The organism is Pseudoflavonifractor sp. MCC625 (assembly GCF_018784545.1).
Taxonomy (GTDB): Bacteria; Bacillota; Clostridia; order Oscillospirales; family Oscillospiraceae; genus Pseudoflavonifractor_A; species Pseudoflavonifractor_A gallinarum.
The window spans coordinates 1-84,945 of record NZ_WQOJ01000004.1 but is presented as its reverse complement, the minus strand read 5'-3'; the positions used below and the strand labels follow the sequence as shown (position 1 = coordinate 84,945).

The 84,945-nt window shown below is 60.9% G+C and carries 70 protein-coding genes, 9 tRNA genes, 1 rRNA gene and 1 riboswitch; of the genes, 34 read left to right on the top strand and 46 right to left on the bottom strand.

Translation table 11 applies throughout. The features are described from left to right. Nucleotides 1–59 precede the first annotated feature (59 nt). The 3 genes from GPK94_RS00430 to GPK94_RS00420 form a co-directional block, all read right to left on the bottom strand. A complete protein-coding gene (locus GPK94_RS00430) occupies nt 60–1,412 on the bottom strand; it encodes an MATE family efflux transporter (protein ID WP_186964009.1) in 1,353 nt (450 codons plus the stop codon). 217 nt (nt 1,413–1,629) lie between these two features. Next, nucleotides 1,630–1,705: transfer RNA gene (locus GPK94_RS00425), tRNA-Phe, on the bottom strand. A 30-nt stretch (nt 1,706–1,735) separates the two neighbouring features. Continuing rightward, nucleotides 1,736–1,818: transfer RNA gene (locus GPK94_RS00420), tRNA-Leu, on the bottom strand. A 144-nt stretch (nt 1,819–1,962) separates the two neighbouring features. Between GPK94_RS00420 and GPK94_RS00415 the strand changes: the two genes are divergently transcribed. Next, nucleotides 1,963–2,805 (top strand): pyridoxamine kinase, encoded by an 843-nt coding sequence (locus GPK94_RS00415; protein WP_215653852.1) that lies wholly within the window; start codon nt 1,963–1,965, stop codon nt 2,803–2,805. 71 nt (nt 2,806–2,876) lie between these two features. Here GPK94_RS00415 and GPK94_RS00410 read toward each other — a convergent pair whose 3' ends face one another. Both GPK94_RS00410 and GPK94_RS00405 read right to left on the bottom strand, forming a co-directional pair. Beyond that, nucleotides 2,877–3,773 (bottom strand): GNAT family N-acetyltransferase, encoded by an 897-nt coding sequence (locus GPK94_RS00410; RefSeq protein ID WP_215653850.1) that lies wholly within the window; start codon nt 3,771–3,773, stop codon nt 2,877–2,879. 160 nt (nt 3,774–3,933) lie between these two features. Next, on the bottom strand, nt 3,934–4,998 hold the full coding sequence (locus GPK94_RS00405; protein WP_101691001.1) for a branched-chain amino acid aminotransferase: 1,065 nt from the start codon (nt 4,996–4,998) through the stop codon (nt 3,934–3,936). 445 nt (nt 4,999–5,443) lie between these two features. On the opposite strand from GPK94_RS00405, the gene GPK94_RS00400 reads away from it, so the two are divergent. The 9 genes from GPK94_RS00400 (at nt 5,444) to GPK94_RS00360 (ending at nt 17,153) form a co-directional block, all read left to right on the top strand. Further along, nucleotides 5,444–7,435: a DHH family phosphoesterase gene (locus tag GPK94_RS00400; RefSeq protein ID WP_186964010.1), complete on the top strand. Its 1,992-nt coding sequence runs from the start codon at nt 5,444–5,446 to the stop codon at nt 7,433–7,435. A 76-nt stretch (nt 7,436–7,511) separates the two neighbouring features. After that, nucleotides 7,512–7,958, top strand: coding sequence for a 50S ribosomal protein L9 (gene rplI / locus GPK94_RS00395; protein ID WP_101690999.1), 447 nt, complete (start codon nt 7,512–7,514; stop codon nt 7,956–7,958). A gap of 34 nt (nt 7,959–7,992) precedes the next feature. Beyond that, complete coding sequence (gene dnaB / locus GPK94_RS00390) at nt 7,993–9,339, top strand: replicative DNA helicase (RefSeq protein ID WP_101690998.1); 1,347 nt, start codon at nt 7,993–7,995, stop codon at nt 9,337–9,339. Nucleotides 9,340–9,344: 5 nt separating this feature from the next. Next, a complete protein-coding gene (gene tilS / locus GPK94_RS00385; RefSeq protein WP_215653848.1) occupies nt 9,345–10,745 on the top strand; it encodes a tRNA lysidine(34) synthetase TilS in 1,401 nt (466 codons plus the stop codon). Nucleotides 10,746–10,747: 2 nt separating this feature from the next. Then, a complete protein-coding gene (gene hpt / locus GPK94_RS00380; RefSeq protein ID WP_180956676.1) occupies nt 10,748–11,293 on the top strand; it encodes a hypoxanthine phosphoribosyltransferase in 546 nt (181 codons plus the stop codon). A gap of 96 nt (nt 11,294–11,389) precedes the next feature. After that, nucleotides 11,390–13,384 (top strand): ATP-dependent zinc metalloprotease FtsH, encoded by a 1,995-nt coding sequence (gene ftsH / locus GPK94_RS00375; RefSeq protein ID WP_346727959.1) that lies wholly within the window; start codon nt 11,390–11,392, stop codon nt 13,382–13,384. A gap of 5 nt (nt 13,385–13,389) precedes the next feature. Then, a complete protein-coding gene (locus GPK94_RS00370) occupies nt 13,390–13,908 on the top strand; it encodes an O-acetyl-ADP-ribose deacetylase (RefSeq protein ID WP_215653846.1) in 519 nt (172 codons plus the stop codon). A 273-nt stretch (nt 13,909–14,181) separates the two neighbouring features. After that, entirely contained in the window at nt 14,182–14,760 is a 579-nt protein-coding gene (locus GPK94_RS16380; RefSeq protein ID WP_215653844.1) for a leucine-rich repeat domain-containing protein, read from the top strand. A gap of 65 nt (nt 14,761–14,825) precedes the next feature. Further along, a complete protein-coding gene (locus GPK94_RS00360) occupies nt 14,826–17,153 on the top strand; it encodes an S-layer homology domain-containing protein (RefSeq protein ID WP_215653836.1) in 2,328 nt (775 codons plus the stop codon). Nucleotides 17,154–17,234: 81 nt separating this feature from the next. On the opposite strand, the gene GPK94_RS00355 is transcribed toward GPK94_RS00360, so the two are convergent. The 4 genes from GPK94_RS00355 to GPK94_RS00340 all read right to left on the bottom strand — a co-directional run bounded on the left by GPK94_RS00355 (nt 17,235) and on the right by GPK94_RS00340 (nt 20,874). Continuing rightward, nucleotides 17,235–17,978, bottom strand: coding sequence for an amino acid ABC transporter ATP-binding protein (locus GPK94_RS00355; protein ID WP_101690993.1), 744 nt, complete (start codon nt 17,976–17,978; stop codon nt 17,235–17,237). A 1-nt stretch (nt 17,979) separates the two neighbouring features. After that, nucleotides 17,980–18,855 carry an amino acid ABC transporter permease gene (locus tag GPK94_RS00350; protein ID WP_215653834.1) on the bottom strand — a complete coding sequence of 292 codons (876 nt, stop codon included), beginning with the start codon at nt 18,853–18,855 and terminating at the stop codon, nt 17,980–17,982. Nucleotides 18,856–18,858: 3 nt separating this feature from the next. Then, nucleotides 18,859–19,776, bottom strand: a complete 918-nt coding sequence (locus GPK94_RS00345; protein WP_215653832.1) for a transporter substrate-binding domain-containing protein — start codon at nt 19,774–19,776, stop codon at nt 18,859–18,861. Between the two features lie 127 nt (nt 19,777–19,903). After that, a riboswitch (Lysine riboswitch) is annotated at nt 19,904–20,079 on the bottom strand. Between the two features lie 150 nt (nt 20,080–20,229). Beyond that, the gene (locus GPK94_RS00340) at nt 20,230–20,874 is read right to left on the bottom strand and encodes a ferritin family protein (protein WP_215653830.1); all 645 of its coding nucleotides are present in this window, start codon (nt 20,872–20,874) and stop codon (nt 20,230–20,232) included. 145 nt (nt 20,875–21,019) lie between these two features. Between GPK94_RS00340 and GPK94_RS00335 the strand changes: the two genes are divergently transcribed. Together GPK94_RS00335 and GPK94_RS00330 are read left to right on the top strand one after the other, a co-directional pair. After that, a complete protein-coding gene (locus GPK94_RS00335) occupies nt 21,020–22,285 on the top strand; it encodes a putative DNA modification/repair radical SAM protein (protein WP_215653828.1) in 1,266 nt (421 codons plus the stop codon). An 18-nt stretch (nt 22,286–22,303) separates the two neighbouring features. Further along, complete coding sequence (locus tag GPK94_RS00330) at nt 22,304–23,107, top strand: TIGR03915 family putative DNA repair protein (protein ID WP_215653826.1); 804 nt, start codon at nt 22,304–22,306, stop codon at nt 23,105–23,107. A 175-nt stretch (nt 23,108–23,282) separates the two neighbouring features. Here the strand turns inward: GPK94_RS00330 and GPK94_RS00325 are convergent, their stop codons facing one another. Then, nucleotides 23,283–24,026 carry a zinc dependent phospholipase C family protein gene (locus GPK94_RS00325; RefSeq protein WP_215653824.1) on the bottom strand — a complete coding sequence of 248 codons (744 nt, stop codon included), beginning with the start codon at nt 24,024–24,026 and terminating at the stop codon, nt 23,283–23,285. Nucleotides 24,027–24,068: 42 nt separating this feature from the next. Then, the gene (locus GPK94_RS00320) at nt 24,069–24,287 is read right to left on the bottom strand and encodes a helix-turn-helix transcriptional regulator (RefSeq protein ID WP_215653822.1); all 219 of its coding nucleotides are present in this window, start codon (nt 24,285–24,287) and stop codon (nt 24,069–24,071) included. Nucleotides 24,288–24,410: 123 nt separating this feature from the next. On the opposite strand from GPK94_RS00320, the gene GPK94_RS00315 reads away from it, so the two are divergent. Further along, nucleotides 24,411–24,851 (top strand): hypothetical protein, encoded by a 441-nt coding sequence (locus tag GPK94_RS00315; protein ID WP_215653820.1) that lies wholly within the window; start codon nt 24,411–24,413, stop codon nt 24,849–24,851. 109 nt (nt 24,852–24,960) lie between these two features. Here GPK94_RS00315 and GPK94_RS00310 read toward each other — a convergent pair whose 3' ends face one another. The 11 genes from GPK94_RS00310 to secA form a co-directional block, all read right to left on the bottom strand. After that, on the bottom strand, nt 24,961–25,662 hold the full coding sequence (locus GPK94_RS00310) for an ABC transporter ATP-binding protein (RefSeq protein ID WP_101690986.1): 702 nt from the start codon (nt 25,660–25,662) through the stop codon (nt 24,961–24,963). Between the two features lie 4 nt (nt 25,663–25,666). Beyond that, the gene (locus tag GPK94_RS00305) at nt 25,667–26,524 is read right to left on the bottom strand and encodes an ABC transporter ATP-binding protein (RefSeq protein WP_215653818.1); all 858 of its coding nucleotides are present in this window, start codon (nt 26,522–26,524) and stop codon (nt 25,667–25,669) included. Continuing rightward, nucleotides 26,521–27,600 carry a branched-chain amino acid ABC transporter permease gene (locus GPK94_RS00300; RefSeq protein ID WP_215653816.1) on the bottom strand — a complete coding sequence of 360 codons (1,080 nt, stop codon included), beginning with the start codon at nt 27,598–27,600 and terminating at the stop codon, nt 26,521–26,523. The genes GPK94_RS00305 and GPK94_RS00300 overlap by 4 nt, the downstream gene beginning before the upstream one ends. A gap of 10 nt (nt 27,601–27,610) precedes the next feature. After that, nucleotides 27,611–28,492: a branched-chain amino acid ABC transporter permease gene (locus GPK94_RS00295; protein WP_215653860.1), complete on the bottom strand. Its 882-nt coding sequence runs from the start codon at nt 28,490–28,492 to the stop codon at nt 27,611–27,613. Between the two features lie 171 nt (nt 28,493–28,663). Then, on the bottom strand, nt 28,664–29,869 hold the full coding sequence (locus tag GPK94_RS00290; protein ID WP_193538918.1) for an ABC transporter substrate-binding protein: 1,206 nt from the start codon (nt 29,867–29,869) through the stop codon (nt 28,664–28,666). Nucleotides 29,870–29,991: 122 nt separating this feature from the next. Further along, a complete protein-coding gene (gene fabG, locus GPK94_RS00285; protein WP_101690983.1) occupies nt 29,992–30,741 on the bottom strand; it encodes a 3-oxoacyl-ACP reductase FabG in 750 nt (249 codons plus the stop codon). A gap of 72 nt (nt 30,742–30,813) precedes the next feature. Then, nucleotides 30,814–30,889 (bottom strand) — tRNA-Val (locus GPK94_RS00280). Between the two features lie 566 nt (nt 30,890–31,455). Beyond that, nucleotides 31,456–35,151, bottom strand: a complete 3,696-nt coding sequence (locus tag GPK94_RS00275) for a phosphoribosylformylglycinamidine synthase (protein WP_215653814.1) — start codon at nt 35,149–35,151, stop codon at nt 31,456–31,458. A 111-nt stretch (nt 35,152–35,262) separates the two neighbouring features. Beyond that, nucleotides 35,263–36,810: an ABC transporter substrate-binding protein gene (locus tag GPK94_RS00270; RefSeq protein ID WP_252192460.1), complete on the bottom strand. Its 1,548-nt coding sequence runs from the start codon at nt 36,808–36,810 to the stop codon at nt 35,263–35,265. 8 nt (nt 36,811–36,818) lie between these two features. Continuing rightward, complete coding sequence (gene pgeF / locus GPK94_RS00265; RefSeq protein WP_215653812.1) at nt 36,819–37,634, bottom strand: peptidoglycan editing factor PgeF; 816 nt, start codon at nt 37,632–37,634, stop codon at nt 36,819–36,821. Nucleotides 37,635–37,756: 122 nt separating this feature from the next. Continuing rightward, nucleotides 37,757–40,516: a preprotein translocase subunit SecA gene (gene secA / locus GPK94_RS00260; RefSeq protein WP_215653810.1), complete on the bottom strand. Its 2,760-nt coding sequence runs from the start codon at nt 40,514–40,516 to the stop codon at nt 37,757–37,759. A 316-nt stretch (nt 40,517–40,832) separates the two neighbouring features. Here secA and GPK94_RS00255 point away from each other — a divergent pair, with 316 nt between their 5' ends. The 7 genes from GPK94_RS00255 (at nt 40,833) to GPK94_RS00225 (ending at nt 48,342) form a co-directional block, all read left to right on the top strand. Beyond that, a complete protein-coding gene (locus GPK94_RS00255) occupies nt 40,833–42,962 on the top strand; it encodes a 5'-nucleotidase C-terminal domain-containing protein (RefSeq protein WP_215653808.1) in 2,130 nt (709 codons plus the stop codon). Between the two features lie 189 nt (nt 42,963–43,151). Continuing rightward, nucleotides 43,152–43,853, top strand: coding sequence for an S-layer homology domain-containing protein (locus GPK94_RS00250; RefSeq protein ID WP_215653806.1), 702 nt, complete (start codon nt 43,152–43,154; stop codon nt 43,851–43,853). Between the two features lie 125 nt (nt 43,854–43,978). Next, nucleotides 43,979–44,488, top strand: coding sequence for an RNA polymerase sigma factor (locus GPK94_RS00245; protein ID WP_215653804.1), 510 nt, complete (start codon nt 43,979–43,981; stop codon nt 44,486–44,488). Continuing rightward, nucleotides 44,485–45,888: a hypothetical protein gene (locus GPK94_RS00240; protein ID WP_215653802.1), complete on the top strand. Its 1,404-nt coding sequence runs from the start codon at nt 44,485–44,487 to the stop codon at nt 45,886–45,888. Before GPK94_RS00245 ends, GPK94_RS00240 begins: the two co-directional genes overlap by 4 nt. A gap of 92 nt (nt 45,889–45,980) precedes the next feature. Next, complete coding sequence (gene miaA / locus GPK94_RS00235) at nt 45,981–46,883, top strand: tRNA (adenosine(37)-N6)-dimethylallyltransferase MiaA (protein ID WP_215653800.1); 903 nt, start codon at nt 45,981–45,983, stop codon at nt 46,881–46,883. Between the two features lie 144 nt (nt 46,884–47,027). Further along, the gene (locus tag GPK94_RS00230; RefSeq protein WP_101690973.1) at nt 47,028–47,612 is read left to right on the top strand and encodes a cytidylate kinase-like family protein; all 585 of its coding nucleotides are present in this window, start codon (nt 47,028–47,030) and stop codon (nt 47,610–47,612) included. Nucleotides 47,613–47,814: 202 nt separating this feature from the next. Continuing rightward, nucleotides 47,815–48,342 carry an HDIG domain-containing metalloprotein gene (locus tag GPK94_RS00225; protein WP_186964023.1) on the top strand — a complete coding sequence of 176 codons (528 nt, stop codon included), beginning with the start codon at nt 47,815–47,817 and terminating at the stop codon, nt 48,340–48,342. Between the two features lie 70 nt (nt 48,343–48,412). On the opposite strand, the gene GPK94_RS00220 is transcribed toward GPK94_RS00225, so the two are convergent. After that, a complete protein-coding gene (locus GPK94_RS00220; protein WP_186964024.1) occupies nt 48,413–48,964 on the bottom strand; it encodes a helix-turn-helix domain-containing protein in 552 nt (183 codons plus the stop codon). A gap of 148 nt (nt 48,965–49,112) precedes the next feature. Between GPK94_RS00220 and GPK94_RS00215 the strand changes: the two genes are divergently transcribed. After that, a complete protein-coding gene (locus GPK94_RS00215) occupies nt 49,113–50,477 on the top strand; it encodes an amidohydrolase (RefSeq protein WP_215653797.1) in 1,365 nt (454 codons plus the stop codon). A 5-nt stretch (nt 50,478–50,482) separates the two neighbouring features. Then, nucleotides 50,483–51,028, top strand: a complete 546-nt coding sequence (locus GPK94_RS00210; protein WP_252192462.1) for an NAD(P)H-dependent oxidoreductase — start codon at nt 50,483–50,485, stop codon at nt 51,026–51,028. Nucleotides 51,029–51,119: 91 nt separating this feature from the next. Here the strand turns inward: GPK94_RS00210 and GPK94_RS00205 are convergent, their stop codons facing one another. Then, nucleotides 51,120–52,163, bottom strand: a complete 1,044-nt coding sequence (locus tag GPK94_RS00205) for a CAP domain-containing protein (protein WP_215653793.1) — start codon at nt 52,161–52,163, stop codon at nt 51,120–51,122. Between the two features lie 22 nt (nt 52,164–52,185). Next, nucleotides 52,186–53,565, bottom strand: a complete 1,380-nt coding sequence (mnmE, locus tag GPK94_RS00200; protein WP_215653790.1) for a tRNA uridine-5-carboxymethylaminomethyl(34) synthesis GTPase MnmE — start codon at nt 53,563–53,565, stop codon at nt 52,186–52,188. Nucleotides 53,566–54,248: 683 nt separating this feature from the next. Here mnmE and GPK94_RS00195 point away from each other — a divergent pair. The 4 genes from GPK94_RS00195 (at nt 54,249) to GPK94_RS00180 (ending at nt 58,532) form a co-directional block, all read left to right on the top strand. Further along, a complete protein-coding gene (locus GPK94_RS00195) occupies nt 54,249–55,622 on the top strand; it encodes a solute carrier family 23 protein (protein ID WP_235964352.1) in 1,374 nt (457 codons plus the stop codon). 22 nt (nt 55,623–55,644) lie between these two features. Continuing rightward, nucleotides 55,645–57,054 carry an amidohydrolase gene (locus GPK94_RS00190; RefSeq protein ID WP_101690964.1) on the top strand — a complete coding sequence of 470 codons (1,410 nt, stop codon included), beginning with the start codon at nt 55,645–55,647 and terminating at the stop codon, nt 57,052–57,054. Between the two features lie 223 nt (nt 57,055–57,277). Continuing rightward, nucleotides 57,278–57,766 carry a hypothetical protein gene (locus GPK94_RS00185; protein WP_215653788.1) on the top strand — a complete coding sequence of 163 codons (489 nt, stop codon included), beginning with the start codon at nt 57,278–57,280 and terminating at the stop codon, nt 57,764–57,766. A 94-nt stretch (nt 57,767–57,860) separates the two neighbouring features. After that, a complete protein-coding gene (locus tag GPK94_RS00180) occupies nt 57,861–58,532 on the top strand; it encodes a DUF6198 family protein (protein WP_215653786.1) in 672 nt (223 codons plus the stop codon). A 57-nt stretch (nt 58,533–58,589) separates the two neighbouring features. On the opposite strand, the gene GPK94_RS00175 is transcribed toward GPK94_RS00180, so the two are convergent. The 4 genes from GPK94_RS00175 to GPK94_RS00160 all read right to left on the bottom strand — a co-directional run bounded on the left by GPK94_RS00175 (nt 58,590) and on the right by GPK94_RS00160 (nt 62,093). Continuing rightward, a complete protein-coding gene (locus tag GPK94_RS00175) occupies nt 58,590–60,203 on the bottom strand; it encodes a peptide chain release factor 3 (protein ID WP_186964031.1) in 1,614 nt (537 codons plus the stop codon). A gap of 93 nt (nt 60,204–60,296) precedes the next feature. Next, entirely contained in the window at nt 60,297–60,932 is a 636-nt protein-coding gene (locus GPK94_RS00170) for an HAD family hydrolase (protein ID WP_195279681.1), read from the bottom strand. Nucleotides 60,933–61,050: 118 nt separating this feature from the next. Further along, nucleotides 61,051–61,698, bottom strand: coding sequence for a helix-turn-helix transcriptional regulator (locus GPK94_RS00165; RefSeq protein ID WP_193538884.1), 648 nt, complete (start codon nt 61,696–61,698; stop codon nt 61,051–61,053). Nucleotides 61,699–61,874: 176 nt separating this feature from the next. Then, complete coding sequence (locus tag GPK94_RS00160; RefSeq protein WP_186964032.1) at nt 61,875–62,093, bottom strand: hypothetical protein; 219 nt, start codon at nt 62,091–62,093, stop codon at nt 61,875–61,877. 83 nt (nt 62,094–62,176) lie between these two features. Here GPK94_RS00160 and ssnA point away from each other — a divergent pair, with 83 nt between their 5' ends. After that, nucleotides 62,177–63,517, top strand: coding sequence for a putative aminohydrolase SsnA (ssnA, locus tag GPK94_RS00155; protein ID WP_101690958.1), 1,341 nt, complete (start codon nt 62,177–62,179; stop codon nt 63,515–63,517). Nucleotides 63,518–63,819: 302 nt separating this feature from the next. Continuing rightward, the gene (ygfK, locus tag GPK94_RS00150; RefSeq protein WP_215653784.1) at nt 63,820–66,816 is read left to right on the top strand and encodes a putative selenate reductase subunit YgfK; all 2,997 of its coding nucleotides are present in this window, start codon (nt 63,820–63,822) and stop codon (nt 66,814–66,816) included. A gap of 155 nt (nt 66,817–66,971) precedes the next feature. On the opposite strand, the gene GPK94_RS00145 is transcribed toward ygfK, so the two are convergent. Further along, nucleotides 66,972–67,652, bottom strand: coding sequence for a DUF6198 family protein (locus GPK94_RS00145; RefSeq protein WP_215653782.1), 681 nt, complete (start codon nt 67,650–67,652; stop codon nt 66,972–66,974). Nucleotides 67,653–67,861: 209 nt separating this feature from the next. On the opposite strand from GPK94_RS00145, the gene GPK94_RS00140 reads away from it, so the two are divergent. Next, on the top strand, nt 67,862–68,221 hold the full coding sequence (locus tag GPK94_RS00140) for a hypothetical protein (RefSeq protein WP_215653780.1): 360 nt from the start codon (nt 67,862–67,864) through the stop codon (nt 68,219–68,221). Between the two features lie 41 nt (nt 68,222–68,262). On the opposite strand, the gene GPK94_RS00135 is transcribed toward GPK94_RS00140, so the two are convergent. The 3 genes from GPK94_RS00135 to GPK94_RS00125 are packed head-to-tail and all read right to left on the bottom strand — an operon-like array spanning nt 68,263 to nt 70,374. Beyond that, nucleotides 68,263–68,727 (bottom strand): PaaI family thioesterase, encoded by a 465-nt coding sequence (locus GPK94_RS00135; protein WP_215653777.1) that lies wholly within the window; start codon nt 68,725–68,727, stop codon nt 68,263–68,265. Then, a complete protein-coding gene (locus GPK94_RS00130; protein ID WP_101691089.1) occupies nt 68,711–69,631 on the bottom strand; it encodes a SufD family Fe-S cluster assembly protein in 921 nt (306 codons plus the stop codon). Before GPK94_RS00130 ends, GPK94_RS00135 begins: the two co-directional genes overlap by 17 nt. Before the next feature lie 2 nt (nt 69,632–69,633). Beyond that, nucleotides 69,634–70,374 carry an ATP-binding cassette domain-containing protein gene (locus tag GPK94_RS00125; protein ID WP_101690953.1) on the bottom strand — a complete coding sequence of 247 codons (741 nt, stop codon included), beginning with the start codon at nt 70,372–70,374 and terminating at the stop codon, nt 69,634–69,636. A 421-nt stretch (nt 70,375–70,795) separates the two neighbouring features. Here GPK94_RS00125 and GPK94_RS00120 point away from each other — a divergent pair, with 421 nt between their 5' ends. Continuing rightward, entirely contained in the window at nt 70,796–71,497 is a 702-nt protein-coding gene (locus GPK94_RS00120; protein WP_215653775.1) for a ferritin-like domain-containing protein, read from the top strand. A gap of 67 nt (nt 71,498–71,564) precedes the next feature. On the opposite strand, the gene GPK94_RS00115 is transcribed toward GPK94_RS00120, so the two are convergent. From GPK94_RS00115 to GPK94_RS00090, 6 genes are all read right to left on the bottom strand, one after another. Next, a complete protein-coding gene (locus tag GPK94_RS00115; RefSeq protein ID WP_101690952.1) occupies nt 71,565–72,776 on the bottom strand; it encodes an NADP-dependent isocitrate dehydrogenase in 1,212 nt (403 codons plus the stop codon). A 160-nt stretch (nt 72,777–72,936) separates the two neighbouring features. Then, nucleotides 72,937–75,087 (bottom strand): polyribonucleotide nucleotidyltransferase, encoded by a 2,151-nt coding sequence (locus tag GPK94_RS00110; RefSeq protein WP_186964037.1) that lies wholly within the window; start codon nt 75,085–75,087, stop codon nt 72,937–72,939. 329 nt (nt 75,088–75,416) lie between these two features. Next, nucleotides 75,417–75,683: a 30S ribosomal protein S15 gene (rpsO, locus tag GPK94_RS00105; protein WP_087263108.1), complete on the bottom strand. Its 267-nt coding sequence runs from the start codon at nt 75,681–75,683 to the stop codon at nt 75,417–75,419. Between the two features lie 291 nt (nt 75,684–75,974). Next, nucleotides 75,975–77,030: a trypsin-like peptidase domain-containing protein gene (locus tag GPK94_RS00100; protein ID WP_252192459.1), complete on the bottom strand. Its 1,056-nt coding sequence runs from the start codon at nt 77,028–77,030 to the stop codon at nt 75,975–75,977. A gap of 97 nt (nt 77,031–77,127) precedes the next feature. After that, on the bottom strand, nt 77,128–78,390 hold the full coding sequence (locus GPK94_RS00095) for a HAMP domain-containing sensor histidine kinase (RefSeq protein ID WP_215653773.1): 1,263 nt from the start codon (nt 78,388–78,390) through the stop codon (nt 77,128–77,130). Then, nucleotides 78,387–79,064, bottom strand: coding sequence for a response regulator transcription factor (locus tag GPK94_RS00090; RefSeq protein ID WP_215653771.1), 678 nt, complete (start codon nt 79,062–79,064; stop codon nt 78,387–78,389). The genes GPK94_RS00095 and GPK94_RS00090 overlap by 4 nt, the downstream gene beginning before the upstream one ends. A 176-nt stretch (nt 79,065–79,240) precedes the next feature. Here GPK94_RS00090 and GPK94_RS00085 point away from each other — a divergent pair, with 176 nt between their 5' ends. The 4 genes from GPK94_RS00085 (at nt 79,241) to GPK94_RS16375 (ending at nt 83,983) form a co-directional block, all read left to right on the top strand. Continuing rightward, entirely contained in the window at nt 79,241–79,957 is a 717-nt protein-coding gene (locus GPK94_RS00085; RefSeq protein ID WP_215653769.1) for a polyphosphate polymerase domain-containing protein, read from the top strand. After that, nucleotides 79,950–80,645, top strand: coding sequence for a DUF4956 domain-containing protein (locus GPK94_RS00080; RefSeq protein WP_215653767.1), 696 nt, complete (start codon nt 79,950–79,952; stop codon nt 80,643–80,645). Before GPK94_RS00085 ends, GPK94_RS00080 begins: the two co-directional genes overlap by 8 nt. 14 nt (nt 80,646–80,659) lie before the next feature. Beyond that, a complete protein-coding gene (locus GPK94_RS00075; protein ID WP_215653766.1) occupies nt 80,660–82,360 on the top strand; it encodes a carbohydrate-binding domain-containing protein in 1,701 nt (566 codons plus the stop codon). 267 nt (nt 82,361–82,627) lie between these two features. After that, the gene (locus tag GPK94_RS16375; protein WP_346727957.1) at nt 82,628–83,983 is read left to right on the top strand and encodes a GNAT family N-acetyltransferase; all 1,356 of its coding nucleotides are present in this window, start codon (nt 82,628–82,630) and stop codon (nt 83,981–83,983) included. A 113-nt stretch (nt 83,984–84,096) separates the two neighbouring features. Here the strand turns inward: GPK94_RS16375 and GPK94_RS00060 are convergent. The 7 genes from GPK94_RS00060 to GPK94_RS00030 form a co-directional block, all read right to left on the bottom strand. After that, nucleotides 84,097–84,172, bottom strand: a tRNA-Thr gene (locus GPK94_RS00060). A gap of 3 nt (nt 84,173–84,175) precedes the next feature. Continuing rightward, a tRNA-Asp gene (locus tag GPK94_RS00055) sits at nt 84,176–84,252 on the bottom strand. Between the two features lie 39 nt (nt 84,253–84,291). Continuing rightward, nucleotides 84,292–84,367: transfer RNA gene (locus GPK94_RS00050), tRNA-Trp, on the bottom strand. 3 nt (nt 84,368–84,370) lie between these two features. Continuing rightward, nucleotides 84,371–84,447, bottom strand: a tRNA-Ile gene (locus GPK94_RS00045). A 76-nt stretch (nt 84,448–84,523) separates the two neighbouring features. Next, nucleotides 84,524–84,599: transfer RNA gene (locus GPK94_RS00040), tRNA-Asn, on the bottom strand. Nucleotides 84,600–84,640: 41 nt separating this feature from the next. Then, nucleotides 84,641–84,756 (bottom strand): 5S ribosomal RNA (gene rrf / locus GPK94_RS00035). Between the two features lie 113 nt (nt 84,757–84,869). Beyond that, nucleotides 84,870–84,944, bottom strand: a tRNA-Glu gene (locus tag GPK94_RS00030). Between the last annotated feature and the right edge of the window lies 1 nt (nt 84,945).

Below are 84,945 nucleotides of genomic sequence, written 5' to 3'. Positions count from 1 at the left end.
ATTTTCCTTCCTAATGAGACCGGCCGTCCGGCGGGAGTTTCCCGCCGGACGGCCGGTTTTTATACGGGCAACTCCCGGGCACTTCTGCTCTTCCGGTGCCATAGCAGGAAGAGCAGACAGAGGGTGATCTGCACCACTGTGGCGCACGGAGTGGCCAGACCGATCTGAAACAGCGTGGGGTGGGGGCGCATACTCACCAGATAGACCACCGGGATGCGCACCAGCACGGCCCCCACGATCCCCTGCACCATCACAAAGAAGGTGTGTCCACAGCCGTTGAAGTACCCCACACAGCAGAAGAGGATCGAGGTAAGCAGGGTGTCGATGGCGTAGGCCCTCAGATAGTCGTGGGCCTGGGCGATAACCTCCGGGTCCCGGGAGAAGATCCCCGCCAGCAGATCTCCCCGGAAAAAGGCAAAGGACGCGATGACCACCGCCACGCCCAGAGCCGTGGCGATGCCATACCCCAGGGCAGCCCGGGCCCGGGCCGCCTTTCCCGCCCCCATGTTCTGCGCCACAAAGGCCGACATGGACTGGGCATAGGAGGAGGGCACCAGCATAATGAACCCGCACACCTTTTCCGCCACGCCCACCCCTGCCGAGGCCGTTACATCGATGGCGTTGACCACCGTCTGAATGACGATGAAGGAGATCCCCACCAGGAACTCCTGAAGGGCGATGGGAGCCCCCAGCGCCAGCTCCCGGCGCAGATAAAACCCGTCCAGGCGCAGATAGCTGGGCCGAAACTGGAACGGAAGGGGCCGCCCCCGTACCAGGACCAGCGACAGCACCACGCTGATGGCCTGGGAGAGCACCGTGGCCAGCGCGGCCCCCCGTGCCCCCATGTGGAGCACCGCCACAAAGAAGAGATCCCCCAGGATGTTGCACACGCAGGCGATGCACACGGTCACCAGAGGGGTCTTGGAGTCTCCGATCCCCCGAAAGACCGCCCCCAGCAGGTTGTAAAGCACAATAAAGACGCCCCCCATGCCGCAGATGCGGATGTAGGCGCAGGTCTGCTCATAGGCCTCCTCGGGCGCGTGGAGCAGACGGGCCAGTGTTCCGGCCCCGCCGACCAGAAGTCCCGTAAGGAGAATCCCCAGCGCCGTAAAGAGCAGAATACCCGTTCCGATGGCCCGGCCCGCCTCCTCGCGCCGCCCCTCTCCGATCTTCTGCCCCACAAAGATGGTGATTCCCATGGTCAGCCCGGTGACCACCATGGCCACCGTCTGCATCAGCACACTGCCGGTGGAGACGCCTGACACATCCGCCGTATGGGAAAACTGTCCCACCACCAGCAGGTCCACTCCGCCGTACAGCGACTGCAAAAACAGCGCCGCAAAGACCGGCATGGCAAAGCGAATCAGGGATGTGAGCACTCTTCCTTCCGTCAGATCTCTTGTCTTTCTCATGGCTTCCCGCTCCTTTGCAATAAAAAAGCTGGATAAGGAACAGACGTCTCAGTCTGTAGCCTTATCCAGCATAACATTTCCAGCGAATGTCATACCCTCCGCGCTGCTGAAAGGGTAGCATATTTCCCGCTCGTTTGTCAAGAGCGGCCGCCCCGGCGGCACATGACCAAGGCGGACAAAACAAAAAAGTCGGAGCAAGCTTTCGCTTGCTCCGACCTGGTGCCTCCGGCCGGAATCGAACCAGCGACACGGGGATTTTCAGTCCCCTGCTCTACCAACTGAGCTACAGAGGCAAATGAAAGGCCCTGCAACCAGAACCTCTCTGGTGCGGGTAACAGGACTTGAACCTGCACGGTCGCCCACCAGAACCTAAATCTGGCGTGTCTGCCAATTCCACCATACCCGCGCATCGGTCATTTTTGTATATATTATCATGCTTTTCTCCATTTGTCAATTGAAAATTTACAAAGATCCAGCTATAATGGGAATACATCCAAAAGTTTATCCGCATCCGCGCGTATTGATATCCCATCTGTAAGGAGTGACCGCTATGAAGCGCGCGCCCGAAGTGGCTGTGATCCAGGATCTGTCGGGATTTGGCCGGTGCTCGGCCACCATTGCACTGCCGGTACTTGCCGCCATGGGAAACCGGTGTGAGACCCTGCTCACCGCCTATCTCTCCGCCCATACCGCCTATCCCTCCTCGGACCGCGCCGTCTTCCTCGACCTGACCGACGAGATGACCCGGTGCAGTGACCACTGGGCTCAGCTGGGGGCCTCCTTTGAGGCCATTTACAGCGGGTTCCTGGGTTCGGAACGCCAGATCGACGTGCTCCGGGCTTTTATCGCCCGCTTCCGCCGTCCCAATACTCTGGTACTGGTGGACCCGGTCATGGGAGATCACGGCAAGCCGTACAGCACCTATACCCCCGCCCTGTGCCAGCGGATGGGGGCCCTGGCCGAGCAGGCCGACATCATCACCCCCAATTTGACCGAGGCGGCCCTGCTTCTGGAGGAGCCCTATGAGGCTGTCCCCTCCGGCGAAGCCGGGATGGCCGCCTGGCTGGAGCGGCTCTCTCTGGGCGGGCGGCGCTCGGTGGTCATCACGGGGGTGAGTCTCTCCGATGGTGAGGTAGGGGCGGGCTGCTGGGACCGGGAGACCGGCCGCGTCTCCTTCTCCCAGGCCCGGCAGGAACCCGCCCATTTCCCCGGCACCGGCGACCTCTTTGCCAGCGTGCTACTGGGGAGCCTGCTCAAAGGCGCCCCTCTCCCCCAGAGTATGGAGCGGGCCGTCTCCTTTGTCCAGACCTGCGCCGCGGCCACTCTGGAACTGGGCACGCCCATTCTGGACGGGGTGCAGTTTGAACCTCTGCTTCACCTGCTCATGGACTGAAGCCCGAACACAAAACCGGCGGCCCGGAGGACAACTGTCCTCCGGGCCGCCTTTCGTTCCATCCGGCTGGATCAGGTGTGAGAGAGCAGGGGGAAGCGGCAGGAATAGCGCTTGAGCAGCTCCTTCCCGTTCCCCAGCATGAAGAGGGTGCTGTCCCGGTCCATCAGAGGGCGGACCGAGCAGGATGCCCCGGCCCGGGGAGTAAAGCCCAGCACCGCCTTCTCGGTCTCGGGCCGGGCCAGGGCGGAGAGGATCTCCCCCAGATCACGGCCGCTGCCGCCGAAGAGATCGTGGCAGTACATGGTCTCCCCATCGTACTCCACCACCGCCACGGTGTCGTGGCTGCCCACATAGTAGATGTGCTCCCGCATCACGCCGCCGCAGTGGAAGAAGAGCAGGCCCGGGTTGTGCTCCCAGCTGAGCAGGGCGTGGGGATTGCCCTTCTGATAGTGGGAGAGGATCAGGGACTTGTCCTGAGAGAGCTCCGGGATAAGCCGGCGCACCTGGCTCCGTCCGGGCAGGGCCTGGACCTGGGCGGTGTGGCGGAACTCCCGCACCTTCTCAAAGCCAAAGCGGGGGTAGAACTCCTGGGTGTCCCGGTTGGCAAAGAGATAGATGCCATGGCATTTCCCCGCCCAGTCGGTGAGCACCCGGGCCATGAGAAAATGGATCAGGCCCCGGCCCCGGAATTCCGGGTCACACATGACGGTACCGATCTGAAGGTAGTGCAGCTCCTTGCCCATGCACCGCAGGTCCATGGGACTCACCGATACGTTGGCCACCACCCGGCCCTCGTAGACCAGGGAGTTGGGCCGGTAGCGGTCAGTCCAGTACCCCGCCCGGTGCCAGGGCTCAAAATCCAGTCCGAACACCTTGCCTGCCAGGGCGTTGAAGCTCTCCCGCAGGCCGGGCTCCTCCTGATAGCAGGTGCGATAGTCAAAGCGGCTTCCATCCAGTGTGATCTCCATTGTGTGTCGTTCCTCTCTTTATCTCTCTATCTCTCTAGGTCCTGCACGGTCATGCGTCCTCCACAACGCAAAGACTGCCCGGAAGTCCGGGCAGCAAAAACAGAGGGGGCGGGCCCGCCGCGGGTCCGTCCCCTCCGTGCAGTTTTACGATTATATCACATCAGACGCGAACCGTCCAGCCATAGGGATCTTCCAGCGTACCCCACTGGATGCCGGTGAGGGTATCGTAGAGCTTCTGGGTCAGGGCACCGATGGCGCCGCCATTGATGACGGCGTGCTCGTCGTTCCAGCCCATCTCGCCCACCGGGGAGACCACGGCGGCCGTACCGGTGCCCCAGGCCTCCTCCAGCTTACCGGCCTTGGCCGCGTCAAAGAGCTCCTGGGCGGTGATGAGCCGCTCCTCCACATCCATACCCCAGTGACGCATCAGCTCCAGGCAGGAGCGGCGGGTGATGCCGGGCAGCACGGAGCCGGTGAGCTTGGGGGTGATGACCTTGCCGTCCACCTTGAACATGACGTTCATGGAGCCCACTTCCTCGATGTACTTGCGCTCCACACCGTCCAGCCAGAGCACCTGGGCATAGCCCTGTCCCTCGGCCCGCTCGCCGGCGCGGATGGAGGCGGCGTAGTTGCCGCCGCACTTGGTATAGCCGGTGCCGCCCCGGACGGCCCGCACATCCTCGTTCTCCACATAGATGCGCACCGGGTTGATGCCCTCCTTGTAGTAGGCGCCCACCGGGCAGCAGATCACGCAGAAGAGGTAGCTGTGGCTGGCGTGGACGCCCAGGCTGGCGTCGGTCGCGATAATAAAGGGACGGATATACAGGGAGGTGCCCGGCTCGCTGGGAACCCAGTCTTCCTCCACCTTTACCAGCGCCTTGATGGCGTCCAGCGCCACATCCTCCGGCAGGGCGGGGATGCACAGACGCTCACAGGAGTCGTTGAGCCGGCGCACATTGTCCATGGGACGGAAGAGCTGTACGCCGCCGTCGGGCCGGCGGTAGGCCTTCATGCCCTCAAAGACCTCCTGGGCATAGTGGAACACCATGGTGGAGGGGTCCAGCTGGAGAGGACCATAGGGCACGATCCGGCCGTCATGCCAGCCCTGCCCGGCGTCATAGTTCATCAGGAACATATAGTCCGTAAAATTGTGCCCGAAAACCAGCGTCTTGGGGTCGGGCTTGGGTTTCAGCTGCTTGGCGCGCTCAATGGGGAATTCGTTCATATGGATAACCTCCTGCCTTTTTTTGGACTGGCCTTCCGTCCTCGCGGCAAGATCCCCGGGGGCGGCTGACAATTTAGCGATTTAATTATCTGAATTATTAGCATTATAGCAGTCTCGTCTTCACCCTGCAAGAGAAAGATTGACAGAAAATAGGCTTTTCCCGCCATTTGACTTATGTTATAATAGCCGCAAAGCCGTTTCTTTTTCCGGCAGCTGGCCTGCCGGACCCGGACGGCGATCAAGCGAATGGGCCGTATCCGCCCAAAAGAGTCCCCGAATATGGTATCATTTCTTTGAAAAAAGCGATTGATTCATCGGGCCTTGAACGCCGGTGCGTTCAAGGCTTGTGGCTTTCTGTCCGGCAGGACCATGTCCCGCCGCCCCCTCCGGGGTATGCAATCTCCTCCGAAACTGGCCGCACGTGCGGCGGAAAGGGCGTTTTTCTATGCGGAAAAAGAAGCTGTCCCGGTTACTGGAGCCCGGTTTTCAGCTCTATTTTGTCTGTCTGGTGCTGTTTGCCATCGCCTCCGCCTTCCTCAGCCCCTGGCTGGGCGGCGCAGAGGGCGTTGTGATCATCCTGCTCTACGTCTATTTCCGCCGGAGCAATGCCCAGCGGCAGAAGGAGATCCTCAAGTATATCGACAACATCACCTGCAACATCGATGTGGCCACCAAGGACACCATGATCAACGCCCCCCTCCCCATGGTCATTTTCCGTCCGGAGAGTGACGAGGTGATCTGGTCCAACGACCGCTTTCTTCAGCTCACCGGGGAGCGGGAGCATCTTTTTGACACCAAGCTCTCCTCGGTGGTGCCCGGTTTTTCCTCCCGCTGGCTGATGGAGGGAAAGACGGAATGCCCCATGGAGGTGGAGCTGGCCGACCGCCGCTTCCTGGTCTTCGGCCATCTGGTGCGCACCGACGAGAAGGGGGCCCACAGCTTCCTGGCCACCACCTACTGGGTGGATGTGAGTGACTACTCCGCCGTGCGGGAAGAATTTTATGGCTCCCGCCCGGTCTGCGCCATCCTCACGGTGGACAACTATGAGGAGCTGATGAAGGGCATCAGCGACAATGAGAAGTCCTCGGTGGTCAACGCTATCGACGAGCACATCAGCGCCTGGTGCAAGCCCACCGGCGGTCTGCTGTGCAAGTATGATCGGGACCGGTATCTCTTCCTCTTTGAGGAGCGGTTCCTCGCCCCCCTGCGGGAGGGGAAATTCGCGGTACTGGAGGCGGTGCGGGGCGTGCTCAACCCCAAGGGCATGCCGGCCACCCTCTCCATCGGCATCGGCCGGGACGCCGATACCTTCCAGGAGCTCTTCCAGTACGCCGCCCTCTCGGTGGAAATGGCCCTCTCCCGGGGCGGCGACCAGGTGGTCATCAAGAACAAGTTCAACTTCGAATTTTTCGGCGGCCACGCCAAGGAGCTGGAGCGGCGTACCAAGGTCAAGAGCCGGGTCATGTCCAGCGCGCTGGGCGAGCTGATCGCCGACGCCTCCCACGTCTTTGTCATGGGGCACAAGTTCCCCGACTTTGACTGCATCGGCGCCGCGGCCGGTGTGTGTGCCATTGCCCGCAAGAAGGGCACGCCCGTCTATTTTATCAAGGACCCCAACCCCAACCCGGCCAGCGACATGGTGGCCCGTCTCTCCGCCCTGCCGGAGTATAAGGACGTCTTCCTCTCCCCGCAGGACGCGATGATCAAGGCCGATTCCCGCTCCCTTCTCGTGGTGGTGGACACCAACCGCCCGGAACAGACCCTCTCGGAGGATCTGCTCCTCTCCTGCAACAAGGTGGCGGTCATCGACCACCACCGCCGGGCAGCCACCTATATCGCCGACGCGGCCCTCAACTTCCACGAGCCCTATGCCTCTTCGGCCAGTGAGCTGGTCACCGAGCTTCTGCAGTACCTGCTGGAGCCGGCCGACCTGCTGCGCACAGAGGCGGAGGCCCTTCTCTCCGGCATTGTGCTGGACACCAAACAGTTCACCATGCGCACCGGCAGCCGCACCTTTGAGGCGGCCTCCTTCCTCCGCCGGGCCGGCGCTGACACCGGCGACGTCCGCAAGCTCTTCCAGAACGATCTGGAAGGCACCATTGCCCGGTATGACATCATCCGCAACGCCCGCCTCTACCGGGACGGCATCGCCGTGGCGGTAGTGGACCACACGGTGGGCCGGGTCACCGCGGCCCAGGCCGCCGATGAGCTGCTCAACATCTCGGGCATTGACGCCTCCTTCGTCCTCTTCCCGGACGGCGACCGGGTCATCATCTCGGGCCGCTCCATGGGGGATACCAATGTGCAGCTCATTCTGGAAAAGCTGGGGGGCGGCGGAAATGCCAGCGCCGCCGGCGGTCAGATCCCCGGCGAGATCGACGATATGACCCGCAAACTCCTCACCGCCATCGACCAGTATTTCGAGGAGGAAGTCTGATACGGGGGATTTTCCCCCCGCGCGGAACCCATTTTAATGCTTGATTCCCACGATTGAATAGAAAGGAACGATATCCATGAAAGTGATTTTACAGCAGGATGTGAAGGGCCAGGGCAAGAAGGGCCAGATGATCGAGGCCAGCGACGGCTACGCCCGCAACTTCCTCCTTCCCAAAAAGCTGGCTGTTCCCGCCACCGCCGAGAACATCAACACCATGAAGCAGCAGGAGAAGGCCAAGCGCGCCCAGGAGGCCGCTGAGAAGGCCGAGGCCGAGGCCACTGCCCAGCGCCTCAAGGAGATTACCGTCCAGATCAAGGCCAAGGCCGGCAACGGCGGCCGCCTCTTCGGCGCGGTGACCTCCAAGGAGATCTCCGACGCCCTCAGCGAGCAGTTCGGCATCTCCATCCCCAAGGCCAAGATCGTCCAGGACGAGCCCATCAAGGCCTTCGGCGGCTACGACCTCAAGTGCAAGCTGGGCTATGAAGTGGTGGGCACCCTGAAGGTCATGGTGACCGAGGCCTGATTCCAGCGGTTTCATTCCAGAGGAGGTGACGCACATGGATGAGACCCTTCTGGTCCGGCAGATGCCCCACTCGGTGGAGGCCGAACAGTCTGTGCTGGGCTCCATGCTCATTGATGCCCGCTGCGTGCCCGAGGTGATCGAGTCCCTCAAGAGCGAGGACTTCTATCTCCGGCAGAACCGGGAGATCTATGAGACCATCTACTCCATGTTCAATTTCTCTCTGACCATCGATCCGGTCACCGTACTGGATCACATGAAGCAGAACGGCGTCTACGACGAGAACACCTCCCGCAATTATATCCTCCAGCTCATGGAGATCACGCCCACGGCGGCCAACGTCCGGGAGTATGTCTCCATCGTCAAGGACAAATCCCTCCTGCGGCGCATCGCGGAGACGGCTGGCGCCCTCACCGCCATGGTGCAGGAGGGGACCGGCACCGCCCAGGAGGTGCTGGAGGCCGCGGAGCAGCGCATCTATGCCATCCGGCAGGGCCGCTCCGCTCAGGGGCTGGAGCACATCTCCAGCGTCATCCTGAACGTCTATGAGCGCCTGGCCGAGCTGGCCGCCAACGACTCGGCGGTCCCCGGCCTCTCCACCGGCCTGCCCGATGTAGATATGGCCATCTCCGGCCTGAACAAGTCTGACCTCATCCTGCTGGCCGCCCGTCCCGGCATGGGCAAGACCTCCTTCGCGCTGAACATGCTCCTCCACGCGGGCAAGTTCTCCGGCAAGACCGTGGTCTTTTTCTCCCTGGAAATGAGCCGGGAGCAGCTGGCCATGCGTCTCATTTCGGGCGAGTCCTTTGTGGACAACAAGAAGCTGGTCACCGGCCGCCTGGGTGAGGAGGACTGGAGCCGCATTGCCGCGGCCTCCGCCGCCCTCAACAAGACCCAAATCCTCATTGACGACAACCCCTCCCTCAGCGTGGCCGACATGAATGCCAAGTGCCGCCGGGTGGATAATCTGGGTCTGGTGGTCATAGACTATCTCCAGCTTATGACCTCCGCCGGCGGCTCCACCCGCTCGGGCGACAACCGCCAGCAGATCGTCTCCGACATCTCCCGTGCCCTGAAGATCATGGCCAAGGAGCTCAATGTGCCGGTGGTCTGCCTCTCCCAGCTTTCCCGTGGACCGGAGAGCCGCTCCGACAAGCGCCCCATGCTCTCCGACCTGCGTGAGTCGGGCGCCATTGAGCAGGACGCCGACATCGTCATGTTCCTCTACCGGGACGACTACTATAACGAGGACAGCGAAAACCACAATCTGGCCGAGTGTATCATCGCCAAGAACCGCCACGGTGAGACCAAGACGGTGGAGCTCCAGTGGCTTCCCGAGTATACCACCTTCTCCTCCATCGACCGGCGGCATCAGGAGTATTAGACCCTATGACAGCTTCTCAACTGCCCGGCGGCTTTGCCGCCCTCACCCGCGAATACGCCATGCTCCCCCCGGGGGGACGCATTCTGTGCGCCGTATCGGGCGGCGCCGACTCCGTGTGCCTGCTCCACCTGCTCCGACGGCAGGCGGAGGAGCTGGGCTTCTCCCTCTTTGCCGCCCACTATGACCACCAGCTCCGGGGCGAAGAGTCCACACGGGACGCCTCTTTTGTGGAAAACCTCTGCCGGGAGTGGCAGATTCCCCTCACCCTGGGGCGGGGCGATGTGGCCGGAGAGGCCCGCCGCCGCCGCGCCGGACTGGAGGAGACCGCCCGTGAAATGCGCTATGCCTTCCTAGAGGAGACTGCCCGTACCCTGGACTGCTCGCTCATTGCCACGGCCCACAACGCCGATGACAATGTGGAGACCGCCCTGCTCCACCTCATCCGGGGAGCCGGGCTTCAGGGCCTGTCCGGGATGGCGCCCCGGCGGGGCTCCCTGATTCGTCCCCTGTTGTCCACAGGGCGGGCTGAAATTGTGGAATACCTGCGCCAGGAGAACCTCCCCTATGTGGAGGACAGCTCCAACCAGGATATCACCTTTACCCGCAATCGCATCCGCCACGAGGTCCTCCCTCTCCTGCACCAGATCAACCCCCAGTTTTCCCAGCGCATGGGACAGACTCTGCGCTCCCTCCGGGCAGACCATGACTTTCTTACGGCCCAGGCCGCCCAGGTGGCTCAGAATGCCCGCTGGGCGGAGGATGACCTGGTCATCGAGGCCCGCCACATTGCCCAGGCCCCCGATGCCATCGCCCCCCGCGCGGTGCGGTGGCTCCTCGGCATGCTGGGGGATGGGAACGACGACTGTACCGCCGCCCACCTCAGCGCGGTGGTGGAGCTGGCCCGGGGAGAGGACCCCTCCGCGGTGGTCTTTCTGCCCGGCGGGAAAATGGCTCAGCGGGTCTACCGGGAGCTTTTGTTCACCACCCGTCAGCCTCCCCAGGCCTTGACTCCCGCACCTCTGACGCTGGAGGGAGAGACCTGTCCGGAGGGGGCCCTGTGGGCCTGCCGGTGCCGCCAGACGGTCTGCCCGACCCAGAGCCCGCCCGGCGTATATTACGTCGCCGCATTCCAGGGGACGCCTGTACTCCGTCCCCGCCAGACCGGAGACGAGATCCGCCTCCCCGGGCGGGACACAAAAACCATCAAAAAGCTGCTCATCGACCATAAATTCCCCCGGCGGGACCGGGACCGCCTCCCCGTCCTGGCCGACGAGGGCGGGGTAGTGGCCCTTGCAGGCTTTGGCCCCGAGGTCACCCGTCTGGCCCAGCCGGGCGAAGAGGCCTATGAAATTCATTTTATCTCCCCTCCACACCTTACAAAACGGTATAGAGAGAAAGGATGCTAAATATGCTGGAACAAGATATTGATCGCGTGCTCTTTACGGAAGAACAGCTTCAGGCCCGGGTGGCGGAGATCGCCGCCCAGATCGACCGGGATTACGCCGGTAAGCAGCCCCTGCTGGTCAGCGTGCTGCGGGGCTCCTTCGTCTTCATGGCGGATCTGGTCCGCCGCATCACCCTGCCCTGCACGGTGGACTTTATGGCGGTCTCCTCCTACGGCAGCGGCACCACCAGCTCCGGTCAGGTCAAGATCGTCAAGGACCTGTCCGAGCAGATCGAGGGCAAGGATGTCATCGTGGTGGAGGACATCCTGGACAGCGGCAACACCCTGTCCTACCTCCTCAAGCTACTGGAGGCCCGTCATCCCGCCTCCATCCGCCTGTGCACCCTGCTGGATAAGCCCGAGCGGCGCACCAAGCCCGTGGCGGTGCAGTACTCCGGCTTTACCATTCCCGACGAGTTCGTGGTGGGTTACGGCCTGGACTACGATGAGAAGTACCGCAACCTGCCCTACATCGGCATTCTGAAGCCCCGTGTCTACGGGGGCGAATAAGTCCTTTTTCCGGCCCCGCGCGGCACAGCGTGGGGCCGGGCCACAGTCTAAGAGCGCGTTCCCCCGCGGGGGTACGCCGGGGGGAGTGTCCGTTTTTTGAATAAGAGAGGAAGTCTGCGCGACATTGGCTTTTCCCTGCTGGTGGTCGCCATCCTGCTGATGAGCATCTTCACCCTTCAGGGCGTGAACAGCCAGCCCGAGCTGACCTATGGCGACATCCGGCAGCTGCTGGTCCAGCAGAAGGTCTCGTCGGTGGACGTGCAGGGCAATAAGCTCATCCTGACGCTGAAGGATCCGTCCGAGTATGGCCGCAGTGTGATCACCCACAACCTGCCCAGCTTTGACACCTTCTATGAGGAATTCAACGATATGCTGGTCAGCCAGCACGAGGCCGGACTGCTGACCTACAACTATACCGGCGCCTTCCAGAAGCCCTGGTGGTTTGACGTATTCTCCTGGGTGGCCATCTTCGCGGTGTTCGGTATCCTCTGGTATGTGATGTTCCTCCGCCAGAACAGCGCCGGCGGGGGCGGCGGGGCCGACCGCACCGCCCGCTTTGGCCGGGCCCGCACCCGTACCAACGACGACCAGACCAAGCCTGTCACCTTTTCCGATGTGGCCGGTGCCAAGGAGGAAAAGGGAGAGCTCCAGGAGATCGTGGAGTTCCTGCGGGACCCCAAGCGCTTTTTGAGCCTGGGTGCCCGTATCCCCAAGGGCGTGCTGCTGGTGGGCCCTCCGGGCACCGGTAAGACCCTGCTGGCCAAGGCCGTGGCCGGTGAGGCCGGGGTCCACTTCCTGTCCATCTCGGGCTCTGACTTTGTGGAGCTCTATGTGGGCGTGGGTGCCAGCCGGGTCCGTGACCTCTTTGACCAGGCCAAAAAGAACGCCCCCGCCATCGTCTTTATCGACGAGATCGACGCGGTGGGCCGCCAGCGCGGTGCTGGTCTGGGCGGCGGACATGACGAGCGGGAGCAAACCCTCAACCAGCTTCTGGTGGAGATGGACGGCTTCGGCTCCAACGAGGGCGTGGTGGTCCTGGCCGCCACCAACCGCCAGGACATCCTGGACCCCGCCCTTCTGCGTCCCGGCCGCTTTGACCGGCAGATCTATGTGGGCCCGCCCGACGCCAAGGGCCGGGAGGAAATCCTCAAGGTCCACGCTCGCAACAAGCCTCTGGCCGAGGATGTGGATCTGGGCGAGCTGGCCAAGGGCACCGGCGGCTTTACCGGTGCAGACCTGGAGAACCTGATGAATGAGGCCGCTCTTCTGGCCGCCCGCCGGCATGAGCGGTTCATCGCCATGCGGGACCTGCGGGAGGCCGTCATCAAGGTGGTGGCCGGTCCGGAGAAGAAGAGCCGCGTGGTCATTGAGCGGGAGCGCAACCTCACCGCCTATCACGAGGCCGGTCACGCCATCGTCATCCACGAGCTGGAGACCCAGGACCCCGTCCACCAGATCACCATTATCCCCCGTGGCATGGCCGGCGGCATGACCATCTCCCTGCCCCAGGAGGATGTGTCCTTCCTCTCCCGGCAGGCTCTGGCTGAGCGGATTGCCGTGTGCCTGGGCGGACGCTGCGCGGAGCAGCTAGCCCTGGGTGACATCTCCACCGGCGCCGGCAACGACCTCCAGAAGGCCACCGCCATTGCCCGCAACATGGTCACCCGTTACGGTATGAGTGAGAAGCTGGGCAACGTGGTCTTTGACTCGGGCCACGACGAGGTCTTTATCGGCCGCTCCATGGCCCAGACCAAGAACTACTCGGAGGAAGTGGCCGCCCTCATCGATTCGGAGGTCAAGGCCCTCATCGACGCGGCCTATGCCCGCTGTGAGGAGATCCTGTCGGCCCATCGCAGCGAGCTGGACCGCACCGCCCAGTATCTGCTGGAGTATGAGAACATGGACGCCAAGACCTTTGAGATGGTCTTTACCGGAGAGGATCCCCTGCCTCCCCCCGCGGACAGCTCCTCCAGCGGCGTGGACGCAGGTCCCGACCTGCTGCCCGAGGTGACCGGGGCAAAGCCCCGCAAATCGGCCGAAGTTCCGGCTCCCCAGTCGGACGCCTCCGAGGAATCGGACGGAGAGGAGTGATTCTGGTGGCACGTATCACCACCCGCCTGGGCGACATCACAAAGGTAAAGGCAGACGCCATTGTCAACGCCGCCAACCGCACCCTTCTGGGGGGCGGCGGCGTGGACGGAGCCATCCATGCCGCGGCAGGCCCGGAGCTCCTGGCGGAATGCCGTACACTGGGCGGCTGTGAGACCGGTGAGGCCAAGATCACCCGTGGATACCGCCTCCCGGCCTCCTATGTCATCCATACCCCCGGTCCCATCTGGAAGGGTGGAACCAACGGAGAGGATGCCCTGCTGGCGGCCAGCTATCGCAATTCCCTGGCCCTGGCTGCCGAGCAGGGCTGCCGCACGGTGGCCTTCCCCTCCATCTCCACTGGCGTCTACCGCTTCCCGCTGGAGCGGGCGGCCGCCATCGCGGTGAAAACCGTGCACGCTTTTCTGGAAGAACACCCCTCCTCTCTGGAAGAGGTCTGTTTTGTATGCTTCCATCCGGAGGTCAAAGAGGCCTATGACCGGGCGCTGGACTCCGCCTCCTTTTGACCCTCAAATTGCCCCTTCCGGTGAATTGCAGTCCTGCAAAATACAAGCACCCCCTGATGTAGTTTTTACCTACACAGGGGGTGCTTTTCTATGGTCTATTTTACCGATCCAGCGCTTTCTACTCATAGCTTCAGATGTTACTTTATTCAAAATAGTAATAGCAAAAACGTGAATTATTGTATTTATAAAACAAGCTGTTCCTTAATTGACCGTCATACTTCCAAACGCTTATAATAGGTTTCCAGAACCAATCTACGAAATGGAGGCAGGACTGTGGATACATCTTATAAAAAAATCGTTCCTATTGTTACTTGTACGGCTCTGATTTTGGGACTAGCCGCACCGGCCGCCGCCGCGGAAGCGGATGCGCTCAGTGATGTGGTACCGGACCCTGTGCTTCGGGCCGTCATCAACCAGACCCTGAGTACCGAGGAGGCGCCCCGCGCGGACGACGCCCCCATTTCTGCGGAAGATATGAAACAACTGGTGGGCAGCGACGCCGCTGAAATCGACGCCGCAGAAGACGATGCACTCTTTGACCTGAAGGGCCTCTGCTCCGACAATTTGGATTACCTGGAACAAGACCCTGTCTCTCTCAACCCCAGTCACGGTATCCACAGCCTGGAGGGAATGCAATACGCCGTCAACCTGAAGAGCCTGGATCTGAGTGAAAACTCCATTACCGATCTGTCCCCCCTGGCCGGGCTGGAGAACCTGACCTATCTGGAGCTGGACCGAAATAACATCACCGATCTTGCGCCCCTCAGCGGACTCACTGGTCTGGAGCATCTGAATCTGTACAACAACCTCATCTACGCGACATTACGCCCCTCTCCACGCTGGATCAGGTAAACTGGTTTGATCTCCACTACGCCAACCGAGGCGCGGCTCACCTTCCTATCGATGCTCTGGCCGGTATGACTGCCCTGGAGTATATCAGCATCGAGAGCAATGATCTGGTGAACGAGGATATGGCTGCCCTTGCCGGACTGCAAAATCTGAACTATATCAAGCTCAACGCCAATCACATCACCGATCTCACCGCCATCTCCTCCTATCTGGACGGAATCATGGCAGGGGATGCCTGCCGCATTGAGGCCAACAACCAGTCCCTTCCCGACTGGGAGCCGGCGGTGGTCCAGGCTCAGCCTTCAGGCGGTGATGTAACCCTCACGGTGCCTGCTGTCACCGGCATCGATGCACTCTACCGGGAGCCCTCCGATTGGAGCATCTCCCCCACGATAGAGGCCGAGATGGACCAGGCGGTGGAGGGTGTGAGTGTCGATTTTCAGACCGATGACGACGGGTATCCGATTCCCGACCAGGCAACCTTTACCTTTGAAAACCGCACCTATGGCAGCGCTCTGCGGGAGCAGGGAGATCTTTGTCTCACCTATGCGGTGACTGCCATGGACTTTGAGACTTTTACCGAAACACTCCCCTTTGTCTACACCCTCTATCTGCCGGTGGAGCTGCGGCAGGATCCACTCTACCAGGCTGAACTGTCCTGGGAGGGCAATTCCTCCTTCTCCATCATTGATACCGCTGCCGGTGCAGAGGCCTCCGCGCCCCTGACCATCCGCCTGAACGCCACTTCCGGTGACCCGGTGGAACTTTCCGAAGTCTCCTCCATCCAGTTCTTTGTCGCCGGAAAGGCCTATGATGCTCCCGTCGAGGGTCTAGAGGCACAGAACATCACCGTTGATGGCAACACCATCTCCTTCCAGGTGGCTTTGACCCAGGAAGCGCCTTTCTCCGGCGCACAGTATATTACCCCCGTGGTCGAGTATCTTCGCACTGGCAGTGACGCGCCCGAGACCATTCAGCGGGACACCCTTTCCTTCCACCTGTTTGCCGGCGATGCTTCGGCCTTCCAGGTGGATGATATCATTCAGTTTGACTCCGGTACCGCAGAAAACGGAAGCATCACTTCCCGTCCGGTGCACCTCTCCATTCCCGGAGAGACCATCTCCTTTGTGGACCTTCGGGATGAGTTTGAAAATATACTTGCTTCCGGCAAGAAGCAGGAGGATGGCTCCTACTGCTTTACCGTAAAACAGGAAGATCTTGCGCAGATCGATCACTTCTTGATCTCTGCCGACCAGTTCCTCTATCCGGAGGTCCGGGGTGAGCTGGTCACGCCCCCCTCCGGCGGCGGGTCCTCCAGTAGCTCCGGCGACAAAACTCAGATCACAACAAACCCGGACGGTTCCACCACAACCACTGTGACCAGCCCCGACGGTACTGTCACGGAAACCACCAAGAAGCCGGACGGCTCTAAGGAAGTGGTCGAGACCACCAAGGATGGCAAGGTCACCACCACAACCACCGACACTGCCGGAACCAAGACTCAGGTCATTGTTCAGCCGGACGGCTCCAGCTCCACCACCGTAAAACATGCGGACGGTTCCTCCTCCGCTACATCCGTCCATGCGGATGGTATGGTAAAGAGCGAAGTGACACTCTCTGCCAAGGCCGTGGAGGCCCAGAATGAAGCTGTGCCGCTCCCCATGCCCGCCCTGTCCGCGACCTCCGACCGGGAGCAGGCCCCTGCCGTTACCGTAAAGCTGCCCGGCAATGGCGCTGTCCCGGTGGAAATCCCGGTATCCAATGTCACGGCCGGTACCGTTGCTGTGCTGGTAAAATCCGACGGCACGGAGGAAATCATCAAGCGCAGCCTGACCACTGAGGCCGGCGTGGCTGTGGCCCTCACCAATGGTGATACCGTCAAAATCGTAGAGAACAGCAAGCATTTCCTTGACGTAGACACCTCTTATTGGGGGGCTGACGCAGTCGCCTTTGCCTCCAGCCGGGAGCTCTTCTCCGGCACCGGTAAGGAGACCTTCTCCCCTGACGCCCCCATGGATCGGGCCATGATCGTCACCGTTCTGGCCCGTCTGGAGGGTATCGATACCTCCGCCGGAGCGACCTGGTATGAAGCCGGCGCCCAGTGGGCCACTGCAAATGGTATCTCCGATGGCTCCCATCTGGATGCAGTCCTCACCCGGGAGCAGCTGGCCGCAATGCTCTGGCGGTATGCAGGCAGCCCTGCCCCCCAGGATGCCCTCTCCGGCTTCCGTGATTGCGGGGATGTCAGCGTCTGGGCATCCGACGCCATGTCCTGGGCGGTCGATGCCGGCCTGATCTCCGGTACGGACTCCAGCACACTGGCCCCTCAGGGCAAGGCCACGCGTGCGCAGGTGGCCATGATGCTTATGCACTTTGTCGAATATATGGCTCCGTAAAGCGTACTTAGATCCGAAAAATCCCATAAAAAAAGAGAGACCGTTACAGAAATCTGTAACGGTCTCTTCTCGTTCTTCTCTTTATTTTGCCATAAAGCGGGAGAGGAATTCCCGGGTGCGATCCTGCTTGGGATGGGCAAAGAGCTCCTGAGGCTCTCCCTCCTCGCAGATGACGCCGTCGGCCATGAACACCACATGGTTGCTCACGTCCCGGGCAAAGGCCATCTCGTGGGTGACCACCAGCATGGTCATACCCTCATCCGCCAGGTCCCGCATGACCGAGAGCACCTCGCCCACCATCTCCGGGTCCAGGGCGGAGGTGGGCTCGTCAAAGAGCAGGACCTCGGGCTCCATCGCCAGGGCACGGGCAATGGCCACACGCTGCTTCTGGCCGCCGGAAATCTGGCGGGGCTTGGCATGGACATAGGGATCCATGCCCACCTTCTTGAGGTACTTCATGGCGTTGGCCTTGGCCTCTTCCCGGCTCTTCTTGAGCACCTTGGTCTGGCCCACCATGCAGTTCTCCAGCACGGTCATATTGTTGAAAAGGTTAAAGGACTGGAACACCATGCCCACCTTGGTCCGGTAGGCGGGGGCGTTCACACCCCGTCCGGTAATATCCTTTCCGTGGAAGAGGATCTCTCCGGCGCTGGGGGTCTCCAGCAGATTGATGCACCGCAGCAGGGTGGACTTACCCGAGCCGGAGGCGCCGATGATGCTGGTCACGTCACCGGGGCGGACCGTAAAGTCGATGTCCCGGAGCACCTGATGCTTTCCAAAGGCCTTGGAGAGGTGCTTGACCTCCAGAATGGCTTCCATACTCATATCAGCGATCCCCCCTGTTCCGTCCAAACTTGAGCTCCTGCTCAACGCGCTCCCGCTGCTCCTTGCTCCGCTCGTCAAAGGGGCTGCCCTTGGCGGGATGATTGTAGGTGCCCGCCGTCATGGTGAGGGAGTCGGTCTGCACCAGCTCATAGTTGTCCGAGCCGTCCAGGACCTTCTCCAACAGCCGCAGCAGGGCGGAGGCAATCAGGGTCATGGTGAGATAGGCGATCATCTCAATGGCAGCGGAGGGGAAGTACATCAGATTCACGCCAGTAATATACCGGTGGGCGGCAAAGAGCTCGGTAAATCCGATGATGAACATCACGGAGGTGTCCTTGATGTTGATGATGAAGTTGTTGCCGATCTGGGGCAGGATGTTGCGGAAGGCCTGGGGCAGGATCACGTGGAGCATGGTCTGCACATGGGTCATGCCGATGGCCTTGGCCCCCTCGGTCTGGCCCGGGTCAATGGAGAGGATACCGCCCCGCACCGACTCGGCCATATAGGCGCCCGTGTTGATGGACACGATCAGGATGGCCGCGGTCCAGATGTTGTCAAACCGCATGGTGTTATTGGAGAAATAGGGCAGACCATAGTAGATGAACACCGACTGGAGCACCATGGGCGTACCCCGGAATACCTCTACATATATCCGTACCAGGATGCGCACCAGCCGCAGCAGCACCCGCTTGGGCATGGGATCATGGGGACTGCACGGGATTGTATTGAGAATGCCGCAGGCCAGACCGATGACACAGCCGATCACCGTGGCGATGATGGCCAGGGCGAGGGTGTTGCCCAGGCCGCTCAGGTACTGTTTCCAATAGGCCCCCAGCAAAAGGGCCACATCCTGGCCCAGCTGCATAAAACGTTCCATATATTAAACCTCAGGCTGCACGGCGATGGCCTGGTCCATGATGGTGTTGAAGTCATCCTCGGTCATGGTGGAGAGCACGCTGTTCATCGCGTCCAGCAGCTCGGTGTTGCCCTTGGCCACGGACATGCCGATGTTCACGTTCTCGGCCCGCTCCTCCTCGCTGGCGAACTGGAAGTCGCCCTCAGTGCCGGCGAAGTTAAGGACCACCAGGTTCTCGTCCTTGGCCACAGCGCCGTTGGCGGTGGGCAGGTCGGTGACCACAAAGTCCACGGTGCCGGTCTGGAGCTGCATCACCATGGCGGGGGCAGTCTCCGCGGCGGGCTGGATCTGGGCATCGGGGATCTGGGGCAGACAGGTGTCATACCAGATAGTGCCGGTCTGAGCAGTGCCCTTGCCGCCGGCCAGATCAGCAATGCCCTGGGCGGAGGCGTAGGTGCTGTCCTTGGTAGTCAGGCACACGATCTGCGCATAGTAGTAGGGACCGGCCATATCCACCTGGGCCATCCGGTCGGCGGTCATGGACTGACCGGCGATGGCCACGTCGATGGTGCCGCTCTGGAGGGAGGGGGTCAGGGAGTCCCAGGCAGTGGAGACCACTTCCAGCTCCCAGCCGTTCTCCTCGCAGATCTTCTGGGCAATCATCACGTCATAGCCGTTGGCATAGCTGCCGGGGACGTTCTTGATGGGCACGGCGCCGTTGGAGTCGTCCATCTGGGTCCAGTTATAGGGAGCGTAGGCGCACTCCATACCCACGGTGAGGACACCGTCCTCCACACCGGAACCGGCAGCAGCGCTCACCGGAGCAGAGGCCTGGGGCGCGGAGCCCTGGGGCGCAGAGGACTGGGTGGGGGTGCCGCCGCAGGCGGTCAGGGTCAGCGCCAGCGCGGCGCTCAGGGACAGGGCAGTGACAGTCTTTCTCATGTTTGGTTCCTCCAGTCAGTTTGTTTTGCGTCTTTTCCGGATAAGAAAAAACGCCACGAACCTTCCTGGTGGAAGCGTTCATGGCGACAAAATGCATCAGACGGCGAAACTTATGATGCCCTCTTGTCTCAACGATAGCGCTCCACACAGATGATGTGGCAGTCCGTGAGATCTTCTCCCAACGGCCCAGGTTACCGGCCCCCAGGCAAAGGTCCGGCCCTTCGGCGAAACGCCCTTTCTCCGGCGGGGTGCTCTGCCCGTGGATACCGGATACTCTTGCTGTTTCGCGCCTCTATCCTTGCAGCGGGGTTACCCCGCGACAATTGGTTCTTGGGCTGTATTTTACACCCCGAAATTGTCTCTGTCAAGCCCCTCTTTCTCTCTTTTTTGCCACCATTTCTCCATAATTCGGTATTTATTGGTATGTTTTTGGGAAAGTGTCCCGTTCCTTTGTCACTTTAACGCATAACACTCCCGTTCTGCATCGGTTTTTTGGATATGTTGTCCATCCACAGCGGACGGTCCGTGCTCCCGGCGGCAGAAATATCCCTGGGGCCGGGAACACACGGGACATCGGGCCGGGGCCCCCCGGCTCCACAGGACATGGCCGCACTCCAGACAGACCCACTCTACCGGTTCCTCTGCCACAAAGAGGCATCCGTCCTCCAGCGCCTGGGCCAGACGGTCAAAGGTCTCCCCGTGGAGGGCCTCCGCCCCCGCCACGGCGGCAAACAGGGCCCCCGCCTCCGGACAGCCCTCCCCCCGGGCCGCCTCGGCCCACCGGGTATAGGGGCGCTGAAATTCCTCCCGCTCACTCTGCCCCGCCTCCCGGAGCATAGCTAAAATCCCCCCTCCTCCACTTACAGCACAGCAGCCCTCCAGCGGCAGGATCTGCCCGGCACAGGGGGCCAGGAGGCGGTAAAAGGCCCTGGCATGGACCTCCTCCTGGGCGGCTGCGGCGGCAAAGCACCGCCGTACCACCTCCAGGCCTCCCTGCTCGGCCTGGAGAGCGGCAAAGGCATAGCGGCTGTGGGCCTGACTCTCCATAAAAAAGGCCTGCATCAGATGATGCCTGGTCTCACTGTCTGTCCATTCCATGGTAACCACTCCTTGTTTAGGCTGCCTCCAGTATCCCCCTTCCCTCCGCCCCTCATACCCCCATACACACCATGTTTTTCCATTGACAAAACATCTGTTCGATGCTAATATGTTCGTACATCAGTTCTATTTTGGAGGGATTCCTGTGGAGCTTATGGACAAACTGACCATCCTGGCCGATGCGGCCAAATACGACGCCGCCTGCACCTCCAGCGGGCTGAGCCGGGGCGGCCGCCCCGGGAAGCTGGGCAGTACCATGGCGTCGGGCTGCTGTCACTCCTTTTCGGCGGACGGACGGTGCATCTCCCTGCTCAAGGTGCTCCTGACCAATGTCTGCGCCTACGACTGTCAATACTGCGTGAACCGCCGCTCCAACGACGTGCCCCGGGCCTCCTTTACGCCCCGGGAGCTGTGCGAGCTCACCATAGGCTTTTACCGGCGCAACTACATTGAGGGGCTCTTTCTCTCCTCGGCCGTGCTCCGGGATGCGGACTATACCACCGAGCGCATGATCGAGACCCTTACCCTGCTGCGGCGGGAGTACGGCTTTGGCGGCTATATCCATGCCAAGGCCATTCCGGGGGCCGACCCTCTGCTCACCCACCGGCTGGGCCTGCTCTCCGACCGGCTGAGTGTGAACATCGAGCTTCCCTCTGAGCAGAGTCTGGCCCTTTTGGCCCCGGACAAGGCCAAGACGGCCATCCTCTCCCCCATGGCCCAGATTCGAGACTCCATTGCCCACTCCCGTCAGGAGCTGACGCAGTACCGGGGAGCGCCCCGGTTTGCCCCGGCCGGCCAGTCCACCCAGATGATCATCGGCGCCACCCCGGAGAGCGACCGGCACATTCTCTCCCTCACCCAGGGTCTGTACGACCGCTATCAGCTCAAGCGGGTCTTTTACTCGGCCTATATGCCTGTGTCCAACAGCCGCCTTCTCCCCGCTCCCCAGAGCTTTCGCCCGCCCCTGCTGCGGGAACACCGGCTCTACCAGGCCGACTGGCTGCTGCGCTTCTATCACTTCCGGGCGGAGGAGCTGCTGGACGAGTCTCATCCTAATCTGGACCCCAGAGTGGACCCCAAGTGTACCTGGGCCCTGCGGCACATGGACTTTTTTCCGGTGGAGGTCCGCACTGCCGACTATGAGGCCCTCCTCCGAGTGCCCGGAGTGGGCGTGAAGAGCGCCCGGCGGATCCTGACTGCCCGGCGGGCAGGCCCTCTCTCCTTCGAGGGCCTGAAGCGGCTGGGCGTGGTGCTGAAGCGGGCCCAGTATTTCCTCACCTGCGGGGGAAAGATGCTGGATGGACTGCGGGTGCGGCCCGACCGGATTTTGGGCCATCTGGCCGCCCAGGAGCGCCCGATGCTGTTCCAGACCATGCCGGAGCAGCTCTCCCTCTTCGACCCTGTCACGTGATCTCTGGAGGTGTATGTCATGTCCTGGACTCAGGTATCCTATACCTATGACGGCAGCTTTTCCGGCTTCCTGACCTGTGTCTATGAGAGCTACCGCCACAAGGAAGCCCCCGCCGCCTTCTCCACGCCGGAGGACCCCCGGATCTCCCTCTACCCCGAACGGCCGGTGAAGAGCGACCCGTCCAAAGCCCGACAGGTCTATCTCTCCCTGGCCCGCAAGATCTCTCCCTCCGCCCGGGAGCTGGTCACCCTGGGCTTTCTCACCTGCGCGGAGGAACGGGAACTGCTGCTGTGGAACTACATCTGGTACGGCTATGCCCGGGGACGGGCCGCCGGGTACGATTTGAGCGATCCCCGGGTGGCCGCGCTGGAAAAGGTGGTGCGCTATCTGCGCAACGAGGTGCACCTGTTTAAGGGCTTCCTCCGCTTCTCCGATCTGGACGGCGTCCTGGCTGGGGAGATCGAGCCCAAAAACCGGGTGCTCCCCCTTCTGCGCCCCCACTTCTGCGCCCGGTATCCGGACGAGGATTTCCTCATCTACGACCGTACCCACCGGGAGGCCCTCTTTCACCAGAAGGGCAGCTGGGCCATCCTGCCCCTGGAGCAGTTCACCCTGGGGGAGGCCAAAGAGGAAGAGCGGGGCTACCGGGCCCTCTGGCGGCGGTTCTATACGACGATCTCCATTGAGGGACGGGAAAATCCCCGCTGCCGTATGAGCCATATGCCAAAGCGTTACTGGAATACCATGACGGAATTCCAGGAGGATGAGCCCGTTCCCGCCGGCCGGCCGGTCTCACCCCCTCCCCTTTCCCTTCCCACCTGAATCGAAAAAACAACGCCGCAGCACTTTTAAGGGTGCTGCGGCGTTGTCCGCGTGTTAGGACGGGGATTGCTCCTCCCCTTTGAAATTACCGTTAAAATCCCGGTGGAACCAGGGGGAGAGCCGCCCCCCATTCCGGACATACCGCCGGAATTCCAGCCATTTCTCCGCGGCGGTTTCACTCTCGCCCTGCAAAATGTCGATCAGTGCACGGCAGAAGGTCTCCCTCTCCGGCAGATAGGAGGACGGGAGAATCACCCCCTCCAGACTCCGGCAGGCCCGGGAGGAGCGCCACCATCCGGTTGGCCGTCACTCCCAGACGGGTCCCATGTCCCCGGGCAAAGATAAGGCTGTCCCGCCGCATGGCGGCATAGCCTCGGCGCACCTCGGCGGCTCCCGCCCACAGATAGGCCCGCTCCGCCGCGGCAAATACCGCCTCCTCCCGAATGGGGGGGAGATAGACCTGTCCCCGGGCAGGCAGTCCCCGGTTCTCCATCAGACTGCGGTCCAGCTCGGCCTCCACTGCCAGGTGAGCCACCGTCCCCTCCGCCGCCCGGGCATTCACATAGGGGTGACAGGCGGCATCCAGCGCAAAATGACACAGGAATCCGGCGGCATATCCCTCCGCCTCGGGTATGCCGCTCCCCAGTGCCCGGGCCAGGCGGGCAAACACCGGGGCCGCGCTCTCATGGTGCATCTCCAGGCCCTCCCGGCGGGCTGCGTTGGGCAGCACAGGTCGGTAAAAAAACAGCGGGTCGGGTCCCAGGCACCCCAGATTAAAGGCCTCCCGCTGTGCCCGAATGGGCGCGGCAGCCTCTTCCGGCAGCTGTTTGAGCATTTTCGCTCCAAAAAGCAGGTGTGCAAAATAATTGGGCATGGAACATCCGTCCTTCCAGACTGGCTTCTCTCTGTTTTTTAGCATAGCACAATCTCTTCCGCCGGGAAAGTGGAAATCTCCACCCGTTTATGCCGGTGGATAGGGTTCTTTTTGGTTGGTTAGCCCTAGGATATAGTCCACACTGGTGCCATAAAATTTGGCCAGCTGGACCAGCACCGGTGCCGGGACATTGAGTTTCCCCAGCTCATAGTCCGAATAGGTTGTCTGGTGCAGGTGGAGCAGGGCCGCCATTTCCTTTTGCTTCAAATCTGCGTCCTCCCGGAGCGAGCGAATGCGCGAGTACATATCCATCACCTCGATGGATAGTATGATTTAAGGGAATATCCCTTATTTACTTTTAAGGGATATTCCCTTAAAATGTAGGTCACAAGGCACAAAATCACTTGAAAAGCAGAGGAGGACGTATCTATGAATCGGTCACGAGTACATATGTTGGGAGCAGTTCTTTTTATCATTGGAGCCCTGTTATTTATAAGCGCTGTTGCAATAATAGCAATTGGAGATTATGCAATTGCGTCAAGCATGACTGATATGGGCGAATTTACAGAGTTGTCCTCATCTATGGCAAAGGATGCACTCCGGGCGATGCTTTCAAAAGGTGAACTCCCTTCATTTATTCTGGAGTCTATGGGCGCTGGGGCATATGGTGATTTGGTAAATGAAGTTTTTGGGGCTATTGTTGATAGCGCTCTCCGTGAGTTAGGGCCTGTAGAAAAGTTTTTGCTTTTGGCATGGGCCCACGCGCCAACCATGCGCCTCGTTGGTTTGTTGAGTTCGCTCGTAGGTGGAGTGGTCTGGTTTATCACAGGTTCTAGTGGAAAACGGGTAAGTAGCTCTGTGAGGGTATAGTATAAATTGTTTTTAACATATACGTTTTCTGCCACTAAAAAACGTGCGGCGAATTGTATTTTGACAATTCGCCGCACATTTTTTTATTAAAGAGAAGGGTACGCTGTCTTTAGCCGCCCAGGTATGCCTTCTTAACCGCCTCATCCTCCAGCAGCTGCTCGCCGGTACCGGTGGCGACTACCTTTCCGGTCTCCAGCACATAGCCGCGGTGGGCGATGGAGAGGGCCATCTGCGCATTCTGCTCCACCAGCAGGATGGTGGTGCCCGCCCGGTTGAGCTCCTGGATGATGTCAAAGATCTGCTCCACCAGGATGGGGGCCAGGCCCATGGAGGGCTCATCCAGCATGAGGAGCTTGGGCTTGGACATCATGGCCCGGCCCATGGCCAGCATCTGCTGCTCGCCGCCGGAGAGGGTCCCTGCCACCTGCTTGCGCCGCTCCTTCAGCCGGGGGAAGCGCTGGTAGATGTCGGCGATCCCGTCGGCAATCTCGCTGTTGGGACGGGTATAAGCACCCATCTCCAGATTCTCCTCCACGCTCATCTGGAGGAATACCCGGCGTCCCTCCGGCACATGGGCCAGACCCAGAGAGACCACCTTGTGGGGCGGAATGCCCGCCAGGCTCTTCCCCATGAACTCAATGGAGCCGGTGTGGGAGTGGAGCAGGCCGGACACCGTCTGAAGGGTGGTGGACTTGCCTGCGCCGTTGGCTCCGATGAGGGTGACGATCTCGCCGTCGTTGACCTCAAAGGACACATTCTTGATGGCGTGGATGGCGCCATAATAGACATTGATGTTCTCTACCTTCAGCATGGCGTCATCCCTCCTTCTTCTGGCTGCCCAGATAGGCCTCAATGACCCTGGGATTGTTCTGGATCTCCTCGGGGGTACCCTTGGCGATGACCTGCCCGAAGTTGAGCACACAGATACCCTCGCAGATGCCCATGACCAGGTTCATATCGTGCTCGATGAGCATGATGGCGATCTGGAAGGTATCCCGAATCTTGAGGATATTCTCCATCAGGTCGGCCGTCTCAGAGGGGTTCATGCCCGCCGCCGGCTCGTCCAGGAGCAGCAGGCTGGGATTGGTGGCCAGGGCCCGGACGATCTCCAGCCGGCGCTGGGCGCCGTAGGGCAGGGAGCCCGCCTGGTGGTTGGACAGACCCTCCATATCAAAGAGGTGGAGCAGCTCCATAGCGCTCTCATGGGCCAGCTTCTCCTTCTTCCAGTAGCCCGGCATACGGAACACACCGCTCCACATGGGATAGCGGATTTGGTTGTGCAGGCCGATCTTTACATTGTCCTCCACGCTCAGCTTGTCGAAGAGGCGGATGTTCTGGAAGGTACGGGCGATGCCCGCACGGTTGACCTGGACGGTGTTCATGCCGTGGGTGTCCTTGCCATCGATGAGGATGGTGCCACGGGTGGGCTGGTACACCTTGGTCAGCAGGTTAAAGACGGTGGTCTTGCCCGCACCGTTGGGGCCGATGAGTCCGGCGATCTCGGTCCGGCCCACCGTGAGATTGAAGTCATTGACGGCGGTCAGTCCGCCGAAATCGATGCCCAGATGGCTGCACTCCAGGATGGGGGCCTTATCGACGTCCCGCTCCGGCACGATGGAGTGGCTGGGCACAGGCACCATCTTGGTGACCTGTCGCTTTTCCAGTCGGCTCATTTCGCCGCCCCCTTTCTGCTCATCTTACCATCCTCCTGCGCTCCATGCAGCTTCTCGGCAAAGAACTGGCGGATCGTGGCGTTGTTGGTGGCGATCATCACCAGGATGAGGACCACCGCGTAGATGAGCATCCGGTACTCGCCCACCGCACGAAGCATCTCGGGCAGCACGGTGAGCACTGCGGCGGCAATGATGGAGCCGCGGATGTTGCCCATACCGCCCAGGACCACAAAGACCAGCACCAGGATGGAGGTATTGAAGTCAAATTTCTTGGCGGCGATGGAGCCGTAATTCATGGCGTACAGAGCGCCGGCCGCACCCGCCAGCACCGCGGAGGTGACAAAGGCCATGAGCTTATACTTGGTGGCACCGATGCCCACGCTCTCGGCGGCGATGCGGTTGTCCCGCAGGGCCATAATGGCCCGGCCCGCCCGGCTGTGGATCAGGTTGAGCACCACCACCAGGGAGACGATGACCAGCAGGAAACCGGCGGTGAAGGTGGCAAGCTTGGCGTATCCGGTGGCTCCCATGGGCCCCTTGATGACCGCCGTACCTCCCTCGGCCAGGTTGAGGGCCATCTCACTGGTGACCGAGAAATGCAGGCCATTCCCGTCCACGCCGATGTAGAGGCAGTTGATGATATTTTTGATGATCTCGCCGAAGGCCAGGGTCACAATGGCCAGATAGTCGCCCCGCAGACGGAGCACCGGCACGCCCACGATGATTCCGGCGATCCCCGCAAACACCGCGCCGATGAGCATGCACACAAAGAGGCGGGCGGGGCCCAGGGGGATGAGGTCCTGAAGGGCCACCGAGGCCACTACGCCGGAGAAGGCACCCACGCTCATAAAGCCGGCGTGGCCCAGGCTCAGTTCGCCCGAGACGCCCACCACCAGGTTCAGGGAAACCGCCATGACCACATAGCAGCAGATGGGGACCAGCTGTCCCTTGAGGGAGCTGGAAAGGCCGCCGCCGGCCTGAATAAGCTGGACCACCAGGAAGGCGATCACCACGATACCATAGGTGATCAGATTGTCCAGCAGTCTTTTGTTCTTGCGCGCAGAGAGTTGTTTCATGGCGTCCACCTCAAACTTTCTCGCTGATCTTCTTGCCCAGCAGACCGGTGGGCTTGACCAGAAGCACCACGATAAGCACGGCAAAGACCACCGCGTCGGAGAGCTGAGTGGAGATATAGGCCTTACCGAAGATCTCAATGACCCCCAGCAGGATGCCGCCCAGCAGGGCGCCCGGGATGGAGCCGATCCCGCCGAACACGGCGGCGGTAAAGGCCTTGATGCCGGGCATGGAGCCGGTGGTGGGCATCAGGGTGGGATAGGTGGAGCAGAGCAGTACGCCTGCAATGGCCGCCAGGGCGGAGCCAATGGCAAAGGTCATGGAGATGGTATAGTTCACATCGATCCCCATGAGCTGGGCCGCCCCCTTATCCTCCGAGCAGGCCCGCATGGCCTTGCCCAGCTTGGTGTTGCCGGTGAAGGCGGTGAGGGCGATCATGATGATCACGCAGGCCAGCACGGTGACCAGCGTCACATAGGACACCGAGATCTGACCACCCAGGAGAGAGACACTGCCCGTGGGCACCACGGAGCGGAAGGATTTCGGATCGGAGCCCCAGAGCTGGAGGGCCATATTCTGTAAAAAGTAGCTCACGCCGATGGCGGTGATGAGCACCGCCAGAGAGGGAGCCTGGCGCAGCGGTTTATAGGCCAGGCGCTCAATGACCACGCCCAGGACCGTACATACCACCATTGCCAGCAGGACCCCCACCACCGGCGGCAATCCAAAGGAGCCGGTGGCAAAGAAGCAGACATACGCGCCCACCATGATGACGTCACCATGGGCGAAGTTGAGCATCTTGGCGATGCCGTAGACCATGGTGTAGCCCAGGGCAATAATGGCGTAGATACTGCCCAGGCTGATGCCGTTGATCAGGTTGTTGAGGAACCCCAGTAACATACCACACACCTCAATATCTTAGGTCTCCTTATCCAGGGGAAAATGCCGCGGCGCCGGGACAGTGTCCACGGCGCTTTCCCCCCGATAAGGGAGGAGGGCTGCCGGGCGCTCCGGCAGCCCTCCCTTACTTATTCTTCCGTTTGGAAGCTGCTGATCTGGTCTGGATTACTCCATGGTGACGTACTTGGCATCCTCGACCTTGACCACAACGGGAGCCTTGGAGACTTCGCCGTTGGTACCCCAGGTCATGCCGGCGCCGGTCAGGCCGTCCACGCTGAAGTCAGAGGCGGTAAAGGTGCTGATGAGCGCCTCACACACGTCCTCGTGGCTCATATCGGCAGTGACGCCGGCCTTCTCACAGGCGGCGGCGATGGCGTAGATGCAGTCATAGCCGTCGGCAGCAAACTGGTTGGGGGTGGAACCGTACTTCTCCTCGTAGGACTTGGTGAAGTTAGCGCTCAGATCGTCGGTGCCCCAGGGGTTGAAGGCGGTCATGAGGACCAGGCCGTCGGCCAGAGAGGTGTCAAAGCCCTCCACGGCCAGGATACCGTCCATACCGTCGCAGCCGAAGAAGGTGGGAGCATAGCCCATGTTCTTGGCCTGGTTCAGGATCAGAGAGGCGGGCGTGTAGTAGATGGGCATGAACACCAGGTCGGCCCCGTTGCTCTGGGCATCGCCCAGCTGCACGGAGAAGTCGGTGTTGTCATCCGAGGGGAAGGTGGTCTCAGAAACCACTTCCAGGCCCTTAGCCTCGGCCTCGGCACGGAAAGCGGTGGCAATACCGGTGGAGTAGGCGTCGCCGTTGTTGTAGATGATGGCGATCTTGCTGCCCAGCTCCGGATGCTCAGCGATATAGTCGGCAGCGGTGGAGCCCTGGTTGGGGTCGGTGAAGCAGATCTGGAACGCGTTATCCTTGCCGCTGGTCACGTCGGTGGAGGAGGCGGAAGGAGTCAGCTGGAAGTAGCGGTCAGCATAGGTGGAGCTGGCCACAGCCACACAGGGGTTGGTGGTGGTGCATCCGTAGAGGACCTGCATGCCCCAGTCCTGGAGCACGTTATAGGCGTTGGTGGCCTTCTCAGCGTCGTTCTCATCGTCCTGGAAGTTGAGCTCAAACTGGAGGCCGCCCTTGGCATTGATCTCATCCACCGCCAGCTGGGCACCCTGCTGGGTAGCCACGCCGTACACGGCAGCCGAGCCGGTCAGAGGGCCGATGCCGCCGATCTTGATGGTAGCAGCGGAGGAGCTGCCGGAAGGAGCATCCGAGCTGCCGGGAGCCGGAGTATTCGCCGTTTCAGAGCCGCCGCAGCCGGCCAGGAGCGAGACCGTCAGAGCAGCGGTCGCAGCAAGAGACAAAACACGCATCTGTTTCATAATCATGTACCCTCCTTATAGGTTGTTGACATTATACGCTCAGCACACTAAATTGTCAACTTGTCATTTTGCTCAATACACCAACCTATAATGTCTCCACGCTATGGACATATCGCACAACCTTAAATCAAAATACCGCCGTTGGGGCTGAGAATCTGGCCGGTGATAAAGCGGGCTCCCTCCGATGTGAGGAAAAAGACACTCTCGGCCACATCCTCCGGCCGGCCGATACTCTCCAGGGGGGTCTCCTGCCGCAGAGCCTCCAGATCCTCCGGTGTGAGATTGGCGTTCATCTCGGTGTCGATGACCCCGGGAGCCACGCAGTTTACAGTGATTCCAGAGGGTCCAACTTCCTTGGAAAGTGCCTTGGTAAGGCCAATAACAGCCGCTTTTGTAGCCGAATAGGCCACTTCACAGGAACCTCCCGTAAGCCCCCACATGGAGGACATGGTCACGATTTTTCCCGCCTTCCGGTGGATAAAATGGGGCAGTACCGCCCGGCAGCAGTAGAAGGTCCCGTCCACGTTGGTGCGGAAGAGTGTCCGCCAGTCTCCATCGCTGATGTCCGTGAACAGCTGCTGGCGGGCGATCCCGGCATTGCATACCAGAATGTCAAGTTGACAAAATTTATCCAACACATTGTCAACCATGCGTGCCACCTGCTCAGAATCGCCCACGTCGGCCTGTACCGCGATGGCCGTCCCCCCCGCAGCCCGGATCTCCTCCACCAGCGCCTCGGCGGCCGCCTGGGCGTGGTGGTAATTGATCGCCACCCGGTCCCCCGCGGCAGCAAACCGCCGGGCGCAGGCCGCCCCGATCCCGCGGCTCCCCCCGGTAATGAGGACGGCGCGTCCTGTGGATGTCTCGTTCATATCCCTTTCCTCCCCGCTTCTCCGGTGTGATGATAACAAAAAACCCCTGGAACAAATCGTTCCAGGGGATGTTGGTGGACGATACAGGACTTGAACCTGTGACCTCCCGCACGTCAAGCGGATGCTCTACCAGCTGAGCTAATCGTCCGAACAGCGTAGTTTATTATAGACCATACATCTTTTTTTGTCAATACCTTTTTTATTTTTTTTGATAGAAATGGAATGGGGAGGACGGCCGGTCGGCCGTCCTCCCCATTCCATGAGAAAAAGAGAGAGAAAATGAAAAGAATCTGTATCCAAAACACGGAAGGCTCCGTGGAATTGTTTGTCTGCTCCCGCAGTCTGGAGCAGTGGTGGTTGGGTATTCCCTGACTGCACCTATAGGATACCACTCCTCCCGCGGAGAATGTTGAACGATCTTTGGCAGAATTTTAAATGTTCTGTAAACTGCCCTCCTCCCTGTCCACACAAAAAACCCCGTCCATTTGGACGGGGTTCTTTGCTTGAAAAGAGAGAGAGAGGAGGTACACAATGTTATCTATATACGCAAACACGGAGCTCTCCGTGGAATTGCTTGTCTGCTCCCGCAGCCCGGAGCAGTAATCGTTTTGGGGGTTTCCCCGACTGCATAGATAGGATACCACCCTTTTCTCTCCAATTGTTGGACAGTTTTTGAAAGGCCTGTGAACAATATGTAAACACAGCCTTCCGCGCTTACTTGAAGTAAGCCGCGCCGCTCTCAAAGAGGGGCTGATGGCGCTCGCCCGGGATATTCTTGCCCACGAACGCACCCCGGCGCTCCGAGTGGCCCATCTTACCGAAGACCCGTCCGTCGGGGGAGAAGATGCCCTCGATAGCCCGCAGGGCGCCGTTGGGGTTCACGTCGATGTCCAGAGAGGGGACGCCTGCGGCGTTCACATACTGGGTGGCCACCTGGCCGTTGGCGACCAGTTGATCCAGCAGGGCCTCGGGCGCCACGAAGCGGCCCTCGCCGTGGGAGATGGGGATGGCGTGCAGATCGCCCACCTGGCTCTGGAGCATCCAAGGGGAGCGGACCGAGGCGATGCGGGTGGTCACATAGCGGCTCTGATGGCGGCCGATGTTGTTGAAGGTCAGGGTGGCGCAGCTCTCATCCATGGGACGGATCTCGCCATAGGGCACCAGTCCCAGCTTCACCAGCGCCTGGAAGCCGTTGCAGATGCCCAGCATCAGGCCGTCCCGGTTCTTGAGCAGATCGTGGATGGCGTCGGTGATGCGGGGATTGCGCAGGAAGGAGCAGATGAACTTGGCCGAACCGTCGGGCTCGTCGCCGCCGGAGAATCCGCCGGGCAGCACCATCATCTGGGCGCCCTGAATGGCCTTTTCCAGCGCATCAGCCGACTGGGCCAGAGCGCTGCCGGTCAGGTTGCGCACCACCAGAATTTCCGGCTCGATCCCGGCCCGCAGGCAGGCCGCAGCGGTGTCATATTCACAGTTGGTGCCGGGGAACACAGGGATGACCGCCTTGGGCATGGCCACCTTGTGCTTGGCCACGATGGGGGCGCGCTCGGTGCAGGAGATGGGCTCCACCGCGCCGGTGTCGGCAGTGCGGGTGGGATAGACCTCCTCCAGCACACCCTCGCTGATGGAGAGGAGCTCGGCAACCGGGACTTCCTCCCCGCCCAGACGGATGACCGGCTCCTGGGTGGTGTAGCCCAGCAGGAGGCCGCCCTCCACCTCGCCGTCGCACTCGGCCAGGATGGCGCCGGGCCGGGCGCCGAACCACAGGTTCTGCGCGTCCTCCCGGGCAGCAAAGCCGATCTCGTTGCCGAAGGACATCTTCATGATGCCCTCGGCCACATTCTCCTCCACCGCCCAGGCGGCCCGGATCTTACCAGCCTCGCTCAGGGCGTGGACACGGGCAAAGCAGGCGTTGATCTCATCGCAGTCCAGAGCATTGTCGGCCTGGAAGAGATAGACCGGGTGGCCCGCCTCCTTGAACTCAGGGGAGAGCACCTTCTCGGCCTTGGCGGGCGCGATGGCAAAGGAGATGAGGGTGGGGGGCACATCCAGATCCAGGAAGGAGCCGGACATGGAGTCCTTGCCGCCGATGGCAGCCACACCCAGGCCCAGCTGGGCGGAGAGGGCGCCCAGGAGAGCGGCAAAGGGCTTGCCCCAGCGCTCCGGCTCGTCCCGCAGCTTCTCAAAGTACTCCTGGAAGGAGGCGTAGGCGGCTGTGGGGTCACAGCCCGCCGCTACCAGCTTGGCCATGGAGGTCAGCACCGAGATAAAGGCGCCGGTGTAGGGATTGCGCTCCATGAGGTCGGGATCAAAGCCCCAGGCCATCACCGAGCAGGTGTCGGTGGTATGGCCCGGTCCCACCGGGAGGAGGGCAGCCATGGCCTGGGTGGGGGTACGCTGGGTCTTTCCGCCGAAGGGCATCAGGACGCTGCCCGCGCCGATGGAGCTGTCAAAGCGCTCCACCAGACCGCGGCGGCTGGCGGTCTTGAGGCTGGCGGCGGTGGAACGGAGGCTCCCCTTGTGGAAGAGGCTCTCCCGGGTAAAGTAGTCGGGCACCCGCACGGTGGTGTGCTTGGCTGCGCCGTTGGTATTCAGGAAGGCACGGGAGAGGTCGGCCACCTTCTTGCCCCGCCAGGTCATGACCATCCGGGGAGACTCGGTGACCTCGGCCACCACATAGGCCTCCAGGTTCTCGGCCTCGGCATGGGCGATGAAGGTGTCCACGTCGGCAGGAGCCACCACCACGGCCATACGCTCCTGGCTCTCGGAGATGGCCAGCTCGGTGCCGTCCAGGCCGTCGTACTTCTTGCGCACGGCGTCCAGATCGATGGCCAGGCCGTCGGCCAGCTCACCGATGGCCACGCTGACGCCGCCCGCGCCGAAGTCGTTGCACCGCTTGATGAGGCGGGTCACCTCGCCGTTGCGGAACAGGCGCTGGATCTTGCGCTCCTCGGGGGCATTGCCCTTCTGGACCTCGGAGGCCATGGTGGCCAGGGACTTCTGGTTGTGGCTCTTGGAGGAGCCGGTGGCGCCGCCAATGCCGTCCCGGCCGGTACGGCCGCCCAGAAGGATCACCTTATCCCCGGGGGCGGGGACCTCCCGCCGGACATTGGAGGCGGGGGCGGCGCCCACCACGGCGCCGGTCTCCAGGTGCTTGGCAATGTAGCCCTTGTGATAGACCTCGGCCACGTGTCCGGTGGCCAGGCCGATCTGGTTGCCGTAGGAGGAGTAGCCCGCCGCGGCCGTCTGGGCCAGCTTGCGCTGGGGGAGCTTGCCCTCCATGGTCTGGCTCAGGGGGACGCGGGGATCGCCGCAGCCGGTGACGCGCATGGCCTGATAGACATAGGAGCGGCCGGACAGGGGGTCCCGGATGGCGCCGCCGATACAGGTGGCCGCGCCGCCGAAGGGCTCGATCTCGGTGGGGTGGTTATGGGTCTCGTTCTTGAACATGAGGAGCCAGTCCTGCTCCTCCCCGTCCACGGTGGCGGTGACATGGACCGAGCAGGCGTTGATCTCCTCGCTCTCGTCCAGGTTCTTCAGGACGCCCCGCTTCTTGAGGACCTTGCCCGCGATGGTGGCCAGGTCCATGAGGGTCTGGGGCCGCTTGGCGGCCTTCTCCTTGCCGTAGACCTCCTCCCGGGCGGCCAGGTACATCTGATAGGCGGCCGCCACGTCGGCGTCATGGATCTCCACGTCATCGATATGGGTGGAGAAAGTGGTGTGGCGGCAGTGGTCGGACCAGTAAGTATCCACCAGGCGCAGCTCGGTCAGGGTGGGGTCCCGCTTCTCCTCGTCCCGGAAATAGGTCTGGAGGAACTTCAGATCGGCCATGTCCATGGCAAGGCCGTACTCGCCGATCAGGTCGGAGAGACCGGCCTCGTCCCGGTCCCGGAAGCCCTCCAGCACCGCCACATCGGCGGGCACGGCATAGGTGCGCTCCAGGGTCTCCACCCGGTCCAGTCCGGCCTCCCGGCTCTCCACCGGGTTGATGAGGTAGCTCTTGACCCGCTCCAGCTCTCCGTCGCTCACCTCACCCTGGAGGATGTAGACGGTGGCGGCGGCGGCCAGAGGCCGCTCTCCACCCGTGAGGAGCTGGATGCACTGGGCGCAGGAGTCGGCCCGCTGGTCATACTGCCCCGGCAGGGCCTCCACCGCGAAGACCCGGCAGGGCGCGGGGGCATCGGGGAAAGTCTCGTCATAGACGGCGTCCACCTGCGGCTCACTGAGCACGGTGGTGCGCACAGCCTGATAGGTGTCCCCGTCGATCCCCTCCACGTCGTAGCGGTGGAGGATGCGGACGCCCGTCAGGCCCTGAAGTCCCAGCTCGCTTCTCAGCTCACCCAGCAGGCGCCGGGCCTCCACGTCGAAGCCGGGCTTCTTTTCGGCATAGCAGCGAAATACGTTACCCATTACCATAACCCCTTATTCTCATATATAGTTGAATAAAAAACAGGCGCGGAGGGGCGCATCCCTCCGCGCCTGTCGGTTCCTCTTACATCATACCCGAAAAAACGCAGGAACTCAATTGGCGAAACTCCAATTTCCAAATCCATAGAACAGATTTTGTTGGGTGGGCGTGGCATTGGACACCTGCCCCCACTGGCTCAGCATGGACCAGTTTTTGAAGCAGAGCACCGCAAAGGGCGCCTGCTCCCCCAGCCGCTCATAGAGCGCCTTGGCCGCCGTGGTCCGCTCCTCCCCCTGGGCCGCCCGGAAGGCGGAGAGCAGTCCCGTCGCTGTGGGGTCGTTGTACTTGCCGTAATTGAGGGCCCCGCCGCTCAGCAGCGGAGAGGGATCAAAGTCGGCACTCAGCTTGACCTCGCCCAGGTAGAGATCAAACTCCCCCGCGCTCAGGGCGGCGGTAAAGTCCTCCCAGGAGAGCTTTTTCACCGTCACCGATACGCCCGCTGCCGTCAGGTCCCGCCCAATGGCGTCGGCCACTCCCGTCTTATAGGAGTTGTCCTGGTTGACCAGCAGGGTCAGCTCCAGCTTCTCTCTCCCCTTCTGATAGACGCCGTCGCTCCGGCTCCACCCGCCCTGCGTGAGAATGGAATCCATCTCCTGGAGGGAGTAGTTGAGGGTGCCCGCCGTCTCGGCGTCATAGATACTGCTCACCGGGTGGGCGGGCAGCGTAGCCGCCACCGCGTGCCGGGAGAGCAGGGCCGAGCAAATGCTGTCCCGGTCCATCCCCCGCCCCAGCGCCTGGCGGACCGCTGTGTCCCGGCAGGGGCCCTGGGCCGTATTAAACCCGATATAGAGCATATTTGTAGTGGGATAGTCCATGGTCTCAAAGCTGCCCGAGAACCCCAGGGCGCCCACACCGGTGGAGTCGGTCCCCACCAGGGAGATCTCCTGGGTGTCAAAGGCATAGAGCAGGTCGTTGGCCTCCTCCACCGTCCGCAGGGGAATGGTCTCCAGCGCGGGCGCGGGGGTACGCCAGCTGTCATTCCGCCGCTGGAGGATATAGCTCTCCCCGCTCTGCTGGAGCACATAGGAGCCGGTCCCCAGAGGCACGCCTCCAGTCTCCCGGATGACCGGGATGTCCAGCAGGGCCGGCAGGTTTCCGTTGGGACTGGTCAGGCGCACGGTCACAGCGCCCTCTCCGGCCTGAACCGAGGCAATCCCCGCCAAGCGGTTGCCGTACAGGGCGCTGGTCTTGGCCTGGGTCAGGGAAGCGGCCACATCGGCCGCCGTCATGGGCGTGCCGTCAGAGAAGGTGACGCCGCCGCGCAGGGTAAAGGTCCAGGTGAGGCCGTCCTCTGAGACGGTATACCCCGTCGCCAAGGCAGGCTGGGGCGTAAAGGTCTGATCCAGCTCATAGAGGCCGTCATAAACCAGCCCTCCCAGGGCCAGATTGGTCCGGTTGGTCCCCTGGATGGGATGAAAACCGGCCTCCGGATAGCAGGGCAGCGCAAATTCCTTGGGCTGTGCCGTGGCCGTGGCGGTGGGCACAGGGGTCTGCGTGGGTGTGGAGGTGGGAGCGGGCTCTTCCTCCCCACAGGCACTCAGAACGGTGCTCAATAGCAGGACGGCGGCCAGGAGCCGCAGGTTTTTCTTCCGCTTTTTCATGGCTTTCCTTATCCCAGCAGCTGGACCATAGCGGCCTGGCTTCCCCGCACGCCCTGGGTGTAGCGGTGGGACCAGAAGCGCTCGTGCTCACACATGGTGCAGGCCTCGGAGACCGCAATATGGTCCCGTTCCAGACCCATCTTTTCCAGGCGCAGGACATTGAGCCCCTTGAGGTCCACATGGAACTTCCCGCTCTCCTGCAGCTCGATGCACTTCAGCGCGGAGGCACCCAGCGCGCCGGTGAGGGCGTTGGGCACATCCTCGTCGGTCTCAAAGCAGCACTTGGAGATCCCCGGGCCAATGGCGGCCAGGATGTCCCCGGGCTTGGAGCCGTATACCTCCACCATCTTTTCTACGGCACGGCCCGCGATCCCGTTGGCGGTGCCCCGCCAGCCCGCATGGACGGCCGCGATGACCCGGCGCACCGGGTCATAGAACAAAATGGGCAGACAATCCGCCCCAAAGACCGTGAGGCACAGGCCCGGAATATCGGTGATGAGTCCGTCCGCCTCATAATCGCCCTTGCTGTGGATGCCCTTCCCCTTGTCGGCGGCGGTCACGGTGCGCACCGTGTCCCCATGGATCTGGTTGGACAAGACCAGTCCCTCATAGTCCGCGCCGATGGCGGCGGTGAAGCGGCGGTAATTCTCCAGTACTTTTTCCCGGTCATCCCCCCGGCAGAATCCCAGATTGAGGGTGGCATAGGTTCCCTCGCTCACGCCCCCCTCCCGGGTGGAAAAGCCGTGGGCCACACCCCCCGCCTGTAAAAAGCCCTCGCTGGCCAGGAAGGGGACATTTTTGTTGACGCAAGTCACAATGCTCATAGTCAAAATCCTCAGTGAAACAGAGAAAAGCAGAATGGTCCCTCAGAGGCTGTCTCATTCTGCTTTTCCCATCGGTTTTCGGTTTTCACAGGGCGCGGCCCCTCAAGGGGCCGGAGGCCGTCTTACTGATATTCAGGGCCGTGGTACTCCGCGCAGTCGCACTTCTTCCACTTCTTGCCGCTGCCGCAGGGGCAGGGATCGTTGCGGCCGATCTGAACGCCCTTCTTGACGGGCTGCTTCTTCACGGTCTCGTCGCTGCCGCCCGACTCGCCGGTGACACGGGCCACACGCTCGCGCTTGACGGCGCCGCCCACCTGCACCCGGGCCAGGTAGATCCGGCGGATGGTCTCCTCCTGGATGGCGGCGATCATGTTCTCGAACATCTCGTAGCCTTCCCGTTTGTACTCCACCACCGGGTCGTTCTGACCGTAAGCCCGCAGGCCGATGCCCTGGCGCAGCTCCTGCATGGCGTCGATGTTGTCCATCCAGTACTCGTCCACCACGCGCAGCATCATTACCCGCTCCAGCTCACGCATGAGGGGCTCACCCAGCTCCTGCTCCTTGCGGGTATAGATCTCGGTGGCCCGCTCCATGAGCTGCTCCACCAGCTGCTCGCCGCTGTACTGCTGCAGCTCGCCGTCGGTGTACTTGAGCTCATCGGGCCGCAGGAACAGGCCACGGAAGGGAGCGCACACCTCGCGCCAGGTCTCGGCGTCCAGGTGCTTCTGCTCGCCCATCTGGCCCATGACCGCCCGGTTGATCACCGTGGAGAGCATCTTCTGGATGGCGTCCTTCAGGTTCTCGCCGTCCAGGACCTTGCGGCGCTCCTCATAGATGACCTTACGCTGGGTGTTCATCACGTCGTCGTACTCAAGCACCGTCTTACGGGTCTGGAAGTTGCGGGATTCCACCTGCTTCTGGGCGTTCTCAATGGCGCCGGAGAGCATCTTGGCGTCGATGGGGGTGTCCTCGTCCACGCCCAGGCGCTCCATCATGCCCATGACCCGCTCGGAGCCGAACAGGCGCATGATGTCGTCCTCCAGGGAGAGGTAGAACCGGGTCTCACCGGGGTCGCCCTGACGGCCGGCACGGCCCCGCAGCTGGTTGTCGATGCGGCGGGATTCGTGCCGCTCGGTGCCCAGAATGAACAGGCCGCCCACCGCACGGACCTTCTCGGCCTCGACTTTGATGGTCTCCTTATACTTAGCCTCGGCGTCCGCAAACATCTTGCGGGCATTGAGGATGTCCTCATTGTCGGTCTCGGCGTAGCCGGTGGCCTCGGCCATCAGCTCATCGCTCAGTCCGGCCTTGCGCAGGTCGGCCATGGCCAGATACTCGGCGTTACCGCCCAGCATGATGTCGGTACCGCGGCCGGCCATGTTGGTGGCCACGGTGACGGCGCCCAGCTTACCGGCCTGGGCCACGATCTCGGCTTCCTTCTCATGGAACTTGGCGTTCAGGACCTTGTGGGGGATCCCCTTGCGCTTGAGCATGCCGGAGAGCTCCTCCGACTTCTCGATGGAGATGGTGCCCACCAGCACGGGCTGGCCCTTCTTGTGGCACTCCTCGATCTGCTGGACGATGGCGCGGAACTTGCCCGCCTCGTTCTTATAGACCACGTCGGGGTGATCCACACGCTGCACAGGCTTGTTGGTGGGGATCTCCACGATATCCAGGGAGTAGATGGTGCCGAACTCCTCCTCCTCGGTCATGGCGGTACCCGTCATGCCGGAGAGCTTGTTGTAGAGGCGGAAGTAGTTCTGGAAGGTGATGGTGGCCAGAGTCTTGGACTCCCGGGCGACCTCCACCTTCTCCTTGGCCTCGATGGCCTGGTGCAGACCCTCGGAGTAGCGGCGGCCGTACATCAAGCGGCCGGTGAACTCGTCCACGATGATGACCTCGCCGTCCTTGACCACGTAGTCGATATCCCGCTGCATGAGGCCCCGGGCGCGGATGGCCTGGTTGATGTGGTGGGAGAGGGTGGTGTTCTCCACGTCGGCCAGGTTCTCCAGATTGAAGGCCTCCTCCGCCTTCCTGATGCCGCGGGCGGTAAGGGTGACGGTGCGCGCCTTCTCATCCACGATGTAGTCGGCATCCTCGTCGGGATCTTCCTCTTCCTTGGTATCCACCTTGGCCACGCGCTTGCCCTTCAGCTTGGCCACAAAGTTGTCCACAATGGTGTAGAGCTGAGTGGACTGATCCCCCTGACCGGAGATGATGAGGGGGGTACGGGCCTCGTCGATGAGGATGGAGTCCACCTCGTCCACGATGGCAAAGGCATGGCCGCGCTGCACCATCTCGGCGGCGTAGATGGCCATGTTGTCACGCAGATAGTCAAAGCCGAACTCGTTGTTGGTGCCGTAGGTGATGTCGGCCTGATAGGAGAGCTTGCGCATCTGGGGCAGGATGTCGTGGATCACCAGGCCCACGGTCAGGCCCAGGAAGCGGTAGACCTTGCCCATCCACTCGCTGTCGCGCTTGGCCAGGTAGTCGTTGACGGTGATCACGTGCACACCCTCGCCGGTCAGGGCGTTCAGATAGGCGGGCAGGGTAGCCACCAGGGTCTTACCTTCACCGGTGCGCATCTCAGCGATGCGGCCCTGGTGGAGGATGATGCCGCCCACCAGCTGCACCCGGTAGGGCTTCATGCCCAGCACACGCCACGCGGCCTCACGGCAGGTGGCAAAGGCCTCGGGCAGGATATCGTCCAGCGTCTCACCATTGCGCAGGCGCTCTTTAAATTCGGGGGTCTTGGCTTTCAGCTGCTCATCGGTGAGCTTGCTGTACTCCGCGTCCAGCGCTTCGATCTTGTCCACAATGGGATAGATGGCTTTCAGCTCTTTGGCGGAGCTGCTGCCAAACAGCTTTTTTAAGAAATTCATGTTAGGTCATTCACCTTTCTTGCATGGTGCGGGAAAACCAATGCCTGTAAAACGTCATGTTAGAGTATAGCACATCCCCCTGTAATAAAAAAGGGGAAATTATGAACAAACGCCCTTCCTGCCCTCCTTTTCTTCCCTCTTCCGTCCTTTGACCCCGTCATTTTGACCGAATCACCTTTTAGTTTGTCTCGACTTCCCGTATATTTTGTGGTACCCTATGGGCAGGCGGCGCCCTGTCCGCTGTCTCCGGTCGGGCCCGGAGGCTGGAGCGGGCGTCTCATTCCTTTTGGACAACTTGTAAAAAGGAGGATCTTGTATGAAGAAACAGTATCTGCGCAGGGCTCTGGCCTCTGCCATGGCTGTGGCCATGCTGGCCGGTCTCGTCCCGGCCGCTCTGGCCGCGGAGGGGGAGACTCACCTCACCATCATCGGTACATCCGACACCCATGGCAACATCTGGGGCTATTCCTATGAGGACATGAAGGAGAGCTCCAAGGACGGCCTGGCCCGTGTCTCCACCTATGTCAATCAGGTGCGTGCCGAGAATCCCAACACCATCTTGGTGGACGCCGGCGACACCATCCAGGGCACCATCATGACCGACGACCTCTACTCCAAGGACACCGCCGGCCATCCCGTGCCCGCGGCCCTCAACTACATGAAGTATGACGCCTGGACCCTGGGCAACCACGAGTTCAACTTCGGTGTGGACAAGCTCAAGTCCATCCTGGAGCAGACAGATGTTCCCGTGCTCTCGGCCAACATCAAGAACGCGGACGGCAGCTATCTCACCGGCGCCGGCTACACCATTGTGGAGCGGGGCGGTGTGAAGGTGGCCATCATCGGCGTCACTACCCCCAACATTCCCCGCTGGGACGGCACCAAGCAGGGCGTGTCCGACCTGACCTTTGAGCCCATGGCCGACGCGGTGGCCGAGTGCATCCAGGAGATCGGCGACAAGGCCGACGTCATCATGGTCTCCACTCACGCCGGTCTGGAGGCCGAGTACTCCACCGACGGCTCCGATGCCGCTCAGACCATCCTGGACAAGTGCCCCGAGGTGGACGTGCTCCAGCTGGGCCACACCCACACCACCTATATCAACAATGAGAAGATCCCCGTAGGCGAGGTCAAGAGCAACGCCGGCGAGGTGGTCCGCTATGACCTGACCCTGAACGCCGACAAGGAGATCACCACCGCTACCGTGGAGACCGTCTCCATGGAAGGCGTGGAGCCCGACCAGGGTCTGCGGGATGTGCCCGCCATCAAGGCTGCCCAGGAAAAGACCGTCTCCTTTATCCAGGATAACGTTCTGGGCCATGCCGCCGCGGACTTCCAGCCCGCCAACGAGATCAAGGGCCTGCCCGAGGGCCGTCTCCAGGACACCGCCGTCATCGACCTCATCGGCACCGTGCAGCTGGAGAACTCCGGCGCCGATGTGACCGCCGTGGCCCTCTTCAAGGACACCAGCGATCTGAAGAAGGGCGATCTCAACTACGGCAACATGTTCGACATCTATAAGTTCCCCAACGTGCTCTACACCGTCAAGGTCACCGGCGCCGAGATGAAGGCCTACATGGAGTGGGCGGCCGCATGCTGGAACCAGTGGCAGGAGGGCGACATCAACATCTCCTTCAATCCCGACAAGCCCGGCTACCTCCACGACCACTTCATCGGCCTGAACTATGAGGTGAACCTCTCCAAGCCCGCTGGAGAGCGCATCGAGAACGTGACCTTCCAGGGCAAGCCTCTGGCCGACGACCAAGTGCTCACCCTCTGCGTCAACGACTACCGCTATACCGGCCTCAAGAATGAGGGCATTATCTCCGGCGAGAAGGAGTGGGAGTCCCCCAACTCCGTGCGCGACATGCTGGTGGCCTATCTGGCCGAGCATGATCCCCTCCAGCCCACCGTGGACAACAACTGGAAGATCACCGGTGTGGATCTGAGCAAGGACGATCCTCGCCGCCAGGAGATCATCAACCTCATCAACGAGGGCAAGCTGGACACTCCCTACAACAAGAGCTACAATCTGGCCGACTATGACGCCCTGATTGCGGAGGCTCAGTCCCGCAATGTCATTGTGGACGGCAACGCTTTCCAGGTCGACAGCGCAGTCAGCAGCGGTCTGGGTGATACGGTCTTCTACCGTCTGCGCGATCTGGCAGTCGCCTTCAACGGCACCCCTGCCATGTTCAATGTAGAGTGGAATGGCCAGGTGGCCATCACCAAGGGCAGCGAGTACACCGCTGCGTCTCTCGCCCCCCGTCCGGAAGGCTCCGCCATTGATTACGCCAACATCACCATTCAGGTGGATGGCGTCGATGTGGAGACCTCCACTCTGCTCATCGGCGGCAACTACTATGTCTCCGCGGATGGACTGAACGCTCTTCTGGGCGTCTCTGCGGTTGAGGCCGACGGCGTGCTGACGGTCACCACCAAGTAAGCTTTTCCCCATCGGTCAAAAACGGGCGCGCGGCTGCGCGCCCGTTTTTTTACTTTTTCTGTCTCAAAATGGGCCTTCCGTACGTTATAGAAAAAGAACCTTGGCTTTCCGCCCCCGCCGAACAGGCGCGTCTGACGGGGGCCGCCGTTCTCGACTCTACACAAACAGCGGAAAAAGGAGGAATCTCACATGAAACGTCTGCACCCGCTCCTCTCTCTGGGCCTTGCGTCGGCCCTGACCCTGGGCCTGCTCTGTCCCGGGGCCGCCGCGGCGGCTTTCTCCGACCAGGACCAGATCGTCCATCCGGATGCCGTCACCGCCGTGGCCGACCTGGGGCTCTTTGCCGGTCTGCCGGATGGCTCCTTTGCCCCCGCGCAGAACATCGACCGGGCCTCCTTCGCCCGGCTGGTCACCCTCATGCTCAACGGCGGGAAGATTCCCACCCTGGAGAATACCGCCGCGCCCTTCCCGGACACCGAGGGCCACTGGGCCCAGGACTGTATTACCTACTGTGCCTCCCTCGGGATTATCTCCGGCCGGAGCGAGACGGTCTTTGCCCCCGGCAACCCGGTCACCATTGCGGAGGGGGCTCGGATGCTCCTCTCCGCCCTGGGCTATCGGGCAGACTACGAGGGGATCAGCGGTGCCACATGGCGCATCACGGTAGATATTCTGGCCGATCAGGCCGGGCTCTATGCGGACATGGGCTCCTTTGACAGCTCCACGCCCCTGACCCGGGACATGGCCGCCCAGATGGTCTACAACGCCTTGAACATCCCCCTTGTGACCTATGAGGAGACCACCGGCTCCGACGGCGTCAAACGCTGCACACGGGTGGAGCAGAAAGACACCCTCCTCACCAGCGTTTTTGCACAGGCAGAATCCGAATAGTACGGCTGAGCGGCGGCGCCCTCAAAAAGGGCGCCGCCGTTCTGTACGCCTGTCACAAAACCGCTTTACCGTGCGTTATATGGGTGAAAACCGGTTTTCCGATCCAGCAGAAAGGAAGTGGTAGGATGGACACACAGGCACTGGAGGAGCGCTTCCCCGAGGCAGATGACGAGATCCTCTCAGCGGCCGTTTCTCGGTATGGCCCTCCTCTGCTGCGCTACTGTCACCACATTCTGTGTGATTACCATGAGGCGCAGGATGCAGTCCAGATTACGTTTTGTAAAGCTTATACCCGCCGCGCCCGGTTCCGGCGCGGCTCCAACCTCTCCGCCTGGCTCTACCGGCTGGCCTATACCACCTGCATAGATCTCCTGCGCCGCCGGAAGCGGCAGCTCTTTTCTCCCCCGGCCGCCCCTGTGTCTAATCCGGACTACATCGGTCCCCAGCTCCGTGCGGCGCTCCTGACTCTCTCCCCGCAGGAGCGGGCGCTGGTCTTTGGCCGCGTCATGGAGGAGCGCAGCTATGAGGAACTCTCCCAAATGTTAGGACACAGCGCGGCCACCCTGCGGAAACGCTATGAGCGCGCCCGGCATAAACTGGCCCGGGCTCTGACCGAACAGGAGGAATCTCTATGAAACGCACACCGGAAGAAGAGCGGATCTTCCAGGCCCTCTCCTCCATCCAAACGCCCCCCGCCCCGCTGGAAGCGGGCATCCATGCCCGCCTCGCCGCGCGCAGGACGCACCGGCGCCCCTATGTCCGCATGGCCCTGGTCTGCGCCTGTCTGCTGGCCGTTTTGGGCGCTGCCGCGGCGGCCGTCGGTCTCACGGACGCCTGGCGGTATTTCTTCTCCTCGCCCATTCCTTCCAGCGCGGTGACCGAGCTGGGGCTCTCCCAGACCAAAGGGGAATACACCCTCACACTGGAGGATGCGGTGGCCGAGGATACCGGCGTCCTGCTCCTCCTCTCCCTCACCCGGGCGGATGGCGGGGTGATCGACCCGGCGGTGGGCCTCAACCTCTCCTCCCTGCGCCGCGCCCCGTCCCTCTCTCTGTCCGACGGCACATCCCTGTCCCTGCACACGGTTTCTCCCCCGCAGCAGAGCACCGATCAAAAGGCCCTCTACTATGTCCTTCAGGCCTCCACTGCCGACCGGGCCGCCTCCCTGGCAGGCGAAACCCTGACCCTGGACCTCTTTGCCCTGGGAAAGACCCCATACAACAAAACAGCGGTTTTGTCTCTGGCGGAGCTCTCCGCGGAGCACTGGGACACCTATTCCCCCTCTGATTTTTCCGGGATCTCCGCCGCGCTCTCCCGCCAGAATGCCGCTCTCCCGGTCCCGGCTGTCGATGGTTTCTCCGGCGCCGTTCTTCATGGCGCGGTCATGCTGGAGGAGAAGGGCCTTTCCATCGGGATCAGTGCCCCGGACATGGGCATACAGAACGACATCCTCTGTGATAAGGTCTACCCCAACGCCATCGTCGATACCCGCACCGGTGCGCGGTACTATCACGGCTCCATGAGCCGCTATGAGCTGGAAAACGGGGAAGGCTCCTATGTGTACAGCTTCCAGGACTGCCCTCTTACCCCGGAGGACCTCCCCTGGCTGGAGCTGGAGGTCGTCTATGCCTGTACTCCGCTGGTGCCTGACTCCTCCTTCTCCATCCCCTTCCAGGTAGATACCGTCACAAGCATCTCCGTTCCGCTGGACGGACTGGAGCTGGCCGGCCAATCCTTGCCCATCCACACCTTGCAGGTCACCCCCCTGGGGATCTCCCTGATCGGTGCGGGGAATGATCTCACCCCCTATGAATGCCTCTATCAGGATACGCAGATCTCCTGCTCTCTCACCAAAACAGACGGCACCGTTCTTTCCCTGGAGTGTACCGGCGGCTATGTGAGCGAATTTGCCGGAGAGAGCTGCTGTGTCCTCTCCCTCTCCAGGCCTCTTTGCTCGGATCCCTCCTTTACTTTCTGGGACCCCGGCGAGATTGCCTCCATTGCCATCGGGGACTGCGTACTGCCGGTGGCGTAGCCGTCCTCAAGTTGCCCCTGCCCTGCTTTTGTGGTAGAATAGCCGAAACACCACGCCCGGCCGAGCGCGGGCTGACAGAAGGATGTGCGAACATGGCGCTGCCAAAACTGATCGTGATACTGGGTACCACCGCCTGCGGTAAAAGCGGCCTGGGTGTGGAGCTGGCCAAGCATGTGGGAGGCGAGATCGTCTCCGCCGACTCCCGTCAGGTCTACCGGGGCCTGGACCTGGGCACCGGTAAGGTCACAGAGGAGGAGATGGACGGGGTACCCCACCACCTGCTGGATGTGGTCTCCCCCAACCAGAGCTATTCGGTGGCCGAGTTCCAGCGGGACGCCTACGCCGCCATCGACGATATCCTGGCCCGGGGGAAGGTCCCCCTCCTGGTGGGGGGCACCGGGCTCTATGTCCGGGCGGTGGCCGAGGGGTACACCTTTCAGGAGAGCCAGCCCGACCCCGTCCTCCGGGCGCAGCTGGAGCGCAAAAGCGCCGAGGAGCTCTACGCCATGTTCCGCGCCCAGACCGGGCGCACCCTCTCGGGCGGCGAGGAGAAGAACCGTCACCGCCTGGTACGCACCATGGAAAAACTTCTCTCGGGAGATTCCCTCACCGAATCCCCCCGTGTGCCCCGGTATGAGGTCCTCCAGCTGGGCATGACCTATCCCCGGGATGTCCTCTGCCGACGCATCGACGAGCGGCTCCAGAAGCGGCTGGACGACGGCATGATCGAGGAGGTGGCACGCCTGCGGGCGGAGGGGGCCACCGACGCCTTCCTGGAGGGATTGGGGCTGGAATACCGCTACATCCTCTGGTATCTCACCGGCAAGCTCTCCTCCCAGGACGAGCTCTTTGACGAGCTGGGCCGGGCCATCAAGCGCTTTGCCAAGCGTCAGATGGTATGGTTCAAAAAGGACCGGGACGTCCTCTGGCTGGACACGGAGGGGGACCCCCTCTCCCAGGCCATCCAGGCCGCCGACGCCTTCCTCCGGGGCTGAGGGCGGGTCTTGCGCCCCTTGACGCCACATGGTAAAATAGGGAAGTAAGCCCATTCCGCCCTGCCTTGGCGGAACCGGGCACAGACCTTTACCATGGCCCGTTCTTCCGGGCTGTGAAACCATCCAAGGGAGGAACGGAGTGTAATGGGCTTTCGTATCGTCACCATTAACCGGGAATTTGGCAGCGGAGGACGCACCATCGGCAAGCAGGTGGCCCAGCGCATGGGCGTGACCTGCTACGATGAGGAGCTGGTCACCCAGATTGCCAAGGAGAGCGGTATGTCCCAGAGCTTTATCCAGAGCTTCAGCGAGGAGGCCAGCGCCACCAGCAGCTTCCTGTTTACCCTGAACAACTGGGCCAACAACGCCCTCTCCGATCAGATCTATATCACCCAGCGCAAGATCATTCAGGATCTGGCCGAGCAGGGTCCCTGCGTCATCGTGGGCCGCTGCGCCGACTATTTCCTCAAGGAGCGCACCGATTGTCTCAACGTCTTTATCCACGCCAATATGGAGTTCAAAAAGGACCGCATCGTCCGGCTCTACGGCGAAAAGGCGGACACGCCGGAAAAGCGCATCCTGGACAAGGATAAGCGCCGCATCGCCTACTATAAGTACTATACCGACCGCAACTGGGGGCAGGCCGCCAACTACCACCTCTGCCTGGACAGCAGTGTGCTGGGTGTGGATCGCTGCACCGATCTGATCTATTCTCTGGTGGAGGGTTGATTTCCGCTCCACGCTCCCCTTTATTGCGTCACCAAAGACGCCCGCATGTCTGCGGGCGTCTTTTTTATCGTGCGCAGGCGCCGTTTCTTTCCCTCTTTCCAAAAGTTTTACCCGCTCTTTTGAAAATCTTAAAGAGTTCGTCTCATGTTCTTTACCTTCCTCTGGTATCCTAGAGCTACAACCAGAGAAAGGAGTCCGCCCTATGTGGAATTTCAAATACAGAGACGAATATCTTCCCTTTGTGGAGGATCTTCTGGCCCATCCGGATGTGTGCGCCATGCGCCAGCTTCCCCAGCATGCCAAGGGATTCAGCTGTTTTCACCACAGCCTGCTGGTATCCTATCTCAGCTTCCGCCTCTGCCGTGCCCTAGGACTGGATATGCGCTCGGCCGCCCGGGGCGGACTGCTCCACGACCTCTACCTCTACAACTGGCAGGACAAGTCCACCCATCCCCATGTGAACCACGCCTTTGACCACCCGCTGGTGGCGCTGGAGAATGCCCAGGCGCGCTTTCCGCTCAACCCCACAGAGGCCGACATCATCGCCACCCATATGTTCCCTCTCGCCATCACCCGCCCCCATCACTGCCTGGAATCCGTGGTGGTGGGCGCCATGGACAAGCTCTGTGCCGTGGCAGAGCTCCTCCGTCTGACGCCCCCGGTCGTGGAAGAGGCCCCCGTCACCCTGCTCTCCCCCGCCCAAAGCGCCACTCTGGGCCGGGCGGCTTAATCCTCACCTAGAAAGACAGCGGCCCCGGTACCATCTCCCGCAGGAGAGGTACCGGGGCCGCTCTGTTTGCTTAAAATCGGGATGGCTCTGCCGGCGCCAGGGAAAACCAGTAGGAAATGCAGGGCTCCTCCCCGGCATTGGCGTAGGTATGGGGGGTGTGGGCGGGCACCAGCGCCACGTCCATGGGGTGCAGAGTACAGGACATGCCCTCCATCTCCAGACGCATGCTCCCCTGGGTGACCAGGAGGAAATTGCCCTCCGGCAGGCCCATACTGTACTCCTTTTCCTCCCCGCCCCCCTGCATGGTGATGCAGACGCATTTGTAGGGCGGATTGCCGCACAGGGCCAGTTCATACTGCACCCGGGAGTGGAGCCGGAACACCGGCTCAAACTCCTCCCGCCGGGCATAGAGGCGGTGCTCCTGGGCGGGCTCTGTCAAAAAATCCGCGATCAGGATGTCCAGCGCCTGGCAGATCTGTCCCAGATGCTGGAGCGTGGGACTGGTGGCCTCCCGCTCCACATTGCTCAGGTAGCTCACCGAGAGCCCGCTTTTGTCGGCCAGTGCCTGAAGCGTGAGCCCCCGCTCTTTCCGCAGGCGCTTGAGCTTTTCTCCCACTTCCATTCCCGTTCCTCCTGTCGGCCGTTTTTGTCTATTATAGCAGTCGCATCCCTCGCCCGTCAAAGCTTTTTTATGATTATAAAATTTTGTTGACATTTATAAAAATCGGAGCATAATAGAACCATCCATATCTGGTTCAGGAGGGATACTTATGCAGGCAGACCGTCTGATCGTTCACGCAACCCTGGTCACCATGGATCCCCAGCGCCGCATTCTTTCCGACCACGGCATCGCCATCCGGGATGGCCGGATCGCCGCCATCCTTCCCACCCAAGCGCTGCTGGAGCAGTACAGCGCCCCCCACGTTCTGGACGCCTCCGGCACCATTGCATACCCCGGCTTTATCAACACCCACAACCACCTCTTCCAGATGCTGCTGAAAAATCTCGGCAAGGATCTGGGGCTCATCCGCTGGCTGGATGAGTGCATTATCGCCCATTACCGCAACATTACTCCGGAAAACATCTACTGGGCCGCTCTGGTGGGCTGTGCGGAGCAGCTCCACAGCGGTGTGACCACCTGTGTGGACTACCAGTATGCCCACGGACGGCCCGGCCTGAGCGATGCGGTCATCAAGGCCTTTCAGGACATCGGCATCCGGGGCGTGCTGGCCCGGGGACATGCCAACACGGAGGACTACCCCGCCCCCTGCAAGCCGCCCCATGTGGAGACCATGGAGGACTTCTTTGACGACGTGCGCCGTCTCCACAGCCAGTACCGCTCCGACCCCCGCATCGATGTCGCCATCGCCCCCGGCATTGTCTGGAGCCTGTCCGAGGACGGCTTCCGCCGCTGCGCCGATCTGGCCCGGGAGCTGGACACCCTCCTGACCATCCACACGCTGGAGACCGAGGAGGACAACGCCTTCTGTCTGGAGCGCCACGGAGTATCCACCATTGAATTTTACGAAAAGACCGGCGTTCTGGACACCAAGCTCCTAGCCGTCCACTGCGCCCTGATTCAGCCCCACGAGGTGGAGACCCTGGCCCGGCACGGGGTGAGCGTCTCCTACAATGCCATCTCCAACATGCTCATGGGGTACCAGACCCTGCCGGTGTGCCAGCTGCTGGAGCATGGCATCCCCGTGGGCCTGGCCACGGACGGAGCGGCCTCCAACGACAGTCAGAACATGCTGGAGGTGCTGAAGATCTCCGCCCTGTGGCAGAAGGCCTTCTACCGGGACCCCACGGTCCTCCCCGCCATGCGCCTTCTGGAGATGGCCACCATCGACGGCGCCCGGAGCATCCACCGCGAAAAGGACCTGGGCTCCCTGGAGGTGGGAAAGCGGGCCGATCTCTTCCTCTACGATCCCATGAACTGCACCACCGTCCCCAGCTTTGATCCGGTCACCTCTATTATCTATAACGCCAGCCCGGCTGGCGTCCGCACCACACTGGTGGAGGGCGAGGTGGTGCTGGAGGACGGCCGCCTCACCCGCATCGAGGAGGCCCGCTCGGTCTTCCGTCTCCAGGAGGAGGCCGCTCTGCTCCGGGAAAAGGGAGGGTTAAAGCCGTGAAAACGATGATTCTGGAGGGCTCCACCCGCCGCCGGGGCCGCACGGCCGAACTGGTGGAATTCCTCCGTCTGCGCCTGCCCGGTGAGGTCACCGTGGTCCGGGCCTATGACACCCCGGTCTCCCCCTGCCGGGACTGCCGCTACTGTCTCTCCCACCCGGGCTGTGCCGTAAAAGATGAGATGCAGGATCTCTATCCGGCCATCGAGGGGTGTGACAATCTGATCATCGCCTCGCCCCTCTACTTCCACTCGGTGCCCGCTCCCCTGAAGGCCATCATCGACCGGCTCCAGCCCTACTGGGCCGCCACTGTCCGGGGGGACGAAGATCAGATCTCCACCAAGCGGGGCGCGCTACTGCTGGTGGGGGGCGCACCTCCCTTTGAGGGGCAGTTCCTTCCCGCCGAGCTCATGCTGCGGGGCGTCCTCTCCGATCTGCACGCCAGTTGTGAGGACATCATCTGCATGGATGACGCCGACCGCCGCCCACTTCCCCAGCGCCCGGAGATCCAGGCACAGCTTACGGCTCTGGCCCAGCGTCTGTCCACCCTGTAAATCTCCAGAGAAAGAGCGCCTGTCCCTTCTGGGACAGGCGCTCTCTTTGCATATCCGATGGATTGGGTCTGTTTGGGCAGATTGGGATGCGTCACTGCCCCAGGAAGAGCTGGACCCATCCGCCCTCATGATAACCCACGCCGATGTGGGTAAACGAGCTCTTGAGGATGTTGGCCCGGTGGCCCGGCGAGTTCATCCACAGCTCCATAACCCGCTCCGGGTCATCGGTCCCCATGGCGATGTTCTCTCCGGCGGCGCGGTAAGAGGACACGCCGCACTCCTCCAGGACCGTAAAGCAGCTGCGCCCATCGGGCCGGGTGTGCTCAAAGAGTGTTCCCAGCTCCTGGGCCCGAATGTCAGCCGCTGTCTCCAGTTCGGAGAGGACCTCCAGCGGGGGCAGGCCCTCCTGGGCCCGGGCCTCATTGACCAGACGCACCACCGCCGCCACCGGGTCCTCTGCCTCGGGCGTGGTCTCCTGGGAGGGGAGCCCCGCTCCCGCGGTAAGCACACCCTCCAGACGGCCATATACCGCAGCGGCCTGGGCCCGGGTAAAGGTCGCACCACCGGCAAAGGTGCCGTTGCTGTCCGTACCAGAGAGGATGCCCAGAGCCATGACCGCCGCCACGGACTCCTGATATTGCGCGGGGATCTGGGCCCAGTCCCCGATCTTGGCCTGGGTATCCCGCAGGGCCTCCTCATCCGGCATGGCCACGCCCTGCTCCTCCAGCACATGCCGGATGACCACCGCCATGGCATTTCGGGTCAGGGCCCCTTCCAGGGGCACATCCTCCACCCCATCCAGCAGGCCGTGGTGCTCTGCCACCGCCACCGCACCGGCATACCAGCTTCCGGAGTCCGGGGCGGACGCCGCCTCCTCCGGCCAGCAGGCACGGGTCAGCATGCTCAGCCACTCCACCATGCTGAGGGAGCCCTCGGGGGAAAACTGCCGGACTCCGGTCACGGCGTCATAGTAGGTCCCCGTCATCACTCCATCCGCATAGGCCTGCTCAATGGCCGCAAAGGCCCAGTGCTTCTCCGGGACATCCGAAAAGGCGCCCCGGCTCCCGGCCTGTGTCGGGACCCCCAGGATCATGGCGGCCGCCAACAGGGCCGCGGCTGCTCGCTTCTTCTGCATCCTCCATCCTCCTGTCATACTCTTATTTTCCCACACAGAACCGCTCAAAGATCCGTGCCGTCACATCCTCCCGGAGCGTCCGTCCGGTGAGTTCTCCCAGAGCCTCCATGGCCCCTTCCACATCCACCAGCACCGCGTCGGGCGTCATACCTAAGGCAAGGCTCTCCCGGGCAGCGCGGACCTGCTTCAGGGCCCGCCCGGCGGCGCCCGCCTGCCGGGCGTTAGTGAGCATCTCGCCTCGCTCTTCCCCTCCCTCCGAGGGGAAGCAGGCGGCGATGGCCTCTTCCAGGGCCGGAAGACCCTCTCCCGTACGGCTGCTCAGAGAGACCACCGGTACCGGCTTCTCCGCACTCCAGGGCAGCGAAAGGGGATGGGCCTGGGGCAGATCGGCCTTGGTGCCCACCAGGATCACCTGTCCGGCCCGCTCCACCGCCTCTCGGAAGAGGTCCTTGTCCACCTCATCCAGGGGCCGGGTCAGATCCACCAGCACCAGGGCCAGTTCCGCACCGGCCAGTGCCCGGCGGCTGCGCTCCACGCCGATGCGCTCCACCGCGTCTCCGGTCTCCCGGATGCCTGCAGTGTCGATGAGACGCAGCAGCCGCCCGCCCAGCGTGCACTTTTCCTCGACCGTATCCCGGGTGGTGCCCGGGATATCGGTGACGATGGCCCGTTCATAGCCCAGCAGGGCGTTGAGCAGAGAGGACTTTCCCGCATTGGGCTGCCCCACGATGGCACAGGGGATCCCCCCTACCAGCAGCTTGCCCCGGCGGTAGGTATCCAGCAGGGCGGAGAGATCCCGCTCCGCCCCTTCCAGCGCCCGGTCCAGGGTCTCCGCCCCAAAGGCGTCGATGTCCTCATCCGGGTAGTCCAGCACCGCGTGGAAATGGGCGCTCACGTCCACCAGCGCGTCATAGACCGCCCCAATCCGGCGGCTGAGGGCACCTGAGAGCTGTCCCCCCGCGACCCGGGCCGCCGCCTGGGTCTCCGCGTCGATCAGGTCGGCCACGGCCTCGGCCTGGGTCAGGTCCAGCTTTCCATTCAGGAAGGCCCGGCGGGTAAATTCGCCCGGCCTTGCCTGGCGCACGCCCTGGGCAAACAGGGCCTCCAGCCCCAGCGTCAGCACTGCCGGGGATCCATGGCACTGCAATTCCGCCGTATCCTCCCCCGTATAGCTCTCCGGCGCCCGGGACACCGTGGCCAGCACCTGGTCCACCGGGTTTCCCGCCCGGTCCAGCAGAGCGCCCAGTACCAGGCGGCGATTTTCATACTCGGTCAGGCTCCGGCCGCTTGTCGCCCGAAAGACGGCGGCGGCCGCCGCAATGGCCTCCGGCCCGGACAGGCGTATGATTCCCACCGCCGAGCGGACCGGCCCTGTAGCAATGGCGGCAATGGTATCCCTCATGGTCTCACCTCATCGGCCGGCGCTCCATGGTGCGCCGGTTTTCATGCAGAATACACCGCCTGCACAGCGGGCGGTGCCTTGTCGCTGTTTATTCTAGCACGGTTCCCCGGAGGGGGACAAGTCCCGCCCCTTTTCCTTTGGATATTCTGCCGTCTTTTTTCGTTATATTTTGCGTTATGTAAACAATTTTTTGAATAATGCATCCACATAACTTGTCCACTACCTTGTGGATAACTATGTGGATAATGTGGAAAACTTACTCTCACAAGGATAGCCTTTTTCTTCCAATCCACATATCCTGTATATCATTTTGCATAGTGGGCTCCAAAGAAAAATTATTTTCACCCTTTTTTGACAGTCGGTTTTTACAAAAAGGTATGGACTACTCTTATAAAGTGTTATATAATCTTTCTAGATAAGGAGGTGAACACAATTCGGCCGCGCTTGCAGTGAATGCGCGGGAGGGCCGGAATTCTTTTCTCGTCTTATTCCACCCTCAAGCCTGTATACCGAAACGGCTCCGCCGGCGTCCCCTGGGGGACGGCGGTACTTTTTATGACCAGCCGACAGGCAGGCGGCACCCACCGAGTTCCCCCGACAGTGCCGCTTCGTCCGCAACGAGATGAGATGAAATGGAAGGGAACGCCCCTTCCCGTGGACATCCTGTGGAGGGACATACAACGTTGAAACAGTTCAAAAGCGCAAAAAGCAATGCCATCTATGAGTTGGACGGCAGACCGCCGTTCCTTCAGGCCTTTCCCCTTGGCTTCCAGCAGCTGCTGGCTATGTTCGTGGGCAACATCGTTCCCATGATCCTGGTGGCCAGCGCCGCCAATATGGACAGCTACTATTCCACCCTGCTCATTCAGTGCTCTGTTCTGGGCGCAGGCGTGGCTACGCTGATCCAGGCTTTCCCCATCCATCTGGGCAAGATCCGCATCGGTTCCGGCCTTCCCATTATGCTGGGCCTCACCTATACCTTCCTGCCCATCTGTTTGGCCGTGGCGACCAACGAAGAGCTGGGACTCCCCGTTTTGTTCGGTGCCCAGCTGGTGGCGGCCCTGTCCTCGGTCTTTGTAGCATTTGTGCTGCCTTACATTCGTAAATTCTTCCCGCCCATCGTGACGGGTACTATAATCGTCTCCATCGGTATCTCCTGCTTCTCCATCGCCGCCTACAACCTGGCCGGCGGTCAGGGAGATCCCACCATGGGACAGCTTCATAACTGGCTGATCGGCGGCCTGGTCATCGTGGTGATCGTGGCCTGCTCCGCCTTCGGCAAGGGCATGGTCAGTGCCGCGGCCGTGCTCATCGGCATCGTGGTTGGCTATGTGGTGGCCGCGGTGACCGGCTATGTGGACTTCAGCAACATCGCCTCCGCCAAGTGGTTTGACATTCCCCGTCCCCTGGCCTTCGGCGACGGCGGCCCCGCTCTGGTCTTCAAGCCCGAGTTCATCCTGGTCTTTATTCTGCTCTACTTCATCAACGCCGTGGAGATGGTGGGCGATATGACCGTGTCCGCCACCGGCGGCCTGGGCCGTCAGCCCAAGGACGAGGAGCTCTCCGGCGGTATCCTGGGCAATGCCTTCGCCTGCATGTTCGCCTCTGTCTTCAACTGCTTTGCCACCGGCTCTTACAGCCAGTGCTCCGGCATCGTGGCCATGACCAAGGTCTGCTCCCGCTGGGTCATGGGCACCGGCGCCCTGACCCTCATTGTGGCCGCCTTCTGCCCCAAGCTGGCCGGCCTGCTCTCCACCATCCCCAACTGCGTGGTGGGCGGCGCTACCATCGTGGTCTTCTCCATGATCGCCATGAGCGGCATGAGCCTGGTGGCCAAGAGCCGCTTTACCAGCCGTTCCATGCTCATCTGCGGTATCTCCATCACCCTGGGCCTGGGCATCTCCTTTGCCAAGGACACCCTGGATCTGGTGGGCGGCTATGTGCAGATGTTCTTCGGTGAGTCCAGCATCATTCTGGTGGCCCTGACTGCCATCGTGCTGAATATCGTCCTGCCCAAGACGCAGGAAGATCTGGACGCGGAAGCTTCCGCCGACTGATTTGGAAAGGAGCGCAACTACTATGATCGACCATCTGCTGAAAAACGGAATCATTGTCACCGTCAATCCCGACCGTGAGGTCTTTTTCCACGGTGCTGTGGCCATCCAGGGCAACCGCATCGTGGAGGTCGGCCCCAGCGACGCTCTGGAAGCCAAGTACACCGACGCCGCCAAGGTCACCGACCTGGACGGCAAGATCGTCTTCCCCGGCTTTGTCAACACCCATAACCACCTCTTCCAGACCCTGCTCAAGGGCCTGGGCGATGACATGGTGCTCAAGGACTGGCTGGAGACCATGACCTTCCCCGCTGCCACCAACCTGACCCGCAATGACTGCTACCTGGCCGCCATGCTGGGCTGCATGGAGGGTCTGCACAGCGGTATCACCACCATGCTGGATTATATGTATCCCCATCCCACCGGAGAACTCTCCGACGGCGTCATCGACGCCATGAAGGAGCTGGGCATCCGCGGCATCCTGGGCCGTGGCTGCATGAACACCGGCAAGCAGTTCGGCGTTCATCCCGGCATCATGCAGGATGTGGACACCATTGAGAAGGACCTGCGCCGCCTCTTTGAGACCTATCACAACAGCGAGGACGGCCGCATCAAGATCTGGGTGGCTCCCGCTGCCATCTGGTCCAACTCCAAGGACCTGCTGCAGATGCTCTGGCGCGTGACCAACGAGTACAAGTCCGGCTTTACCGTTCACATCTCCGAGACTCCCTTCGACCGCGACGCTGCTCAGGAGCTGCATGGTCTGCCTGACGCCGAGGTCCTGGAGGACCTGGGCATCGTGGGCCCCAACGTGCTGATGGTCCACTGCTGCTACCTCACCGACAAGGACATCGCCATGGCCAAGAAGTACGACATGAAGGTGTCCCACAACGTCTGCTCCAACCAGTACCTCTCCTCCGGCGTGGCCGATGTGCCCAAGATGCTCCGCAACGGCATCACGGTCTCCCTGGGCGTGGACGGCGCTGCCTCCAACAACGCCCAGGACATGGTGGAGCTCATGAAGTTCACCGCCCTCCAGCACAAGGTCGCCACCCGGGATCCCCTGGCCATGACCGCCGAGAAGGTGCTGGAGATGGCCACCATCGACGGCGCCCGCGCTCTGGGCATGGAGGACGAGATCGGTTCCCTGGAGGCCGGCAAGAAGGCGGACCTCGTCATCTTCGATCCGCTGGAGTGCCCCAAGGCCATCCCCATGCACAACCCCGTGTCCACTCTGGTCTACTCCGCCTCCATGAAGAACATCGTGGGCGCCATGGTAGACGGCAAGGTGGTCATGGAGAACGGCGTCATCACCACCGTCAAGGACGAGAAGGAGATCTACCGCAAGGTGCAGAAGTGCGCCGAGGACCTGTGCGAGCGCGGCCACATCACCAACCGCCGCGAGGGCCACAAGTGGAACCGCAGCTTCGGCTAATTGGCTCCTGTATTTCCTTTCTATCACACAAAAACATCCGCTCCGTAACTCCGGAGCGGATGTTTTCTTTTTTTGCTCATTTCAAAATATTTTATTTTTGTGCCACCTCAATCAAAAATGTAACCATTCCTGTAACCGTGCTGTGTTACAATAGCACCAAGAGTTACAAAATAGCACGTAATTGTCTTCTCTTTTCCTAGTTTGCAATCAGGAGGTGCTGTGGATGCGTTTTATCTATGAATTTACCGACCTGGCCGCCTTACAGGGCCTGTGTCTCCAGCGCCTGGGGATCCTGCCCGACGAGGTCTGGGACGTATCCATTCTGGATGTGACGGCACACACCCGCCACGGCAACCTCCTCTTCTCCACAGCAGAGACCGACCTGCCCGAAAACCGCTGCCGCCTGGGCCTGTGCGTACATTCCGAGGACCTCCTGGCACTGGAGATCCGGCTGGCCTATCAGCCGGGCTGGCAGTACCGGCGGCGTTTCGCAGTGGTCACCCTGCCGGTCTGGGAGCTCTGCTTTAGCCAGGGAATCCACTTCTCCCCCGTGGCCATCACCCTTGCTCCCCAGGGCACCGCTTGCGCCCTGTTCGACGGCCTTGCCCAGGTGGAGCTGCCCGGACTTTCCCGCACCGATTCCGACCTCTATATTCTGGATACGTCGTCCCCGGTTCAGCCGGAACTGGCCGCTCTGCCGCTGAGTTCCTGACCCGCTCGGCCCTTGTCTTCTATGGTCTGCTATGCTATAATAAACGAAATAATAATAGTAGCATAATGGTACTAATAGGAGAGGAGCTTGTCCTATGTCCCGTTCGGAACTTGTGCGGCGTTACGGCATTTTTACCTCCGGTGTTATCTTTGCTGCCCTTGGAATTTCTCTCATCACCCGTGCCGGGCTGGGCACCAGTGCGGTATCCGGCCTGCCCTATGTGTGCAGTCTGATTTTTCCGGCGCTCTCCTTTGGTACCTTCAATTTTATCTTTGAGATCCTGCTCTTTTTGGGGCAAGCCGCCCTGCTGGGCCGGGCATTCAGCCGGATCCAATTTCTTCAGCTGCCCGCCAATTTTGTCTTTTCTTACTGCATTGACCTCTGGATGTGGGTGCTGCATTTCTTTATCCCGGACGCTCTGCCCTATCCGGTGCGGCTGCTCCTCTTGCTGATCGGCTGTGTTCTGCTTGGCTTTGGTGTGGCCCTGGAAGTGGTGGCCGATGTACTCATCCTCTCCTACGAGGGCTTTGTCAAGGCACTGAGTCAGCGCTTCCACCGGGATTTCGGGCACACCGAGCTGGTGGTGGACAACACCATCCTGGTTTTGGCCATCCTGACCTCCTTTGCAGGACTGGGCCGTCTGGCCGGACTGCGGGAGGGCACCATCATCGGAACGCTCATCGTGGGCCATATCTCCGGCTTCTTCTGCCGCCGTCTGGCCCCGCTTACAAAGCGCCTTTGTCAGAGCGGCGCCCTCGCGCAATGATACAAAAACGCCCCGATCTCCCAAGGGAGACCGGGGCGTTCTCTTTTTCAAACCGAATCAGGCATCGGCGGCACTGCCGCCAAACTCCCGCAGGGTGAGGTTCTTGTTCCGGTCGGCCGTCCACTGGATGGCCCACTGGGATCCGAAGAGCAGGAGCTGATTGCCCTTGTAGTCCTCCACCAGCTTGGTATCGGTACCCAGAATCAGATCCTCCTCCTTGAGAGGCTCGGCGTCCTCGTCCTCCCGGACGATCCAGCGCAGATACTCGTAGGGCAGGCCCTCCATATAGAGGTCCACGTTATACTCGTTTTTCAGGCGGTACTCCAGCACGTCGAACTGAAGGGTACCCACCACGCCCACGATGACCTCCTCCATACCGGAGTAGGGGGTCTTGAAAATCTGGATGGCGCCCTCCTGGGCGATCTGCTCCATGCCCTTGAGGAACTGCTTGCGCTTCATGGTGTCCAGGCTGCGCACCCGCTTGAAGTGCTCGGGCGCGAAGGTGGGGATGGGATCGAACTTAAACTTCTTGGCGGCGGTGCACAGGGTGTCGCCGATGGAGAAGATGCCGGGATCGAACACGCCGATGATATCTCCGGCGTAGGCCTCCTCAATGATCTCCCGCTCGGCGGCCATCAGCTGCTGCGGACGAGAGAGGCGGATCTTCTTCCCGCCCTGGACATGGTAGACCTCCTTGTCCGCGTCAAAGCGGCCGGAGACCAGGCGCATGAAGGCGATCCGGTCCCGGTGGGCCTTGTTCATGTTGGCCTGGATCTTAAAGACAAAGGCGGAGAAATTGTCGTCCATGGAGTCGATGATCTCCTCCCCCGCCTTCCGGGGCAGGGGCGCGGTGGTCATCTGGAGGAAGTGCTCCAGGAAGGGTTCCACGCCGAAGTTGGTCAGGGCCGAGCCGAAGAACACCGGGGAGAGCTTGCCGTGGCGCACCCGGTCCAGGTCAAACTCGGCGGCGGCGCCGTCTAGCAGCTCGATCTCGTCCACCAGCTGCTGGTGGAGGGTGGAGCCGATCAGGCCGTCCAGGTTGGGATCCCCCAGCTCCACCTCGGTGGCCGTAGCCGCCTTGGAACCGCCGTTGCTGGTAAAGTGGATGATCTTCCGGCTGCCCCGGTCATAGACGCCCTTAAAATCTTTGCCGCAGCCAATGGGCCAGTTGACGGGGTAGGTCTCGATCCCCAGCTCCTTCTCCAGCTCTTCCAGCAGCTCGAAGGAGTCCCGGGCCTCCCGGTCCATCTTGTTGATAAAGGTGAAGATGGGAATGTCCCGCATGGCGCAGACCTTGAAGAGCTTGCGGGTCTGGGCCTCCACGCCCTTGGCCGCGTCGATGACCATGACCGCGGAGTCGGCCGCCATCAGGGTGCGGTAGGTATCCTCCGAGAAGTCCTGGTGGCCGGGGGTGTCCAGAATGTTGATGCAGTATCCGTCATACTGGAACTGCATGACCGAAGAGGTCACCGAGATGCCGCGCTGCTTCTCGATCTCCATCCAGTCGGAGGTGGCGGCGCGGGTGTTCTTCTTGCCCTTGACCTGGCCGGCCTGGGCAATGGCCCCTCCGTAGAGGAGGAACTTTTCGGTCAGGGTCGTCTTACCGGCGTCGGGGTGGCTGATGATGGCAAAGGTGCGCCGGCGCTTGATTTCCGATTCATATTTTGACAAGGCAAAAACCGTCCTTCATTTCAAAAATAGCGTTTTATTTTATCACATATGCCGCCCTCGTCACAAGGGACCCCGCCGGGCGGTCTCATTCCTTCAGGGGGGCGTGAGCAGACCGGTCAGCTCCGAGATGGACTGAATGCGCCCCTCGGCCCGGTCGACGCTGCCAAACCCATAGGCCGCATGGAAAAAGGGCACGCCCGCCCCGTGGGCGGCGTCGCAGTCCCCCTGGGTATCTCCCACATAGACCGGTGCGGAGAGTCCGTTGCGCCTCGCCACCAGGGCGATGTTCGCGGCCTTGGCCTGTCCGGTCCGGCCCGGGCACTCAAAATCCCGGATATACTTCTCCAACCCGTGGACTTTCAAGAAGCACTGGATATAGCCATCCTGGCAATTGCTCACGATGAAGAGGGGAACGCGCCCGGACAGCTCCTCCAGCGTCTCCGCCACACCGGGGTAGAGCTTCCCGCCGTGCTCCCCCAGATAGCGGAGCTGGTGGCGGTAGCACACCTCCATGATCTCCATCCGCCGCGCCCCGTCTTCAATCTGGGGCAGGATCCGGGCGGCGATGTCCTCCATCAGCAGCCCCATGCAGCTGCGCAGCTGGGGCACGGTCAGTACAGGCTCCAGCCCGCACTCCTGAAATCCGGCGTTCCAGCCCTGGCAGATCCCCTCCACGGCGTCCCAGAGGGTCCCGTCCAGATCAAATAAAATGCCGTCCGTCTCTCGCATGGCACTGCTCTCCTTCCGCAAAAATCACCTGTCTAGTGTACCATGTCCAGGCCGGTACGGCAAGGTGATAATTGGGCCAAAAAAGCCGGCTTTTGCCGGCTTTTTGTCTCTGTTTCTCTCAGTTGGCGGCCTCTTTGGCCTCGTCGATGTAGCTGTACAGCGTATATTTGGAGATCCCAAAGAATTTGCACACCTTATCACCGCTCTTGGTGATGAGGAAGGCCCCCGAGTTGTTGAGGAACTGGATAGCCTTGACCTTGTCCTCCTTGTTCATCAGCGCCACCGGCTTACCCACCACCCGGACGCTCTGCTCGATGAGCTCGTCCAGCAGGTCGCTGACGTTGCGGGAGATCTCCTCCGGCTCCTGGTTCTCCTGTTCGGTGGAGGTAAACTGCTTGAGGCTGTTCTCCATGGCCAGCATGAGGGTAATGTCGTAGTTGATGCCGAAAATGCCAACGGCATTTCCATCGTCATCCCGGATATAGAAGGTGCTGGACTTGAGGATCTTGCCATCCTTGGTCCGGGTCAGGTAGCTCAGATGGTCCTGCAGATTGGCCCGCTCGCTGCGCAGGGCCTCCAGCACCACATGGGAAGGGCCGTCTCCCACCTTCCGGCCGGTCACATGGCCGTTTTCAATGGCCACAATGGAGCTGTCCGGATCATTGGAGATCAGATCGTGGACCACCACTTCACAGTTGGGGCCAAATTGCTGGGCAATTCCCTTGGCCAGCTGAAACAAAAACTGAAGTATGGATGCGTTGAGCATAATTCATTCCTTCCTTCCGCCAGAGGCCGGCAGTCAAGCGCCTTTTTGCGGAAAATGTACCTTTTTTTGGCTCTTCTATCCCCATTCTCTCCTTCTCTGCCTCAGAATCGGTCGTAAAAGCCACATATGCATTGAGAATATTGTATCATATCATGGAAGAATTACAAGAAAAATCGTTATGCCTGAAAAATTTTCTGGTACTCTAAAAAAGGGTTGATTTTCGGTGCACTCTGTGTTAGACTTGGAGTATAAAAAGTGATTTGCCTGTGCAAATCCACTAAAAAGTCATCATATTGGTCGTGGCTGCAACGAAGTGCTTCGCGCACGGGCTGGAGGAGTGTTTCTGAATCCGATTGCTGGTCATGGGCCGCAACCGGCAGGACGCTCATTTCCATGAGGGTCCTTTTTTATTCCGCCGCGCAAAGGGGAACAGGGGCATCTCGTGCAGACCCGCCGAACAAATAAGGAGGACAACCATATGCTGCTAGTGGGAAACGGTAAACTCATCACCCGCAACGAAGCCCTCCCCTATGTGGAGGATGGCGCTGTCGTGATCGACGGCCAGGTCATCAAGGAGATCGGCTCCTTTGCCGACCTGAAGGCCAAGTATCCCGAGGCTGAATTTGTGGACGCCAAGGGCGGCGTGATCATGCCCGGCCTCATCAACGCCCACACCCACATCTACTCCGGCCTGGCCCGCGGCCTGTCCATCAACGGCTTCAACCCCACCAATTTCTTTGAGGTGCTGGACGGCCAGTGGTGGTACATCGACCGGAATCTGACCCTGGACGGCACCCGCGCCTGCGCCTATGCCACGGTGCTGGACTGCATCCGGGACGGCGTGACCACCATCTTTGACCATCACGCCTCCTTCTGTGAGATCCCCGGCTCCCTCTTCGCCATCAAGGACGTGTGCCAGGAAGTGGGCATCCGTGCCAACCTCTGTTACGAGGTCAGCGAGCGCGACGGCATGGAGAAGTGCGACCAGGCCATCCAGGAGAACGCCGACTTCGCCAAGTGGTGTAAGGAGCAGGACGACGACATGATCAAGGCCATGTTCGGCGGCCACGCCCTCTTCACCATCTCGGACAAGACCTTCGAGAAGATGGTCAAGGCCAATGACGGCATGACCGGCTTCCATATCCACGTGGCCGAGGGCATGAACGACGTGTATGACTCCCTGCGCAACTACGGCTGCCGCCCGGTCAACCGCCTGCTCTATAACGGCATCCTGGGTGAGAAGACCATGCTGGGCCACTGCATCCACGTCTCCCCCGCCGAGATGGACATCATCAAGGAGACCAACACCATGGCGGTCAACAACCCCGAGTCCAACATGGGCAACGCCGTGGGCTGCGCGCCGGTCCTCCAGATGTACCAGAAGGGCATCCTCATCGGTCTGGGCACTGACGCCTACACCCACGACATGCTGGAGAGCCTGAAGGTCCTGCTGCCCATGCAGCGCCACAACACCGCCCAGCCCAACGTGGGCTGGTGTGAGGCCACCGGCATGCTCTTCCAGAACAACGCCAAGATCGGCGCCCGCTACTTCAAGAAGCCTCTGGGCATCCTGGCCGAGGGTGCCGCGGCCGACGTGATCGTCATGGACTACAAGCCCTTCACCCCCTTCTCCGACGCCAACATCGACGGCCACATGCTCTTCGGCATGATGGGCAAGAACTGCCGCACCACCATCATCAACGGCAAGGTGGTCTACAAGGACCGCGAGTTCGTCGGCATCGACGAGGACAAGATCAATGCCTGGTGCATGGAGCAGTCCAAGAAGCTCTGGGGCACTCTCAATCACTGCACCTACTAAGTGCAACGCACATTGAGCTTGTCCTCACCAAGCGTTTTGCCAAAGGCAAAACCTTGATGCCGGGGCGATTCACTCGCCCCGTGCAGATCAAAGCAGGGTTCCCACACGGCCCGCCGTGTGGGAGCAAGATCAACGCCTGGTGCATGGAGCAGTCCAAGAAGCTCTGGGGCACCCTCAATCACTGCACCTACTAAGCACTGTAAACCGATTTTATCCTCCGCGGGGCGGTAAGCCCCCGCCTCGCGGAGGGATGTCCCTATTTGTCTGGAGAAAATACGGAAATAAGCCGGGAGGTTTTCTTTATGAGCGATATTATGCGTCCCATGTCCTTTGCCCATCTGATGAACTGGATCCTGACCGAGCATCATGACCAGGGTACTATCTTCGGCGTCTCTAAGATCGTCGAGCACAAGGACGGCCAGGCCCGTCCCATCTTCCAGGAGAAGATTGAGTCTCCCTTTGGTCCGGCCGCCGGTCCTCATACCCAGCTGGCCCAGAACCTGATCGCTGCCTATGCCGGCGGCAGCCGCTTCTTCGAGGTCAAGACCGTCCAGATCATGGACGGCGACGAGCTGTCCAAGTGTGTGGCCAAGCCCTGTATCACCGCCGAGGACGAGTGCTACAACTGTGAGTGGTCCACCGAGCTCTATGTGCCTCAGGCTTTTGCCGAGTATGTGAAGGCTTGGTTCGCCTGCAAGCTGCTGGCCAAGGAGTACGGCCTGGGCGATCCTGACGGCTTCGTGTTCAACATGAGCGTGGGTTACGATCTGGCCGGTATCCAGTCCGAGAAGATCGACAAGTACCTCAATGAGATGCGGGATGCCTCCAACACCGAGGTGTGGAAGGAGTGCATGGACTGGGCCCTGAACAATCTGGACCGGTTCCAGAACGTGGATGAGGCCTATGTGAAGGCCATCACCCCCCGGATCAGTGAGTCGGTCACCATCTCCACCCTGCACGGCTGCCCCCCGGATGAGATCGAGCGTATCGCCAACCATCTCATCCAGAACAAGGGCTTCAACACCTTCATCAAGTGCAACCCCACCCTGTTGGGCTATGAGTTTGCCCGCAAGACCCTGGATTCCCTGGGCTTTGACTACATCCAGTTTGACGACCATCACTTCCTGGAGGATCTCCAGTTCTGCGACGCGGTGCCCATGCTCCGCCGCCTGATGGCCCTGTGCGCCGAGAAGGGCCTGGAGTTCGGCGTCAAGCTGACCAACACCTTCCCCGTGGACGTGGCCGCCGGCGAGCTGCCCAGCGAGGAGATGTACATGTCCGGCCGCTCACTGTACCCCCTGACCCTGTCTCTGGCTGGCAAGCTCTCCCACGAGTTCGACGGCAAGCTGCGCATCTCCTACTCCGGCGGTGCGGATTATCACAACATTAAGGCCCTGGTGGACTGCGGCATCTGGCCCGTCACCATGGCTACCACCATGCTCAAGTCGGGCGGCTACAACCGTCTGGCCCAGATCGCTGCTCAGTTTGACGACAAGGAAAACGGCGCCTTCCAGGGCGTGGATGTGGCCAAGCTGGACGCCCTGCTGGCTCAGCTCTTTGCCGACTGCCACTACCAGAAGCCCATGAAGCCTCTGCCCAGCCGCAAGCTGGACAAGAAGGTCCCCCTCATCGACTGCTTCACCGCCCCCTGCCGCAACGGCTGCCCCATCGAGCAGGATATTCCCGCTTACCTGATGCTGGTCAACGCCGGTAAGTATGAGGAGGCCCTGGAGGTCATCACCCACCGCAATGCTCTGCCCTTCATCACCGGCACCATCTGCTCGCACCGCTGCCAGGACAAGTGCATGCGCAACGCCTATGAGGAGAGCGTGTACATCCGTACCCAGAAGCTCAAGGCGGCTGAGGGCGGCTTCTCCGCTCTGCTGCCCAAGCTGAAGGCGGGCGCGCCGGTCTCCGGCAAGAAGGTTGCCGTCATCGGCGGCGGCCCGGCCGGTATGTCTGCCGCCTACTTCCTGGGCCGTGCCGGCGTGGACGTTACCATCTTTGAGCGCAAGGATTCCCTGGGCGGCATCGTGCGCCATGTGATCCCCGCCTTCCGTATCCCCGCCTCCGCCATCGACAACGATGTGAAGCTCATGGAGGCCATGGGTGCCAAGGTGGTCCTCAACACCGAGGTCAAGAGCGCGCAGGAGCTCTTTGATCAGGGCTACACCCACGTCATCTTCGCCACCGGCGCCTGGAACAAGGGCAGCGCCGGTCTGGAGTACGGCGAGGAGATGAACGTCATCGAGTTCCTGGAGAAGGCCAAGAAGGCCCCCGAGTCCCTCCAGCTGGGCGAGAACGTAGTGGTCATCGGCGGCGGCAACACCGCCATGGACGCCGCCCGGGCTGCCAAGCGCATCCCCGGCGTTAAGAAGGTCTCCCTGGTCTACCGCCGCACCAAGCGCTATATGCCCGCCGATCAGGAGGAGCTGGAGCTGGCTCTGGAGGACGGCGTGGAGTTCCGTGAGCTGCTGGCTCCCGTGGGTGTGAAGGACGGCGTCCTCACCTGCCACGAGATGGAGCTGGGCGCTCCCGATGCGACCGGCCGCCGCACCCCCGTGGATACCGGCCGCGTGGTGGAGGTCCCCGCCTGCACCGTCATCACTGCCGTGGGCGAGAAGGTGGACACCGCTCTCTACACCGCCAACGGACTGGCTGTGGATAACCGCGGCAAGGCTGTGGTCAACGCGGAGACTCTGGAGTCCAGCGTCAAGAACGTCTTTGTGATCGGCGACGGTCAGAAGGGCCCCGGCACCGTGGTGGAGGCCATTGCCGGCGCCACCAAGGCCGCCAAGGCGATCCAGGCCTTCGACACCGAGAAGTATGTGGAGAAGAACGTCAACGCCGACTACCAGGCTCCTCTGGCCAAGCGCGGCATCCTCTGCAACGACTGCAAGAGCTGCGACGAGATCCGCTGCCTGGGCTGCGCCACCGTCTGTGAGACCTGTACCGAGGTCTGCCCCAACCGCGCCAACGTGGCCGTCTGGGTCCCCGGAAAGCGGATGCGCCAGATCATCCATGTGGACGGCATGTGCAACGAGTGCGGGAACTGCGCCACCTTCTGCCCCTATGACTCCCGTCCCTACAAGGATAAGTTCACCCTCTTCTGGAGCGAGGAGGACTTCAACAACAGCGAGAACGAGGGCTTCCTCCGTCTGGAGGGCGATCTGACCCGGGTACGCCTGGGCGGCCAGGTCAAGGAGTACCACGTGGAGGACGCCTCCTGCGGCCTGTACGAGGACCTGCGGAAGCTCATCTGTGCGGTCTACGCCAATTACAGCTATCTGCTGAAGTAAGCGTGTTCCGATAAAAACCCCTTTCTTCTTTCTCAACTCTGCAAACGAGAATCCCCGCCCGGAGCGCATGCCGGGCGGGGATTCTCGTTTATCCATTCGGTTCAATGTATAAATCTGCCGGTCTCCCGCGGGAGACCGGCAGCTTTCCTCTGTTTTCAGCTTTGGACGGAGACCTCGGACGGGTCGGCCTCCTCCGTTGTCCGGTCCAGGAGGCTCCCAAGCTTCTCCCGGAAAAAGCGGGAGATGCCGCCCACGGTGGCCGCCGCTACGATCGTTCCCTCCCGCAGGCCGCTGATGTGCCCCAGACAGAGCACCGATACCACAATGGCCGAGAGCACCATGCTCAGATCAAAGAGGGTCTTGATCGTCCCAAACTCGGCGTGGCTCTTGTAGCTGATGGCCTTGACCACCCCTTCGCAGGGCAGATAGAGCACATCGCCCAGCACCTCCAGCGCCACGCCCAAGCCCAGGATCACACAGCCCGCCAGGAGGGGAATCCATCCCATGGGGTAGGCGCCCACGGTCCAATCCCGCATCAGGTAGGTCCAGAGATCGATCCCCGCCGAGAAAATGACGGTAGCCGGCAGCTGGAGAAACTGAATGGGCCGAAATTCCCGTCTCAACAGCAGGATCTGGGCCACCAGCGCCGCCAGATTCACCAGCAGCGTAAAGGTCCCCAGCGAGACGCCCGGGACCACAAAGGTCATGACATAGGCCAGACTGGAGATGGCACTGGTTCCCAGCCCCGCCTTGGTGATGAGCGCAATGCCCAGGGCAGACAGGACCACCCCTCCGAAAAAGATGCCGTACCGGCAGGCGAGTGTGTGACGCTGCATGATGCGCCCTCCCTCTTTTTCTAAAAAATATTTTTTATTGCTTATAAAATTTTAGCATATTTAGACAGAAAAAGCAACCCCTCCACGTTCTTATATGTCTGGAATTGCATTTTATTTTTCAGGCTTTCCAGTCTGCACTTTCCGTCTTCTGCGGCATAAGATGGCACAGAAAGGGGGCGGTATGGATCGAAACCGAACGTTCTTCCCTTTTGGAGGGGCAGCGGGATGTAACGTGTACCATCCTCTTTCTGCTGTTTGCCGTCCTCTCTCTGCTGCTCGCCCTTCAGACAGCACTCTGGGAACGGGAATCTCTGGATGCCCAGCTGGAGGGCCGCACCCCCCGGGCAACCGACTCCCTCCCCCTCTCCTGGGGGAGTGCCGCGCTGGAGGTGGGGGGCGGACTCTTCTTTCTCTGTCTGGCCTGGAAAAATCAGCGCTCCGCCCCTGCGGAGGAGCGGCGGGCCGCCGGGCTGGAGAGCGCTGCCTCGCTCCTCACCCTCCTGGCGGCCCTGCTCCGCTTTCTCGCCCTGGAGAGCGGTACCCTTCCAACAGACGATACCCTTCCCTAGAAAAAAGCGGGACCATTTCCGTGGAAATGGTCCCGCTGGTTTTATTCGCTTTTCTGCGCCTGTTCGTATGCTTTGGCCCGCTCCACCAGCTCTTCAAAGTTGGGCAGGGGTTTATCGGTGAGGAAAAAGCTGAAGGTCCCCACCGCCACCAGCGCGCCCTCGTCGTTGGTGAGCTCCGCCCGATAGAGGGTAATGGTCTTCCCGATCTTCTGGGGAATGGCCACGCAGCGGATCTTTTTCGTGTTGACCGCCGGCCGGAGGTAGTCCATCCGACAGTCCATGGTCACGCCCACCCGGCCCCGGGTGGCCACCGCCGTACCGGTGACCGTGTCGGCCAGAGTGGCGAGACAGCCGCCGTGGACCATCCCCATGGGGTTGAGATGGGCCTCGGTGACGGTGATCTCCCCCTCCACATGGTCGGTCTCGATCAAGGTAAGCTCGATGCCGTTGTGCTCGGCAAAGCGGTTGCACTTGGCACGGGCCCGCAGGTTACTGTAAGAATCCATCCAGAATTTTCTCCTCTGCCTCTTCCTCGGTCAGGCCCAGCGTCATCAGCTTGAGGAGCTGATCGCCGGCGATCCGGCCGATGGCAGCCTCGTGGATCAGCTGCGCATCCACGTGGTTGGCCACGATGGCCGGGATAGAAGATACCTGGGCATTCCCCATGATGATGGAGTCACACTGCACATGGCCGAAGCACTTGTTATTGCCCGTCATCTTGGGATAGAAGATCTGCTTGGACTCCTCCTGTGCCACGGAACGGGAGATCACCCGTCCGCTGGCCCCCTCGCCGTCCAGGATGATCTCCATGTCGGACTCGGCGGTCTGGCTGCCGTGGGTAAGGAGCTTTTCGGTGATGACCGCTTCGGCGTTCTTCCCCACTACGATCTTGGTGTCCCGCTTGGTGGAGTCCACGCCCCGGATCTGGGTGGTCTCCATCTGGATAGAGGCCCCCTCCTCCAGATAGACCACGGTCTGGGGATTGAAGATCCGCTCGCCGGTCCCCTCGCCCTCGCCGTAGTGGCGCTCCACATAGCGCACCTTGGAGTTCTTTCCGATGTAGAAGGTGTGCAGGCCGTCGTGCTGGGCGGTCTCACAGCCGGTATTGTGGATGCCGCAGCCCGCCACGATGTCGATGTCGCAGTCCTCGCCGATGAAGAAATCGTTGTAGACCAGCTCGGTGAAGCCGGTGGCGTGGATGATGACGGGGATGTGCACCGACTCCTTCTTGGTGCCCGGCTTGACCCGGATATCGATGCCCGACTTTCCGTCGGTCTTGGTGGTAATATCGATGTTGGCCGTGGTGGAACGGGAGTCCATCTGGCCGTTGACGCGGATGTTGTAGGCGCCCTGGGGGGTCTTTTCCAGGTCCGCGATCTCCTTGAGGAGCTTCCAGTCGGTCTTGTCCATCATTACTTGTTCGCCTCCTGGCTGAGATAGGTGCATCCGGCGGAGGTCCGCTCCAGAATGAGGGGGAAGATCTCCTCCTTGGGCCCGTGCTGGGCCACGCGGCCGTCCTCGATCATGACGATCTCGTCGGCCAGATTGATGATCCGCTCCTGGTGGGAGATGATGAGAAGGGTGGCCTCCCCCCGGGCATGGATGGCCTGGAAGGTCTCGGTCAGCTTCGCAAAAGACCACAGGTCGATGCCGGCCTCCGGCTCGTCAAAGATCATCAGACCGCTCTTGCGGGCCAGAATGGTGGCGATCTCAATGCGCTTGACCTCGCCGCCGGAGAGGGAGGCGTCCACCTCCCGGTCAATGTAGTCATGGGCACACAGACCCACCTTGGTCAGGTACTGGCAGGCCTCCTCCGTGGCCAGATTCTCCCGTCCAGAGGCCAGACAGAGCAGATCCTTCACCCGCAGGCCCTTGAACCGGGGGGGCTGCTGAAAGCCGTAGCTGATGCCCATGCGGGCCCGCTCGGTGATGCTCTTTTCGGTGATGTCCACGCCATTCCAGAGGATGGAACCGCCCGTGGGCTGCACCAGGCCCATGACTGCCTTGGCCAGCGTGGTCTTACCGCCGCCGTTGGGGCCGGTAATGACCACCAGTTTATGATCCTCGATCTCGAGGGATACGTCGTTGAGAATACCAAGGGACTCGCCGCTCTCGTCCGCCACCTGGTATTTCAGCCCTTTGATTTCCAGCATAATACCGATACTCCTTGTATCCAGAGATATTCTTTTCTCAATGGTGTATTATAATACGTAAGAAGCAAAGCCACAAGCCTTGAAAGCCCATGCTTACAAGGCACGATGGCTTTGTTTGGGCGCAGGGTTTTATCCCTGCGCCTTCCATCCGGGCCGTGTATGTCCGGATGGAAGTACGCATTGCAACAATGGATCCTTCTTTTCCGAAAACTGCTGGCAGTTTTCGGAAAAGAATTGTGCGGCGCAGCCGCACGAATCAACCGCTATGCGGTTGATTCAGCAGGCATTATTATAGCATTCTTTCTCCCATTATACAAGATTGCCCCCGCCAAAGCCCGTTATAGGATACCCAAAACAGGGGCAATTTCTTCGCCTCGGACATAGGATGGAGAGAAATCCAAACAAACGGGAGGTATTTCCCATGACGCAAGTTCCAACCCCCGCCGGCAGCCCGCCCACTGTGGACGGCCGGAACGAACAGGACTTTGCCCGGATCTGGGGCCGGGTCATGCCACTGGAGCAGGCCGGATGTCCCATCCGGGTGGGGCGTCCGCCGGAGGAATCGCCCTCCGCCCCGCCCCAGGAGCGAGAAGACATGTGCTCCTCCACCCCCTCTGTCCCGGAAGTCCCCACTCCCCTGCCCTGTCCCCGGGAGGCTCCTCCCCCGTCCAGGGCCCACATCTCCCCCGCCACGCAGCCGGACGTCCCCCTTCTGGGGGCGGGTTCCGCCGTCTACGGGGAGCAGCTCCAGGCGTACATCGACCAGGAGGCCGCCGACTGGCGGACCTACCTCTCCCTCTCCCGCCGCTCGCCCGGCGGGTGTGCCCGGGTACTGGCCGCTATGGCGGCGGAAGAACGCCGCCACGCAAAACGCCTCTCGGCGGCCTACTTTCTCATCTCCGGGGTACGGTATTTCCCCTCCGAGTCCTCTCTGCCCACGCCCCGGGGTGCACTGCCCGCGGCTTTGCGGCAGTGCTTCTGTGCCGAGCAGCGGGGGGCGCTGGCCTATCTGGCCGCTGCGGAGGAGTGTTCCGATCCCGCCCTGCGCGCCCTCTACCAGGAGCTGGCCCGGGATGAGGCCCGTCACGCCCAGCTTCTGCGGGAGCTGGTGGAAGAGCTCTGAGTCCGCCCATAACAGCGGGCAGGCGCGGCCAATGGCCGCGCCTGCCCGATTTTTCCCGTTTCAACTCTTAGCGCCGCTTGTCCAGCTCCGCCTTGATGGCCTCCAGGAAAGCCCGGCTGTCCACCGCATTGGCAGGGGTCTCCCCCTCCCAGAGTCCGGCCAGGTCCTTGGTCATGGTACCCCCCTCGATGGTGGCCAGGGTGGCCGCCTCCAGCTGGTCGGCAAACTCCCGCAGCTCCACCAGGCAGTCCAGCTCTCCGCGCTTGCGCAGGGCGCCGGTCCAGGCGAAGATGGTGGCCACCGGGTTGGTGGAGGTGCTCTCCCCCTTGAGGTACTTGTAGTAGTGGCGGGTCACGGTGCCGTGGGCGGCCTCGTACTCGTACTTCCCGTCGGGAGAGACCAGGACCGAGGTCATCATGGCCAGAGAACCGAAGGCAGTGGAGACCATGTCACTCATCACGTCGCCGTCGTAGTTCTTGCAGGCCCAGATATAGCCGCCCTCGGAGCGGATGACACGGGCCACCGCGTCGTCAATGAGAGTGTAGAAGTAGGTCAGGCCCATGGTCTCAAAGCGCTCCTGGTACTCCTTCTCATAGACCTCCTGGAAAATATCCTTGAAGGTGTGGTCATACTTCTTGGAGATGGTGTCCTTGGTGGCAAACCACAGATCCTGCCGGGTGTCCACCGCGTACTGGAAGCAGGCCCGGGCAAAGGAGTAGATGGAGGAGTCCTTGTTGTACTGCCCCTGGAGCACGCCGGCGCACTCAAAGTCGTAGATGGTCTGGCACAGCTCCTGCCCATCCTCCCCGTGGAAGACCAGCTCGGCCCGGCCGGGGCCGGGGACCCGGTACTCGGTGGACTTGTACACGTCGCCGTAGGCGTGACGGGCGATGGTGATGGGCTTCTTCCAGTTCTTTACCACCGGAGAGATCCCCTTGACCATGATGGGGGCGCGGAACACGGTGCCGTCCAGAATGGCCCGGATGGTACCGTTGGGGGACTTCCACATCTCATGGAGCTGATACTCCTCCATGCGCTGGGCATTGGGAGTGATGGTGGCGCATTTCACCGCCACGCCGTACTTCTTGGTGGCCTCGGCGGCGTCCACCGTCACCTGGTCTCCCGTCCGGTCCCGCTCAGGAAGGCCCAGGTCATAATATTCGGTCTTCAGGTCGATATAAGGGGTGAGCAGGATGTCCTTGATGTCCTTCCACAGGATGCGGGTCATCTCGTCGCCGTCCATCTCCACCAGGGGAGTTCTCATCTGGATTTTTGCCATAATACATGCACCTCCGAACGCAGTACGCGCTATGTTCTGCTGTTTCCTGTCTATTATACTGGGGTGGGCCTGCTTTTGCAATGTCAATTTACTATATTAATGTAACAAAGCAACAGCCGCCCCGGAACCTTGGTTTCGGGGCGGCTGTTCTGTTCATAATTTACTTCACGCTCTCGCCGGCGGCCTGCTTGGCCTTGATCTCCTTCAGGGCGTCCTTGTAGGAGAGGTTCACACGGCCCTTCTCGTCGATATCGGTGACCTTGACCCAGATCATATCGCCGATGTTGACCACGTCCTCCACCTTCTCCACCCGGCGGTCGGCCAGCTTGGAAATGTGGACCATGCCGTCCTTACCGGGAGCCAGTTCCACGAAGGCGCCGAACTGGAGGATGCGGACCACCTTTCCGTAGTAGAGCTGACCCACCTCGGGCACAAAGACGATGGTCTCGATGATCTTCTTGGCGGCGTCGCAGCTCTCGGCATTCTCGCCGGCAATGTAGATGGTACCGTCGTCCTCGATGTCGATCTTGGCGCCGGTGTCGGCACAGATCTTCTGGATGACCTTGCCGCCGGAGCCGATGACCTCGCGGATCTTGTCCACATCGATCTTCATCTTCACCATCTTGGGGGCGGTGGGAGCCACCTCGGGCCGGGGCTCGGCGATGCAGGGCAGCATGATCTCGTCCAGGATGGCAAAGCGGGCGTCCTTGGTGATCTCCAGGGCTTCCTTGATGATCTCATGGGAGAGGCCGTCGTTCTTCAGGTCCATCTGGATGGCGGTAATGCCCTTCTTGGTGCCGGCCACCTTGAAGTCCATCTCGCCGTGGAAGTCCTCCACGCCCTGGATGTCGATGAAGGTGGTGAAGCCGCCGTTGTCGTCCTGGATCAGGCCGCAGGAGATGCCGGCCACGGGGGCCTTGATGGGCACACCGGCGTCCATGAGGGCCAGGGTGGAGCCGCAGATGGAGCCCTGAGAGGTGGAGCCGTTGGAGCTCAGGACCTCAGACACCACGCGGATGGCATAGGGGAACTCCTCCACGCTGGGGATGACGGGCTCCAGAGCACGCTCGGCCAGGGCACCGTGGCCGTACTCACGGCGGTTGGTGGACCGGGCGCCGCGGGCCTCACCCACGGAGTAGGAGGGGAAGTTATAGTGGTGCATGTACCGCTTCTCGGTCTCCTCCCAGATGGTATCCAGCTTCTGGGCGGCGGAGAGGGTGTTCAGGGTACAGACGCTGAGCACCTGGGTCTGACCGCGGGTGAAGAGGCCGGAGCCGTGAACACGGGGCAGCACGCCCACCTCGGCGGAGAGGGGACGGATCTCGTTCTTGGCGCGGCCGTCCACACGGTGACCCTCCAGGAGCCAGGCCTTGACGATCTTCTTCTGGAACTTGTAGGTGATCTCCTCCAGGTACTTGTCCATCTCAGGATAGTCCTCCAGGAAGAGCTCGTGCCAGTGATCGATGAGGGCATTCCAGCGGGTCTCGCGGACGTTCTTGTCGTCGGTGTCCATAGCGGCCTTGGCCTCGTCCATGGTGGCCTCCACGATCTTGTCAAAGAGCTCCTGATCGAAGTCCGCGTGCTCATACTCCATCTTGGGCTTGCCGATCTCGGCCACGATGCCGTTGATAAAGGCCACCTGCTTGCGGATCTCCTCGTGGGCCTTCACAATGCCCTCGTACATGATCTCGTCGGGGATCTCCTTGGCGCCGGCCTCGATCATGACCACCTTACCGTCGGTGGCGGCCACGGTCACGTCCATCTGGGAGGTAGCCCGCTGCTCCTGGGTGGGGTTGAAGACGATCTGGCCGTCGCAGTAGCCCACCTCCAGGCAGCCGATGGGGCCGGCCCAGGGAATGTCGGAGTAGGAGAGGCACACGGAGGTGCCGATCATCGCGGCCACCTCGGGGGAGCAGTCATAGTCCACGCTCATGACGGTGCAGGTGACGCACACGTCGTTGCGGAAGTCATAGGGGAAGAGGGGACGGATGGGACGGTCGATGAGACGGGAGGCCAGCACGGCGGGCAGAGAGGGGCGGCCCTCCCGGCGCATGAAGGAGCCGGGGATGCGGCCCACCGCGTAGAGCTTCTCCTCAAAGTCCACGCTCAGGGGGAAGAAATCCACGCCGTCCCGGGGACGGGCGGAGGCGGTGACGGCCACCATGACGGTGGTCTCGCCGTACTTGACCATGCAGGCGGCGTTGGCCAGCTCGGCCACCTTGCCGATCTCGATGACCAGGGGGCGGCCGGCCAGGTCCATGGAATAGGTCTTGAAGCCGGGGAATTCTCTGTGCTTGATAACAGTAGACATATGTTGTCCTCCTTTTCGCTGGCACAGCAGAGCCCGTCGGCCTTTTAGCACTTGAATCCAAGGCGAATCCCCATTCGTCCCGCATTCAACTGCTAAAAAAGCGTTCCGGCTCTGCGTGTCGTGTTCGGTGAAATGATAATTGGAGAAAAGGGTGGTGTGGAATCCCACACCACCCCTATTTTCTCATGCTGCGCGTCCTCCGCAGCGGCACACGGCGCACCGCTCCGCGAAAAATCCGCGCCGCCGGGGCGGCACCTGTTTTTCCGTCTGCGCGGTCTCCTGTGCACCTGCTCCCGGACGCTCCGCGCTTCCGGCGTTACGCTTGGTTCTTACTTGCGGATGCCGAGCTTGGCGATGATCGCACGGTAACGCTCGATGTCCTTGGCAGCCAGGTAGTCCAGCATCTTGCGGCGCTTACCGACCATCTTGAGCAGGCCGCGGCGGCTGTGGTTGTCGTGGATGTGCACCTTCAGATGCTCGGTGAGCTCCTGGATGCGGGCAGTCAGGATCGCGATCTGGACCTCGGGGGAACCAGTATCGGTCTCGTGGGTGCGGTTGGCCTCGATAACAGCCGTCTTCTCGTCCTTACGGATCATGGGAAAATTCCACCTTTCTGATATTCTTCCCGGTAACTGAGTGCAGGGCGGGTGAATCCCCCGCGTCAAAGCGGGCAAACTCCCTGGACTAAGTCACGGGACTGCACCTAATGCGTGCTTGTCTACTATATCATAGTTTATTCCATGTGTAAAGAAAAAAATCAAAGATAAATCCAGCAAAAGAGACCATTTTTGATGAATCTCAGTACAAAATTTCTCTCGACACGCTGTTTCTAATTAAAATACAGATCCCGCTCCGGTGTCGGCGGAGCAAAACATCATCCCCGCTTCTTATGCGCTCGGCCAGGTTTCCCACCGGCCCGGCATATCCCATCCGGTCTGCTGGGCCGCGCTGGAGCTGGTTGAATTTCCTTGCGTGGTTTGGGTCATGAGCTCAGCAATCCGCTCCACCACATCCGAGATGGGGATGGCGTAGCCCATGCCCTCCACATCGGTATCCGAGAGCTTGGCGGTGTTGATGCCGATGAGCTCCCCATCCAAATTGAGCAGTGCGCCGCCGCTGTTGCCCGGGTTGATGGCGGTGTCCGTCTGAATATAGGAGGCGGTGGTGCCGCTCTCATTGGTAAGGCTGCGGTCTAGGGCGCTGACAATGCCCGTGGTCACCGACTGGCCATAGCCCAGGGCATTCCCGATGGCCACAACCTGTTCCCCTACTTCCAGCTCATCCGAGTCCCCGATAGAAATGACTGCGATCTGGGACAGCGTATCCGAAGACAGGTCGGCAACAGCCACCTTAATCACCGCAAGGTCGGCCTCCTCATCAGTCCCGCACAGCTGGGCCTCATAGACCGAGTGATCCACAAAGCTCACCGAGAGGGTGGTGGCGTTTGCCACCACATGCTGGTTGGTGACCATGTAGAGGTAGGTCCCGTCGTTGGCAATGATGACTCCTGAGCCGCAGCTGGTGGTCTCCTCCAACTGGGTCTGTCCCGCTCCGTTAGGCCCAAAGCGGTTAAAGTAGCTGCGCACCTCCTGTACGGAGATGTTGGTGATGGCCACCACGCTGGGCAATGCGGCAGAGGCGATGTCCGACACATCCATGCCATACCGGGCAGCAGTGTAGGAGGTGCTGGCCAGAGTGGTGGCTACCTCCCCCGAAGTCCCGGCGCTCAGGGTGCCTTCCGCCTCGCTCTCCGGAGAGAGCATTTTCCCCACACCATAAAAGCTTCCGGCGGAGACCGCCCCGAACAGTGCGGCGCTCAGCACCAGAGAGGTCAGCCGCCGCCAGGCCTTCTGTGCGGGCTTTTTTGCACTCCGGTCCATTTGCGGCATGGGAGTCGGGGGGAAGGGAGATGGATTTTCCATAGAGATATCTGTTTTTTTCATAGGACATACTCCTTTTCCATTTGGCGTATTTCTCTCAGGTTTCTGCCATCAGGATAAAAGAGCAACCCTAATTGAACTTAAAAATCAAACGAAACTGTCATCGTGGGAGAAGGACCACCACTGACAGTGTCGTTCCGTCCGGGCTCTCCGCCCGGATCTTTCCCTTATGGGCCACCACGATGCTCCGGGCAATGGACAGTCCCAGCCCGTAGCCACCGGTCTGACTGTTGCGGGACTGGTCCGTCCGGTAAAACCGATCGAAGAGATGGGAGAGCTTTTCCCGCTCCAGTGGCTGCTCGACGGTATTGGACACGGTCAGCTGGAGGGTACGCCCCTGCTTTTCCAGCCGCAGCTCTATTTTTCCTCCCCGTGGGGAATATTTCAAGGCGTTGTCCAACAGGATGGAGATGAGCTTTCGGATGTTTTTTTCATCCCCCGTAAAGGAGAGCATGGGCTGGATGGAGAGAGAGAAGTCCTTTTCCTGGCTCTTGGCGGGGGCCTGGAAGGAGTCGGCCATCTCCTCTGCCACGTCGGAAATGGGAAACTCAATGCACTGCAGCTTGGGCTGCTCCTCCTCCATGCGGGAGAGATAAATGAGATCATTGGTCAGCTCGGTCAGGCGCCTGGCCTGACGGCGGATGTCGGTGAGCCACTGGTTTTCTCCGCACTCCATCTCTGCCAGATCCGCGTCGGCGCTGATGATGGTCATGGGGGTCTTCAGCTCATGGCCGGCGTCGGTGATGAATTGCTTCTGCTTTTCATAGCTCTCCGCCACCGGCCGGACAATATGCTTGGACAGGATCAGCAGCAAAATCAGGACCGCCGCCAGCCCCAGCAGAGCCAGCGACAGGCTGGCAAGAAGGGTGGTGCGGAAGGAAGAGAGACTGCGGCCGCAGTCCAGAAAAATGACCCGGCTTCCCAGCTCGTCATCACAGAGCAGATAGCGGTAGTTTCCCCAGAAACCGGCGCTGTGCCCGGATTTCACTACACTCTGAGCATAGGCGGCGGCGTCCTCGGCATCCACAGCGGCGATCTGACCGGTGTCTGTCTGGAGCACCTGGCCGTCTTCGCTGAGAAGCACCGAAAAGAACCGGGACTCATACGGCGTCTCCGGGGACATGCCCCGCTGGTCAAAGAGGTCCGGTTTCCTTCCCGGCTCACCGGGCGGGGGCTGCTGGAGCCCTCCCTGGTGTTTGGGAAAGGTCCCGTCATTGGTGGCCAGCACGGCCAGGATGGCATCGGCGTCAGAGACCACCTTGTGATAGCTCATCAGGTTCACGCCCCCCAGGATCACCAGCAAAACGATGGCCAGGGAGAGCATACAGGCGGCGATCAGCTTATGCCGCAGACGTCTGATCATGGCCGCTCCTCCAGGGAATAGCCCGCGTTGCGGGTCGCCTTAATTTGAATATCCGCCTGAAGGGCCGCGAGCTTTTTCCGCAGATAGGAGATATACACCCACACCACATTCAGCTCCACCTCGCTGTCATAGCCCCAGATCCGCTCGAAAAACCGCTCGCTGGAGATGAGCTGCTGGGGATTGCGCAGGAGCAGCTCCATCATCTGATATTCCTTGTTGGCCAGGCGGAAACTTCCGTGGGGAGAGGATAGCTCAAAGGTGGTCTGATCCAGGGTAATGTTGCCCAGGCTCAGGCGGCTGGTCAGCTGGCCGCCGGTCTGGCTGCGGGTTATGGCCCGGATGCGTGCCATGAGCTCCTCGGTGGAAAACGGCTTGGTGAGATAATCGTTGGCCCCGGTGTCCAATCCGGTCACCTTATCCTCTATTTCTGACCGGGCGGTGAGCAGCAGCACCGGGATGGGATTCCCCGCCGCCCGCAGCCGCCGCAGGACCTCCAGTCCATCCAGCTTGGGCATCATGATATCCAGGATCAGGGCGTCGTAATTCCCCGCCTCCAGATAATCCAAGGCCTCTTCTCCGTCATATACCGCGTCAGCGGAATAGTTGTGTTTTTCCAGCAGGGCCACCACTGCCCGGGACAGGGACCGCTCGTCCTCTGCCAATAAAATGCGCATTGCGCCACCTTCTCTCCTGTGTTATAAGGCAAGAATAGCATACGCTCCTTAACTCTAATTAAAAGAATAGCACCGGGGGCGAAAAATGTCAGCCGAAAAGAGTGGGCGGATTTTAAGTTCAATTAGGGTTGGATCTCTATACTGACCTCACGATGTTCAAAAAGGAGGCCACACCCGTGAAAAATCAGATGGTCTTTCAGCGATATGAGATCAAATATCAGATGAGCCGCCGGCAGCAGCAGGCCATCCTGGCCGCGATGGCGCCCTATGTGGTGCCCGACGAGTACAGCCACAGCTCCATCCGCAATCTCTACCTGGATACCCCCGACTTCCGCCTCATCCGCCGCAGTCTGGAGCGGCCGGTCTACAAGGAAAAGCTCCGTGTCCGCAGCTACGGCAGGGCCGGTCTGGAGGCGCCGGTATTCGTGGAGTTGAAGAAGAAATACTGTTCCGTGGTCTACAAGCGCCGCCTCACCATGCCCCAGAGGGAGGCCCTGGACTGTATTGCGGGCAGTGCCTCCTGGCCGGAGACCCAGATCGGCGGGGAGCTGGCCTATACGGCGGGATTTTACGCCGCCCTGCGCCCGGCCGTCTTCCTCTCCTATGAGCGGGACTCCTACCGCGGGGCGGAGGACGAGGCGTTCCGGGTCACCTTTGATACTGAAATCCGCTACCGCCAGGAGGCTCTTACCCTGAACTCTGACCCCTGGGGCATTCCCATCCTTCCTGCCGACCAGGTGCTCATGGAGGTCAAGACCGCGGGCAGCCTGCCCCTCTGGATGGCCCGTACCCTGTCCGAACTGGGCATCTTTAAAACTTCTTTTTCCAAATATGGAACTGCCTATCAAACAATCCTGCTTCCCCAGCAGAGAGGAGAACAAAAATATGACTGACAACTTGTTTCAAGGTCTCTTTGATACCGCTTTGACCAATACCATTGCCCCCGGCGCCTTTCTGCTGTGTGTGGGGGTGTCCCTGATACTGGGCCTTCTGTTGTGTGCCATGACCCTGTGGCGCTCCCACTTCAGCCGGAGCCTGGCCGTAACACTCGCCATCCTGCCCGCAGTGGTCTGCGTGGTCATCCTGATGGTCAACGGCAATGTGGGCACCGGGGTGGCCGTGGCCGGAGCCTTCAACCTGGTGCGCTTCCGCTCTGCCCCGGGCTCCGCCCGGGAGATCGGGGCCCTCTTTGTGGCCATGGGAACAGGCCTCATTACCGGCATGGGCTACCTTGGTTATGGGGCTCTCTTTACCCTCATCCTGGGCGGAGCCATGATGCTCTATAACGCCCTGAGCCTGCGTCCCTGGGCCCAGAATACCCCCGAGCGCACCCTCCATATTACCATTCCTGAGGACCTGGACTATGCCGGGGTATTTGATCCCGTTTTGCATCAGTATGCCCGCCGGTATTCCCTCACGCAGGTCAAGACCACCAACATGGGCAGTCTCTTTAAGCTGACCTATGATCTGACCTTAAAGGACCCTTCCCAGGAAAAACGCTTTATCGACCAGCTGCGGCTGCGCAACGGGAACCTGGAGATCTCCCTGGGCCACCAGGATACCAGCGCCGCCGCCCTGTAAAGGAGGAAGTTTTTATGAAACACTCAATGCTGCGGCTGACCGCTCCCCTGCTGTCTGCTCTGCTGCTCCTCAGCAGCTGTGGAGCGCAGAATACCCAGGCTACTCCCTCTGCCGCCGTTGAAACTGCCGCTCAGACGGCAGAGTCCACTGCTGCCGCCATCGATACCCAGGCGCTTTTCAGTGACCGAGACCTAGCGGGCACCTATGACGAGAGTGCCGCCATCCCCATCCAACTCAATGGGGACAGCGCCTCCTGCGCTTCCGATGCCGTGACCATCGAAGGCAGCCGGGTCATCCTATCCTCCGAGGGCGTATATCTCCTCTCGGGCACCCTCACGGACGGGCAGATCGTCGTCAACGCCGGCGAGAGCGACAAAGTCCAACTTGTCCTCAACGGCGTGGATGTGACCAGCGCCACCTCCGCTCCCATCTATGCTCTGTCGGCAGATAAGGTGTTCCTTACTCTGGCGGATGGGACTGAGAGCTACCTTGCCAATGGCGGGGAGTATGTGGCCATAGATGAAAACAACATTGACGCGGTTCTTTTTTCCAAGACCGACCTGACTCTCAACGGCACCGGCAGTCTTACCATCCAGTCTCCGGCCGGGCACGGGGTGGTGTCCAAGGATGAGCTGGTGATCACCGGCGGCAGCTATACCATCACTGCCGCCAACCACGGCCTGTCCGGAAAAGACAGCATCGCCATTGCCGACGGCAGCTTTACCATTACCTCGGGTAAGGACGGCCTCCATGCAGAGAACAGCGACGATCCCTCTCTGGGCTTCCTCTACCTTGCTGAGGGCAGCTTCTCGGTTACCGCGCAGGGAGATGCCATCAGTGCCGCCGGCGCCCTCCAGATCGACGGAGGGACTTTTGACCTGCACACAGGGGCAGGCAGCGCCAGCGTAGATCTAAGCAGTAGCGAGGATGCGTTTGGCCCCATGGACGGTGGACAGCAAAAGAGCGGGGTAGCTCAGAGTGAAACCACTGCCGCAGAGACCGAAGCGGACACCGTGAGCCAGAAGAGCATAAAGGCCGAGGGCAGCTTCACCATAGCGGGCGGTACTTTTACCCTGGATACCGTCGATGACGGCCTCCACGCCGGCGGGGAGGCTCTCATCACCGGCGGCACCTTCTCCCTCCGCAGCGGTGACGACGCCATCCACTCCGACGCCGCCCTCACCATCCAGAACGGCTCCTTTACCATCCCCTATTGTTACGAGGGGATCGAGGGGTTGAGCATCACAGTTGATGCCGGCACATTTGATATTACCTCCTCCGACGACGGGCTCAACGCCGCCGGAGGGGCCGACAGCTCCGGTTTCCGCGGACCTGGCGGGCAGTCCCAGGACACCTTTTCCAGCGGCACGGACAGCTTTATCCTCATCAACGGCGGAGAGTTCACCATTATCTCCACAGGGGACTGTGTGGATTCCAACGGAGATCTGACCGTCAACGGCGGAACGTTGGATCTGACCTGCAATGGCAGCGGCAATACGGCGCTGGACTGCGACGGCACTTATACCAACAACGGCGGCACAGTCACCACCAATGACGGCTCGGAGCAAAATCCCGGCCAGATGGGGGGCGGTATGGGCGGCCACGGTGGTCTCCGCGGCAATCCGGGCACCCAACCCAGCGGTGCTCCCTCTGAGAATGGAGATCGTCCCCAGCCACCGCAAGACAGTGCCCAGGAGGCTCCTTCCGAGGCGTAACCTATTGACTTTTCCTCTATGCAGGCGTATAATACCCCAAAAATCGCAGGAGGTGTGACAATGCACAGCCATTTTTATGTTTGCCATGTGGACCATGTATTCGGTAACCCTATGCCTACTTGCTGCATGGGGCTTACATTGTCATACTCTTTTTTCCAATAATCCAGGCAGATCTGGAGCGAAAACAGAGCAGTGTGGGCCAAAACCTTCCACGGTCGGCCCACACTGCTTTTTTATTTTATATGCTACATGGAAAGGACTGATTTTATGGCGATCCACAGGGGAACCCAAACCATTGAAACTCAGAGACTTCTTCTCCGCAGAGCCGTACCGGAAGATGCGCAATCGATGTTTGACAACTGGGCCTCCGATCCGAACGTGGTAAAATACTTGACCTGGCCCGTCCACAGCAGTGTAGAAGTTTCCCAACAGGTTCTGCAGGATTGGATCAATCACTACGTCCAAAGCGATTACTACCAGTGGCTCATTGTCCTAAAAGAGGTGGGACAGCCCATCGGAAGTATCAGTGGCATGGACCCCAACGACCAGCTCTCTTCCATTGAAATCGGATATTGCATCGGACGACGCTGGTGGCACCAGGGCATCATGACCGAAGCGCTGCAAGCAGTCATCCACTACCTTTTTGACACCTGTGATTTCAACCGCATCACTGCCAGACACGACCCCAACAATCCCCATTCTGGCGCTGTCATGAAAAAATGCGGCATGAAATATGAGGGTACCACCAGGCAGTCCGGCCGCAACAACCAGGGGATCTGTGATACCGCCCATTACGCCATTCTGAAAAATGACTGGGACAGACCCACACTTTTTTCAAATGGCCTCTCGTTTGAAAATGACACCGAACTTGTACAGACCCTGTATTCCCGCTTAGACGAAAACAGCCGTCTAAATCGCTCCAAAGCTGCCCGTGTAGAGTTTTTGACCACGGTGCGGTATATAGAGCAGTACCTTACTCCGGGGGCAAAGATCCTGGATGTAGGAGCCGGTGCTGGGGAATATAGCCTGTATTTTGCCCGCAAGGGCTATTCCGTCTCCGCTTTGGAGCTGTCCGACCGAAACATCGAAGCCTTTCAAAAAAAGCTGACTCCTCAGGACTCCATTGATTTGGTACAGGGCAACGCTATGGATCTCAGCCGCTACCCCGACGATTCCTTTGATATCGTCCTTCTCCTGGGCCCCCTGTACCACTTACACAGTGAAGCGGACAAGCTCCGGTCCATTGCCGAGGCAAAGCGTGTGTGCAAACCCGATGGCAAACTGTTCTTTGCGTTTATTTCCAATGACATGGTCATACTCACTATGTTCCACGAGATACCGGACTATTTTGTAAACGGGGACTACAACAAAGAAACATTCCGCTGTGATGATTTTCCCTTTATATTTCATACCATCGACGCCTGTCGGGATCTGCTCCGTGCGGGTGGTATCAAAATCCTGCATGAGGTCGCCTCCGACGGTATCAGTGAACTGCTTCACGATAAGATCAATGCAATGGATGACGAGAGCTATGCCCAATATCTGCGGTATCACTTTTACATCTGCGAAAAGCCCGAACACCTGGGCGCCTCCGATCACCTGCTGTTTATCGGTGAAAAATAAAAATGACATGGGCCGGTGTGCGGATCAGAGTAGATCCGCACACCGGCCCATACAAAATCCATCCGCTTTTCAGCAACAAAAAAGCCTCGAAAACCGAAGTTTTCAAGGCTTTTTGGAGCTGCTATCCGGATTTGAACCGGAGACCTCATCCTTACCAAGGATGTGCTCTACCTACTGAGCTACAGCAGCAAATGGCGACGCGGAAGGGACTTGAACCCTCGACCTCCGGCGTGACAGGCCGGCGTTCTAACCAACTGAACTACCGCGCCATTTCTACTCTATATCATCAGCGTTTACTGTTTTTTCTGTGGCAGGGGCAGAAGGAATCGAACCCTCGGCACGCGGTTTTGGAGACCGCTGCTCTACCTGCTGAGCTATACCCCTACATGGTGGGCCTTCACGGGCTCGAACCGTGGACCGACCGGTTATGAGCCGGCTGCTCTAACCAACTGAGCTAAAGGCCCATTACCGGTGTTCGGTTCTTCGTAAGAAGAGAATGGCTTGCCGCCATGATTCGTGACGGCAAGCCGCACTCGTTTCTGGCTCCCCCTGTTGGACTCGAACCAACGACCCTGCGGTTAACAGCCGCATGCTCTACCGACTGAGCTAAGGAGGAATATAAAAGGGTCCGGTCTGGTCAGACCAGACCCTCTCTTGTGTTGGCATTACCTATTTTCCCGGTCCGTCTCCAGACAAGTATCTTCGGCGCAGGTGAGCTTAACTTCCGTGTTCGGAATGGGAACGGGTGGACCCTCACCGCAATCAACACCAACTTACTTTTCTCCGAGAAGAAAAGTAAGCAAAAGAAATTTTATTTCTTCTCCTTACCGTTCTTCTCAACGATAAGCTATTATATTCAATTTTCATCTCTTTGTCAAGAGAAAATTGGTGACCCGTACGGGAATCGAACCCATGTTTGCGGCGTGAGAGGCCGCCGTCTTAACCGCTTGACCAACGGGCCA

Bases quoted from the DNA above. Each gene is read 5' to 3' on its own strand.
- GPK94_RS00430 (WP_186964009.1), bottom strand. From the start codon at position 1,412: ATGAGAAAGACAAGAGATCTGACGGAAGGAAGAGTGCTCACATCCCTG.
- GPK94_RS00415 (WP_215653852.1), top strand. From the start codon at position 1,963: ATGAAGCGCGCGCCCGAAGTGGCTGTGATCCAGGATCTGTCGGGATTT.
- GPK94_RS00410 (WP_215653850.1), bottom strand. From the start codon at position 3,773: ATGGAGATCACACTGGATGGAAGCCGCTTTGACTATCGCACCTGCTAT.
- GPK94_RS00405 (WP_101691001.1), bottom strand. From the start codon at position 4,998: ATGAACGAATTCCCCATTGAGCGCGCCAAGCAGCTGAAACCCAAGCCC.
- GPK94_RS00400 (WP_186964010.1), top strand. From the start codon at position 5,444: ATGCGGAAAAAGAAGCTGTCCCGGTTACTGGAGCCCGGTTTTCAGCTC.
- rplI (WP_101690999.1), top strand. From the start codon at position 7,512: ATGAAAGTGATTTTACAGCAGGATGTGAAGGGCCAGGGCAAGAAGGGC.
- dnaB (WP_101690998.1), top strand. From the start codon at position 7,993: ATGGATGAGACCCTTCTGGTCCGGCAGATGCCCCACTCGGTGGAGGCC.
- tilS (WP_215653848.1), top strand. From the start codon at position 9,345: ATGACAGCTTCTCAACTGCCCGGCGGCTTTGCCGCCCTCACCCGCGAA.
- hpt (WP_180956676.1), top strand. From the start codon at position 10,748: ATGCTGGAACAAGATATTGATCGCGTGCTCTTTACGGAAGAACAGCTT.
- GPK94_RS00360 (WP_215653836.1), top strand. From the start codon at position 14,826: ATGACTGCCCTGGAGTATATCAGCATCGAGAGCAATGATCTGGTGAAC.
- GPK94_RS00355 (WP_101690993.1), bottom strand. From the start codon at position 17,978: ATGAGTATGGAAGCCATTCTGGAGGTCAAGCACCTCTCCAAGGCCTTT.
- GPK94_RS00350 (WP_215653834.1), bottom strand. From the start codon at position 18,855: ATGGAACGTTTTATGCAGCTGGGCCAGGATGTGGCCCTTTTGCTGGGG.
- GPK94_RS00345 (WP_215653832.1), bottom strand. From the start codon at position 19,776: ATGAGAAAGACTGTCACTGCCCTGTCCCTGAGCGCCGCGCTGGCGCTG.
- GPK94_RS00340 (WP_215653830.1), bottom strand. From the start codon at position 20,874: ATGGAATGGACAGACAGTGAGACCAGGCATCATCTGATGCAGGCCTTT.
- GPK94_RS00330 (WP_215653826.1), top strand. From the start codon at position 22,304: ATGTCCTGGACTCAGGTATCCTATACCTATGACGGCAGCTTTTCCGGC.
- GPK94_RS00325 (WP_215653824.1), bottom strand. From the start codon at position 24,026: ATGCTAAAAAACAGAGAGAAGCCAGTCTGGAAGGACGGATGTTCCATG.
- GPK94_RS00320 (WP_215653822.1), bottom strand. From the start codon at position 24,287: ATGTACTCGCGCATTCGCTCGCTCCGGGAGGACGCAGATTTGAAGCAA.
- GPK94_RS00315 (WP_215653820.1), top strand. From the start codon at position 24,411: ATGAATCGGTCACGAGTACATATGTTGGGAGCAGTTCTTTTTATCATT.
- GPK94_RS00310 (WP_101690986.1), bottom strand. From the start codon at position 25,662: ATGCTGAAGGTAGAGAACATCAATGTCTATTATGGCGCCATCCACGCC.
- GPK94_RS00305 (WP_215653818.1), bottom strand. From the start codon at position 26,524: ATGAGCCGACTGGAAAAGCGACAGGTCACCAAGATGGTGCCTGTGCCC.
- GPK94_RS00300 (WP_215653816.1), bottom strand. From the start codon at position 27,600: ATGAAACAACTCTCTGCGCGCAAGAACAAAAGACTGCTGGACAATCTG.
- GPK94_RS00290 (WP_193538918.1), bottom strand. From the start codon at position 29,869: ATGAAACAGATGCGTGTTTTGTCTCTTGCTGCGACCGCTGCTCTGACG.
- fabG (WP_101690983.1), bottom strand. From the start codon at position 30,741: ATGAACGAGACATCCACAGGACGCGCCGTCCTCATTACCGGGGGGAGC.
- GPK94_RS00275 (WP_215653814.1), bottom strand. From the start codon at position 35,151: ATGGGTAACGTATTTCGCTGCTATGCCGAAAAGAAGCCCGGCTTCGAC.
- GPK94_RS00270 (WP_252192460.1), bottom strand. From the start codon at position 36,810: ATGAAAAAGCGGAAGAAAAACCTGCGGCTCCTGGCCGCCGTCCTGCTA.
- pgeF (WP_215653812.1), bottom strand. From the start codon at position 37,634: ATGAGCATTGTGACTTGCGTCAACAAAAATGTCCCCTTCCTGGCCAGC.
- secA (WP_215653810.1), bottom strand. From the start codon at position 40,516: ATGAATTTCTTAAAAAAGCTGTTTGGCAGCAGCTCCGCCAAAGAGCTG.
- GPK94_RS00255 (WP_215653808.1), top strand. From the start codon at position 40,833: ATGAAGAAACAGTATCTGCGCAGGGCTCTGGCCTCTGCCATGGCTGTG.
- GPK94_RS00250 (WP_215653806.1), top strand. From the start codon at position 43,152: ATGAAACGTCTGCACCCGCTCCTCTCTCTGGGCCTTGCGTCGGCCCTG.
- GPK94_RS00245 (WP_215653804.1), top strand. From the start codon at position 43,979: ATGGACACACAGGCACTGGAGGAGCGCTTCCCCGAGGCAGATGACGAG.
- GPK94_RS00240 (WP_215653802.1), top strand. From the start codon at position 44,485: ATGAAACGCACACCGGAAGAAGAGCGGATCTTCCAGGCCCTCTCCTCC.
- miaA (WP_215653800.1), top strand. From the start codon at position 45,981: ATGGCGCTGCCAAAACTGATCGTGATACTGGGTACCACCGCCTGCGGT.
- GPK94_RS00230 (WP_101690973.1), top strand. From the start codon at position 47,028: ATGGGCTTTCGTATCGTCACCATTAACCGGGAATTTGGCAGCGGAGGA.
- GPK94_RS00225 (WP_186964023.1), top strand. From the start codon at position 47,815: ATGTGGAATTTCAAATACAGAGACGAATATCTTCCCTTTGTGGAGGAT.
- GPK94_RS00220 (WP_186964024.1), bottom strand. From the start codon at position 48,964: ATGGAAGTGGGAGAAAAGCTCAAGCGCCTGCGGAAAGAGCGGGGGCTC.
- GPK94_RS00215 (WP_215653797.1), top strand. From the start codon at position 49,113: ATGCAGGCAGACCGTCTGATCGTTCACGCAACCCTGGTCACCATGGAT.
- GPK94_RS00210 (WP_252192462.1), top strand. From the start codon at position 50,483: ATGATTCTGGAGGGCTCCACCCGCCGCCGGGGCCGCACGGCCGAACTG.
- GPK94_RS00205 (WP_215653793.1), bottom strand. From the start codon at position 52,163: ATGCAGAAGAAGCGAGCAGCCGCGGCCCTGTTGGCGGCCGCCATGATC.
- mnmE (WP_215653790.1), bottom strand. From the start codon at position 53,565: ATGAGGGATACCATTGCCGCCATTGCTACAGGGCCGGTCCGCTCGGCG.
- GPK94_RS00190 (WP_101690964.1), top strand. From the start codon at position 55,645: ATGATCGACCATCTGCTGAAAAACGGAATCATTGTCACCGTCAATCCC.
- GPK94_RS00185 (WP_215653788.1), top strand. From the start codon at position 57,278: ATGCGTTTTATCTATGAATTTACCGACCTGGCCGCCTTACAGGGCCTG.
- GPK94_RS00180 (WP_215653786.1), top strand. From the start codon at position 57,861: ATGTCCCGTTCGGAACTTGTGCGGCGTTACGGCATTTTTACCTCCGGT.
- GPK94_RS00170 (WP_195279681.1), bottom strand. From the start codon at position 60,932: ATGCGAGAGACGGACGGCATTTTATTTGATCTGGACGGGACCCTCTGG.
- GPK94_RS00165 (WP_193538884.1), bottom strand. From the start codon at position 61,698: ATGCTCAACGCATCCATACTTCAGTTTTTGTTTCAGCTGGCCAAGGGA.
- GPK94_RS00160 (WP_186964032.1), bottom strand. From the start codon at position 62,093: ATGGAAATGAGCGTCCTGCCGGTTGCGGCCCATGACCAGCAATCGGAT.
- ssnA (WP_101690958.1), top strand. From the start codon at position 62,177: ATGCTGCTAGTGGGAAACGGTAAACTCATCACCCGCAACGAAGCCCTC.
- ygfK (WP_215653784.1), top strand. From the start codon at position 63,820: ATGAGCGATATTATGCGTCCCATGTCCTTTGCCCATCTGATGAACTGG.
- GPK94_RS00145 (WP_215653782.1), bottom strand. From the start codon at position 67,652: ATGCAGCGTCACACACTCGCCTGCCGGTACGGCATCTTTTTCGGAGGG.
- GPK94_RS00135 (WP_215653777.1), bottom strand. From the start codon at position 68,727: ATGGATTCTTACAGTAACCTGCGGGCCCGTGCCAAGTGCAACCGCTTT.
- GPK94_RS00130 (WP_101691089.1), bottom strand. From the start codon at position 69,631: ATGGACAAGACCGACTGGAAGCTCCTCAAGGAGATCGCGGACCTGGAA.
- GPK94_RS00125 (WP_101690953.1), bottom strand. From the start codon at position 70,374: ATGCTGGAAATCAAAGGGCTGAAATACCAGGTGGCGGACGAGAGCGGC.
- GPK94_RS00120 (WP_215653775.1), top strand. From the start codon at position 70,796: ATGACGCAAGTTCCAACCCCCGCCGGCAGCCCGCCCACTGTGGACGGC.
- GPK94_RS00115 (WP_101690952.1), bottom strand. From the start codon at position 72,776: ATGGCAAAAATCCAGATGAGAACTCCCCTGGTGGAGATGGACGGCGAC.
- GPK94_RS00110 (WP_186964037.1), bottom strand. From the start codon at position 75,087: ATGTCTACTGTTATCAAGCACAGAGAATTCCCCGGCTTCAAGACCTAT.
- rpsO (WP_087263108.1), bottom strand. From the start codon at position 75,683: ATGATCCGTAAGGACGAGAAGACGGCTGTTATCGAGGCCAACCGCACC.
- GPK94_RS00100 (WP_252192459.1), bottom strand. From the start codon at position 77,030: ATGAAAAAAACAGATATCTCTATGGAAAATCCATCTCCCTTCCCCCCG.
- GPK94_RS00095 (WP_215653773.1), bottom strand. From the start codon at position 78,390: ATGATCAGACGTCTGCGGCATAAGCTGATCGCCGCCTGTATGCTCTCC.
- GPK94_RS00090 (WP_215653771.1), bottom strand. From the start codon at position 79,064: ATGCGCATTTTATTGGCAGAGGACGAGCGGTCCCTGTCCCGGGCAGTG.
- GPK94_RS00080 (WP_215653767.1), top strand. From the start codon at position 79,950: ATGACTGACAACTTGTTTCAAGGTCTCTTTGATACCGCTTTGACCAAT.
- GPK94_RS00075 (WP_215653766.1), top strand. From the start codon at position 80,660: ATGAAACACTCAATGCTGCGGCTGACCGCTCCCCTGCTGTCTGCTCTG.
- GPK94_RS16375 (WP_346727957.1), top strand. From the start codon at position 82,628: ATGGCGATCCACAGGGGAACCCAAACCATTGAAACTCAGAGACTTCTT.